Here is a 115,343-nt window from a genome sequence, read left to right as displayed (position 1 = left end):
GTGTAGGAATACATGAAGGTCGCCGGCAGTTCGGTCGCCTGGCCGGGGCCGCCGCCCGTCAAGGCCACCACAAGATCGTATGCCTTGATGGCGAGGTGGGCGAGCACGACGAAGGCGGAGAGGAACACCGGGCGCATCAGCGGAATGATGATGCGGCGGTAGATGGTCGAGGTCGAGGCGCCGTCGATCTGCGCCGCCTTGATGATCTCGTTGTCGACGCCGCGAAGGCCGGCGAGGAACATCGCCATGACGAAGCCGGAGGATTGCCAGACGGCGGCGATCACCACGCAGTAGATCGCGTAGTTGCGGTCCTTGATCCAGTTGAAGGCGAAGCTTTCCCAGCCCCAGAGGTGCATGGTGTTTTCAAGCCCGATGCCGGGATCGAGGAACCATTTCCAGGCGGTGCCCGTGACGATGAAGGAGAGCGCCATCGGATAGAGGTAGATCGGCCGCAAAATGCCTTCGGCGCGGATCTTCTGGTCGAGCAGGATGGCGAGGCCGAGGCCCAGCACCGAGCAGATGACGATGTAGAGTGAAGCGAAGATCGCCAGATTGGAGATCGCCCGCCACCAGTGCGGTAGCGCCCAGAGTTTGGAATAGTTGCTGAGCCCCACGAAATTGTAGGAGGGCAGCATCTTGCTGTCAGTCAGCGACAGGAAGCCCGTATAGGCAATGAAGCCGTAGACGAAGACGAGCACGATGAGGAAACTGGGGGCTAGCACGAGCTTCGGCAAAAGCTCCTGCAGCCGGCTTCGGCTATCCATGGTCGATACCACCGTTGAAAATCGTGTTGGTGCGGTGGGGTCTTGCCCCTCATCCGCCTGCCGGCACCTTCTGCCCGCGAGCGGGGAGAAGGGATTCTGCCGTGCCCTCTCTGTCCCCTCTCCCCGCTTGCGGGGAGAGGGTTAGGGTGAGGGGCAGCGCCCTTGCCTTACTTCGCAGCCTCGACGGCGGCCTTCAGTTCCGTGACGGCTTCTTCCGATGACAGTTCGCCGTTGAACTGGCGGGTCACGACGTCGTAGATGGCGTTCTTGACCGAGGCCGGGTTGGCGTGGCCGTGCGCCATGGAGCCGAACAGCGAGCCGTTGGTGTTGGCTTCCGCAAGGTCCTTGATCGCCTTCTTGCCGCAATCGTCGAAGGCTTCGTCGGAAACGTCCGTGCGGGCCGGGGCAGAGCCCTTGACCACGTTGAAGGCCGACTGGAAGACCGGGCTTTCGATGGCCGAGGCCATGGTCAACTGGGCCGGAACCTTGTCGTCGGCGACCTTGAACATCGCGAACTGGTCGGAGTTGAAGGTGACCGAACCCTGGGTGCCCGGGAAGCGCATGCAGACGAAGTCCGTGCCCGGCTTCTTGCCGGCCTTGATGAATTCGCCCTTCGCCCAGTCGCCCATGAACTGCACGCCGGCCTTGCCTTCGATGACCATGGCCGAAGCGAGGTTCCAGTCACGACCTGAGAAGTTGTCGTCCACATAGGAGCGCAGCTTCGTCATGCGGTCGAAGGCTTCCTTCATCTGGGCGCCGCCCAGCGTTTCCGGATCGAGGTCGATGAAGGCCTTCTTGTAGAAATCGTTGCCGAAGGAGAGCACGACGGCGTCGAAGATCGTCGCGTCCTGCCACGGCTGGCCGCCATGGGCGACCGGCGTGATGCCCTGTTCCTTGAACTTGTCGAGCAGGGCGACGAGTTCATCCCAGTTCGTCGGCTCCTTGCCGCCGGCCTTGTCGAGCGCCGCCTTGTTAACCCACACCCAGTTGGTGGAGTGCACGTTGACGGGAGCAGCGATCCAGTGGCCGTCATACTTGGAGAACTGCTGCAGGGCGGTCGGGATCACCTTGTCCCAGCCTTCCTTGGCGGCGATCTCGTCCAGGTTGCCGAGCGCGCCTTCCTTGGCCCAATCGAGAATGTCGAAGCCGAGCATCTGCACCGCGGTCGGCGCGTTGCCGGCCGTGACGCGGGCGCGCAGGACCGTCATGGCTTCCGTGCCGCCGCCGCCGGCGACCGGCATGTCGGTCCAGGAAATACCCTTGGATTCGAGATCCTTCTTCAAGACGTCGAGCGCGGCGGCTTCACCGCCCGAGGTCCACCAGTGCAGGACTTCCACGCCTTCGGCGGCCTTGGCGGACATGCCGCCCATCGTCATCATCACCGCGGCGATCGCGGTGGTTGTCAGAAACTTGCGCATCGTATTCCTCCCGTTTGCAAGTTTGAAGGGCGAGAGCCTCCTCCCGCCGATAGTTCATCTGCGGCTCAAAGCGCCGCTCCAATTTAAAACGTTGTAAATTTGCAGAGTCAAGCGTGCGGCGTGCGTCCCCGGATATGCTTCTACAAATGCAGTAAATTGCGGCAACTCAGGTAGTTTCCGCAGTTCTAAGGACGTTGTGCGGCGCACTGAAATCGTTTTAAATTCTGTGCAGCGCAAGATTGCCGAAGGCGAGGTGCGTGGATATGGTGCCGCATATCGCCTGCCGCTATCTGAAGAACCGCACCCGTGTCCCGCATCGAAAAGCCCGCCGACAGTGATCCCGCCCGCTCCGCGCTTCGAACCGGCAAGCCGACGCTGAAGACGATTGCGGAAATGACGGGCCTTGCGGTCACCACGGTCTCCCGTGCCCTTGGCAACGCGCCGCAGATTTCCGAGACGACGCGCCGTCGCGTGCATGAGGTCGCCGCCGAAATCGGCTATCTGCCGGACCGCGCCGCTCAGCGTCTCAAGACCGGCCGTACCAATGTCGTGTCCGTTCTGCTCGATCCACACGAGGAGATCCTGGGCTTTGGCACGTCCATCATGCACGGTCTGGCGCGCGCCCTCCAGGGAACGCCCTACCACCTCATCGTCACGCCGAATTTCCTCGACGGCAGCAATGTCGAAGCGGTCAACTACATCATCCGCAACGGTATGGCCGATGGGCTGATCTTCTCGCGCACGGAACCCTTCGATCCGCGTGTGCGGCTGCTTTTGGAAAACGGCTTTCCCTTCGTCACGCATGGCCGTACGGAGTTCTCCACGCCGCACGCCTTCGTCGATTACGACAATTTCGCCTTCGCCTATGCTGCCACCAGGCGGCTGATCGCCAAGGGCCGGCGCAAGGTGACGATCATCCTGCCACCCCGGCGCCTCACCTTCTACCAGCATATGCTGCACGGTTTCATGACCGCTGTGCGAGAGGCCGGCGTTGCCTACGAGATCCCCGACGCGCTCGATCTCGACAGTCCCGCCGACATGATCCGCGACTATGTGCGCCGCCGCAGCACAGAGCCCGATCCACCGGATGGTTTCGCCTGTCCTGGCGAAGTCTCGGCGCTCGCCACGATCACCGGAATGAGCGACCGCGGCCTCTCGCTCGGCGGCGAATACGATATTGTTGCCAAGCAGACCTCGCGGCTGCTCAGCCAGATCCAGCCGAAGGTCGAGACGCTCTACGAAGACCTGACCTCGGCGGGAGAGGCGATGGGCCGACTGCTGCTGAAGCGGATCGGCGGTGAGCCGATCGAGAACCTCACCATCCTGCAGAGCCCGCAATTCAGCTTCCCGACACCCTGAGCGGGCGGCAGCGCCGGTCCCTGCCGTGGTTGTCGGGAGAGCGTTGCTCATCGCGGCATCCACCAGCCGGTGCGTGCGCCGATATGCATGTTGAGTGTCTTGGTCTCCGTATAATCCTCCACCGCATGGCGACCAAGTTCACGGCCGAGGCCGGACTGGCGGTAGCCGCCGAAGGGCAGTTCGGACGCGCCGTCCATGAAGGTGTTCATCCAGACCGTGCCGGCGCGAACCTTGCGGCCGATGGTGAGGCACGTGTCGAAATCGCGGCTCCAGACGCCGGCGGACAGGCCGTAGTCAATGGCGTTGGCGATGCGGATCGCCTCTTCCGTCGTCTCGAAGGTCAGAACCGAAAGCACCGGACCGAACACTTCTTCGCGGGCGACGGCCATATCAGGCTGAACGCCCGAGAGAATGGTCGGGGCCATGAACTGACCGAGGCCGAGATCCAGCGCCGCGCCGCCGAGCGCGACCGAAGCACCGGCCTTCGCCGCGCCATCGACATAGGCGCCGATTTTTTCGAGATGCTGCGGCGTGATGATCGCGCCGACCTGCGTTGCGGGGTCGAGTGGATCGCCGACTTTCACTTTCTTCGCCAGTTCCGCGATGCGGGCCGTGACAGCGGCCGCGATCGATTTGTGCAAGATCAGCCGCGAGCCGGCATTGCAGCATTCGCCCGCGTTGAAGTAGGCGCCGAAGACGGCGGCGTCGATGAAGGCGTCGAGATCGGCATCCGGGAAGACGATCTGCGGGTTCTTTCCGCCGAGTTCGAGCGATACCTTCTTCAAGGTCTGGGCGGCATTGGCCATGGTCAGACGTCCGACACCGGTTGAACCGGTAAAGGAGACCATGTCGACGTCGGGATGCGTCGTCATCGGTGCGCCGACCTCCGGCCCGGTGCCGGTGACGATGTTGACAACACCTGCGGGCAAGCCGGCCTCGATCAGGATCTCTCCGAGGACAAGCGTCGATCCCGAGGTGAGTTCGGACGGCTTGACCACCGTCGTGCAGCCTGCGGCAAGCGCGAATGGTAATTTCTGGCTTACGATCAGGAAGGGGAAGTTCCACGGCGTGATGATCGACACGACGCCGATCGCCTCGCGCAGAACGACGCCGAGCGTGCCGTCGCCAAGCGTGTTGTAGCTTTCGCCGTGCAGGTCGCGGGCGAGCGCTGCGGCGTAGCGCCAGATATCGACGGCGCCGCCGAGTTCACCCTTTGCCTGGCTGATCGGCTTGCCGCTTTCGATGCAGTCGAGGAAGGCCAGTTCCTCCGCCCGGGCGGCAATGAGGTCGGCGGCCTTGAGGAGGATGTTCGAGCGTTCGGCGCCGGTCATGGACGGCCATGGCCCGTCGTCGAAGGCCTTGCGTGCGGCGGCGATGGCGCGTTCGGCATCGGCCTTGCTGCCGGCCGGGTAGCGGCTGACCACGATGCCATGGCCCGGCGCGATGCGTTCGATCGGATCGCCGGCGCCCTCCGTCCAGATGCCGTCGATCAGCATGCGGAAATCGCGCGCCTTGAAGTTTTCGAGCGCCTTGGGTTTCACATGCGTGGTCATTACCATTCTCCCTTGAAATCGGCGGGGCGTTTGCCCGTAAAGGCGGCGACACCTTCCTTCAGGTCCCCGGTCTTGGCGACGAGGATCGAGCCGAGGGCCTCCACCGCCGCACCATTGTCCTCGCCGTTCGCCACCGCGATCATCAGCTTCGACACCTCCGTTGCCGCCGGACCGCGCGCTGCGATGCGCGCTGCGTAGGCCTTTGCGGCTTCGACGGCCGTGCCTGTCTCGACGACCTGGTCGATGATGCCGGCAATCTGGGCCTCTACCGCTGTCAATACCTCGCCGCCGAGCAGCATCCGGCGCACCGCCTGTGCGCCAAAGCGCTTCACCAGCCGCTGCGTGCCGGACCAGCCGGGCACCATGCCGAGGCCGGCTTCCGGCAGGCCGATCTTCACCTGGGTTTCCGCGATGCGGATATCGGCTGCGGCCGCCAGTTCCAGCCCGCCGCCAAGCGCATGGCCGTTAACGGCAGCGATCAGCGGCATGCGCAAAGTCGCCAGCCGCTCGAAGACACGATGGCCGAAGCGTACCCACGCATGGCCGAACGTGCTCGCCTCCATGCCGGCCCAGGCCCGGATATCGCCACCGGCGGAAAAGGCCTTGCCCTCGCCGGTGAGAATGGCGACGCGCACCGCGGCATTTTCCTCGATGGTGTCGCAGGCCGCCGAAAGCTCCTTCAACATGTCGATGTCGAAGGCGTTGAGCTTTTCCGGCCGTGCGGCGGTAATCGTCGCGACGGGGCCTTCGATGGAGATGCGGATGCGCTGTTCAGCCATGGGTGGCCCCCACCAGCTTGCGCGGCGCCTTTTCGGGCAGCGTGAGGCCGGTCGGCGCATCGGTGAAGAGCTTTGCGTCCATCACCTTGAGATCGGGTGAAACGATCAGCGCGAACTCCGACTGGTCGAGGATATGTGTCCTGAGGTCGACGCCGGGTGCGATCTCGGTGAGCACGATACCCTCCGGCGTCAGCTTCATGACGCAGCGCTCGGTGACATAGGTGATGTCCTGCCCCTGCGCCACGCCGCGCGGTCCGGAGAAGGTGACATGCTCGACGGCATTGACCAGTTTCTTCAGCTTGCCTTCCTTCTCGATCACCAGCTTGCCGCCTTCGATCGCAAGCTTCGCGCCGGCATTGAACATGCCGGAGAAGACGATCTTCTTTGCCCGCGCCGTGATGTCGACGAAGCCGCCGGCCCCTGCCGTTACATGCGGGCGGAAGGAGAGTTTTGAAACGTTCACCGAGCCGTCCTTGCCGATTTCCAGGAAGGAGAGCAGCGAGGCATCGAAGCCGGCGCCCTGGAAATAAGTGAACTGGTAGGGCGAAGGCATGAAGGCGTCGGCGTTCGAGGCGCAGCCGAAGGCGAAATCGAGCAGCGGCACGCCGCCGACCGCGCCCTGTTCGATCACCCAGGTGACGGCGCCGTGCAGGCCCTCTTCGAGCAGGATGCGCGGTACGTTGGCGGAGATGCCGAAGCCGAGATTGACGGCGCTGCCGGCTTCCAGCTCCTCGGCGACCCGGCGGGCAATGACCTTCTGGATGTTGAATTCCGGCACGCGAAATGTGTCGAGCGGGCGGAAGATCTCGCCGGAAATGGCGGGGTCGTACAGCGTCTGCGTCGTCTGCTTCTGTTCCGGGTCGACCACGATATAGTCGACCAGCACGCCGGGCACGCGCACGTCGTGCGGCTTCAGGGAGCCGTCCTTGGTGATGCGTTTGACCTGCGCGATGACGATGCCGCCATTGTTGCGGGCGGCGAGCGCCTGGTCGAGCCCGCCGAGGTAGGCGCCCTCGTGTTCATAGGTGAGGTTGCCGCGCTCGTCGGCGGTGGTGGCGCGGATGATCGCCACGTGAGGCGCGATCGCCTTGAAGTAGAGCCATTCCTCGCCGGCGAAGGTGATCTTCTCCACCACCGGTTCGTTTGCGGCGGAGGCGTTCATCGCGCAGCCTTCGCGGCTTGGGTCGACAAAAGTTTCAAGGCCGACCTTGGTGATGACGCCGGGGCGCTTTGCGGCGGCCTCGCGGTGCATGTCGAAGAGGATACCGGAGGGGATGTTGTAGGCGGCCACCTCATCCTTTCCGATCATCTGCCAGATCAGCGGCGGTTCGGAAGACGAGGGTCCGGACGGATACGAGCCGCCGATGATCTTCTTCAGCAGGCCCTTTTTCGCGATGTGGTCGACACCCTTGATGCCGCTCATGTCGCCGGCGGCGATGGGGTGCAGCGTCGTCAGGCTCTTCGGATGGCCCGTTTCGTCGAAACGTTCGCCGATCGCCTTCAGCATCAGGTCCGGGCAGCCGAGGCCGGAGGAGGAGGAGACCGAAACGATGGCACCGTCAGGGATCAGGCCTGCCGCCTCGCGCGGGGTGATATGCTTGCTCATGGGTCTTACAATCCCGGCTCGATGCTGACCGCATGGCCCGTGCGCGCCGCTTCGACGACGGCAAGGCCTGTCGCCAGCGACCAGATACCGTCCTCGCCGGTGGCCGATGGCGTTCCCTTGCCGGCAATGGCGGCGTGGAAGGCGGCAAGGGTGGTCTCATAGAGATTGCGGTGGTCGAGCGGCAGGTCGTGCTCGCCATCTGCACTGCGCAGCGTCACCGTGCCGGTGGGGCGCTGCGTCATGACGTTGCGGCCGATCAGCGAGCCTTCCGTGCCATGGACTTCTAGGCCGGTTTCTGCGAATTTCGTGGTGAAGCCGTCGTGGAACTGCGCGATCGTGCCGGAGCGGAAGCGCAGCACGCCCATCACCGCATCCTCCAGTCCTGCCTTGCCCATGCCGCCAGCCTGCGAGAAGGCGACGGCTTCCGCCGGATCGTCGTCGAGCACGAAGCGCAGGGTATCGGCGTCGTGCACGGTGATGTCGAGGATGACGCCGCCGCCGGCCTCCGGCTTGTCGAGCCGCCAGCCCTGCAGGTGCGGCGGCAGGTAGACGGCGTGGAAGACGCGGGCCGACAGCGGCTTGCCGATGCGACCGGCCTTGATGGCTTCGCGCATTGCCCGATGCGTCGCGGCGTTGCGCAGGTGGTGGTTCGTCGCGAGCACCACGCTGGACGCCTTGGCCGCCGCGATCATGGCGCGGGCGTCGTCGAGCGAGAGGGCAAGCGGCTTTTCGCACAGGATGTGCTTGCCCGCCTTCGCCGCGGCGAGGGCCTGGTCGCGGTGCAGCTCGTTCGTCGTCGAGATGTAGACGGCGTCGATCTCCGGATCGTCAAGCAGATCGGCGAGCGTTGTGACCGACTTTGCGATGCGCTGTGCGTCCGCATAGGTGCGGCCCCGCTCGGCGCTCGTGCTCATCACGGATACGACATCGCCGCCCGTCGCGCGGATCGCGCCGATCACCCATTCCTTCGCGATCGTGCTGGCGCCGACCAAACCCCACCGTGTCATGCGGAAATCCTCCTCGTCCTGTCCGTCTGGCCGGCGCCGCAGCTCTGGCGCACGACGAGGCGCACGGAGCTGACGATGGTCTCGGGTTCCACCCGGCCGGCATTGATCTGTTTCAGCAAGAGTTGCGCGGCGCGCCGGCCCATGCCCTGGGGGTCGACGGATACCGTCGTCAGCGCCGGCACGGCGGTCTGGGCCTCGATCACGTCGTCGAAGCCGACGACGGCGAAGTCGCGGCCGGGCTCCTTGCCGGCGGCACGCAGGCCGTCGCAGACGCCGAAGGCGGCCGCGTCGTTGAAGCACAGCGCGGCGGTCGGCGCTTCGGGCAGCAGCAGCGCGCGTTCGATGGCGGCGACGCCGCCGGCGCGCGAGGCCGCCGTGCTGATGACGAGCCGGTCCGGCGCTGCAAGTCCTGCTTCGGCAAGGGCATCCCGCCAGCCTTCGACGCGCTCGGCAAAGACCGTCGTGTTGGCGATGCCGCCGAGGAAGGCGATGTGGGTATGGCCGAGCGAGACGAGGTGCCGGACGGCATCCTTTGCGCCGGAATAATTATCGGAGAACAGCGTCGAGACCTTGGCGCCGATGACGTTGCGCACCACGGCGACGACCGGGATGCCGCTGGCAGCGAGCGATTTCAGATCAGCCGCCTCCGTGCCGCGGGCCGGCGACAGAATGAGGCCGGCAATGCCGTGCTCGCGCATCGAGGCGATAACCTCGCGCTGACGGTCGACGCTCTCAGCCGAATTCGACAGGAACTGCACGTAGCCGGCCGATTGCATAACCATGTCCATGCCGACAGCAAGCTCGGCGAAGAAGGAATTGGTGAGGTCGTTGACGATGATGCCGATGATCCGCGAGGAGGCGGACTGGCGCAGGTTCGCCGCGCCGCGATTGTACACGTAACCGAGGTCGCGAATGACGGCGTTCACCTTGGCGCGGGTCACCTCGTTCACCAGGGGGCTTGCCTGCAGGACGAGCGAGACGGTCGACTTCGACACGCCGGCGGCGCGTGCAATATCGACGACGGTCACCCGGCTCTTGTTCACGGTCTTCCTCCCTGCGCGGCGATCATTTTTGCTGTTTGTTGGCGCAACATAATTGGATCGTTCCAAATTTGTCAAGTGCGTTCGCGTAGGCTCTGCGGTGACAGTGCTTGGATGTCTTCTGGATTGTTCGCATTCTTATCAGATCGCGCCGATATTGCGGTTTCAGACTGATTTTCGATATTTTTCGGTTGTTTTTGGCGTTGCCGAGAGGGAAGTCAAAGGGCCTGATCCTCAAATTCATCCGAATCTGCTCGACTGCGGCGACCGGCCGTTCAAAAAATCCATCTTGAAATTTGGAACGATCTAAATTATTGCCGTGAAAAACCTCGGGAGGATTTCATGCCGATCAGCCTTACCCTGCCGCTGCCGGATGGCGGCCTTTCCCGCTACGATCTTGTCGGGACGCCGCTTCCGCGCCCCTCCGTTGTGCCGACCTTCAGCCGCATCGCCTATGCGGCGGCCCATGTGGTTTCCGATCCGCGCCGCGATGCGCGGCCCTGGGAGGCGCCGGCCATCGACTGGGAGCGTACGATGGCGTTCCGGCATCACCTCTGGTCGCTCGGCTTCAGGATCGCCGAGGCGATGGACACGGCGCAGCGCGGCATGGGGCTCGACTGGGCCGGCGCGCAGGAGCTGATCCGCCGCTCGCTCGCCGAGGCGAAGACCGTGCCAGGTGCCGATCTTGCCTGCGGTGCGGGCACGGATCACCTCAACCCCGCCGATGCCCGTTCGCTGGACGACGTGATTCGGGCCTATGAGGAGCAGGTCGGTTTCGTGGAAAAACACGGCGGCCGTGCCATTATGATGGCGAGCCGGGCACTCGCCCGCCTGGCAGCCTCGCCGGACGATTACCGCAGGGTCTACGGCCATATTCTCGGCCAGGCGAAGGACAAGGTCGTGCTGCACTGGCTGGGTGACATGTTCGACCCGCAGCTTGCCGGTTACTGGGGTTCCGGGACTTTCGAGCCGGCGCTGGAAACGGTTCTGTCGATCATCGCCGAGAACCGCGACAAGGTTGAGGGCATCAAGATTTCGCTGCTCGACAATGCCTGTGAGGTGGCGCTGCGCAACCGGCTGCCCGAGGGTGTGATCTGCTTCACGGGCGACGACTTCAATTACGCCGAACTGATCGAGGGGGACGGGCAGAGGTACAGCCACGCCCTGCTTGGCATCTTCGATGCGGTGGCGCCGCAGGCTTCCAAGGCGCTTGCAGCGCTTGCGGCCGGCGATGTTGCCACCTTTCGCGCCGTCATCGCGCCGACGGTCCCGCTTTCGCGCAAGATCTTCGAGGCGCCGACACCGTACTACAAGGCGGGCGTCGTCTTCCTCGCCTGGCTGAACGGTCACCAGGACCATTTCACCATGCCTGATGGCATGCAGTCGGCCCGAGGCCTTCTGCATTATGCCGAAGTCTTCCGCCTGGCCGACCGGGCCAACGTGCTCGAGAGGCCGGACCTCGCCGCCGCACGCATGAAAAACCTTATGTACGTGCTTGGCGTCGGGCAAGATTAGCTGTGGATGACCGGCCTTGCGGCCGGTTCTCGCCGTCGTCAGGCGCTAAGCTCCGCTTTCTCGAAAAGTTTGGCGGGAGCGGGTGATGGCAGCGGGTGAAGTAAAGGTGGGGGAAAGCTGGAAGGCGCCTTTGGCGGCGGAGTTCTCCAGCCCCTATATGGCCGATCTCAGGGCCTTCCTGCTGGAGCAGAAAGAGGCAGGACGGCGCATCTTCCCGAAGGGGTCGGAGTACTTCCGGGCCCTTGACCTGACACCGCTTGCAGATGTGCGCGTCGTTATCTTGGGCCAGGACCCCTACCACGGCGAGGGGCAGGCGCACGGGCTCTGCTTTTCCGTGCAGCCGGGCGTGCGCACCCCGCCGTCGCTGGTCAACATCTACAAGGAAATGCAGGAGGACCTCGGTATCCCGCCGGCCCGCCACGGATTTCTGGAGCATTGGGCCAAGCAGGGCGTCCTGCTCTTGAACAGCGTGCTGACCGTGGAGATGGGCCGCGCGGCCTCGCACCAGGGGCGTGGCTGGGAACGGTTCACCGATGCGGTCATCCGCGCTGTCAACGAGCAGGAAAAGCCCGTTGTCTTCATCCTCTGGGGCTCCTATGCCCAGAAGAAGGCGGCTTTCGTCGACCGGGATCGTCACCTCGTCCTGCGGTCCGCCCATCCTTCGCCGTTGTCTGCCCATAACGGCTTTCTCGGCTCGCGGCCGTTCTCCAAGGCGAATGCCTTTCTTGAGCAGCACGGACGCCAGCCGATCGACTGGCAGTTGCCGGCGGCGGCGCAATAGCCAGACACAAGCAGGGCTGGTAGGCTTGCCGCATGGCGTCCACCAGCTCCGTCATCGACTGGCTTCTTGCTTCGGATCCCGCGATCCGCTGGCAGGTGATGCGCGATCTTCTCGACGTGCCGGAGGCGGAATGGCGGGCCGAGCGTGCGCGGGTGGAGACCGAAGGTTGGGGTGCAAGACTTCTCTCCCACCAGGATGAGGACGGGCAATGGGCCGGCGGCGCCTTCCTGCCGGCGAACTACACCGAAGAGAAATGGCGTGAATTCGGCCAGGCCTGGACCGCCACCTGTTTCTCGCTCCAGCAACTCTACGATTTCGGCCTCGATCCATCGAGTGAACCGGCACGGCGGACGGTCGACCTCATCGGACGCAATTCACGCTGGGATCATGATGGACAGCCCTATTGGGAAGGCGAGGTGGAGGAGTGCATCAACGGGCGGACGGTGATTACGGGCGCCTATTTCGGCGTCGACGTCTCGCCGATTGTCGCGCGTCTTCTCGGCGAGCGGCAGCCGGACGGCGGCTGGAACTGCGAGCGCTGCAACGGCTCGCACCGCTCTTCCTTCCATTCTACGATCAATGTGCTGGAAGGTCTTCTGGAATACGAAACCGCCGTGGGCGCAACGCCGGGAACGCGTGCTGCGCGCTCGGCCGGTGAAGAATATCTCTTGAAACGGGGCCTCTTTCGCCGTCTGGTCAGCGGCGTGCCGGCCGATATGCGCTATCTGGCCTTCCTCCACCCGTACCGCTGGCGCTACGATCTTCTGCGCGGGCTCGACTATTTTCGCGCGGCTTCCCTGGTGGACGGCACACCCCCGGATTCCAGGCTTGGCGAGGCCATCGATCATCTTCGCTCCCGGCAGTCGGAAGACGGTACCTGGCCGCTCGACTGGCAGCTGAAAGGGCCGGTATGGTTCGAGATGGAAGAGGTGGGAAAGCCCTCGCGCTGGATCACGCTGAGGGCGTTGCGCGTGCTGCGCTGGTGGCAGGAACGAGCCGGCGGGCGGTAGTCCCCGGCCGGCTGCTCCGTCCTATCGCACGAGCGTCTCGTCGAGCAGGGCCATCACCTTTTCCGCATCGATGCCGATGCAGGCATGCTGGCTCGGCAGATCGTCCCAGTTGCCGGGCGGGAACGTGCGGGCATCCGGTTTCTGGATCGTCTGACCGTCGGCAATGCCGCCGGCGACGACGCGGATGGCGCCGGGGCGTGTGGTGAAGAGCTCCGGCGAGACGAGGTAGATACAGGCGCAGCTGTCATGCACCACCATGCCCTCGTCCTTCACGTGCTGGCCGTAGAAGTCGATGTAGAACTGCGAGATGTCGGAGAGCAACTTCAGGTGCGTGCCGTTCCTCTCGGTGAGTTCGGCAAGGCGCCTGCGGGTCATCACGGTCTTCATTGTTACGTCGAGGCCGACGACCACGACCTTCCACGGTGCCGCCATCACCGCGTCGGCGGCTTCCGGGTCGCCGTGGATGTTGGCTTCCGCCGCCGGTGTGATGTTGCCGGGAACGTCGAAGGCGCCGCCCATGATGATGACCTGCTTGACGAGGCCTGCGATACCGGGGTCTTCCTTCAGCGCATAGGCAAGGTTCGACATGCGGCCGACGGCGATGAGCGTCACTTCGCCGGGATTGGCCCGCACCGTCTCGATGATGAAGCGGTGCGCCGGGCGCGGGTCGAGTGGCAGGTCGATCGTGTCGGGCACGTCGATGTTGCCGAGCCCGTCATGACCATGGATCATCACCGGCCAGTCGATCGGGTTGCGCATCGGGTTGTAGGTCTTGCCGTCGCCGCGGGCGACGGGGGCCGCAATGCCCCATTCGCGCTTCAGGAACAGCGCGTTGCGTGTCGTGGTCTCGATGGCGGCATTGCCGAAGACAGTGGTGATGCCGATGAGGTCGATCCCGGGATGATTGTGCAGGAACAGCAGCGCCATCGCGTCGTCGACGCCGGGGTCCGTATCGAAAATAACCTTGTGCATGGTGTATCTCTTTCTTGTTGTTCTTATGGGGCTTCTTGTGATCGCGCGCCTACTGGAAGCGGGCGATGGAGAAGGGGGCAAGTGCGCTTTCGCCTTCGCCCGCGAGCAGGCGCGCCACATGGCGGCCCGTCGTTGCGGAAAGCGTGAGGCCGAGATGACCATGGCCGAAGGCGAAGGCGATGCGTGGATCGCCCGGGTGCAGGCTGATGACGGGTACTGAATCCGGAGTGGAAGGGCGGCGCCCCATCCATTCGGTGCCGCCTTCCTCCTGAAGATCAGGGACATAGCGGCGCATCTTCCGGCGCATGGCGGCGGCGCGTTTGTAGTTTGCGGGTGCGTCCGGCGAGGCAAGCTCCACGGCACCGCCGATGCGCAGCGCATTTTCGAAAGGCGTCGCCACGAAGCCGTGCTCGGAGAAGAAGACCGGCATTTCGAGTACCGTCGACGGGTTCATGAACGTGGTATTGTAGCCGCGTTCGGTCTCGAGCAACACTTTCAGCCCGAGATCGGCGACGAAGCGGCGCGACCAGACGCCCGCGGTAATGGCAAGGCGATCGAAGGTGAAGGTCCGGCCGCCTTCGGTCGTCACGGAGATGCCGCTCTCCGTGCGGGCGACCCGTGACACGGTGGCGTCGATCAGCGCCGCCCGCTCGCGCAGCAGCGCCTGCAGCCGCCGCAGGAAGGTCAGCGGATATTCGAAGGTCTTGTATCCATCGTTGAAGGTGGCGCCGGCGAAGGGGCCGGAAAGTGCCGGCACGCGGCGACGGGCTTCCGCCACATCCAGCGTCTCGACGTTGCAGCCGAGCAGCTTGGCATTCTCTATCTCGTGTGCAAACGCCTTGTCACGTGCTGCCACGCTGTCGAAGACCGTCAGTGCACCCGTGTCGCGCATATGGCCGGAGATGCCGGCCATCGCGCCGAGGCGGGCATGATCGGCTTCCGCCGATTTCATCAGGTGGAGCAGCGCCATGCGGCTTTCCGCAGCCTTGCCGGCGCGGGCGGAGAGAAGGAAACGGATCAGCCAGGGGGTGAGCGCCGGCAGGTCCTGCCAGCGCAGGGCCAAAGGCCCCAGCGGATCGAGCAGCCATTTTGGCACCGAGAGCAGCATGTCGAGCCGGGCGAGCGGATCGATTTCCGGCACGGCCAGGATGCCCGCATTTCCGACGGATGCCGGCAGGCCGCCGGCATCGCGCTCGAGAATGGTGACGCTGTGGCCCTGTTCCAAGAGATTGAGCGCTGTGGCGCAGCCCATGAGGCCGCCGCCGACGATACCGATATGCGCCATGCCGTCCCGTTGCGTGTTGTTTTCGTTCGTTGCGCCGCCGCCCGCGAAGCAGGAACGGCGGATTGCGGCGGACGATAGACGGAAAGCGCACGGCTGTCGACTGAGCCGCAAACCGTGGCCGTTCAGGCCTGTTTTCCGGCCTCCTGTGCCGGTTTACGGCTCTGGAGCACCTGCCACAGGAAGGCGAGTATGAAGAGGATGGTCATCAGCAGCACGATGGTCGGGGCCGGGGCGCTGTCGATGAGGAAGCTCAGCCAGATCCCGAAGAAGGTGGCACCAAGGGCGACGACGACGGCAACCATGAGCATGCTCGGAAAGCGCCGTGTGACGAGGGTGGCGATGGCGCCCGGCGCGACCAGCATGGCGATGGCGAGGATGATGCCGACCGCCTTCAGCGCACCGACGACGACGAGGGACAGAACGGCGAGCAGACCGTAATGCAGCAGTTTCACCGGCAGGCCGATGGCCGAGGCGTGCTGTCTGTCGAAGGCATGCACCAGGAGGTCCTTGCGGAAGAGAAGGATGAAGGCCGTCGCGGCCGCTGCGATCGCCGCCGTTTCCACGAGATCGGACGTGGCGATGCCGAGCATGTCACCGAAGAGGATGTGGTCGAGATGGATATCCGGCTGGATCTTCACATAGAGAACAAGGCCGAGTGCGAACATGCCGGAAAAGACGATGCCGAGGATGGTGTCCTCCTTCACCCGGCTGTTGTCCTTGAGATAGCCGGCCGAAAGGGCGCAGAACAGGCCCGCGACGAAGGCACCTGTCGCGAAGGGCAGGCCCACGACATAGGCGATGACGACGCCCGGCAGCACGGCATGCGAGACCGCATCGCCCATCAGCGACCAGCCCTTCAGCACGAGATAGCAGGAGAGCAGCGCCATCGGCACCGCGATCATCAGTGTCACCAGAAAGGCGTTCTGCATGAAGGCGAGCTGGAAGGGCATGATTGCGAGTTCGAGGGTCTCGTTCATGGCTGCTTGGCCCCCAGGGTTTCAAGCGCGCGGCGGCTCCTGCGGCGCGCGGCAAGAAGGCCGTGTTTCGGTGCGAAGAGGAAGGCGGCAAGGAAGATCACCGTCTGCAGCACGACGATGATGCCGCCCGTCGCGCCGTCGAGAAAATAGGAGATATAGGCGCCGACGAAGCTGGTGCCGGCGCCCAGCGCGGCGGCGATCGTGATCAGCCGCTGGAAACGGTCTGTCAGCAGATAGGCGGTCGCGCCCGGCGTCACCACCATGGCGATGACCAGAAAGGCGCCGACCGTCTGCATGGCTGCGACCGTCGAGGCGCTGAGCAGCGTGAAGAACAGGATCTTCAGGCCCATCGGATTGAGGCCGATCGAGCGGGCATGGCTTTCGTCGAAGAAGGTGACCATCAGGTCCTTCCACTTCAAGAGCAGGATGACGAGCGTAACGACGCCGATGATGGCAAGCTGGATCGTATCCTCCGGGCTGACGGCGAGGATATTGCCGAGCACGATCGTCTGGATGTTCACCGGGGTCGGGGCGAGCGAGACCATGAAGAGGCCGAGGCCGAAGAACGAGGAGAAGATCATGCCGATGATGGCGTCTTCCTTCAATCGCGTCTTGCGGTTGAGGAAGAGCATCGCGGCGGCGGCAAGCCCGCCGGAAAGAAAGGCGCCGGCTGCAAAGGGCAAGCCCAGCATGTAGGCACCGGCAACGCCGGGCACGATGGAATGGGAGAGCGCGTCGCCGATCAGCGACCAGCCCTTCAGCATGAGATAGGCGGAAAGGAAGCCGCATATGCAGCCGACCAGTGCACTCACCCACATGGCATTCACCATGTAGCCGTAGCCGAAAGGCTCGAGGAGCATGTCGATCACGGCGTCTTCTCCGTGTCGCGCTCGCCGTAGATGACGAAGGGGCGTTCGTCGTCGGTGATGACCTTGACGGAGCGCTTGTCCTCGTCGTCGTGCAGGTCGTGGCCCCCGAGGATGAAGTGGCGCAGCACGCCGCCGAAGGCACGCTCGAGATTGGCTTCGGTAAAGGTCTCGGCCGTCGGGCCGGAGGCGATGACGGTGCCTTTCACGAAGACGGTGCGGTCGCAGAAATCGGGAACGCTGCCGAGATTGTGCGTGGAGACCAGCATGACGCGGCCTTCGTCGCGCAGCTTGCCGAGCAGTTCGACGATCTGCTCTTCGGTTCTCACATCGACGCCGGTGAAGGGTTCGTCGAGGAGGATCACCTGGCCTTCCTGCGCCAGTGCGCGGGCAAGGAAGACGCGTTTTCTCTGCCCGCCCGAGAGCTCGCCGATCTGGCGCTTGCGGAAGGCGGTCATGTTCACGCGGGCAAGGGCCTCGTCGACCATCTCGTGGTCGCGTTTCGTCGGGATGCGCAGCCAGTTCATGTGGCCGTAGCGGCCCATCATCACGACGTCCTCGACGAGCACGGGAAAAGTCCAGTCGACCTCTTCCGCCTGCGGCACATAGGCGACGAGGTTCTTCTTCAGCGCCTCCTTCACCGAGAGGCCGAGGATCGTCACCCTGCCGGCGGCGACCGGCACGAAGCCCATGATCGCCTTGAAGAGCGTGGACTTGCCGGCGCCGTTGACGCCGACAAGGGCGGTGATCGTACCCTTCGGCACGGAGAAGCTGGCATGTGTAAGCGCCGTATGGCCGTTGCGGTAGGTGACCGTCACGTCCTCGGCGCGAATGCCGTCCACCTTCTTCGGCCTGCCGCCCATCATCATTGTGACAGGCCTTTCACGATGGTCTCCGATGTGACGCGCAGGAGATCGAGATAGGTCGGCACGGGGCCATCCACCTCGCTCAGCGAGTCGACATAGAGCACGCCGCCATAGGCTGCGCCCGTTTCGGCGGCGACCTGTTTTGCCGGGTCGGCGGAAACGGTGCTTTCGGAGAAGACGACATGGATGTTGTGTTCGCGCACCGCGTCGATCACCGCCTTCACCTGCTTGGGCGTGCCCTGCTGGTCGGCGTTGATCGGCCAGAGGAAGAGTTCCTTCAGGCCGAAATCGCGGGTCAGATAGCTGAAGGCGCCTTCGCTGGTGACGAGCCAGCGCTTTTCTTCCGGCAATGCGTCGATCTTCGCCCTCATCTCTGCGCCGAGTGCCGTGATCTTGGCGCTATAGGCCTTGGCATTGGCATCGTAGGTCGCGGCATTGGCGGGATCGAGCGCGACCAGTGCCTTGCGGATGTTCTCGACATAGACGAGCGCATTGGCCGGCGACATCCAGGCATGCGGGTTCGGCTTGCCCTCATAGGGGCCCTGCACGATGCTCATCGGCTCGATGCCGTCGCTGACGGTAGCGTTCGGCACGTCGCCGAGATTGGCGAGGAATTTCTGGAACCAGAGTTCGAGGTTCAGCCCGTTCCACAAAACCAGCTTGGCATCCTGTGCCTTCAGGATGTCGCGCGGGGTCGGCTGGTAGTTGTGGATCTCGGCGCCGGGCTTGGTGATGGATTCGACCACGGCGGCATCGCCCGCCACATTCGCTGCGATGTCGGCGATGATGGTGAAGGTCGTGACGACCTTCGGTTTTTCCTGGGCGAAGGCGGGGGAAAAAGCAGGGGCCGCACCAAGGAGCGGCAGGCTGAGAAGAAAGGCATGAAATGAACGGCGGAGCATCGGCTCTCCTGATGTGCTTTTGCGAATGAGTTGCATTAAACTATAGGGCTGTTTTTGCTCCTGTCAACGCAATTGCAAATCATTCGCAACAGCGTCCCGAAATCGGACGCCCCGCGTTTAAAACTTCCGAAACGCACGGCTTGTACAGTGCGGGCAGTTCGCGCGCTCTCGGCGCGTTCGTGTTCCTGCGTTTTAAGAGAAGACCATCGCCCGTGAAGTTCCTTCCGACCTCCTTCCGCTTGTCCCGGAAGCTTCTGATCATCGTCACCGGCATCGTCGTGTTGACGGGTGCCTCAGGGGCGGCCGCGATTTTTGTCGGGCGCGATGCACTGCTCGGGCCACCGGCAGAACAGGTGTCGGGCGCCGTCTGCACGACGGTGTCCACCGTTCGCCTCGATAGGAATGGCCAGCAATGGTTGCGTAAATATGTGCGCTCGGACGCCAAAGACGGGGATGTGCGCATCAAGACGGCGTTGCGCGTCGCCGGCGCCGTGTCCAACAATGAGGAAGCCGATCTCTACCAGGTCATCCTGCTCGATGCCGCGGGTCCGGTGAACCGGGCCGACATGCGTGGCCGGGCCATCGGTGCCGAGGTGCTTTTCGCGCGCAATCCTGCCGCCATTCCCGGCATGGCGGCGCCGTTCGTCGCGCGCTACACGACCGGGCAGCCGGCGGGCAACGGTGAATTCTACGGCGAACGCAAGGAACTTTCGCTGGATGAGATCAAGGTCATCGTGACTGCGATGGAAGACCGCGCGGATTGCGTCGATCCGAGTGCTGTTGATGGCACCGAGACGGCCGCGATTGATGGCGAGGCGAAAGAGGGGGCCGGCGACGGTGCTCCGGCGGAAAGTGCGGCCGCCGCGGAGGGCGGCACGCACGAGGTCGCGGCAAGCAGCCACTGAAGATCAGCGGCCGTTCAAGGCCTGTGCCGTGGCGGTGCCTCTCAGGCGTCTTCCGCTACCACCTCGACGACGGCCGCCGTTTCGACGTGTACCGGCTTCTGGATCAGCCAGGTATCGCCTTCCCCTGTGAAGTTCAGCTGGAGGTTGTTGATCTTGCAGAACAGATCGACGTCGTGCTTGACCGCGGGGAACATCAGGTAGTCATCGCCGATGATGACGCCGCCCTGCGGAAGAAGGTCGTAGTACAGCGACAGTTCGAGGAAGGTCTCGCCGCATTCGTGGGCGGAGTCGAGATAGACGAAATCGATGTCGTAGTTGAGGACCTTGAGGGTTCTGGCGGCAACGATCGAGGAAACGCGGAACGGCACGACCGTTTCGGTGAGGCCGTTGTTGAACATCGCGTTCATGAAATGGTCGAAGATGACCGGATTTCCGTCCATCTTCCGCATGGTTCCCGAAAAATTCCCGAGAAGCCACATGTTGATGTCGCCGCACCAGGTGTCGATGCACATCAGGGTTCCGCCGGTTTCACGCAGCCAGGAACCGAGGATCGTTGCGCTGCTGCCGATGAAGCTGCCGACCTCCAGGCCGAAGCTGGGTCGGCGGCCAAGTGCAGCCTCTATCGCGCCCAGCGTCGCCGGGCCGATATGCGGGGTATAGGACATCGGTGAAGGCAGGAGCTCCGGCCGATAGGCATGATAGGGATTGTCGCAACCGAACAGGCGGTTGCAGATATCCTTGAACGTCGGCTTTATCTTCTGCAGGTCATGGGTTTCGATGAACCGTGCCAGTTGAGGATCCGCAAGGGTTTTTGCCGAAAACCAGGTCCGGAGCACGTCTTCGTTGATATGGGCGCTGTAGTTCGTCATGTCTATCCTCGGTGGTGGCAGCGCGCGTGCTTGATACGTTCCGAAACAGCCTGTGACGAACCCATGGGCACACGTAAGTCCGCCCATTCTCGCGGCGATGGCTTGTGTGTGGCTGGTGCTGTGCGGCGCTGCCGCGCAACAAAAAAGCGCCCCGTGGGGAGCGCTTTTTAAGGGTGGAAGGCTGGTGCAGCGTCGGTGCTCAGTCGCTCTTCGCGCGGCGCGCCGGGAAGAGGATGACGTCGCGGATCGACGGCGCGTTGGTGAGCAACATGATCAGGCGATCGACGCCGATGCCGAGGCCGCCGGCCGGCGGCATGCCCTGGTCGATGGCGTCGAGGAACTCGTCGTCGAGCTGCTTGGACTTCTCACCACGCGCATGGGCCTGTTCGAGCTGCTCGACCATGCGGGCGCGTTGCTCTTCGGGGTCATTGAGTTCGGAGAAGGCGTTGCCGAGTTCCCAGGTGTTGCAATAGGTCTCGAAACGCTCGACGAGGCGCGGTTCGCCCGGCACTTCCTTGGCGAAGGGCGAGATGTCCTTCGGGAAATGCGTGACATGCGAGGGCTGGATCAGCGTCGGCTCGACCTTCTCCTCGAAGATGAAGGCCAGGCATTCGCCCCAGGTCCAGTCCTTCTCGACTTCAAAGCCGGCTGCCTTGGCGGCGGCGCGGGCCTCCTCGTCGGTCTTGATGGCGAGGAAGTCGATGCCGGTCGCTTCCTTGACGGCGTCAGGCATCGGCACGCGCTTGAACGGCCCCTTGAAGGAGAGTTCCTTGTCGCCATAGGCGAATTCCGTCGAGCCGTGGATCTTGACTGCCAGCTCGGCGAAGAGGCGCTCCACGAGGTCCATGATGTCCTCGTAGTCGGCATAGGCCCAGTAGCACTCCATCATCGTGAATTCGGGATTGTGCCGGGTCGATACGCCCTCATTGCGGAAGTTGCGGTTGATCTCGAACACCTTGTCGGTCAGGCCCGAGACCAGCGTGCGCTTCAGGAACAGTTCCGGCGCGATGCGCAGGAACATGTCGAGCTTCAGTGTGTTGTGGTGCGTCTTGAAGGGCTCGGCCGTTGCGCCGCCATAGACGGAGTGCAGCATCGGCGTCTCGACTTCCATGAAGCCGTCGTTTTCCATGAAGCGGCGGATGCCAGAGACGATCTTCGAACGCTGCTGGAAGCGGAGCTTGGATTCCTCGTTGGTCATGATGTCGAGATGGCGCTTGCGATAGCGGATTTCGACATCCGCCACGCCATGCCACTTTTCCGGCATCGGCAAGAGGGTCTTCGTCAGCATGACGATCTGCTGTGCGTTGATCGTCAGTTCGCCGCGCTTGGTGCGGCGCACGACGCCGGTCACGCCGATGATGTCGCCGATGTCGATCATCGGCAGCAGCGCACGCGCCTCTTCCGGCGTCGTGTCCTTGTGGGAAAAGATCTGGATCTTGCCCGAGGCGTCATGGATGTCCATGAACATGCCGGAATTGCGCGAAGAATAGACGCGGCCGGCGACCGTCACGACGTCGCCGCTCTCGGTGTCGAGTTCCAGCGTCTCGTATTTCGCCGCAAGCTCGGCATTGGTCATCGTCCGGTGGAAATGCGCCGGATAGACGTCGCCGATGGTCTGGCGCAGCTGGTCGAGCTTCTGGCGGCGGACTTCCGTCGGGTCCGAGGAAAGGGCGGTTTCTGTCTTCTCGTTCATTGTTGTTGCTTCCTTACTTTCCACTGCCGGCCATCGAGGCGACCACCTGCGCGGCCACCTTCAGGCGCTGGCGCACGACGGAGCGGCCGAGGATGGCCATCGAATCGAACAGCGGCAGCGAGCGCGACGAGCCGGAGACGGCGACGAAGAGCGGGGCGACCACGACCTTCAGCTTCTTGCCGAGCCTGTCGGCGCTGGCGCGCAGTTCCGCTTCGATGCTCTCGACGGTCCATTCCGGCATCTTTTCGAGGTCGGGTTGGACCTGATTGAGCACTTCGAGGATTTCTTCCGGCGTCGATTTCACCTTGGCAAAGGCCTCCGGCGTCAGGCCGAGATCGGACTTCAGCAGGAAGCCGGCAAGGTCGGGCAGTTCGCCGAGCTTAGAGATGCGCGACTGCGAGAGCTTCAGGCCCTGGCGGACGCGGTCGTTCTCCATCGCCCAGGACAGCACGCGCTGGACGAACTCTTCCTCCGAAAGCTGCTCGCGCAGCCACCGGCCGTTCAGCCAGTCGAGCTTCTGGATGTCGAAGATCGCGCCGGCCTTGGAGAGGTTTTCCGGGTCGAACTTTTCGGCGAGCTGATCCATGGTCAGCAGCTCTTCACCTTCGGCGATCTGGATGAAGAACAGGCCGAGGAAGTTCATCAGCGCTTCCGGCAGGTAGCCGAGCGCGGAATAGTAGGAGATCGAGGTCGGGTTCTTGCGTTTCGACAGCTTCGACTTGTCGTGATTGCGCATCAGCGACAGGTGCATGAAAACCGGCGGCTCGAGCCCGAGATACTGGTAGATGAGGATGTGCTTCGGCACGGAGGCGAGCCACTCCTCGCCGCGCGCGACATGCGTGATCTTCATCAGGTGGTCGTCGACGACGTTCGCCATGTGATAGGTCGGCATGCCGTCGGCCTTGAGCAGGACCTGCATGTCCACGGCATCCCACGGGATTTCAACCGGGCCGTAGACGCCGTCGACGAACTTGCAGGAGCCCTCGGTCGGGATCTTCATGCGCACGACATGCGGCTCGCCGGCTTCGACGCGCTTGGTCACCTCTTCGGCCGAAAGATGTAGGCAAAGGCCGTCATACTTCGGCGGCTTGCCGGCGGCGCGCTGTGCTTCGCGCATTTCCGCCAGCCGCTCGGGCGTGCAGAAACACTTGAAGCCGTGGCCGTTCGCGACAATCTTGTCGACGAAAGGACGATAGATCTCCTTGCGGTCGGACTGGCGGTAGGGGCCGTAGGGACCGCCGATATCCGGGCCTTCGGACCATTCCAGGCCGCACCATTTCAGCGCGTCCAGCACCTTCTGCTCGAATTCGGGCGTGGAGCGCGTCGCGTCCGTATCCTCGATGCGCAGGATGAAGGTGCCGTTGTTCTTCTTGGCAAAGAGATAGTTGAACAGCGCGATATAGGCAGTGCCGACATGCGGCTCGCCGGTCGGGGAGGGTGCGATGCGTACGCGAACGCCGGAGGCGGTTGCGGAAGTGCTCATGGTTTGGCCCGTCTTGACATGGTTTTACGCCCCCGGCCGGCGGTTCCGGCGTCGAAGGCGTCACGTTAGGGAGGGAAAGCCCGGTTTTGTGCCGGATATGCGGCGGGAAAAGGCTTTCCGTTGGGCTGGTTGAGACCATATTCAGCCCGGCACGTCAAGAAAAAGTCAGCCCTGCCTATTGCACCGGCCAGACGTAGAGCAGTGCGGGCACGCTGACGAGTACGATGAGGAAGGACAGGGGCAGGCCGACCCGAGGATAGTCGGCGAACTTGTAGCCGCCCGGGCCCATCACCAATGTGTTGCACTGGTGTCCCACAGGGGTGAGGAAATCACAGCCCGCGCCGATTGCGACCGCCATCAGGAAGGCCTCGGGCCGGTAGCCAAGCGCACCTGCGAAACTTGCCGCGATCGGCGCCATCACGAGCACGGTTGCGGCATTGTTGAGGAAGGGGGTGATCGCCATGGCGGTGAGCAGGATGAGGGCGAGCGCGCCGAAGGGTGGCAGGTGCACGGCGACGTCGCCCAACCAGCCGGCGATGAGTTCGCTGGCGCCTGTCGTACGCAGACTGTCGGACACCGGAATGAGGCAGGCGAGCATGATGAGGATCGGCCCGTCGAGCGCGGCATAGGCTTCGCGCAGCGGCACGGCGCGGAAGAGCACCATGGCAACGGCGGCGGCGAAGAAACCGGTCGCAACCGGCACGAATCCGAGCGCTGTGGAGGCCATGGCGGCGATCAGGATCAAGACGGGTATGATTGCCCGGCGGGGTGCGCCGAGCAAAATCTCGCGCTGGGCGAGGGGGAGCAGGCCGAGTTCCGGCAAAAGCGTCGGCAGGGTGCGATTGTTGCCCTGCAGCACGACCATGTCGCCGGGGCGCAACCGCACCTCGGAGAGCTTTTCCCGCAATCGCGCGCCCTGGCGGCTGACGGCAAGCAGGTTGATGCCGTAGGAATGAAACAGCGCGATGCTGCGCGCCGAAATATCGATGAGCCGGGAATCGTTGCCGACCACGGCCTCGATGGCGCTGATCTCCCCTTCCTCACCGCGCCCGGCGCGGATCGGCTTGCCCGAGAGCATGAGGCCGGCGGCGGAAACGACTTTGTCGAGCGCACTTGCCGTGCCCTCCATCAGGATCGTGTCGCCAGCGGCAAGACGGACATCGGGCAGGGGAGAGAGATGGACATGGCCACGGATGATGGCGGTTGCGATCACCTCACCGTCGCCGTGCTTCAGCACGTCGTTCAGCGACTTGCCGACCGAGGGAGAGCCTTCTTCCACCGTGGCGTCTGAGGAATAGGCGGCCGCCTCCAGCGACTCCTCGATGCTGGCGTTGCTGTTGGTGCGTTCCGGTACGATCCGGTTGAAGAACAGCATGAAAAGGATGCCGCAGACGGCGAGCAGCGCGCCGACCGGCGTGAAATCGAACATCGTGAAACTCTCGCCAGTAATCTCCTGGCGCAGCCGCGAGACGACGATGTTCGGCGAGGTGCCGATCTGCGTCATCAGGCCGCCGAGCAGCGCGGCAAAGGCCATGGGCATCAGGAACTTCGAGGCGGGCATGCCGGATTTCCGGGCGAACTGGAAGGCGAGCGGCATCATGATGGCGAGCGCGCCGATATTCTTGATGAAGGCGGACAGCACCGCCACCGAGACGAGCAGCAGCGCGAGTTGCGCGCGCCCGGAAGTGAGGTTCGGGAAAAAACGCTTCACCGCGAGGTTGACGATGCCGGAGCGCGCGACGGCCGCGCTCACCATCAGCGCGCTGCCGACAATGATGACGATATCGTCGCTGAAGCCGGAAAAGGCTTTATTGAAGGGTACGATGCCGAGTGCGAGCGCCAGGAGCAGCGAGCAACAGGCGACGAGGTCATAGCGAAACCGTCCCCAGATGAACGCCGCCATCATCAGGGCGATGACGACGAAGGCGAAGGTCTGCTCAAGGGTCATGTTCTGGTCCGTGCGGCGGGACGATGCTCGGCATGAATTCCGTACGGGCCTTTCCGGTTCCAGCGCGAGGCGCAAACCGGGCATAAACTTTCGCGGAACAATCCACCCGACGACCGGTTTGCCAAGAGAAGGCGGGCCGTGTCAACCGGACGCGACGGAGATGGAGGACATGGACGTTTTTCCGGTTTCTTCCGGTGGCCAACGGAAGGGCGGTTGAACTCCCCACCTGTCCGGTCTGCCTTCAGCAGGCCGCAAAAGCGAAACCGGCGGGATGAGGATCCCGCCGGTTGCTTTTTCAGTGTTTGACCGAACCCTTGGCTTTCTGCCGCGCGTTGCGGGAGAACATGTTCAGCACCTCGACGAGGGCCGAGAACGCCATGGCGGCGTAGATATAGCCCTTCGGCACATGCAGTCCCATGCCCTCGGCGATCAGCGTGGTGCCGATCATCAGCAGGAAGGCCAGTGCCAGCATGACGATCGTCGGGTTCTTCTCGATGAAGTTGGCGAGCGGGTTTGCCGCCAGCAGCATGACCGCAACGGCGACGAGGACAGCGACCACCATGATCGGCAGGTGCGGCGTCATGCCGACGGCGGTGATGATGCTGTCAACGGAGAAGACGAGGTCGAGCAGCAGGATCTGGCTGATCGCTGCCGCGAAGGTCGTCGATGCCGCACCGCCCACCATGTCTTCCTTGTGGTCGATGGGATCGACATTGTGGTGGATTTCCTTCGTCGCCTTCCAGACGAGGAAGAGGCCGCCGGCGATCAGGATCATGTCCTTCCAGGAGAAGCCATGGCCGAAGGCCTCGAAGACCGGGGTGGTGAGCTGGACGATCCAGGCGACGGTGCCGAGCAGCGCAAGGCGCATGACGAGCGCGAGGCCGATACCGATGCGGCGGGCGCGTTCGCGATGCTCGGGGGGCAGCTTGTTCGTCAGGATCGAGATGAAGATAAGGTTGTCGATGCCGAGAACGACCTCCATCACGACGAGCGTGACGAGGGCTACCCAGGCGGCCGGGTCTTGCATGAGCGCAAGAATGCTGTCCATCCGGTCTTCCTCTCCAAAAATACGGTTTGAGAATGGACTTCCGTATTTATGCAGAAATTGACCGGTGGCAAGCTGAGCCGCGGCCGTTCAGGCCCTGATCACGATTTCGTCATCTGATGGACGGTGGATAGCGGCCGTCCACGTCCTCAGGGCTTTGCGCCATAGGCGGCGAGGAAGACCCGTATTGCCGAAGCGACGTTTTCTTCGATCACGCTCCTTTGCGGCACCTCTTCCATCGCGCCGAAGATGCGGGGCTTGAAAAGGCCGACCGTTGTAAGCTCGATGAACTGCTTGGCCGCATGGGCCGTGTCGTCCGAAATGACGATGCCGGCCGCCACCTGACGGTCGAGATATTCCTGCAGTACCGAGACCGGGTTGATCGGTGTTGCGGAGAAAAAGCGGCTACAGAGCTTCGGCATGCGATGGTTGGCGGCAATCACCATGCGCATGGCGCGGATCGTCTGGTCCGCCGTCATGTGGGTGGCAAAGAGCAGGCCGAACTCCTTCAGCGTCTCGGCGATCGGCTTTCGGCCGTCGAGCACGTGGCGTACCGTCTCGGTGATCCGCTGGCGCTCACGCTCGATCATCGAGCCGAAGAGGTCTTCCTTGTTCTCGAAATAGACGTAGATCGTGCCCTTGGAGACGCCGGCGGCGCGCGTGATATCGTTCATGCTGGCGGCTTCGAAGCCTTGCTCCATGAACACGCGTTTTGCACCGTCGAGGATCTGTTCGCGCTTGGCGGGGTCCTCGCCGGCAATGCGGCGCCCGGTCTGCGGGGCGTCCAGCTTGTCTTCCGTCGTCTGCATCTCCGTTCCCGTGTTCGAGACCTGTGCGATCAATTTCGAACCGCCTGGTTCGATTTGTACTTGATATGCGCGAGAAAGAAGTCTATGTCAAATCGAACCGAACGGTTCAGTTCGAATTTTATCCCAGAGATGGTGGCAAGCCCATGTCGACTTCCCATGGCCCCGGCACGGCGAAGGTTCGCCCGGTCAACGATGATTTCGAGGCCGAGACCGCCGAGGCGCGGCCGGCAAGCACCGCAGAGGCTGCTCCTGCCGCGGTCGTCGCCCAGCCGGAGGCCAGGAAGGGCGGTCGGCGCCTTGCGCTGCCGATCCTTGCGGTCGCCCTCATTGCCGCCGCCGGGTGGTATGGCCATGAATGGTGGACGAACGGCCGATTCATGATCTCGACGGATGACGCCTATATCGAGGGCGACATCGCCTCCATCTCTCCCAAGGTTTCCGGCTATGTGGCCGTGGTCAACGCCGTTGCCAACCAGACGGTGAAGGCCGGCGATCCGCTCGTCACGCTCGATGACGGCGACTACCGGCTCGCCCGCGAGCAGGCCGAAGCGCAGATCGCGACGCAGAAGCTTGCGCTCGGCCGCATCGATGCGCAGATCGAGGGTGCCAGGGCGAGCCTTGCCCAGGCGGACGCCCAGAAGACAGCTTATCAGGCTGCCCTCAGCGGAGCTGAAGTTGCGGAAAAACGCGCCAAGGAGCTGAATGCCAAGGCTGTCGGCACCACCGCGTCGCTCGACAGCGCCACCGTGGCGCTGGACCAGGCCAAGGCAAATCTCGTCGGCGCGGACGCCAATATCGTCGCCGCCAAGGCGGCGATCACCGTGCTGGAAGCGCAGCGTGCGGAGGCCGAAAGCCAGATTCGCACGCTTGAGCTTGCCCGCGACAAGGCCGAACGCGACCTTGGCTTCACCGTGCTGAAGGCGCCCTATGACGGTGTCGTCGGCAACATCTCGGTGCAGGTCGGCGACCTCGTTTCGGCCGGCCAGCGTCTTGCCGCGCTCGTGCCGGTGAAGGACCTCTATGTCGAGGCGAATTTCAAGGAAACGCAGATCGCCCATCTCGTGCCGGGCTCGAAGGTGCACCTTCATGTCGACGCCTACGAGGACGACGACATCCTCGGCACGGTCGATTCGATCGCGCCGGCCTCCGGCTCGGTCTTCTCGCTGCTGCCGGCGGAAAATGCCACGGGCAACTTCACCAAGGTCACGCAGCGCGTGCCGGTCCGTATCGCCATCCCCCGGGAGGCGCTGGACACCGGAAAGCTGCGTGCCGGCCTCAGCGTCGTCGTCGATGTCGACAGCCGCACGGCGCCGGACGGTACGGCGGTCGCCGCCAAGGCCGAGTAGAGACCTCCAGCAAGGGAGCGCGGGCGATGGCCGCGACCGCTCAACCGGCATCAGGCGCCCTGACGGCGGCGCCTGCGCAGGCCGACAAGGTTCCCGTCCGCCGCGTCGTCGCGTTCTTCGCGATGGTCTTCGGCATGTTCATGTCGATCCTCGACATCCAGATCGTCTCTGCCTCGCTCTCGGAAATCCAGGCCGGCCTCGGCGCCGGTGCCGACGAGATCGCCTGGGTGCAGACCTCCTATCTCATCGCCGAAGTCATCATGATCCCGCTGTCGGGCACGCTGGCGCGCATCGTCTCGACGCGGGTGCTCTTCGCCTTCTCGGCCGCCGGCTTCACCGTGGCGAGCGCGCTCGCCGCGACGGCGACGAACATCGACCAGATGATCGTCTACCGCGCCATTCAGGGCTTCATCGGAGGCGGCATGATCCCCTCGGTCTTCGCGGCCGCCTTCACCATCTTCCCCCCCTCCAAGCGCAACATCGTCTCGCCGATGATCGGCCTCGTTGCAACGCTCGCGCCCACCATCGGGCCGACGGTCGGCGGGTATCTCAGCCATGCCTTCTCCTGGCACTGGCTGTTCCTCGTCAACATCATCCCCGGCATCATCGTCACGGTTCTCACCTGGAACCTCATCGATTTCGACAAGCCGGAATTCAGCCTGATGAAGCGCTTCGACTGGTGGGGTCTCATCTCCATGGCAGTGTTCCTCGGTTCGCTCGAATACGTGCTGGAAGAGGGCAACAATAAGGACTGGTTCAGCGACGGGCATATCGTCCTTGGTAGTGTCGCGGTGGTCATCGGCGGGGTCGTGTTCTTTTGGCGGGCCTTCAAGGTGCCGTTTCCGGTGGTGGATCTGCGCGCGTTCTCCAACCGCAATTTTGCCTTCGGCTCGATCTTCTCCTTCGTCATGGGCATCGGCCTCTACGGGCTGACCTATCTCTATCCGCTCTATCTGGCGCGCATCCGCGGCTACGATTCGCTGATGATCGGCGAGACCATGTTCGTCTCCGGTCTTGCCATGTTCTGTACGGCACCGATCGCCGGCATGATGTCGTCGCGGCTCGATCCGCGTGTCATGATGATGATGGGTTTTGGCGGTTTTGCGCTCGGCACCTGGTCGATGACGCAGATGACGGCCGATTGGGATTTCTACGAGCTGCTCGCGCCGCAGATCCTGCGCGGCGTCTCGCTGATGATCTGCATGGTGCCGATCAACAACGTGGCGCTCGGCACGCTGTCGCCCGACCGCATCCGCAACGCCTCGGGCCTTTTCAACCTGACGCGCAACCTCGGCGGTGCCGTGGGGCTCGCTGTCATCAACACGATCCTCACGCAGCGCTCGCAGGAACACTATCTGCGCCTTTCCGAGCATGTGCAGTGGGGCAATCCGGAAGCCGTCGAGCGTATGAACAGCATGGCTGCCAACTACAGCGCGCACGGTCTCGATGGCCCTGCCATCGCCGTCAAGCAGATGGCAGGCATGGTGCAGCAGCAGGCCTATATCCTGTCCTTCATCGATATCTTCCTGCTGCTCACCGGCCTTTTCGGAACGCTCGTCCTCTGCGTGCTGGCGATCCGCAAGCCGCAGGGTGCGGTGCGGGGCGGCGGCGGACACTGAAACTGCCCCTTGCCGTGGTCGGGATCGCTCGGTCACAATGGGGCTGTCCTGTTCCTGCCCGGAGGCCCGCTTGCCGTTCGAACCCACGCGTCGCCATCTCCTTGCCACCGCCGGCGGCCTGGGGCTTTCGCTGGCCCTGCCGGTGTTCTCGTCGCGCGCGGCCCGTCCGGCGGCGGATGCGACCTTCCTCTTCTCCTGCGACGTGCATGCCTGTCTCGTCTCGGCAGACGGGCTCAGCCCCAACTGCGCGGACGAAGGCAAGACCGATGCGGCGCTGCTGCGGCATGTCGCGGCGGTAAACGCCATCGGCGGCCTTGCCTGGCCCGCGGAGATCGACGGCCGGCCGTCCGGCCTCTCCGGCGCCGGCACGGCCATCGCAACGCCGCTCGGCCTCGTGCTCGGCGGCGATATGACGGACGATGGTGGCGGGCAGATGAAGGTGCCGGGCGAAGGGCGGCAGCTCCAGCAGTTTGCCAGCCGTTATCAGCAGGGCACCGGGCCGGATCGCGTGCACTACCCGGTCTATAACGGCCTCGGCAACCACGATCTCGACCAGGACGGTGTGCCGCCGCATCCCGACTGGTACCGTCGTGAACTGCGCGACTATGTCGAGCTGAACCACCGTTCCACCGTCTTTTACAAGGCACCCGTGCCGGTAACGAACTACGACATCGACTCGGACAACTTCTCCTGGGACTGGGGCGGATTGCATCTGGTGCAGCTGCAGCGCTTCGGCGGCGACGACACGAAGGGTGCCATCAGCGGCCTGCCCTGGTTGAAGCAGGATCTCGCCACCTATGCGGCTGACGGGCGACCGGTCGTGCTGTTCCAGCACTATGGCTGGGACCGCTTTTCCACCGAGCACTGGGATCCCGCGGCAAAGACCTTCGATCCGCAGGGTGCCGGCCCTGCGCACTGGTGGACGGACGAAGAGCGCGCCGGCCTGCTTTCGACACTCAAGGGATACAACGTCGTGGGCATCTTCCATGGCCACGAGCATCCGACGCCGATGATCTACAATCGAGAGGGCTATGACATCTTCAAGCCCGTGGCGGCCTTCATGGGCGGTTTTGCGTTGGTGCGCGTCACCGACGCCTTCATGGATGTGGTGCTCGCCCGTGCTGGTGATACTCCCTCCACTCCTGTCTTTACGCACGCCTTCAGCAAGCGCTCCTAGGCCTTGAAAATCCCCTGGAAGGTATCGTTGGAAAATTTCTGATTTACGTACATCAGAAATTCCTCTATGGGTCTCGGCACGGAGGAGAGATGAGACCCACGGTTCACGATATTGCCGACAGGGCGGGCGTCAGCCTTGCGACCGTCGACCGCGTGCTGAACGACCGCCCGGGCGTTCGCGGCGTGACCCGCGCCAAGGTCGAGGCGGCGATTGCCGCGCTCGGCTATGTGCGCGATGTGGCGGCGGCGAACCTTGCCAAGAGCCGCGTCTACCCCCTCGTCTTCATCCTGCCGGCGGGCGACAATCCCTTCATGCGCGGGCTCGAGGCGGAAGTGCGCCGCGCCGGCCTGCATTCGGCAAGCGAGCGTACCCAGCTGTCGGTCGTCACCGTTCCCGCTTTCGATGCCGGTGCGCTGGCGGCCGCGATCGATGGTGCCATTGCAGAAAAGGTCGCCGGCATCGCAGCCGTTGCGGTGGATGCGCCGGAGGTTTCCGAGGTCGTCGGCCGGGCGCACGCGGCCGGCATTCCCCTTGTCACGCTGGTCTCCGATCTTGCCGCTTCCGGCCGCGACCATTTCGTCGGCGTCGACAACGTCGCTGCGGGCCGCACGGCCGGCAGCTTGATGGGGCGTTTCCTCGGGAGCCGGCTTGGCCCCGTCGCGGTTCTCGCCGGCTCGATGCGTGTGCGGGACCACCGCGAGCGTCTGGAAGGGTTTTGCGCGGCGATGGCGGATATGCCTGTCGCCCGCACGATCCTGCCGGTGCTGGAGGGGCAGGACGATCCTGGGCGTTCCCTCGCGCTGATTTCCGAATGCCTCGCTTCTGTTCCCGACCTTGCCGGCATCTACAGCCTCGGCGCCGGCAACCAGGGGCTTGTTGCTGCGCTTGCCGCCGGTCGGGCTACGGATATCTGCGTGATCGCCCATGAACTGACGGCCCATACCCGGGCCGCGCTCGAAACCGGCACCATCGATGCCGTGCTCAACCAGGATGCCGGCCACGAGGTACGCAGCGCCATCCGCGTGCTTCGGGCCAAGGCGGATGGCTTGCCCGTCATCGCGGCGCAGGAGCGCATCCGTCTCGACATCTTCATCAAGGACAACCTCCCGGCCGGCCCGGACGAGGATGACGGCAACTAGGGAGAACGCCATGTATCTCGGGATCGACCTCGGCACGTCGAGCGTCAAGGCCATGCTGATCGACGCGGAGCAGACGGTTGTCGGCTCGGCTTCCAGCAAGGAGGTGAAGACCGCGCGGCCCCAGGCCGGCTGGTCAGAGCAGGACCCGGCGGACTGGATCCGTGCGACGGAGGAGGCGATCGCCGACCTCCGCGCCGCCCACCCCGCGGCGTTTGCCGTGGTGCGCGGCATCGGTCTTTCCGGCCACATGCACGGTGCGACCCTGCTCGATGCCGAGGACAAGGTGCTTCGCCCCTGCATCATGTGGAACGATACGCGCAGTCATCGCGAGGCGGTCGCGCTCGATGCCGATCCGCGTTTCCGCAGGATCACCGGCAACATCGTCTTTCCGGGCTTCACCGCGCCGAAGCTCGCCTGGGTGAAGAACAACGAGCCCGATGTCTTTGCGAAGATCCGCTGGGTTCTGCTGCCGAAGGATTTCTTGCGTGTCTGGCTCACCGGCGAGCATATGTCGGAGATGTCGGATTCGGCCGGTACCTCCTGGCTCGATACGGGCGGGCGCAAATGGTCCGGCGAGCTTCTGGCGGCGACAGGGCTTGAAGAACGCCACATGCCGGCGCTGGTGGAAGGTACGGATGTTGCAGGCATCCTGCGCCCGGAACTTGCCGCGCGATGGGGTCTTGATACCGGTGTCGTCGTTGCCGGTGGGGCCGGGGACAATGCAGCCTCGGCCTGCGGCATGGGCACGGTGCGCGAAGGGGCGGCGTTCGTCTCGCTTGGAACGTCCGGCGTGCTCTTTGCCGCCAATGCCAGCTACCTGCCGAACCCGGAAAGCGCGGTGCACGCCTTCTGCCATGCGCTGCCCGGAACCTGGCACCAGATGGGCGTCATCCTCTCGGCCACCGATGCGTTGAACTGGCATTCGCGCGTCACCAGCGCCTCTGCCGCCGATTTGACGGAAGAACTGGGTGAAGTGCTGAAGGCGCCGTCCGGCGTCACCTTCCTGCCCTATCTCTCGGGCGAGCGCACACCGCACAACGACGCGGCGATCCGTGGCGCCTTCCTCGGCCTCGGCCATGAAAGCGGCCGGGCGGTGCTGACGCAGGCCGTGCTCGAAGGGGTATCCTTCGCCATTCGCGACAGTCTGGAGGCGCTGAAATCCGCCGGTACGGCGCTTAACCGCGTCACTGCGATCGGCGGCGGCTCGCGCTCGCGCTATTGGCTGAAATCGATTGCGACGGCGCTGAACCTGCCGGTCGACCTGCCGGCGGACGGTGATTTCGGTGCCGCTTTCGGCGCCGCCCGCCTCGGCCTCGTCGCGGCAACCGGTGCGGATCCCGTTGCGGTCTGCAGCGCGCCGGCCACGGCCGAGACGATCGAACCCGAGGCGGCTCTGACGGCCGCCTATGAGGATGCCTACCGGCGCTATCGCCGCCTCTATCCGGCGGTGCGCGCCACCTACTGACCAGAAAACACACCAGAGGAGATCCCCATGGCCACCGGCTTCTTCGGCGATATCGCCAAGATCAGATATGAAGGCCCCGAAAGCACCAACCCGCTCGCCTTCCGTCACTACAATCCCGACGAGATCGTGCTCGGCAAGCGTATGGAGGAGCATCTGCGTTTTGCCGTCGCCTATTGGCACACCTTCGTATGGCCGGGCGGCGACCCCTTCGGCGGGCAGACCTTCGAACGTCCGTGGTTCGAGGATTCCATGCAGGCGGCAAAGCTGAAGGCCGATGTCGCCTTCGAATTCTTCCAACTGCTCGGCGTGCCTTTCTACTGCTTCCACGATGCCGACGTGCGGCCGGAAGGCCGGGACTTCGTCGAGAACACGAAGAACCTCAACGAGATCGTCGACTACTTCGCGAAGAAGCAGGCGGAGACGGGCGTCAAGCTCCTGTGGGGAACGGCGAACCTCTTCTCCAACCGCCGCTATATGGGTGGCGCCGCGACCAATCCGGATCCGGACGTCTTTGCCTTTGCTGCCGCCACGGTGAAGACCTGCATCGACGCCACGCACCGCCTTGGCGGCGACAACTATGTGCTTTGGGGTGGCCGGGAGGGCTATGAGACCCTGCTCAACACCAATATCGGCCAGGAGCTCGATCAGCTCGGCCGTTTCGTGAACATGGTCGTCGAGTACAAGCACAAGATCGGCTTCAAGGGGGCAATCCTCATCGAACCGAAGCCGCAGGAGCCGACCAAGCACCAATATGACTTCGACGTTGCGACGGTCTACGGCTTCCTCAAGAAGTACGGCCTGGAGAACGAGGTGAAGGTCAACATCGAACAGGGCCATGCGATCCTCGCCGGTCACTCCTTCGAGCATGAGCTGGCGCTTGCCAATGCGCTCGGCATCTTCGGCTCGATCGACATGAACCGCAACGATTACCAGTCCGGCTGGGACACCGATCAGTTCCCCAACAACGTGCCGGAAATGGCGCTTGCCTTCTACCAAGTGCTTTCGGGCGGCGGCTTCACCCGTGGCGGTACGAACTTCGACGCCAAGCTGCGTCGCCAGTCGATCGACCCGGCGGATCTCCTGATCGGCCATATCGGCGGCATGGATTGCTGCGCACGCGGCGTGAAGGCGGCTGCCCGGATGATCGAGGACAGGGCGCTGTCCGGCCCGCTTGCCGAGCGTTATGCCGGCTGGCAGACGCCGGAAGCGCAGAAGGTGCTGTCGGGTGGCTCGTCGCTGGACGCGCTGGAGGCCTATGTGCTTGCTGGCAACATCAATCCGCAGCCGCGCTCCGGCAAGCAGGAGCTGCTGGAAAACGTGGTCAACCGCTACGTCTGAGCCGGTTGAAGGGCGCAAACCGGGATATCGGAAAGGGCGCCGTTGTGGCGCCCTTTCTGGTTGTGGACAGGATTTAGTGTAGTGCCTTACGTAGGGTGAGTTATATTTCACGTAACGTGAGTTTTTATTCAAAATGTCCGGATATAATAGATATGGTTCATAACATTCAGCCTGAAATTCCGTTTTTACCGTCACGGGCTTTTCTTTTGTCAACTCCCGGCAAGTAATGGTCTTCTATTTATAGTTGTTTATTTACCATCCTTCGCGGAGAATCGTGGGTGACCGGAAGCTAGGCGCCTGATTCGGGGGCTGAGCATCAGTCAACACTCCAACCGCACGAGGATGTTTCGGATGTCAGCGCAGGATGCCAAGACCCAGCAATTGAATGAGCGCCTCTCCTTCGTCGAACTCGACGGCGGTCAGCGCGATGCCTTGAAGCGCGCCCTGCCGACGATCTCTGCGTCGCTCGATGGTGCGCTGGACATCTTCTACCGCAAGGCGCGGGCGACACCCGAAACAGCGCGGTTCTTCTCCAGCGAAGCCCATATCCAGAGTGCCAAGGGCCGGCAGGTCAGGCATTGGGAACTGATCGGTTCGGCGCGCTTCGACACGCAATATGTCGACGCCGTCACCACCATTGGCAAGACGCATGCCCGCCTCGGCCTGGAGCCGCGCTGGTACATCGGTGGCTACGCGCTGATCCTCGAGGCGATTGTCGAAAGCGTCATTGCAAAGCACCTTGAAGGGTTCATCTATCGCAAGAAGGCGGCCGCGCTTGGCGAGGAGATTTCAGCCATCGTCAAGGCCGCGCTTGTCGACATGGACTACGCGATCTCCGTTTATCTGGAAGCGCTGCAGGAGGAGCGCGAGAAGGCGGAGGCCGAACGGAAGGTCCTGAATGCCGAGCAGGAGGAGGCGCTGGCGGCGCTGGATACCTCGTTGACGCGTCTTGCTGGCGGCGATCTCACGGCGTCCATCGGCAAGCCGCTCGCGCCGCAATTCGAGCGCCTGCGCTCCAATTTCAATGCGGCGATCGAGAAGCTGGACGATACGCTCGGCGCCATCGTCACGGCCGCGGACGATGCTGCCGGCAATTCCGGCGAGCTGGTGAATGCCACGGATGACATGGCCAAGCGCACCGAGCAGCAGGCTGCTTCTCTCGAAGAGACTGCCGCCGCCGTGGAGGAAATCACCACCATTTCCCGCGAATCGGCGCAGCGCGCGGAAGAGGCCCGCCGTGTCGTCGGCAGTGCCACGGACGAGGCGCAACGCTCCGGCAAGATTGTCGAACAGGCGGTTTCCGCGATGAGCGCCATCCAGGAGTCCTCCGGAAAAATCACGCAGATCATCAGCGTCATCGACCAGATTTCATTCCAGACCAACCTTCTGGCGCTCAATGCCGGTGTCGAGGCGGCACGGGCGGGCGAAGCGGGCAAGGGCTTTGCCGTCGTCGCGCAGGAGGTGCGCGAGCTTGCGCAGAAATCCGCGGATGCTGCCAGGGAGATCAAGGTGCTGATCGACAAATCCTTCGAGGATGTGCAGCTCGGCGTATCGCTGGTCAACAAGACAGGCGAGGCGCTGCATCACATCGGCGAGCAGGTCGTTCACATCAACACGCATATCGACGCCATCGCCAGCTCCGCTCGCGAGCAGTCGGCGGGGATTTCCGAGATCAACACGGCGGTCGGCAGCATGGACCAGATGACCCAGCAGAATGCCGCGATGGTCGAGGAGACCAATGCCGCGACGCACAACCTGATGCAGATCAGCACGACGCTGAAGGGCCTGGTCGACCGCTTCACGGTTTCGGCCGAACGCAGCCAGAGGTCGGCACGACCGGCGCAGCGCCGCTACGGGTAAGGGGAGGCGCGCCCACGTCCAGGTTGCGTGCTGCCGTCTATCGTTTTTGAAGCCGCCGCGATGGTGCGGAGACCGAACTGCGCACGATCAGATCCGGCCGGAGCAGGATTTCCGTTTCGGCCGGCTCGCTGTTGGAGAGAAGCTCGAACAGCAGCGCCATGGCGCTCTTGCCGATGGCGGTGCGCGGCTGGCGGATCGTGGTGAGGGCAGGGGTCATGAAGCTTGCCTGCGGCACGTCGTCGAAGCCGGTGACGGAAAAATCGTTCGGAATGTCGTAGCCGCGGGCACCGAGGCCGATCATTACGCCGATCGCCGTCTGGTCGTTCACGCACATGAAGGCGCTCGGCAGCGTATCACGCATGAAGAGCTGTTCGAGCGCGAGGCGCCCACTCTCGATCGTGCCGTCGCCCTCTAGGATGATACGCTCAACCACCGGCACGCCGGCGGCGTCGAGCCCGGCATCGTAGCCCTGGCGCCGGCGACTATAGGCGAGGCGGGTGCGCGAATCGCCGATGAAGGCGATCTTGCGATGCCCTTCGGCGATGAGGAGATCGACCGCCTTGCGCGCACCCTCGATGTCGTCGACGCCGACATAGGGGATGCCGCCATTGTAGACCGGTTCGAAGACCCCGACGCTGGGCGGCAGGCGGGCCGTCATGGACTGGTGGCCGAAGGGCAGGATGCCGGTGAAGAGGATCAGCCCCGCCGCCTGGTTGGAGTTCAGGAATTTCAGATATTCCAGGCCGCGTTGCGGATCGTTCTGCGTATGGCCGATCAGGATGCCGTAGCCGTGCGCGCGCGCCTCGTTTTCTAGGCCCACGAGGATGTTGGAGAAGTTTGGGTCGCCGATATCGGGCGCCACGACGAGGATCATGTTCGACCGGCCGAGGCGCAGGCTCCGTGCCATCGCATTGGTCGTGTAGCCGGTGATGGCGATCGCCTGGTTGACCTTCAGCCGGGTCGAATTCGCCACCTTTTCCGGCGTGTGGATTGCCCGCGATACGGTCGCGATCGAGACCTGCGCGATGCGCGCGACATCCTCGATCGTGGCAGGGCTGGACGTCGACAAACTGGCTCTCACTCGGCACGGGCAATTCCGATAGGGGTGCGAAGCGATGCATCCGGAACTGCATTAACAAACGAAGTGCGGGGACACTACACAGACTGGACTGAGGGTCAAACGGCGCTTGGCGAAAATTCCTGATATCCAATGATGTAAACCTTTACATTGGGAGTGTAAAGGTTTACATCACATCTCAAGCGGTCGAGGAGCCGCAGGGAGGAAATCATGAATCCGGACGCTGCCGACGGGGTTCCCGTCGTTCTCGCTGCGCGCCGCATCGCCAAGTCTTTCAATGGCGTGCAGGTGCTTTTCAGCGTCAATTTCGAGCTGCGCGCCGGCGAGATTCATGCGCTGATGGGCGAGAACGGTGCCGGAAAGTCGACGCTCGTCAAGATCCTCTCCGGCTTCGAGCAGCCGACCTCGGGCGAGATCCTGCTCAATGGCCAGCCGGTCAAGCTGCCGCCGAACGGCCAGGCCGAACAGCTCGGCATCGTCATCATCCACCAGGAATTCAACCTCGCCGAACATCTGACCGTCACCGAAAGCCTGTTCCTCGGCCGGGAGGTGACGCGCTATGGCGTGCTGGACCGGAAATTCATGCGCGCCGAAACGCGCCGCGTGCTCGACCAGCTCGGGTCCCATGTCGATGAAACCGCGCTGATCAGCTCGCTCTCGATCGCCGACAAGCAGATGGTGGAGATCGCCAAGGCCATCAGTCGCGACGCGCGCATCATCTTCATGGACGAGCCGACCGCCGTCCTGTCGCGCGAGGAGACGAACTATCTCTTCCGCCAGGTGCGCAAGCTGCGGGAAAAGGGAACCTCCTTCGTCTTCGTCTCGCACAAGCTGGACGAGGTGATGGAACTCACGGACCGGGTCACGGTGCTGCGCGACGGCCAATGGGTGAAGACCGCGCCGACCAGCATTCTCGATGGCGAGTCCATCGCGCAGCTGATGGTCGGCCGTGAGCTTTCAAGTCTCTATCCCTCCAAGCAGGAGCCGAGCGTCGACGAAGAGGTGACGCTTTCGGTGGCGGGACTTTCGACCCACTACGTCAAGGATGCGAGCTTCGAGGTCCGCAAAGGGGAAATCCTCGGCTTTTCCGGCTTGATCGGCTCCGGCCGTTCGGAGCTGATGGAAGCGGTGGCCGGACTTCGCCCGCGCCTTGCCGGCGAGGTTTTGGTGCGGGGCGAGAACGTGCCCGGCGGCGATGTGCATGCCGCCAATCGCGTCGGCATCGCCTATATGACGAAGGACCGCAAGCAAAAGGGGCTTCTCCTGAACTCCCGCATGACGGCGAACCTCACGCTGCAATCGCTGGGGAAGCATGGCAAGTACGGCTATCTCAGCCCGAAGAGCGAAGCCGAGGCGCTGGAACGGGCGCGCCGCCGGTTCGATATCCGTGTGCGTGACGGGCGCGTCGTTGCCGGCCGCATGTCGGGCGGCAACCAGCAGAAGCTGCTGCTTGCCAAGGTCATGGAGACGGAACCCGATGTCATCATCATCGACGAGCCGACGCGCGGCATCGATGTCGGCACCAAGCAGCAGATCTACCATTTCATCTCCGCGCTCGCCCGCGACGGCAAGTCGATCATCGTCGTCTCCTCCGAGATGCCGGAGATCATCGGCCTGTGCACTCGCGTCGCCGTGATGCGGGAAGGACGGATCGTCGGCATTCTCGAAGGCGAGGAGATCTCGGAACAGGAGATCATGCGCTATTCGGCAGGGTTGAAGAAGAAGACCGCTGCCTGAGCCTTGCGCCGGCGGCATCACACAGAATCAGGTTTGGGGACGAACATGACGGCAAGCGAAGACGCGGTCGAAACGAAGGGCAAGCGCCGCAGCTGGCGGGATGTCGATCTGAGAGCCGTCGCGCCCTTCGCGGCACTGGCCCTGCTGCTCGTCGTCGGCGCGCTGGTGAACCCCAACTTCATTGGCTTCACCAACCTGGCGAACGTGGCGACGCGCAGCGCCTTCATCGCGATCATCGCGGTCGGCGCCACCTTCGTCATTTCGTCCGGCGACCTCGATCTCTCGGTCGGCGCCATGGTCGCCTTCGTCGCCAGTCTCATGATCCTCTTCATGAATTCCGGTGCGATCGCCGATCCCTCGCTGATGCTGACTGCCGCCATGGTCCTCACGGTCGTCATCGGCGCAGGCTGCGGCCTTTTGAACGGCCTCATCACCACCGTCGGCAAGATCGAGCCCTTCATCGCGACGCTCGGCACGATGGGCATCTATCGCGGCCTGACGACCTGGCTGTCGCAGGGCGGTGCGATCACGCTGCGCGAGCCCGAATTGCAGGCGCTTTATCGCCCGGCCTATTTCGGTTCGATCTTGGGCGTGCCGGTGCCGATCGCCGTCATCTTCGTCGTCACCGCCATTGCCGCCTTCGTCCTCTATCGCATGCGCTATGGCCGGCATGTCGTCGCCGTCGGCTCGAACAGGGATGTCGCGCGCTATTCGGGCATTCCGGTCGATCGCGTGCGCACCATCGCCTTCGTCATCCAGGGCCTGTGCGTCGCCATCGCCGTGCTGCTCTACGTGCCGCGTCTCGGCTCCACCTCGGCGACGACAGGCATCCTCTGGGAATTGCAGGCGATCACCGCTGTCGTTGTCGGCGGTACGGCGCTGAAGGGGGGAGCAGGCCGCGTCTGGGGCACGATCTGCGGCGCCTTCATCCTCGAATTGGTCGGCAACATCATGCTGCTCTCCAACTTCATCAGCGAATACCTGATCGGAGCCATCCAGGGCGCGATCATCATCATTGCGATGCTCGTCCAGCGTTCGCTGGTGCGCAAATCGTGAGACCAGGCAGTTCCAGCCACGGAATTGCGGGGAAGTAGCCGGGTCTACAGGTCGCCCGGCCTCTGAGGAAGACCTGATTTTGGGAGGAAACTCATGCGCAAGAAACTACTGGGCCTGACGGTTGCGGCGCTCGCCGTCTTCACCGGCTTCGCTCATGCACAGGAAGAGAAGAAGGTGACGATCGGCGTCTCGATCCCGGCGGCCAGCCACGGTTGGACGGCAGGCGTGATCTTCCATGCCGAGCGCGTCGCCAAGCTCCTGATGGCGAGCCATCCGGGCCTCAACGTCGTGGTCAAGACGTCGCCCGATCCGGCAAGCCAGGCAAATGCCGTGCAGGATCTCGCAACGCAGGGCATCGATGCGCTCGTCATCCTGCCGACAGATCCGGATCCGCTGGTCAATGCCATCAAGGAAATCAAGGGCAGCGGCACCTTCGTCGCGCTGGTCGATCGTGCGCCGAGCACGAACGACAATTCCGTGCGCGACCTCTATGTCGCCGGCAACAACTTCGCGCTCGGCCAGACGGCCGGCGAATACATCAAGGCCACCACGCCGGAGGCCGAAGTCGTCGTCATCCGCGGTATGCCGATCCCGATCGACCAGGAGCGTCAGGACGGCTTCGACAAGGGTATCGAAGGCTCCGGCGTGAAGGTTCTCGATCGCCAGTACGGCAACTGGAACCGCGATGATGCCTTCAAGGTCATGCAGGACTACCTTACCAAGTACCAGAAGATCGACGTCGTGTGGTGCCAGGACGACGACATGGCCGTCGGCGTCCTGCAGGCCATCGAGCAGGCCGGCCGCACGGATATCCAGTATGTCGTGGCGGGCGCCGGTTCGAAGGACATGATCAAGAAGGTCATGGACGGCGACAAGATGATCCCGGTCGATGTGCTCTATCCGCCGGCAATGGTTGGCACCGCGCTCGAAATGACCGTCGCCAACTTCTACGGCCAGGTTCCGGTCCGCGGCGTCTACACGATCGATGCGACGCTGGTGACGAAGGACAACGCGAAGGACTTCTACTTCCCGGATTCCCCGTTCTGATCTGACAAAAACATGCCGCCCGGGACATGATGGCCCGGGCGGTTGCGCTGCGCTCGCGTCATCCTCGGGTCAGGCCCGGCCATGGCGGAGGAGAAGGGCGCCAGCCTTGCGATTCGGCATTGCCCACCCCGCCAAACGCCGATAGCTTTCCACGTGCTGCGGTACGTACCGCAAAAAAAGTATCGTTGGCCGGCCACAGGAAACGGCCCGGTCCATGGGAGGATGCCACAGATGAAGACGATCAAGGGCCCGGCCCTGTTTCTCGCCCAGTTCGCCAGTGACGCCGCGCCGTTCAACTCCTGGGATTCCATCACCAAATGGGCCGCCGATATCGGTTACAAGGGTGTGCAGGTCCCGAGTTGGGACGCTCGCCTGATCGATCTCAGGAAGGCCGCAGAATCCAAGGCCTATTGCGACGACTTCGCCGGCAGGGCGCGTGAGAACGGCGTCGAGATCACCGAGCTTTCCACCCACCTCCAGGGCCAGCTGGTCGCCGTGCATCCAGCCTATGACGAGGCCTTCGACGGGTTCGCGGTGCCGGAGGTGCGCGGCAATCCGAAGGCGCGACAGGAATGGGCGGTTGAGCAGGTGAAGATGGCGCTGACGGCTTCGCGGCACCTTGGCCTTGATGCCATGGCCAGCTTTTCCGGCGCGCTCGCGTGGCCCTTCGTCTATCCCTGGCCGCAACGGCCGGCCGGCCTCGTCGAGACGGCCTTCGACGAACTGGCGAAGCGCTGGAAGCCGATCCTCGACCATGCAGAGGAAAATGGCGTCGACGTCTGCTACGAAATCCATCCCGGTGAGGACCTGCATGACGGCATCACCTACGAGATGTTCCTGGAGCGAACCGGCAACCATGCCCGTGCCTGTATGCTCTACGACCCCTCGCACTATGTGCTGCAGTGCCTCGATTATCTCGACAATATCGACATCTACAAGGACCGCATCCGCATGTTCCATGTGAAGGATGCCGAGTTCAACCCGACGGGCCGGCAAGGCGTCTACGGCGGCTACCAGAGCTGGGTGAACCGCGCCGGCCGCTTCCGTTCGCTTGGCGACGGCCAGGTCGATTTCGGTGCCGTCTTCTCCAAGATGGCGGCCAATGATTTCGCCGGCTGGGCGGTGGTGGAATGGGAATGTGCGCTAAAGCACCCGGAGGACGGCGCGCGCGAAGGCGCGGAGTTCGTCAAGGCCCACATCATTCGTGTGACGGAGAAGGCTTTTGATGACTTTGCCGATGCCGGGACGGATCAGGCGGCCAACCGGCGCATGCTGGGGCTTTGATACCGGCGAAGGGCTCATTCCGCGCTTGAACTTTTAGGAGGAACATTCATGGCAATCGAAGGAAGCGCCAGCGAGGCGCGGGAGGGCCGCATCCGGCTCGGCATGGTCGGCGGCGGTTCGGGCGCGTTTATCGGCGCGGTGCACCGCATCGCGGCGCGTCTCGATGATCAATACGAACTTGTCGCCGGTGCGCTGTCGTCTTCGCCGGAAAAGGCGGAACAGTCGGCCCGCGAACTGGGGCTCGACCCCTCCCGCAGCTATGGCAGCTTCAAGGAAATGGCGATCCGCGAGGCGAAGCTGAAGAACGGCATCGAGGCTGTGGCGATCGTTACGCCGAACCATGTGCATTACGAGGCGGCGAGGGAGTTTCTGAAGCGGGGCATCCATGTCATCTGCGACAAGCCGCTGACTTCCACCCTCTCGGATGCCCGCAAGCTGAAGAAGCTGACGGAGGAGAGCGATGCACTCTTCGTGCTGACGCACAACTACACCGGCTATCCGATGGTTCGCCAGGCGCGGGAAATGGTGGCCAATGGTGATCTCGGCGCGATCCGGCTCGTGCAGATGGAATATCCGCAGGACTGGCTGACCGAGGACATCGAGAGCGGCGGCCAGAAACAGGCGGCCTGGCGCACCGATCCGTCGAAATCCGGTGCCGGTGGTTCGACAGGGGATATCGGCACGCATGCCTACAATCTCGGGTGCTTCGTCTCCGGGTTGGAGCTTGCCGAACTTGCCGCCGATCTCGACAGCTTCGTGCCGGGCCGCCGTCTCGACGACAATGCCCATGTGATGATGCGCTTCAAGGAAAAGAACGGTGTCGCCGCCAAGGGTATGCTCTGGTGCAGCCAGGTGGCCCCGGGGCATGAGAACGGCCTGAAGGTGCGGGTCTATGGCACCAAGGGTGGTCTCGAATGGGTGCAGGCCGATCCGAACTACCTCTGGTACACGCCCTTCGGCGAGCCGAAACGCCTGATCACCCGGGGCGGCGCCGGTTCCGGCGCCGCGGCCGCCCGCGTCAGCCGCGTTCCGGCTGGCCATCCGGAAGGTTATCTCGAAGGATTCGCCAACATCTATTCCGAAGCGGCCCGGGCCATTCACGCCAAGCGCAAGGGCGCGCCGGTCGATCCCGCCGTCACCTATCCGACGGTGGATGACGGCCTCAAGGGCATGCTTTTCGTTGATGCCTGCGTGCAATCGTCGAAGAAGAACGGAGCCTGGGTCAAGGTCTGAGGTTTTTTGATCGCCGGTCGCCGCCTCCAGGGGTGGCGGCCGGGTACCTTTCAGGCAAAAATGCTGCCGAGGCGGATCACCAGTTTCTTGTCGAACAGGTGGCCTCGGTCGAACATCCAGTTCAGGGCGTCCCGTGTAGTCCACGGCCGCTTGTAGGGACGGGTGCTCGTCAGGGCCTCGAAGACGTCGCAGATGGTGGCGATCCGGATTTCCTGGCTCAGCTTGTCGGCCTTGAGACCGAGCGGGTAGCCGCTGCCATCCAGGGTTTCGTGATGGTATCGGCAGATGTCGAGCACCAGATCGGAAACGTTGGCCTGCTCCTTCAGCAGGCGATATCCGAGTTCGGGATGGCCGCGCACCAGGCGTTTTTCGTCGCTGTCCAGCCGGCCGCTCTTGTTGAGAACGGCATTCGGGATCATCAGCTTGCCGACATCGTGCAGCAAGCCTGCAACGCCGAGCTCGCGCACGGCGCTGTCGTCATGGCCGAGCAGGCGGGCAAGGCGCATCATCAGCGCACTGACAGCCAGCGAATGCACGTAGGTGCCCTCGTCCTTCGTCTTCAGGCGCGTGACCTTCAGGAAGACATCGGGGTCGGCGTCGATACGCTCGGAAATCTCGTCGGCGACCGGGGATAGTGCGTCGATTTCCAGCTGACCGGTTCTCGCTGCGTCGAAGCTGGTGCGCAGGGATCGGGCCGATTCTGCCACTGTCTCCAGCGTGCGCTTGCGCTCTTCGGCGGCTTGCGTTGCAGGGGCGGGGCCGGTGGCGAGGTCTATGTCCACCGTGCTTTTTTGTGGATTGATCAGGGCATAGGCGGCGGAAGTCGCCAGGATCGCCCGTACGGTTTCGTCGGACTGGACAAGGAAGCGACGCCCTGAAAATTCGGCGTTCGGGCATTCCAGCGATTCTACGAACATGCCCTTCCGCACGAGATGCTTCGCAATTCGTCGTACCACGCCAGTGTCTCCGTCCCAGCTATTGGTAGTTTAAGGGACAAGTTCCTAACCTTTGTTTAAGCAATCCCTGTTTGACGAGTCTTGCGACCCTTTGCTGCAAGTTACAAAATTCGGCTGAATGCGAAAGGTATTGATTTTTGCGGCCAGGACTCTTACTGCAACGTTGCAGTTTCAATGACAAGCGTTTGCCGCGCATGAAAGACGACAATGAACGATCCCAAGATCCTTGCCGACCGCTTTCCCGGCGATTTCGTGTTCGGCGTGGCGACGGCGGCTTTCCAGATCGAGGGCGCTACGAAGCTGGATGGTCGCAAGCCCTCTATCTGGGATGCGTTTGCCAACATGCCGGGCCGTGTCTATGGCCGGCACAATGGCGATGTGGCCTGCGATCACTACAACCGGCTGGAAGAGGACCTCGATCTCATCCAGTCGCTCGGCGTGTCGGCCTACCGGTTCTCCATCGCCTGGCCGCGCGTCATCCCCGAAGGCACGGGGCCGGTGAACGAGAAGGGGCTGGATTTCTACGATCGCCTCGTGGATGGCCTGAAGGCACGTGGCATCAAGGCCTTTGCGACGCTTTATCACTGGGACCTGCCGTTGATGCTGGCCGGCGATGGCGGCTGGACGGAGCGGCAGACGGCCTATGCCTACCAGCGTTATGCGAAGACCGTGATCGCCCGGCTGGGCGACCGGCTGGATGCGGTCGCGACCTTCAATGAGCCCTGGTGTTCCGTCTGGCTAAGCCATCTCTACGGCATTCACGCACCGGGTGAGCGCAACATGGACGCCGCGCTGCACGCCCTGCACTTTACCAACCTGGCGCATGGCCTCGGTGTTGCGGCGATCCGCGCGGAGCGCCCGCAGCTTGCCACCGGTCTCGTTCTCAATGCGCATTCCATCTATGCCGGTAGCGCCGGGGAAGCCGACCTGGCGGCGGCCACGCGCGCTTTCGATTTTCACAACGGCGTCTTCTTCGGGCCGGTCTTCAAGGGTGAATATCCCGAAAGCTTCCTCTCGGCGCTCGGCGATCGCATGCCGGCGATCGAGCCGGGCGACATGGAGACGATCAGCCAGCCGCTCGACTGGTGGGGGCTCAATTATTATACGCCGATGCGGGTTGCGCACGATGTGTCGGAAGGGGCGGAATTCCCTGCGACCGTGCCGGCACCGCCGGTTACCGACATCAGGACGGATATAGGCTGGGAGGTGTTTGCGCCGGCGCTCGGGGATCTCATCCGCAAGCTCAATGCGGATTATGCGCTGCCCGCCTGTTACATCACGGAAAACGGCGCCTGCTACAATATGGAGGTCGAAAACGGTGCGGTCGACGACCAGCCGCGCCTCGACTACATCGCCGAACATCTCGGCGTTACGGCAGATCTCATCCGTGAAGGCTATCCGATGCGCGGCTATTTTGCCTGGAGCCTCATGGACAATTTCGAATGGGCCGAAGGGTACCGGATGCGCTTCGGCATCGTGCATGTCGACTATGGCACGCAGGTCCGTACGGTCAAGAAAAGCGGCAAGTGGTATGCCGAACTTGCCGGGGCCTTTCCCAAGGGCAATCATCGGGCCGCCTAGCGGCCCGCACTCCCTTGTATTGTCGTGCCGGCCGTAAAGGATTCATAACGGTTCTGCCGCATCATTTCCGCTTGGTTGGAGAAGACGATGCTGCGGCTAGCGCGCCACCTTTCTGGCATGATCGGCGCCCGACGGCTTGCAGTCGTACTGGGCGTTCTGGCCTCCTTTGCCGTCGTCGTCAGCCTTGCGACCGTGCTCGTCATGATGGCGCTCGGCTTCCTTGCGAACCGGGCGAACGAGCTCGATGCGGAGCGCACGCGCCAGACGGTGTTTGGCGCGCTCTCCTCCATGCGCAGTTCCATGGTCACCACCGTACGCGACTATGCCGTCTGGGACGACGCGGTGCAGGCCACCTACGGCACGCCCGATATGCCGTGGCTGGTTGCCAATATGGGGGTTGCCACGGAAGGCGGGCCGCTCTTCGACACGGTCTTTCTGATCGATGAAGCGGGCAAGACGATGCTTGCCTATCGCAATGGTGCGCCTGTCGAGGCCGATGCACGCGCCTATGGCGGCCCGACCTTCACGGACATGCACCGCAAGATCCTTGAGGCCGGGCTCGATCCGGGCGAAGAATTGGGGGCCTTCCTGCAAACGCCGGACGGGCCGGCCGTCGGCGCCATTTCCGCGATCCGGCCGATGTCCGATGCGGTCAAGGCACCCTCGGAGGCCCTGCGCACGCTCTTCATCATCCGGCACCTGACACCGGCCCGCATTGCCCGCATCGCCGACAACTTCCTGATCTCGGGCCTGATGCTGACCGAGGCCGCCCCGCCGGCAGGCCTCGCCGTTCCGCTGAACGATCCGGGCGGCAGGGCCATCGGTTTTCTTTCCTGGACACCGGATGCGCCGGGTGACCAGAGCTATGCGCAAGTGCGTCCCCTGGTGCTGCTGGCGCTGGCCGGTGTCGTCTTCTTTTTCGTGCTTCTCGTTTTGACCGGCGCGGCCTTTACGATCCGTCTCAAGGCGGACGAGAACACGGCCCGGACCCAGGCTCTCACCGACAGGCTGAGCGGCCTCCGGAACCGCACCGGCCTCTATCTCGGCCTTGACGAGCTGAATGGCCGTGCGACGGAGGAGGAGGGCGACGTCGTGATGCTCTATCTCGACCTCGACGGTTTCAAGGATGTCAACGATTTCTATGGCCATGCGGTCGGCGACCGGCTGATACGCGGGGTTTCGGCCGGGCTCTCGCGTCTCGTTCCGGCCAAAGCCATGCTGGCCCGCATCGGCGGCGATGAATTCGCCATCGCTTTCATCGACGGGCCCGACGGGCCGGAGGCTGAGCGTCTCACCCGGTCCATTCTGGATTTCTTCTCCGAACCTCTCGCAATCGGCGAGCGCGTTGCCGTGGTCGGTGCCAGCATCGGCCTTGCTGTCTCGCGCCGGGGCGGCGTCGGCGGCGAGGAGCTTCTGCGGCGGGCGGATGTCGCCATGTACCGCGCCAAGCATGCCGGCCGCGGCCGCGCCATGCACTATGAAACACTGATGGACGACGACCGTGACGAGCGGCGGGAGATGGAGGAGGCCTTGCGGTCCGCCGTTGCGCGCGGTGAGATCGACGTCGTGTTCCAGCCGATCGTCGCCGCGCGGAGCCGGACCATCTGCGGCGTCGAGGCACTTGCCCGCTGGTCGCGCGGCGGAACGAAGCCCGTGCCGCCGGACGTCTTCATCCCCTTGGCGGAATCGACCGGCATCATCGATGCGCTCGGGCCGCTTGTCCTGAAGCGGGCCTGCGAGGCGGCACGCAACTGGCCGGAGGTGGGCGTCTCGATCAACCTGTCGCCGGCGCAGTTCCGCAATCCCTATTTCCCGGACCGGGCGCTGAGCATCATCGCGGAGGCGGGCATTGCGCCGTCCCGTGTGACGCTGGAAATCACCGAGGGCTATTTCATCCAGAACCCAGGCCGGGCGAAACTCGTCATGGACCGGCTGAAGGCCGGTGGCGTGCGTATCGCGCTCGATGATTTCGGCGCCGGCTTTTCCAGCATCGGCTATCTCATCCGCTTCGGCTTCGACCGCATGAAGATCGACCGCTCGCTCACGATTGCCGGCGAGCAGTCGCCGAAGGGCGGCGCAATGCTGCAGGCGACGGTGGCGCTCGCCACATCCTTCGACATGCCGGTGACGGCCGAGGGGGTGGAGACGGCGGAACAGGCCGCCTTCCTCCATCTGTGCGGCTGCGACCAGCTGCAGGGCTATTTCTTCGGCAGGCCAATGAGCGAGGCGGCGATCAGCGATCTGCTCGCTCCGCCGGCCGATATCGAGGCTGCGGCCGGCTGATTATTTTCCGAGGTGGCGTTCGCCGCGTTTCTTCGCAAGGTCCATCTGCAACTGGCGCTGACGGAAGCGCAGGCGATCGTCCTCGCTGCGTGCTGCGTGGCAGTGCGGACAGGAGACGCCGGCCTCGTAAAGCGGCGAAGTGATCTCTTCTGCCGTCAGCGGATGGCGGCAGGCGCGGCAGAGCCTGTGCTCGCCCTCTTCCAGGCCATGCAATACGGAGACGCGCTCGTCGAAGACGAAACACGCACCTTCCCAGAGACTTTCTTCTGCGGGCACTTCCTCGAGATATTTCAGGATGCCACCTTTCAGATGGTAGACCTCGTCGAACCCCTGTTCCTTCATGAAGGCGGTCGCCTTCTCGCAGCGGATGCCGCCGGTGCAGTACATGGCGATCTTCGGCTTGTTGTGCAGGCCGGTATTCTCCCGCACCCAGTCCGGAAACTCGCGGAAGGTCTTGGTGTTCGGATCCACGGCGCCCTTGAACATGCCGATCGCGGTCTCGTAGTCGTTGCGCGTGTCGATGACGATCGTCTCCGGGTCGGAGATCAGCGCATTCCAGTTCTCGGGCGCCACATAGGTGCCGACGGAACGCGTGGGGTCGATGTCCTCGACGCCCATCGTGACGATCTCCTTCTTCAGCCGCACCTTCATGCGCAGGAAGGGCATCTCGGCCGCGTGGCTTTCCTTGTGTTCCAGTGCGGCGAATTCCGGCTGGCTGCGCAGGAAGGCGAGCACACGGCGGAGGCCATCGGCCGGGCCGGCGATCGTGCCGTTGATGCCCTCATGGGCGAGCAGCAGCGTCCCGCGCACGCCGTTTTCCTCGCAAAGCGCCTGCAGGGGGGGGCGCAGTTCGGCAAAGCGCGGAACCGCGACGAAATGATAGAGCGCGGCGACAAGAAAGCCGCTGGCCGGGACGGGCGAAGAAATCTCGTGGGTCATGGCCGCCACATACAACCTCGCCGCTTTTCAGGCAATGCGGCGTAGCGGCTCAGGCGAGCTGATGCAGCCGCGCGCCGTCGCTGATGCCGAGCGCCATGGACTGGTTGGAATACTGGCTTTCGCCCGTCACTTCCCGGCCCACCCAGTTGGGCAGCTCCGGATCGTCATGGATCGAGGCAAGCTCTACCTCGGCGATGACAAGCCCGCGATGGGCGCCCTCATAGACATCGACTTCCCAGACGTGGCCCTCGTGCGGCACCTTGTAGCGGACTTTCTGGATGACGTTGCCGATGGCATGGCGCAGCATGTCCTCAGCCTCGTCGCGGTCGATTTCGAACTCGTATTCATCGCGTACGAGCGCGGTGTGTCCGACCTTGAGGGTAATGCGTGACTGCCCGTTGCCGTAGATGCGGACCCGTAGAGACCGGTCGTCCTGGGCGACAATATAGGCCTGCCGTATGGCGATGCCTTCGTCTGCGAAGGTACGCCACCGCTGCCCCGATACCAGGAACTTCCGCTCGATCTCTTTCGCCATAGGCTCGCTTTCGCAGTTGGAGATGGGCTTGGGCGAGGGGAACACTACACGATAAGTCTGTCATGACAAGAGAAGCCTTCATGCTTTAGGCTCGACACGACGTCGCAGACGCGCTATTCGGGTCAAAATTCAATCGTTTTAAAAGGTCGTGCCATGAGCGAGAAGAACGCCAAGCTCCTTTCCGTCCTGAAGCTGCAGCCGGTGGTGCCGGTGCTGGTCATCGAGGACCTCTCGACTGCCGTTCCGCTGGCGCGCGCGCTGGTGGCGGGCGGCCTCAAGGCCATCGAAATCACGCTGCGCACGCCCGCCGCGCTGGAGGCGATCCGCGCGGTCGCCAACGAGGTTGAAGGTGCCGTTGCCGGTGCCGGCACGATCCTCAATGCTGCGCAGTTCGAGGCGGCGGTCGAGGCCGGCTCGCAGTTCATCGTCAGCCCCGGCACGACGCAGGAGCTGATCGACGCGGCTGCCGACAGCGACATCCCCCTGCTGCCGGGTGCTGCCACGGCCAGCGAGGTCATGGGCCTTCGCGAAGAGGGCTATCAGGTTCTGAAGTTCTTCCCGGCCGAGCAGGCGGGCGGAGCCGCTTACCTGAAATCGCTGTCCTCGCCGCTCGCCGGCACGCTGTTCTGCCCGACGGGTGGCATTTCGCTCGCGAATGCCCGCGACTACCTCTCGCTGCCGAATGTCGTCTGCGTCGGCGGCTCCTGGGTGGCACCGAAGGACCTCGTTGCCAAGGGTGACTGGGCGGGCATCACCAAGCTCGCCGCGGAAGCGTCGGCCCTTAAGGGCTGAGGCAGGTTCAGCGGTTTTGCAGACGGGCGCCCCTTGGTCGCCCGTTATGCATTTGTAATTCAGGGCGTGCATTCCTATCTTGCCTTGCTGTCGGCCCTTGCGATGCAAGAGAACAAGTGAAACGGAGACCGCCCATGTTTGACGCCAAGAAGTTGCTTGACCAGTTCCTCGGTTCGCAGGTGCCTGGTGCCGGCGGATCCGTGCGCGACCGCGCGGGCCAGGTGACGCAGCTCGCCAAGGACAATCCACTTGCCTCGATCGCCATCGCCGGCGTTCTTCTCGGTACGGGCACCGGACGTCAGGTGGCCGGCTCCGCGCTGAAGATCGGTAGCCTTGCCGCCATCGCCGGCCTCGGCTACCAGGCCTACAAGAACTACAAGGCCGGCCAGAACCCGGTCGAGACGACGCAGGGCGGAACGCCAGAGCTCTTGCCGCCGCCGACCGATTCCGGCTTCCATCCTGAAGCCGTCAGCACGGATTTCGCTCTCATCCTCGTGCGCGCCATGATCGCCGCCTCGCGTGCCGACGGCCATATCGACGAGGCCGAGCGCGCCCGCATCATGGACAAGCTGAAGGTTTCCGGCCTCGGTGCGGATGCCACGCAGTTCCTCGAAGAGGAGCTGGCCAACCCGGTCGATCTCGACGCGATCATCGCTGCTGCGACGACCGAAGAGCAGCGCGTCGAACTCTACACAGCCTCGCGCCTCGCCATCGAGCCGAAGTCGCGCGCCGAACGCGGCTATCTCGACCTGCTCGCCGGCCGCCTCGGCCTTGCCGATGCGCTGGTCGACCACATCGAGGCGACGGTTTCCGCCGCCACCGTCTGAGGATTTGGCGGAGCGGCGGAACGCCGCTCCCCGCTTTCAACATTGCGCGCGCCCGCGCGCTGCTCTATCCCTTCGGCAAGGACCGAAGGAGGATTTTCATGCGCGACCTCAAGGATTGGAAAGGCTGCCCGCCGCCGGCGCCCGTCACCCTCGAAGGCCGTACCGTGCGTCTTGAGCCCTACCAGCGGGAAAAACACCTAAAGGCCCTCTGGGAGGCCTTCGGTGGCATGCAGATCAACCCGCTGCTGCGCTATTTCACGCAGGCCGATTTCGCCAGCATCGAGGATTTTGATTCCTGGTCGGAAGCGGTCATCACGTCCGGCTGGGTGCGCGAGGTGATCATCGACAAGGCGGCCGGCGAGGTTGTCGGGATGGCGCATTACATGCGGCCCGACCCGGCAAACGGCGTCGTTGAGATTGGCGGCATCGCCCATGGTGGCGGCATGTCCCGCTCGCCGCTCTCGACCGAGGCGCAATACCTGCTTGCCAAGCACGCTTTCGAGGATCTCGGTTATCGCCGCTACGAATGGAAATGCCACAACGGCAACGAGGCCAGCAAGCGCACCGCCGCCCGCCTCGGCTTCACCTTCGAGGGCGTCTTCCGCCAGCATATGCTGTCCAAGGGCGAGAACCGCGATACCGCATGGTTCTCGATCATCGACGGGGAGTGGCCACTTCTTGCCAAGGCTTTCGACGCCTGGCTCTCGCCTGACAATTTCGGTGCCGACGGCCAGCAGAAACGTCGCCTGGAAGACATCCGCGCGGAGATTGCAGCATGACCGAAGCACCGGAACGCAAGGGCAAGTCGCCGGCGCTGGCAGCGCTCTTCATTCTGCTCGGCACGGGCGCGGTGTTCTATTTCCTGCCGCGGGTGATGATCGCGCTTGGCGATGTCTCGCCATGGCTGGCGGGCGTCTTCGGCGCGCTGCTCGTGCTCGGCTTTTTCCTGCTCTTCTGGCTCCGGGCGCGCTATCAGCGCAGCCGCGGCGACTAGAGCGTTTCCGTTTTTCTCTGAATCGCGAAAACACTCGATCTCTTTGTTTTAACGCATTTCCGAACGGAAAACGCTTCGCACTTTCCTGCAAATGATCGAGGGCGCTGTTATCAGCCCTGCAGTGCAGCGCCGAGCAGGAGCAATCCAAGGACCATGACCAGCGCTGCGCCACCGATCTCGATGGCGCTACCCACGCGGGCGGCGGCCGAACCGTTGCCGGCGAAACGAACGGCCGCGCCTTTGGCCGTGACGGCGAGCGTGGCGAGGGTGGAGACGGTGATCGCGGTACCGATAGACATGGCGAAGACGGCGAGCAGGCCGCCGAGATAGAGGCCGTTCAGAAGCGCGAAGCTGAGCACGATCAGCGCACCCGAGCAGGGCCTGAGACCGACGGCGACGATGGCCGACCAGGCCTCGCGCAGTGCAAAGCGCTCACCCTTCAGGAGCGAGGGATCCGGTGCATGGGCATGGCCGCAGGTCGAGCAGATCTCCCCGGCATGGTGGTGATGATGCGCATGGTCGCGATGGTCGTGATCGTGTACCTCGACCGCCTGCGCGCCAAGCGCCGAGGCCCGTCGTTCCGCCGGTCGCAGCTTGCGGAAGAGCAGCCAGGCGCCGAAAAGGGCGATGAGGGCGTAGCTGCCGATTTCGAGTGCGCGGGTGGCATCGGTCATCGAGACCGTGGTGCCGCGCAGGAAGAGATAGGCCGCGCCGACGAGCAGGATCGCGACGATGCCCTGCAGGATCGAGGAGAGGAAGGAGAGAGCAACGCCGCGCTTCAGCTCCACCTCGTTTGCCAGCATGTAGGAGGAGATGACGGCCTTGCCGTGGCCGGGGCCGGCGGCATGGAAGACGCCATAGGCGAAGGAGAGGCCGACCAGTGTGGACGCTGCCCAGGGGTTCTCGCGCATCTCCTTTAGTGCGCCGGTCATGGCGCGGTAGAAGCCCTGCTGCTGGGCGTTGATCCAGCCGAACAGGCTGCCGAAGGTGCCGGTCGTGTTGAAACCCGGCTCCGCCGAGCCGATGCCGAGTGGCGACTGTGCGTGGGCAAGACCGGCAGCGGTCGCGATCGCGACTGTCAGCGTGAGAAGGGCAAGAGCCCGGCCGCGGGTCAGCATGTCAGCTCCAGACGGGTGGCGAAGAGTTTCGACATGTCGGTGCCCGCGGGATCGTTGAAGAAGGCTTCCGTCAGGCTGTCCTGGTTCTGAGCGAGCACCTCGTCCGCATCCGGCCGCACGACCGCCCGCTTGCAGGCAGTGAACTTGTCGCCGACGGCGATGAGGTCGTCGTCCGAGGCGAAGTCCATGGCAGCGTACATGGTGGGGTCATAGACGCCGAAGGTGAGCTTGCCCTTGAGGGGCATGGCTTCGCCTGGCTTGACGGTGAAGAACATCAGGAGCTGCCCTTCCTTGTAGTCGACGTTGATCGCGTCGGGCTTGGCGATCTTGATGGATTTCCCATCCTCGGTGATCGTCGTGTAGTAGCTGAACTCTTCCAGCGACTCGAGAACAGTCTGGCCGACTTCCGCCAGTTCGTCCGGATCGAGCGCGGCATTGCTGTTCTTGTCGAAATCCATCACGACGCTGGCCGAGAACATTTCGTCGAAACGCCAGACATTGCGCAATTCGCTGACCGTGCCGTCTTCGCCGGCCACCACTTCAAGCCGCGCTTCCGCGAAGATATGCGGATGGGCAAAGGCCGCAGCCGGGGCAAGGAAGGCTGCTCCGGCAACGAGGAGGGGGAGGAATCGCATGGGGTATATCCTCTCGCGGCAGCGTTCAGAATCGACCGGCTGAATGTAACGCAAATGGGTCGGAATTGGGACCTCGCCGCGGCACCTTATGCTTCGATGCCGGGATTGCGGCGGAACCAGCCGTGCAGGAAGTCGACGAAGGTGCGCACCTTCGCGGGCAGGTAGCGGCGGTGCGGATAGATCGCGTAGATGCCGCGGTCTGTCGGTAGGTAATCCTCCAGGATCGAAACGATCTTGCCGCTGTCGAGGCAATGGCGGGCGATGAAGGCCGGCACCTGTGCGACGCCGAGGCCACTGGCCGCCGCGCGCACGGCTGCCGTCGGGCTGTTCACCTCGATATGGCCGCCGACAGGCACGGAAAAGCCCGCGCCCTTCTCGTCGATGAAGCGCCAGTTGCTGTGCGACTTGCCGTTGGTGTCGATGATGCAGGGCAGGCGGGCAAGGTCGCTTGGGTGGTTGATCGGGCCGACCCGCTCCAGGAACTCCGCGCTGACGCAGATCTTCAGGTAGAAATCGCCGAGTTTGCGCGCGATGAGGGCCGAGTCTTCCAGGCGCGTAATGCGGACGGCCACGTCGAAACCTTCTTCAACGAGATCGACGAAGCGGTCGTCCGAGACGATTTCCAGCGAGAGTTCCGGGTGCTCCTTGCCGAAATCGATGATTGACTGGCCGATGTCGGCATCGACGAAGGTACGTGGCGCGGAAACCTTCAGCTTGCCGCGCAGGTCGGTGTTCTTCTCGCGCACGAGATCGGCAAGATTGTCGATCTCCTTCAGGATATCGGAGGCGGTGCGGTAGTAGGTGTGGCCGGCCTCGGTCATAGAGAACTGGCGCGTGGTGCGGTTGAGGAGCAGCGTGCCCAATTCGTCCTCCAGCTCACGCACATATTTCGACAGCAGCGCCTTGGACCGGCCGGTCTTGCGGGAGGCGGCGGAAAAGCCCTCGGCGTCCACGACGTCTATGAAGGCCCGGATTCGGGTCAGAGTATCCATGTGTCCCCATGCGGCTGCGGCCGAAACGGTGGCCGGGGCGTAATCACCATTCTGTGAAAACCAGTTCGGCGAATGTCGTGGCTGTCAGAATATTTTCAATAGCGTTCCGCAAAAAACCTCTTGATTACGACAGCGATTCTTCTTATCTCCCGCCTTGCCCAAAGTCGCACGTGCCTGTGGGTGTCCGCCGACCCTCGATTTGGTGAGGAACTCGGTAAGGTACCTGGAACTAACCCCTCCAGTCGTTTCTCCGGCCAACCGGAAGAGCGAGGACATCTTGAAGCAACGACGGTGCGGGCCTTTCTGGTGTCTGCCGGCTTTCCAACAGCCGGGGTTACTGAAGAGGCACACCTTCATTGCCGGACGTGCGGTCGGGTTCTCCCGCCAATCCATGGCAGACAAAGCCGAATCAAAGCCTAGGCGGGCTTTGGTTCACCGTTCGCGCATGATGCGCATGCTTGGTTCCGGGGTCTCCACCGGCTGGTTCCAGAGCGTGCTCGTATCTGCCCTTTGTCCTCTGGGGTTTTCCCGGAGCAACCTGGATATGGGGAATACCGAAATGACCTCTGCACGTATTATCGACTTCCTGAACACCCGACGTCCCGACGGCCCGTGCCTCGTGGTCGACCTCGATGTCGTGCGTGACAATTTCAAGGCGTTCCGCCACGCGCTGCCCGACAGCTCCATCTACTACGCTGTCAAGGCCAACCCGGCCCCGGAAGTCCTGCGCCTGCTCGCCTCCATGGGCTCCAACTTCGATTGCGCGTCCGTCGCCGAAATCGAAATGGCGCTCGACGCCGGTGCCACCCCGAGCCGCATCTCCTTCGGCAACACGATCAAGAAGGAACGCGACGTCGCCAAGGCGCATGCGCTCGGCGTTTCGCTCTTTGCCGTCGACAGCCATGAGGAAGTCGAGAAGATTTCCCGTGCCGCTCCCGGTGCACGCGTGTTCTGCCGTGTCCTGACGGATGGCGAAGGTGCGGAATGGCCGCTGTCGCGCAAGTTCGGCTGCGTACCGCAGATGGCCGTCGACGTGCTCGTCTATGCCCACCAGAACGGTCTCGTCTCCTATGGCGTATCGTTCCATGTCGGCTCGCAGATGACGAAGGTCGATGCCTGGGATTCGGCGCTTGCCGATGCCAAGCGCGTCTTCGTGCAGCTTGCCAAGCAGGGCATCGAGCTCAAGATGGTCAACATGGGCGGCGGCTTCCCGACGAAGTACCTGCGTGACGTCCCGTCTGCCGAAGCTTATGGCAAGGCGATCTTCGGCGCGCTGAAGAAGCACTTCGGCAACCAGATCCCGGAAACCATCATCGAGCCGGGCCGCGGCATGGTCGGCAATGCGGGTGTCATCAAGGCGGAGGTCGTTCTCGTCTCGAAGAAGTCGGACAACGACAACCATCGCTGGGTCTTCCTCGACATCGGCAAGTTCGGCGGTCTCGCCGAAACCATGGACGAGGCGATCCGCTACCCGATCCGCACCGCGCGCGATCAGGACGAGATGGAGCCCTGCGTTCTCGCCGGCCCGACCTGCGATTCGGCCGACGTGATGTACGAGAAGAACATGTATCCGCTGCCGGTCTCGCTTTCGATCGGCGACGAGGTTCTGATCGAAGGCACCGGCGCCTACACGACGACCTACTCGGCCGTCGCCTTCAACGGCTTCGAGCCGCTCAAGGCCTACGTGATCTGACCACCCGGCGCTCCCGTCCCTGCGGGAGCGCCACCCTCACAATTTGTTCTGGATACCGTTTGAATCGGTTTTGAGTGCGGGAGGCCCAGAGATGGCCACTGTTCTTGATTCTGTCCGCGCGTTCTTCGCGCATGCCGCCTTCACCATCGACCAGGAAAATGCCGGCGACGTCGTTGCGCGCGAGCGTCTGCTCGATCGCGTCATGGGCGAAGCCCGCTTCCGCAAGTCGTCGGAAAAGATCCGCCGCGGCCGCATGCCGGCCGAAGGTCTCGCGCTTGTCGCGCGGGATCTGGACGGCCACGTCATCGGCACCGTGCGTCTGTGGAATGTCGAGGCCGGGGTCGATTCCGAAGGCAATGCCGTGCCGGCGCTGCTGCTCGGTCCACTTGCCGTCGATTGCGAGCACGAAGGCAAGGGCATCGGCGGTGCGCTGATGCGGGCTGCGATCACCGAGGCGCAGGGCCGTGGTCACGGGGCCGTGCTGCTGGTGGGCGATCCGGAATATTACGAGCGCTTCGGTTTCTTTGCCGATAAGGCACAGCATCTCGTCATGCCTGGTCCGTTCGAGCGTCGCCGCTTTCTCGCGCTGGAGCTGAAGGACGGCTGGCTGGACGGTGCTGCCGGCGTGCTCGTCGCAGGCGGACGTCGGCGGATGGTGACGGAGCCGCGCAAGGCGGCCTGACATTCGGGCCGGCGACCGGCCGGCCCTCTTCCGTTTGATGTCTGCCATTGTTTTAATTGGGCAATTGTCAAGATTGGCGCGAATTTCTCGCCAATCCCTCCTTTCATGTGTCGCTGTTTGATCCATCTCAAAGGACCACCGTGCCGCCTCGCTTCATAGTCGCCCTCGCAAAGACGAGTCGCGTTTGATGGAGAGACGACATGAAGGGAAATTGGATGGGGCGTGCCGCCCTTGCCGCCGGCCTGGCGCTGCTGGCCGGACAGGCTGCCGCAGCTGACCTTGAGGAGCGCATGGCGCCGCCGGAGGCGACGGTTGATTTCGCAGCGCAGAGCCCCTGGCAGATCCGTGTGCGCGGTCTTGGCGTCATCACGAACGATTCCGGCTTCGTGAACGGTATCCCGGGGTCCGACCTTTCCTATTCGGACACGGTCATCCCGGAACTCGACATCTCCTACTTCTTCACCGACAACATCGCGGCCGAACTCATTCTCGGCACGACCTATGCGAATGTGCATGCGGATGGTGGGATCAAGGGGCTTGGCAAGGTGGGCAAGGCCTGGCTGCTCCCGCCGACGGTGACCCTGCAGTACCACTTCACCGATTTCGGTGCGTTCAAGCCCTATGTCGGTGCCGGGGTGAACTACAGCCTGTTCTACGAGCAGTCCGGCTCGGGCAAGTTCTCCAATCTCGACATCGAGAACAAGCTGGGCGCGGCCCTGCAGGTCGGTTTCGACTATATGCTGGACGAGCATTGGGGCGTGAACTTCGACGTGAAGAAGATCTTCCTCGAGCCCAAATGGAAAGTTGATCTCGACGGGGCGCCGCTCACCGGCAAGGCGAAGCTCAATCCCTGGCTGGTCGGTGCGGGTGTCACCTATCGGTTCTAGAATGATCGACCTGCTCCGTCCCAGCCGGGCGGAGCAGGCGCATCAGCCCGTTGCGCGACGGTAGAAGGCGAGGGATCCGGCGAGCGCCAAAAGCACGCCGCCGCAGATGCGGTCGAGCCATATGGCGCCGGATGTCTTCAAAAGACGCACGGCCTGCGAGCCGAGTGCCGCATAGCCGAACATGACAAGAAAATCGATTGCCGCGAAGGTGAGTGCGAGCAGTACATATTGCTGCGCCTGCGCAGCCGCGGGATCGATGAACTGCGGCAGGAAAGCCGAGAAGAAGAGATAGCCCTTCGGATTGGTGACGGCGACGAGGAAGCTTTTGGCGAAGATCGCCCTTGAGGAGCCGAGATTTGCCGGCGCTGCATCGAGCGCCCGGCTGAGCGAGCCGGTGGAGCGCAGCATCTGGATGCCGAGGAAGGCGAGATAGGTGGCGCCCAGCCATTTGACGACGGAGAACCAGAATTCGGAGGCGGCGAGCAGCGCGCCGAGACCGAGCGCCACCGCGCCGATCAGAACGAAATCCGACAGCACGGCGCCGACCATGCCGGGCAGGGCGCGCCGGAGGCCGTAGCGCGAACCGTTTGTGAGGGCCAACAGCACCGTCGGGCCGGGCGTGGCGATCCCGATGAAGGCAACGGCGGCGAAGGCAAGCAGGGTGATGAGCGTCATGGTCGGTTCCTCCCGGTGAGATTGCTCCCACGCCAACGGAAATCCTGCAAGGGTCCATACGGGCCTGATTTGACAGGAGGCCGGCGAGGCCTTATGTGCAGGGCTAGGGTGAGAGCCCCTGCCGCCCGCGAGCGCAAGCTTTGGTGAAGTCTCTCTTTCAGAAAAATCGGTCTTCCAGCATCAGGCATGCGAACCGGTGGCAATGCGGGCTCCCTCCGAAACGACGCATGCACCGACTGGAGATCTGACATGCGTCCATCACCGACGCCCCTTCCATCGCTTGACGCCCTGAAAGATCAGGCAAAGCGGCTGCGCGCCCGCTTTTCCGAGGACGACCAGGCGATTTCCCATTCCCGCGCCCTCGAACTCATCGCCGCCCAATACGGTTTTCGCGACTGGAACACGCTGCATGCGGTCGTCGGCAACCGGCCACCGTTCAATCCATGGATGCTGGGCGCTCGCGTGCGCGGCCATTATCTCGGCCAACCCTTCGACGCACAGGTGCTCGGGGTGCAGGCGCTGACCGGCCAGCCCGGCCGCTACCGCATGGTGCTGCATTTCGATGAGCCGGTGGATGTGGTGACCTTCGATAGTTTCTCCGCCTTCCGCCAGCGCGTGCATTGCACCGTGGATGAAACCGGCAGAACCACGGAAAAGACCTCGAACGGCCGGCCGCATCTCGAGCTCGAATGGTGAGGCCTTCTGGCGTTCCGCAAAAGCGCTCCATGCCACCGCTGCGACGGTTCTAGAACGAGCCGGCAAACCGTACGGCAAGGCCGTCGACCGTGAAATCGGCGGCCTTGTCGTTTTCGCGGCGCACGAGGTGGCTGTATTCCAGTGCCACCGTCGCTCCCTTGGGCAGCGTGTAGGCCAGCGTGACGGCGGCCGATTTCGTGCGTGTACGATAGTCGTAGTAAAGCCAGTCACTATAGGCCTGCTCGTAGGCGAGTATGAGCTTCAGCTTTTCCGTCAGTTCCTTTTCAAGCGAGAGCCCGATCGTGCGCACGTCCTCGGCGAGCGGATCGTCGATGTCGGCGAGCTGGAGGTCGCGTGCCAGCTTGGCCTTCAGCACGGCCTTGTGGGGCAATTGCCAGGTCACCTCGCCTTTGAAAAAGGGGCGGGTGCGCTCGACGGTCGTGCCGAGATAGGCGCTGGTGATGCCGACGACGCCGGCCTCGGCCATCAGGGTGATACCGTTGGCGTAGGCCCGGCCATAGGCGAGCGAGCCACGCAGGGTTTCCGCCGGAAAGCGTTCGAACATCCTGCGCTCGGAACGTGCGATATGGCTTGCTCTGTATTGCAGTGTCGCACCCACCTCACCGCCGAGCAGTGGCCGGATATGACCACCGGTGATGTCCAGCAGACTGTACCCGGCTTCGAGCTGGGTCGGCTTCAGGCCGGGAAGGGTGAAATGCGCCTTGCCGCGGTCGAGATTCGAGAGGGTTGTCGTCAGGTGGTTGCGTCCGCCCCAATGATCGACCGTCAGGCCGGCGCTCCCCGTCGCGAAGACATCGTCCTTGCGATAGCCGATGAGTGCACCGGGAAGAGCGAGGAAGATATCGCCGTTGCGCCGGCGCTCGATGCCGCCCTTCAGCGTGACCTTCACCGCCTTGCTGACATCGTAGGTGAAGCCAACTTCGAGCCCGATCGTGCGCTGGTCGGCGAAACGGTATTTCGGCACGCGCCGGGCACTCGCGCTCACCGCATAGGCAACCTGGGAGTCTTCAAGAGCAAGGGTACCGCGAAGGGCGAGTTTTGCTTCGCTGAAGGCGGCGGAAAGGTTGGTTGGGTCCTGAAAAATGTTCGACGACCAGCCCATGCCCGTCCTGTAGTCGACGGTTGAATCGGCTCTTGCCGGGTTGTATCCGGCCAGCATTGCGGCCGCGCAGAGGAAACCACCAAGGAAGCGCATCGGGTCTGTTCCTGTCTGTTTCTGGAACAGAATCCTAGAGTTGTATGGTTAAAAATTCCCCCGATGGTTGATGTTCGACCGGGATATGCGTGTTTTTCTATTTTGGCTTGAGGAAGGGCGGGATTCGTTAAACTTGTCTATGTTATGGTTAACTATTTGCTATGACTAGGGAATCCGGTTGAGTAATTCAGTGCTTATATTACCTTCGATTGCGTACCAGCGAGGTACACAACCGAAGGAGAGAGAGCATGAACATGACCCGCATCATCGCAATCGCATCCGTCCTCGCAATCGCCGGCGCTGGCCAGGCATCGGCTGGCGGCCTGCTCGGTGGTATCGGCATCCTGAACAACAACAAGACGGGCGGCGTTGTGATCGCCCCGAGCGTCGGCGTCGGCGACATCCTCAGTGACAATGACGGCAACAACGTGCTGAACGGCGTGCTCAACGGTACCCTGTCGGGTGTCCTCAACGGCAACACGCTGGGCATTCTCGGCGGCAGCGACTGCGGCTGCAAGAAGCGCAAGCACTGACCGCATTCACCCCCGCCCGTGCGGTCTGTGGGGCCCGGGAGAGCAACGCTCTCTCGGGCCTTCCCGTTTTCAAGGAAGCGTAAGGAATTCAGTCGATCCGGTGGTCCATCGTCGCGGCCGGCATCTCGTCTTCAGAGTGGACGCGGACAATCCTGGCGGGCACGCCGGCGACTGTCGTATGTGCAGGGACTGGCTCCAGCACCACGCTTCCGGCGGCGATCTTGCTATAAGCGCCGATCTCGATATTGCCGAGGATCTTGGCGCCAGCCCCGATCAGCACGCCGCGGCGCACCTTCGGGTGGCGGTCGCCCTTGTCGCGGCCGGTACCGCCGAGCGTGACCTGCTGCAGCATCGAGACGTCATCTTCCACGACGACCGTCTCGCCGATGACGATGCCGGAACCATGGTCGAGCATGATGCCGCGGCCCATGCGTGCGGCGGGATGGATATCCAGACCGAAGGCGAGGGAGGCCTGCGAGGATAGCCAGCGTGCACCTTCCATGCGGCCTGCCTGCCAGAGGCGATGGGCGAAGCGGTGGACCTGCAGGGCCTGGAAACCCTTGAGGTGAAGGAGGACGGTGAGTGGATCGGGATTGGCGGGGTCGCGTGTCACGATCGCCAGGAGATCGGCCTCGGTCTCCTCCAGAAGTGCGCCGTCTTCGGTGGAGGCAAGGACTTTCGCCGCAAGCGCCCGGTCGCCGGCTGTGTGGGCGAGCCGCGCGGCGAGCGTACCGATCAACATCTGGCGGCCTGTTTTGGCCGCAAGGATAGGGTGCAGCAACGTGGCAAGGCGCGGTTGCTCGTCGGCGCGCAGTTGCGCCGCGGCCCGGATGTCGGTCCAGACCCGCCCTTCCGTGTCGCTGGCGATGGGCGAGGCAAAATCGATCACCTGACGCGCCACGATGCCGCTCCTATCCCGCAAGATCGATGACCCCACAATCGCCGGCTTCGCTGGCGAAAGCCAGAAGTTTTCCGTTTTTGCTCCAGGCCATCGAGGTGATGGCGCCCTTTCCGGGGCGGCGCAGCAGCACCTCGCGGCTGTCGGCGAAGCGGGCGGCGAGCACCATGCCGTCGGAATAGCCGATGGCGACGACCTCTTCGGCGGGATGGCAGGTAACGGACGTGACCATGACGTCGGCGCGGGTGCCAAGCTCCAGCGGTGGCTTGCCCATCGGGCCATCTTTCGCGGAGAACGGCCAGACGATGGCCGCCGGTGCGCCCGACGAGGCGAGCCACTTGCCCTTCACCGACCAGGAGAGCGACTTCACCTTGGCCGGGTAGCCTGTCATGCGCATATGGCGGGTGTCTGCGCCAGGCTTCGTGTCGAGCTTCCAGCCGTGCAGGGCGTTTTCCTGCATGCTGGTCACGACGAAGCGGCCGTCGGGGGAGAAGGTGATGCCGGTGTGAGCGCCTTTCCATTCCAGATCGACGGGCTGGCCGGCCATTGCTACCCAATGCAGCGAGGCGCCATTGTAGCGCGCCACGCCAATGCGCAGGCCCTTCGGCGCGAAGGCGATGCCCTCGATCGAACGGCTTTCCGTAAATTCCTTGATCGTGCCGTCGCCAAGACGCACGCGCGCCGTGCGACCTTCCGCGAAGCCGACGGTGCCTTGCGGACCGGCGGCGGCGATCGAGATCCACTTGCGCGGCACTTCGGCGAGAAGCGCCACGGTGCCGTCGGCGGCGATGCGCTGCACCTTGCCGTCCTCGCCGCCCGTGATCAGCGTGTCGTTCGCCTCGTCCCTGGTGCAGGCGAGCAGCCCGTCATGCGCTTCCGTGACCTTCTGGCCGTGGTCGAGGCGATGGATGGCGCCGGAGGCGGTGGCGAAGAACGGCACATCGCCGAGGAAGGCGGCCGCGACGACGTGGCCGTCGAGATCAAGAGGAGCGACAGTCGGCATTACGGCACTTTCAGTCTTGGTGCGGGTGAGGAGTTGCGACGGACCAATACGCCATCTTTTGGCAAAGGAACAGGAGCGTCCAGTTCATCGGGAAAATCCCTGTAGCAAAACCACCGGTCCCAGTTTTCACGCAACCAAGCGGTTTCGAGAGAAAGGCGATTGGTGCCCTGGCTTTCTGGCGGCAAGTAGATCCAGGGCATTCCAGCCTTGTAGCCCTTGGTCATCATCAGCCCCAAAATCCTATCATATCCCCACAGTTCAAAAAGGAGGAGATCCACCGGGCCCGCATGGGGACCGATGGAGGGGTGATGGGGAAGACGAATGACATCTCCTCGCCACAGGCTTTGGTCCGGAAGCTCGAAGAGTGGAACCCAGTTCCGGCCGAGGCCGTTTGCAGACCAGGTTTCCACGCATCCGCTCCCGCAACCCTTAGTTCGCCTGCGCCTCACAGGCCTTGAACGTGCGTTCGATCTTCTCGCGGTCGAGGTCGCGGCCGATGAAGACGAGACGGCTTTCGCGTTTCTCGCCGTCCTTCCAGGCGCGCTGGTGATCGCCTTCGACGATCATGTGCACACCCTGCACGACGTAACGCTCGTCATCACCGGCAAAGGCGATGATGCCCTTGAGGCGCAGGATGTTCGGGCCGTCGGTCTGGGTGATCTTCTGGATCCACGGGAAGAAGCGGTCCGGGTTCATCTCGCCGCCGCGCAGCGAGATCGACTGCACCGTCACGTCATGGATCGGCGAGACGCCGTGGTCGTGGTGATGATGGTCATGATCGTGGTGGTGATGGTCGTGATCGTGGTGGTGATGGTCGTGATCATGATCATGATGGTGGTGATCGTGGTCGTGGTCGTGACCATGATGGTGATGGCCATGGTCATGGCCGCAGTCGGGGCCACAGACATGGTCCGGGGCATCGTGGTCGAGGAAATGCGGGTCGTTTTCGAGCGCCCGCTCCAGGTTGAACGCACCCTGGTTGAGAACCTTGGCGAGATCGATTTCCGAGCGGGTGGTGCGGTGGATGCGGGCCGAAGGATTGATCACGCGCACGGTCGCCTCGATCCGGGCCAACTCTTCCGGGCTGACGAGATCGGTCTTGTTGATCAGCACGACGTCGGCGAAGGCGATCTGGTCCTCGGCCTCGCGGCTGTCCTTCAGGCGCAGCGGCAGGTGTTTTGCGTCGACCAGCGCCACGACGGCATCGAGCTCGGTCTTCTGGCGCACGTCGTCGTCCATGAAGAAGGTCTGAGCGACCGGTACCGGATCGGCAAGGCCCGTCGTCTCGACGATGATGGCGTCGAAGCGGCCGGGGCGGCGCATCAGACCTTCCACCACGCGGATCAGGTCGCCACGCACGGTGCAGCAGATGCAGCCGTTGTTCATTTCATAGATTTCCTCGTCGGATTCGACGATGAGGTCGTTGTCGATGCCGATCTCGCCGAATTCGTTGACGATGACGGCATATTTCTTGCCGTGATTGTCGGTCAGGATGCGGTTGAGCAGCGTCGTCTTGCCGGCGCCGAGATAGCCGGTAAGCACGGTGACGGGAATGGGCTTGGGGAGGGCTGTTTCGGTCATGGGAACCTCGAGCGATGGCGGGGACGCCTGCAGCGTCCGGTTGGCGTCTGATATAGGAGATCGCACGGGCCAGCGCAAATGCGATCCGGCCTTGTTGTCACGCAAAACGGCTTGGTGCTTCTTAGCGTAGCGTCTCCACGTCGAAGGCTGCGACGTCTTCGAGGAGCGCGACGATGCCGCCGAGGGCGTGTGCGATCAGGATCTCGCCGCGCCCTGCGGTTGCTGCTGCGGCATTTCCGGCGACGCCCTTCGGATTGAGGTCGGCCATCTTCCAGCCGAAAGCATGCGGGCCATAGGCGCGCAGATGCGCAAAGCGTGCGGCGAACTCCACCTGCCGCGAGCCGAAATGTTCCGCCTTGTCCATATGAACGCGTTCCGGATGCAGGGCGAGCATGACGGAGGTCTCGATATCGCCGCCGTGGATGTCGATCGCCTTGTCTTCCGGCGCAATCCAGCCGTCCGGCTGGCCGAAACGGGTCCAGGCCGTCGCAACGACGAGCATGTTCCAGCGCATGCGGGCCTCGGTGGCGACGATCGTCAAAAGGGGGGAATTGCCGCCGTGAGCGTTGAGCAGGACAAGCTTTCGGACGCCCTTTGCGTTGAGGTCTCCCGCGATGCCCAGCCAGCGTTCCACCGCCTCCGCATAGCCGAGCGAGCGCGTGCCGGGCACGTCGAGATGCTCCGGCGAATAGCCGACAGGCTCGGCGGGCAGGATGGTCACGGGCAGGTGCGCCGGCAGCACGGCCATCAGACGCGCGGCAATGCCGTCGGCGATCAACGTGTCCGTTTCGAGCGGCAAATGCGGGCCGTGGCCTTCATGGGCGCCGAGCGGCAGAATGGCGATCCAGCCGGCACGGTCCCGTGCCGAAAGCGCCGGATCGTTGTCGCCCCACCGCATCTTCGGATGCGTCATCGTCTGCCTCTATCCCGTCTTGCCGCCCGACTGTCACATGAGTCATACAAGGCCATGCCCGCGATGCAAGGGTGATGCAAGGTACGGTGAGGCGGAGGCAATCGATGGGCAAGAAGCACAAGGACGGCAAGAAGGGCAAGAAGAAGAAGGGGCATGATGATGTCTCGGGCGCCGGACTTGCCGCCGCCGTCGTCAATGCGGCCCGCTCCATGCGCACGGTCCTGTCGCGCAATCTTCTCGCCACCGGTCTTTATGCCGGCCAGGACGGCGTGATCCTGGCCCTTGCGGAAGATGGCGGCCTGACCGCCGGTGCGCTCGCTGCCCGACTCGGGGTCAAGGCGCCGACGATGACGCGCACGATCGGGCGCCTGGAGGCGCAAGGGTTCGTGGAGCGGCGGCCGGACGAGACGGACGGTCGGCTGACCGTCGTGCATCTCACCGAGGCCGGCGAGGCTTCCGTCGATCACATCACCGAGGCCGGCCGGCTCAGCGAGCAGCAGGCGGCGGAAGGGTTGAGCGAGAAGGATGTGCGCCAGTTGCTCAAGCTCCTGCGCGCCATGGACGAAAACCTGCACGGTGGCCTGGCGGACGCCTCTCGTGAGGTCGAAAAGGCAGTTGCCGACGAGATTTAAACTGTTTAAATAAACGGTTTTAAACGCCGCGTTGCTTGGCGTTCGTCGGGGAGGGGTCGTGGCACAGAAAATCAAGCTTTCCACCATCGCGGAAACGCTCGGTGTTTCCACGGCGACGGTATCGCTTGCGCTCAGGGACAGCCCGCTCGTCGCAGCCACCACCCGTGACAAGATCAAGGAACAGGCCCGCGCGCTCGGCTATATCTACAACCGCCGTGCCGCCAGCCTGCGCACCTCCCGCTCCGGTATCATCGGCGTCGTCGTGCACGACATCATGAACCCGTTCTATGCGGAAATCCTGAAGGCCATCGAAAGCGAGCTCGACCGCGACCGGCAGACCTTCATTCTCTCCAACCACTACGATTCAGTCGAAAAGCAGCGCAATTTCGTCGAGACGCTGCTGCAGCTCGGCGGCGACGGGGTCATCATGTCGCCGGCCATCGGCACGCCACCGGAGGATATCCGGCTTGCCGAGGACAATGGCATGCCGGCGATCCTGATCGCCCGTTCGATCGAGGGGCTGGACGTGCCGATCTTCCGCGGCGATGACAGCTACGGCATCTCGCTTGCGACCAACCACCTGATCGGCCTCGGCCACCGCACCATCGCCATGGTGGGCGGCACGGACCAGACGTCGACCGGTCGCGACCGCTACCAGGGTTATGTCAATGCGCTGCGCAAGGCGAATATCGAGGTCGATCCGGGCCTGCGCATCCCCGGGCCGCGCACCAAGCAGGGCGGCTTCGAGGCGGCGGTGCACTTCCTCTCCCTGCCGCAGAAGCCGACCGCGGCGGTCTGTTGGAACGACCTCGTGGCGATCGGCCTGATGAACGGCATCGCCCGCGCCGGCCTCGTGCCGGGCCGCGACGTCTCCGTCACCGGGTATGACGACCTGGAAGAGGCGGCGATCGCCACCCCGGCGCTGACCACCGTCTGGAACGGCCAGTCCGAAGTCGGCCGCAACGCCGCCCGCGCTTTGCTCGACAAGCTCTCGGGCAGCCACGAGCCTGACGGCATCCACCTCATCAAGCCGGAAATGCGCATCCGGCAATCCACCGGACCGCTCAAGGCCCATCCGGAAGGCTGAGGCATCGGGCAAAGGGAGATCTCGCCATGGTGGCCAAGACGCGTCTTCTCGTGCCCGGCACGATCCGCGACCGGGTGCTCGACCGCTTGAAGGACGCCTTCGACGTGGTGCGCATCGAGCGGGCGGATCCGGCGTTGCTCGCTCGCTCCGAGGCGGCGAGCATTTCCGGTGTCGCGGTTTCCGGCGGTCTTGGCGCGGCGATGATCGAGCACCTGCCGTCGCTTGAAATCATCGCAAGCTTCGGCGTCGGTTACGATGGTGTGGATGTGGCGGCTGCCGCGGCACGCGGCATAGCTGTCACCAATACGCCCGATGTGCTGAACGACGAGGTGGCTGATACGACGATCGGCCTGCTGCTCAATACGGTGCGCTGCCTTCCGCAGGCCGAGGCGTGGCTGCGCGAAGGGCGCTGGGTGCGCGAGGGCGCCTTCCCGCTGACACCGCTCAGCCTGCGGGGCCGCAAGGCCGGCATCTACGGGCTGGGGCGCATCGGCATGGCGATCGCCGAGCGGCTGAAGGGCTTCGGCGTCGGGATCGCCTACCACACGCGGCGCCCGCGCGAGGACGTGCCGTTTGCCTATTATCCCTCGCTGGCGGAACTGGCGGAGGCGGTGGATATCCTGATCGCCATCGTGCCGAAGACGGCCGAGACGCACCGGACGATTGATGCGCATATCCTTCGCGCGCTCGGTCCCAATGGCGTGCTGATCAATGTCGGGCGTGGCTGGACGGTCGATGAGGGCGCCCTTGCCGCAGCACTTGGGGACGGGGTAATCGCGGCGGCCGGGCTCGACGTCTTCTATGATGAGCCGAACGTGCCGCAGGCACTGCTCGACCTGCCGAACGTCTCGCTCCTGCCGCATGTCGCTTCGGCTTCGGTGGCAACGCGCGATGCCATGGCCGACCTCGTGGCAGACAATCTCTTCGCCTGGTTCGAGCGTGGTGCGGCCCTGACCCCGGTGCCTGAAACGCCCTTTGTGCGAAAAGCAGGGAACGATCTGGAAAGCCTTCGTTAACCTTTCGGCAATTTTGCGGGCGCATGCTTTTGCCATCGAGTCGATCGCGAAGGAGAGCCCATGAAGACGCTGGTGATTGCCGCCGTGGCCGGCGCATTGTCGCTGGGGCTCTGGAGTGTTGCGGCGGAGCGCGCACCGGCTGTGGACCCGGTGGCGACGAGTTCCGTTCCCGCTTCGGTGTCCGCACACAGCTATACCATTTCCAATGTGGTGGCGAATACCGCATGCCTTGCAGAGCGCGGTGACCGAATTTCGAGCCGCAGCGAGCGCTTCACTGCCAACAGCGACTGCGACGCCGTCTGGCCACGCCTTTCGGCTGCACGCACCTGGGTCGACAACGGCGATGGTACGGTCATCGTTGCCGATGCGCAGGGTGAGGCCATTCTGACCGTCGTCGATGGCGACGGTCTCGCCTATGAGGCCGTCGAACCTGCCGATGCCATGATCACGATGATTTCGGCCGACTAGCAAACGCCCAAGAAAAGAAGGAACTAGAGCTGCCTCGGCGGATTGGATCCTGCCGGGGACGCCCTTCGCCCTTTCGGTTCGTCTGCCGCGGAGGTATCGCGCTTCGCACCCGATACACAGGTTTCGGCCCAGCCGAGCCGCCGCCCGTCCCCGGCTTGCAGCCTGAGGCGGCCGACGGGCGCGCCGGTTGCCGTTTCCACCAGCACGGAATGGCGTTCGTCCGCTCGGTAGAGGTGGTCCTCCCCCCATTGCCTCATGGCGACGATGACGAGAAAGAGGTCGCGGCCCTTCTTGGTCAGGACGTATTCCTGGTAGGCACTGCCGTCCGATGCCGGGGCGAGAGCGAGGACCTCGGCCTCGACGAGGTCGCGCAGGCGCGTGCTCAGCATGCCCCGGGCGATGCCGAGATTCTGCTGGAAGGCGCTGAAGCGCCGGATGCCGTCGAAGGCATCGCGCACGATGAGCAGCGACCACCAGTCGCCGATGGCGTCCAAAGTGCGCGCGACGGGGCATTCGGCCTCGCGAAAACTCTTGCGTTTCATATCGGGTACCCTCGGCGACAAACTGGTTCTAAAATAGAACTGGAATAGGTGTTCCGCAAGTGGTCTCATCATAAGACAAAGATGAGGTTGATTATGAAAACGTGCGATACCCTTTCCCAGTCCCGCCCGTGCCAGCCCGCCGATGGATCGAGGCAAGCGCCTGAAACATCGGGCCTCTCGCGGCTGACATTGCTGGTCTTCGCCGTCACTTGCGGAAGCAGCGTGGCGAACATCTACTATGCCCAGCCCCTGCTCGATGCGATCGCGGCGACCTTTGCCATTCATCCGGCCGCTGTCGGCCTCGTCGTCACATTGACGCAGGTTGGCTATGCGGTCGGCCTGCTCTTCCTCGTGCCGCTCGGAGACCTGCTCGATCGCCGCAAGCTGGTCATCGGCCAGACACTGCTCTCCGCCTTGGCGCTTGCTGCCGTCGCCGGGGCGCCGAATGCCCTTACCCTGTTCGGCGCGATGATCGTTGTGGGCCTGCTGGCAGTCGTGGTCCAGGTGCTGGTAGCCCTCAGCGCCACGTTGGCGCGGCCGGAAGAGCGTGGTGCGGCCGTTGGCCTCGTCACCGGCGGCGTGGTGATCGGTATCCTGGCGGCGCGGTTCGTTGCCGGCATCCTGGCCGATGCGGGTGGGTGGCGGATCGTTTATCTTGTCTCCGCCGGCTTCATGCTGCTCCTGGGCGCGTTGCTCATGCGAGTCTTGCCACGGACGATCCCGGTAGCAAGTACGGAACGCTATGGCAGCGTGTTGAAATCCATGCCGCTCATCTTTCTGAACGAGCCGGTGCTGCGCCTGCGGGCGGGGCTGGCCTTCCTGATCTTCGCCAGCTTCAGCACGCTCTGGACTGCGATGGTTCTGCCGCTGAGCGCGCCGCCCTTTTCCTTGAGCCACACCCAGATTGGTCTCTTCGGGCTCGCGGGGCTGGCCGGGGCGTTGGCTGCGGGCCGGGCAGGGCGGCTGGCAGATCGCGGCCTTGCGGAGCGCACGACCGGTTTATCCCTTGCGTTGCTCTGCCTCTCCTGGCTGGCAATCGCATTCCTGCCGCACTCGCTCGCGGTCTTTGCCATCGGTGTGGTGCTGCTCGATTTCGCGGTGCAGGCGGTGCACGTCACGAACCAAAGCCTTATCTTTGCTCGCCGGCCTGATGCCCGCAGCCGCCTCGTCGGCGGATACATGGTCTTCTACTCGGCCGGTAGCGCCCTGGGCGCCATCGTCTCGACGGTGAGCTATGCCCGTTTCGGCTGGGTAGGGGTCTGCCTTGCGGGGGCGACCTTCAGCCTTGCGGGCCTGTCCCTCTGGGCGGTTTCGCGAGAGAGGGCACGGCACGGTTCATGACGACGCGTCATGCGAGGCCGGGCCGTTCAGGCGGACTTGGCCGAGCCGAAAGCCAGCACGTCGGCCTCGCCGGCCGCTTTGGCGGGGCGGGGCGCGCCCTGCTTTGCAGCAGCATAGTTGCGAACCGCTTCGCCGAAGGCGGCGAACAGCTTGTTCGACGGCTGGTCGGAGCCGACCCAATATTCCGGATGCCATTGTACACCGACTGCGAAGGCCTTGGCCCCGAGGACGGAGACGGCTTCGATCGTGCCGTCTTCGGCGACGGCTTCGACGGCAAGACGCGGTGCGATGTCGGAGATCGCCTGCCGGTGCAGGGAATTGACCTGCACGTCGCCGGCGCCGACGACGGCGGCAAGGCAGCTGCCTTCCTTGACGTGGACCGTCTGGCGGATGCCATAGGCGACGTCGAGCACGGGAGTGTCCGGCTTGCGGTGATCCCACATGCCGGGCTGTTCCTGGATCTCGTTGGCGAGTGTGCCGCCGAGCACGACGTTCAGTTCCTGAATGCCGCGGCAGATGGCGAGCAGCGGAATGCCACGCTCCAGCGCGCGGCTGATCAGCGGCAGGCTGGTGGCATCGCGTGCCATATCATAGGGGCCTTCCGCATCGGTCGCTTCTTTTCCGTAGAGGGAAGGGTGCACGTTGGTGCGCGAGCCGCTGACGAGGAGCCCGTCCACCCGGTCGAGAATGCCGTCGAAATCGTTGTCCGATTCGAGCGCCGGCACGAGGAACACCGTGACGTCGGCGCCCTTGACGGCGGCGCGCACATACTGGTTCGGGGTGGCCTGCCAGACGTTGCCTTCGATCTCCCTGATATCGGCGGGAATGGCGACAACGGGTTTCGACATGATGGGCTCCGGAAAAAGAAATACCAATTGACGATTTGCTATCAAATCTCCGATCAGTCAATTCCCCCATTCTGGCGAAATGACGGCCGAAGCCCGGTTTCCAGGCGGTAGACGGAAGGATATACTGATCTAGGTTCGGGGAATCCCGGTGTGGTTCGGCGACGCCTTGTTAACTACATGCTTGCAAACAGCGATTGCATATACGACTTTTTTCGCTTTGCGTGCGCGTAATACTGTATCGCTCCGGAGACAGGATATTGCGCGGGCGGCCCATGTTAGGTTGAGTTGGCTGCGCGAACGGCCTCAATATTGCAATATGAGGTTGAGAGCGTCTTCTCTGGGTTGAGTGCGCGTGCAATGATGCAGGGCAATACCCTCGTTATTGGGTAATTTCCCGAAATCATTCATTAAATTTTGGTCGGTAACCCTCTCGTGTCAAGGGAGTGCCGAGTCCATGAAGGATAAGGGTCAAAACACACTGCCGGCTGATGTCTACCTGTCGTTCGTCAGCTCGCTGTACGGGAACCGCCAGACCCTTTTCGTGGGCATGATTTCGCATGTCATCACGTTCTCCTTCGTTTACGCCAAGACCGCCGACCCCTTTTTCCTGATCTGGAGCGGGCTGGTTATCGCCATCTGGTCGCTGCGTGCCGTCGGCATGCGCCATTTCGACCGGGTGGACCACGCAGCGCTCGACATGGACGGCATCCGCTACTGGGAGAACTGGTACAATCTCGGTGCCGTCGGTACGACGCTGGCGCTCGGTACGTCCTGCGGGTACAGCCTGCTCTTCAGCCGCGACAGCTTTGCCGAGCTTGCCACGATCGCGGTGACACTTGCCACCATGGTCTCCGTCGTCGGGCGCAACTGCGGTTCGAAACGCGCCGTTGACTACATGACTTTTTCCGCATGTTTTCCGATGGTCGTGGGCTTCCTGGGGCTTCAGGATTTCTACCATGCCGTGCTCGCGGTGCTCATCCTGCCTTTCGTGATGACGACGCGCATGATGGCGAACGGCGTGCGCGAGTTTCTCTACAAGAACGTGCTAGCGACGCGCGAGGTCTCCATCATCGCCGACCGGTTTGACACGGCGCTGAACAACATGCCGCACGGCCTGTTCATGCTGGACGCCGACCACCGTATCCTCGTCGCAAACCGCCGGGCTTGCGAGCTTCTGCATCTTGGCAACCAGGAGCGGCTGAAAGACTGCCATCTCGACGTCGTCCTCAGGTTCGGCGTGCGCAACACCTTCCTCAACACCGAGCAGAGCAGGGTGATCCTGCGCCAGCTCGACGAGCTGTTGAAGGGAGAGCGTTCCCGCGCGCTGGTGCAGGTCACGGACGGGCTCTATCTGGAGTTCACCGCCTCGCCGCGTGAAAACGGTGGCGCCGTGCTTATTTTCGAGGATGTGACGGCACGCGTGCGGGCGGAAAAGAAGATCCTGCACATGGTGCGCTACGACAGTCTCACGGGCCTGCCGAACCGCGCCTACTTCACCGATCTCGTGCAGGAGGCGCTGGGCGAGCGCAAGAAGGCCGGTACGGTCGGCTTCATGGTGCTCGATGTCGACGACTTCAAACATGTCAACGACATGAAGGGGCACGTTACCGGCGACCGGCTGCTGTGCGCCATTGCCGAGCGGCTGCGCAAGCTTGCCGGCGACAAGGTGCTCGCCGGTCATCTGATGGGTGACGAATTCATCCTCTTCTTCCCCAACGAGACCAACCGCCGCGATCTCGAAGCGCGCATGCGCCGGTTCCACGAGCAGCTGCGCGGTACCTACGAATTTGACGGCATGACCTTCCTCGTCTCCTTCAGCGCCGGTGCCGTTATGGTTTCGAGCGACGATTTCCGGCTGGAGGAAATGCAGATCCGCGCCGACCTCGCGCTCTTCGAGACGAAGTCGCGCGCCAAGGGCAGCGTCACCGTCTTCGAGCAGGAGATGGACGCACGCTACATGGATCGCCAGAAGCTCAAGGACGATCTGCGCGAGGCACTTGCCAGCAACACGCTGTCCGTCGCCTATCAGCCGATGTTCGTGCCCGACGGCACGCGCATCGAGTGCTGCGAGGCGCTGTCGCGCTGGACGCATGCGGAGCGTGGTCCGGTGCCGCCGAACGTCTTCATCCAGCTTGCCGAAGAGATGGGCATCGTCTCCGAGATCACGCGCTTCATGATCATGCGTGCCTGCGCCGATTGCGCGGGCTGGCCGGCGCATATGGGTGTCTCGGTGAACCTCTCGGTGCAGGACCTGCGTGGCACCGGCATCATCGACCTCGTTGCCGAAGCGCTGGAAGTGGCGGGGCTCGCGCCACACCGGCTGCACCTGGAGGTCACCGAAAGCTGCCTCATGGAAGAGCCGGTCAAGGTGCAGGCCATCCTGCAGGAGCTGCGTGCCCGCGGCATCACCATCGCCATCGACGATTTCGGCACCGGCTATTCCAGCCTCAGCTATCTCGACCAGCTGCCGCTCGATGTCATCAAGATCGACCGGTCCTTCGTGCGCAACATCGGCGAGGACCCTCGCCGCTTCAAGCTCCTGCGCGGCACGGTCAACCTTTCCCGCGAACTCGGCCTGCGTATCGTCGTCGAGGGCGTGGAAACGCGCGAGCAGCTTGCGCTTATCAACAAGTACGAGTGTGCCGATCTCGTGCAGGGTTATGTCTTCGCGGCGCCCATGTCGCCTGACGCACTGCGTGATCTCTACGAGACTCTCGCCCGCAAATCCGGCGAATCCCGCCGCCGCGGCCGCCGCGTCGCCTGATCCTTCCTGTCTTCTTCCTCCGTGACGTATGAATTCGATACGGCGTATCAGTGTCTTCAAAATTAGCGTTAACCATTTATTAAGGTTAATGAATGGTATTTTACACAAATTGTCTTATATCGACGATTGTAATGGTGGCAGCGCGGTGGCTGCCGGTGCTCTTGCAATCGAGGATACGGGGACAATGGCCAGCGTAGAGACGGCGACCAACCGCTTTTCGGACAAGCTTCTGGGGCTGCTCGACAGGATCGAGTACCGCCGCGTCGAGACGGGCGAGGACATGGAAGACGTCGCCCGCATCCGCTACAAGGCTTACAAGGCGGGCGCCGTCATGCATCTCGACGAGCAGGCGGTCCTGATCGACGAGGTCGATTTCGATAGCCATGCCTATGTCTTCGGCATCTATTACGAGGAGCGGCTGATCTCGACGGTGCGCCTGCACCACGTCACGCCGGAGCACCGCGTCACTTCGTCGGGAAAGGTTTTTCCGGATGAAATCAATGCCTTCCTCGATGCGGGCATGTCGCTGATCGACCCGGTTCGTCTGGCCGCCGACCCGGAAATCTGGAGCGAGATGCCGGCAATCCCGTATCTGACGTTGCGTATCGCCACCATGGCGACGGATTACTTCCAGACGGACCGTTGTGTGCAGATGGTCAAGCCTGCGCATTCGGCCTTCTACAAGCGCGTCTTCGATGCCGATTTCGTGGCTTCGCCGAAGAGCAACCACGGCAAGTTCATTATCGACCTGATGCTGCTGGCGACCAATGTCAAGGAGACGTTGCCCTCGCTCTACCAGCGCTTCCCGTTCTTCAAATCCGAACCTTATGAGCGCCGCATGATGTTTGCCCGGGGCGACGGCCTGCCGTTCAGCCCTTTGACCGTGCGTCCGACCGCGCGCCGCGCGCATTTCGGCGGCGAGCGCATCCAGCTTTCCGGAAATGCCTTTGCCGGATAAGCGCCCCGCGTTTTGATGTCGCATGACGGGCCGGTTTCTTGCGAAACCGGCCCGTTCTGTTTCGGAAACGAGAAAGGTCGAAACGCTCTGCCTGCCTTGCCGTTGCGCTTTGCCGATCCATTGTGTATGGCCAGAAAGACGCGTGTCTTCACGCTTGAGGGAATCTGTTTTCGGTGCCTGTCAGCGAGGCTTTTCCGCTGACAGGTGCGGGTGCTTAGGAGAAGGTAGACTATGGCTGAACATCATTCCGGACCGGTCGAGACGGGCGCTGCGATGGATTACCCGGAGCATGAGAAGACCTACGACCTCTTCATCGCCGGCGCCAAATACGGCACGCTGTTCTGCGTCGCACTGCTGATCGCCATGGCGGCCGGCTTCTTCACCAGCGCCGGTTTCTTCAGCGCGCTGCTGCTGCTCATCATTCTCAACGTCGTCGGCTACTTCCTGCTGCGTTGACCTAAACAACCGCATCTGCGGATTGTCACACGGCGCCATTCCGGCGCCGTGATTTAACACGGCCAGTCTCGGGGGGAGGACCACGGTTTGAGTCAGTGTGTTTTTGTAGCACGGGAAAGTGATCCGGCGGAGGGCCGCGTCGCGGGCTCCGTTGAAACAGTCAAGAAAATGAAAAGCCTGGGGCTCGACGTGCTGGTGGAAACCGGTGCCGGCCTTGCCTCCCGCATCCTGGATGCGGATTACGAAGCTGTCGGCGCACGCATCGTCGGGGCCGAAGAGGCAAGAGCAGCGGACGTCGTCCTGAAAGTCCGGCGGCCGACCTCCGCCGAAATCGCCGCCTATAAGGCCGGCGCCATCGTCATTGCCACGATGGATCCCTACGGCAACGAAGCCGCCATCGCCGAGATGGCCAGTGCCGGTCTCACCACCTTCGCCATGGAACTGATGCCGCGCATCACACGCGCCCAGTCGATGGACATTCTGTCCTCGCAGGCGAACCTTGCCGGCTATCAGGCCGTCATCGACGCCGCCCATGAATACGACCGCGCCATGCCGATGATGATGACCGCTGCCGGTACGGTTCCGGCCGCGAAAGTCTTCGTCATGGGTGCCGGTGTTGCCGGCCTTCAGGCCATCGCGACCGCGCGCCGCCTCGGTGCCGCCGTCTCCGCGACGGACGTGCGCCCGGCCGCAAAGGAGCAGGTCGCTTCGCTTGGTGCCAAGTTCATCGCCGTCGAGGACGACGAGTTCAAGGCCGCCGAAACCGCCGGCGGCTATGCGAAAGAGATGTCCAAGGAGTATCAGGCGAAACAGGCCGCGCTCGTCGCCGACCATATCGCCAAGCAGGACATCATCATCACGACGGCGCTCATTCCCGGCCGTCCTGCCCCCCGGCTTGTGACGCGCCAGATGCTGGTGGCCATGCGCACGGGTTCCGTTGCCGTCGATCTCGCGGTCGAGCGCGGTGGCAACATCGAGGGCGCCGAGGCCGGCCGTGTTGCCGAGGTCGAAGGCGTCAAGGTCATCGGCTATCTCAATGTGCCCGGCCGTATCGCGGCCTCCGCTTCGGCGCTCTACGCCAAGAACCTTCTCACCTTCCTGGAGACCATGGTCGACAAGGAAACGAAGTCGGTTTCGGTCAATGTCGAGGACGAGTTGGTCAAGGCGACGATGCTGACGAAGGACGGTGCCGTGGTGCACCCGAATTTTGGCGGTAGCGTTCAGCAAGGGGAGGGCAAGTGATGGCGAACGAACTTCTCGACAAGGCGATCACCGATCTGGAACGCGCGGTGGAAGCTGTCCGCGCCGCTTCCGAATATGTGCCGGATGCGGCCGCTGCGGCGGCGCACGGCGTTTCCGGCGGGGCGATCGATCCTTTCGTCTTCCGTCTGGCGATCTTCGTGCTGTCGATTTTCGTCGGCTACTATGTCGTCTGGTCGGTGACACCCGCGCTGCACACGCCGCTGATGGCCGTCACCAACGCCATCTCCTCGGTCATCGTCGTCGGCGCTTTGCTCGCCGTCGGTATCTCGCTCTCGGGTGTGGCGACCGGCTTCGGCTTCGTCGCGCTCATCCTCGCCTCCGTCAACATCTTTGGCGGCTTCCTCGTCACCCAGCGCATGCTGGCGATGTACAAGAAAAAAGAGAAGTGAGGGCGGCCCGATGAACGCAAACTTCGCAGCCTTCCTCTACCTCGTTTCCGGGGTGCTCTTCATCATGGCCTTGCGCGGCCTGTCGCATCCGACGACCAGCCGCCGCGGTAACATGCTCGGCATGATCGGCATGGGCATCGCCATCGGCACGACGCTGCTGCTCGCGACGCCGTCCTTCGGTGGCCTCGTGCTCATCGTGCTCGGCCTTGCCATCGGCGGCGGTGCCGGCGCCTATATCGCGCGCTCGATCCCGATGACCTCGATGCCGCAGCTCGTGGCGGGCTTCCACTCGCTCGTCGGCCTTGCCGCCGTGCTGGTCGCTGCCGCCGCGCTCTACTCGCCGGTGTCCTTCGGCCTCGGCCAGGTCGGCGAGATCCACGGCCAGGCGCTCATCGAAATGGCGCTGGGTGCCGCCATCGGCGCGATCACCTTCACCGGCTCGATCATCGCCTTCCTGAAGCTCGACGGGCGCATGTCCGGCAAGCCGATCATGCTGCCCTACCGGCATGTCATCAACATCGTGCTGCTCGCGGCGATCGTCTTCTTCATCGTCGGCCTGACCCTGTCGGAAAGCCATTTCGATTTCTGGCTGATCGTCATTCTGGCGCTGGCGCTCGGCGTGCTGCTCATCGTGCCGATCGGCGGCGCCGACATGCCCGTCGTTGTCTCGATGCTCAACTCCTATTCGGGTTGGGCTGCGGCCGGCATCGGCTTCACGCTCGGCAACCTCGCGCTGATCATCACCGGTGCGCTGGTCGGCTCCTCGGGTGCGATCCTGTCCTACATCATGTGCAAGGGTATGAACCGCTCGTTCATCTCTGTCATCCTTGGCGGCTTCGGCGGCGACAGCGGCGCGGCAGCGGCGGATGACGGTGTGCAGCGCACGGTCAAGCAGGGTTCTGCCGACGACGCGGCCTTCCTGATGGCGAACGCCTCCAAGGTCATCATCGTGCCGGGCTACGGCATGGCGGTGGCGCAGGCGCAGCATGCGGTTCGCGAGCTTGCCGATGCGCTGAAGAAGAACGGCGTCGAGGTGAAATACGCGATCCATCCGGTCGCCGGCCGTATGCCGGGCCATATGAACGTGCTGCTCGCCGAAGCGAACGTGCCCTATGACGAAGTGTTCGAGCTCGAGGACATCAACTCCGAGTTCGCCCAGGCAGATGTCGCCTATGTCATCGGCGCCAACGACGTGACGAACCCGGCGGCGCGCGACGACAAGTCCTCGCCGATCTACGGCATGCCGATCCTCGACGTCGACAAGGCGAAGACCTGCCTCTTCGTCAAGCGCTCGCTCGGCTCCGGCTATGCCGGCATCGACAACACGCTGTTCTACAAGGACGGCACGATGATGCTGCTCGGCGACGCCAAGAAGATGACCGACGATATCGTCAAGGCCATGAACCACTAAGAGGGTTTCACCCGAGACAAAAAAGCCCGCGATCATCTCGCGGGCTTTTTTTGTTTCAGAATCTCCTGGAAGGAGAACCCCGGGCTGGCCCGAGGATGACGAACGAGAGGTGCGTAGCTTAAGCGGGCTTTGCAGCCGAGGCGGCGCCTCTTGTGCGGGCAAGGCCGTCCTTGGCCGGCTTGTAGTTCGGATCGAGCTTCAGGGCGTGCGAATAGGATTTTGCCGCGCGGGCCATGTCGCCGCGGCGCTCGTAGATCAGCGCCTGGTTTGCCCAGGATTCGGCAAGCTTGCCGTCGAGGTTGATCGCCGTGTTGAAGTCCTGGAACGCATTGTCGTCGTCGCCCTGCGCGGCATAGGAAATGCCGCGACCATTGTAGGGCTCGGCCGAGTTCGGCGAGAGCGAAATGGCCTTCGAGAAGTCCTCGATGGCCTTGTCGTGCTGGCGGCGGGCCTGGAAGATCAGGCCGCGATTGTGATAGGCGCGCGGATCGGTCGTATCGAGTTCGATCGCGCGGTTGAAGTCGCGGAAGGCCTCGTCGAGGCGGCCGGCCTGACGATAGAGATTGCCGCGGCCGATATAGGCGACGTCGTAGTTCGGGCTGAGCTGCAGCGCAGTGTTGTAGTCGCTCGCCGCCTGCGCCTGATTGCCCTGGCTGCGCTCGACGAGCGCACGGTTGGCGTAGGCCTGGTAGAAGCGCGGATTGAGCTCGATCGCGCGGTTGAAGTCGTCGATCGCGCGGCGATACTGGCCGGCGCGGCCATAGGCGGAGCCGCGCACATTGTAGCCGGCCGGGTCCTGCGGGTTTGCGGTGATCACTGCCGAGAGCGAGGAGATGTTCTCTTCCGAGCCCTGGGCGCGCTCGACCTTCAGCACGTCCGTCGACGTAGCGGTCGACTGGCAGCCGGTCAGAAGGAGCGCGATGGACGTGGCGGCGACGGCGGCCATCAGGGGGCGGCGCAGGCGGGCAGCCGAGGGAGAGAAGCGGTCGGTCGGGAACCCGGTAGATGCAGCCATGTCCAAGTGCGAATCCTCAAAGTGGGCTTCTGTCGCGCCTCATGCGCGATGAAAACGCTACGCTTGAAAGCAATTCCGGCGACGGTGCGTAGCGATAGCGCCCGGAATTGCACGGGAAGTCTTTCACATCTGTGAAAAAACGTCCGGTCACGTCAAAAAAGGCGGCGGCGAAATGTTCGCCCCCGCCCGGTCTTGCATCCGAAAACGTCGAAAAGACGGCCGATCAACGGGCGCCGGGACGACCGCCGATGAGGCCTTCGCGCTGGGCGCGCTTGCGAGCCAGCTTGCGAACGCGACGGACGGCTTCAGCCTTTTCACGCGCACGCTTCTGCGACGGCTTTTCGTAAAAGTCGCGCATCTTCATTTCACGGAAAATACCTTCGCGCTGCATCTTCTTCTTGAGAGCGCGGAGAGCCTGATCAACGTTGTTGTCGCGGACAAGTACCTGCACGAGAATCCCGTTCCTTTGTTTGTTGTACGCCCACCGAGCACGGGTCGCCGGGCAAATAGATTGCGTTCGCGCAGCCCACCAGGCTGGCAATTGGTGGGTCGGATACCAGATCGCAGCAGCGAAGTCCAGCCTGAAGCGCCGGGAAGCTGAGGATATTTGTGAGATGCCGGTGGGAAAGCATGGCAAAGCTTCCGTGACGCTCATGTCGCATGTGGTACAAGGTGCGCCTGAATGCGTCGCAAAGGATACGGCGCGGTGCGTCAGGATTTGCTTTCTTTCTGGGTAGGAAACAAGCCGGCCGGGCCGGCGCGATTTTGAGGACATGGGATGCGCAAATATTCGGTTTTCGCCGTCGCCCGCGAGGCGATGCGTGGCCACAAGGGCTGGGAGGCGCAATGGACCTCGCCCGAGCCGCGCAAGGAATATGACGTGATCATCGTCGGCGGCGGCGGCCATGGCCTGGGCGCAGCCTACTATCTCGCCAAGGAGCACGGCATCACCAATGTCGCGGTCATCGAGAAGGGTTGGCTCGGCGGCGGCAATACCGGCCGCAACACGACGATCATCCGCTCGAACTATCTCTATGACGAGAGCATGGACATTTACGAGCACTCACTGAAGCTCTGGGAAGGCCTCAGCCAGGATCTCAACTACAACGTCATGTACTCGCCGCGCGGCGTGATGATGCTGTCGCACAATGTGCACGACAAGCAGTCCTTCCAGCGCCATGTCCATGCCAACCGGCTCTACGGCATCGACAACGAATGGCTGACGCCGCAGCAGGCGAAGGATTTCGTGCCGGTTCTCGATATCTCTGCCTCCGCCCGCTACCCGATCAACGGTGCGGCCCTCCAGCGTCGCGGCGGCACCGCCCGCCACGACGCCGTCGCCTGGGGCTATGCCCGTGCCGCGTCGGATCGCGGCGTGCATGTCATCCAGAACTGCGAGGTCAAGGGCATCCGCCGCGGGCCCGACGGCGCGGTGACGGGTGTGGAGACTTCGAAGGGGTTCATCGGCGCGAAGAAGATCGCGGTGTCGGCCTCCGGCCACAACTCGGTCATCCTGTCGATGGCCGATGTCAAGCTGCCGCTGCATTCCGTGCCGCTCCAGGCGCTGGTTTCCGAGCCGATGAAGCCGATCTTCCCCTGTGTGGTCATGTCCAACTCGGTGCATGCCTATATCTCACAGTCGGACAAGGGCGAACTCGTCATCGGCGCGGGTACGGACCAGTACAACTCCTATTCCCAGACCGGCGGTCTGCAGATCATCACGCATACGCTGGATGCGATCTGCGAACTCTTCCCGATGTTCAGACGCGTCAAGATGATGCGCCAGTGGGGCGGTATCACCGACAACACGCCGGATCGTTCGGCGATCCAGGGCGTGACGCCGGTGAAGAACCTCTTCGTCAATTGCGGCTGGGGCACCGGCGGCTTCAAGGCGACGCCGGGTTCGGCCCATCTCTTCGCGCACCTCATCGCGAAGGGTGAGCCGCACAAGCTGGCTTCCGGCCTGACGCTGGACCGCTTCCGTACAGGCCGCCTCATCGACGAGGCCGCGGCGGCGGCCGTGGCCCATTGATGAACGGCGCGCTCCTTGCCGGGTTGCTGATGACGGCCGGTGTGATGCCGGCGGGCTCGATCATTCCCGAGCCTGATGATTTCCGTTTCCAGACGATCCGCAAGGCGGCCGGCGAGCGGAACTGGCCCTTTCTCGCGGAGAGCGGGATGTTGGGGTGCACGACGATGCTCGGCGAACGGGTGGTCTACTTCATCCCCGGCGACGACATGGAACGCGCCTACAACATCGACATCAACCTCTTTGCGATGAGTATGGCCAATGTCGGAATAACGGATGTGCTGGCCCCCTACGAGGATAGCGCGCAACTGCTTTATCGGCTTGTGCCCTTCGTCTCCATGGGCCAGCGACTTTGCGACCAGGAACCCGGCACGCTCGTGACGGAACCAGAGCTTTAAACAGGTAGGATACCATGCTGCTGATCTACTGCCCCTACTGCGAGGAAGAGCGCTCGGAGCTCGAATTCCGCCACGGTGGCGACGCGCACATCGCCCGGCCGACCAACATGGCCGATATCACCGACGAGGAGTTCCAGGAGTATTTCTTCCTGCGCGACAACCCGAAGGGCCTGATCTTCGAACGCTGGCGCCATATCCATGGCTGCGGCCGCTTCTTCAACGCGGCACGCGACACGGTGAGCGACAAGTTCGTCATGAGCTACAAGGCGGGCGAGCCTAAGCCTGATCTCTCCGGTGCGCCGACAACCACCGAAAAACCCGCCGAAACCTTTGAAACCACGGAAGGAACCGCGCAATGAGCGGCGCCAATCGCATTGCCGGTCAGGGCCGCCTGACGCCGGCCAAGACAGCGCGTTTTACCTTCGACGGAAAGACATTCGACGCGCTGGAAGGCGATACCGTCGCCTCGGCGCTGCTCGCCAACGGCGTGCACCTCGTCGGCCGCTCGTTCAAGTACCATCGCCCGCGCGGCATCCTGTCGGCAGGCCCGGAAGAGCCGAACGCGCTGATCGATGTTTCGCGCGATGCCGCCCGCCGCCAGCCGAACGTGCGCGCGCCGGTGCAGGAAGTCTTTGACGGCATGAAGGTTTCTTCGCAGAATCGCTGGCCGTCGCTCGCCTTCGATATCGGCGGCGTCAACAACCTGATGTCGCCGTTCTTCGCCGCCGGTTTCTACTACAAGACCTTCATGTGGCCGAAGGCCGCCTGGGAAAAGGTTTACGAGCCCTTCATCCGCAAGGCCGCCGGCCTCGGCGTCGCGCCGACGGAAGAGGATCCGGACCACTACGCCAGCCGCTATGCCTATTGCGACGTGCTCGTCGCCGGTGGCGGCGTCGCCGGCCTTTCGGCAGCACTTGCCGCTGCCGAAGCCGGCGCGCGCGTCATCCTCTGCGACGAGCAGCCGGAAGTCGGCGGTGCGCTGCATTACGACACGTCGGTGACGATCGACGGCCGGAACGGCTACGACTGGGCGCAGGCGACGGCCGCCAGGCTGAAGGCGATGGAGAACGTCACCGTCCTCACCCGCACGACGGCCTTCGGCTACTACAACCACAATTTCGTCGGCCTCGTCGAGCGCGTCACCGACCACCTCGCAAAGCCTGACAAGAAGCTGCCGCGTGAGCGGATGTGGCAGGTCCGTGCCAAGCGCGTCATCCTGGCTACCGGCTCGATCGAGCGCCATATGGTGTTCGCCAACAACGACCGGCCGGGCATCATGCTCGCCTCAGCGGCGCGTACCTATCTCAACCATTTCGGCGTCGCCGTCGGCCGCAAGGTTGGCGTCTACACGGCGAGTGATTCGGCCTATGAGGCCGCCTTTGACCTGAAGCGTGCCGGCGTCACCATCGCCGCCATCGTCGACAACAGAGAGAAGCCGGGCGAAGCCGTTCTGGCGGAAGCCCGCAAGCTTGGCATCGAGGTGCTGACCGGCCATTCGGTCGTCGACACCAAGGGCAAGCTGCGCGTCTCCTCCATGTCGGTCGCCCGCAATGGCGGCGGCTCGGCCCGCGCCATCCCGGTTGATGCGCTGCTGATGTCCGCCGGCTGGACGCCCTCCGTCCATCTCTTCTCGCAGTCGCGCGGCAAGGTGGCCTATGATGCCGCCTCCGGCCGCTTTCTGCCGGGAACCTATGCGCAGGATTGCCTCTCGGTCGGTTCGTGCAATGGCACGGACGGCCTCCAGGCGACCATCGAGGAATCGCTGGCCGCGGGCGAGCTGATGGCCCGCGCTACCGGCAACGAGGGCGGCGGCAAGGTCGAGCTCTCGGGTGAAAACGCCTTCGAATGGACCGGCGGCATGGCCGGCGCGGGCGAGGGCGCCGGCGTCGATACGACCGTCAAGGCTTTCGTCGATTTCCAGAACGACGTCTGCGCCAAGGACATCCGCCTTGCCGTGCGCGAAGGCATGCACTCGATCGAGCACATCAAGCGCTTCACCACCAACGGCATGGCGACGGACCAGGGCAAGCTGTCCAACATCCATGGCCTTGCCATCGCCTCTGAAGTGCTGAACCGCGAGATCCCGAAGATCGGCCTCACCACCTTCCGTGCGCCCTATACGCCCGTCACCTTCGGCGCGCTGATCAGCCATTCGCGCGGCGACCTGTTCGATCCGGCGCGCAAGACGCCTGTCCATGCCTGGGAAGAAGCACACGGCGCCGTCTTCGAGGATGTCGGCAACTGGAAGCGTGCCTGGTATTATCCGCGCCCGGGCGAAACCATGCACGACGCGGTCAACCGCGAGTGCCACACGGTGCGTAGCGCTGCCGGCCTCTTCGATGCCTCGACGCTCGGCAAGATCGAAGTAGTCGGCCCCGATGCCGCCGAATTCCTGAACCTGATGTACACCAACGCCTGGGATACGCTGAAGCCCGGCCGTTGCCGCTACGGCATCATGCTGCGCGAAGATGGTTTCGTTTATGACGACGGTGTCGTCGGGCGCCTCGCGGAGGATCGCTTCCACGTCACGACGACGACGGGCGGCGCGCCGCGCGTCATGAACCACATGGAAGACTATCTCCAGACGGAATTCCCGCATCTGAAGGTCTGGCTGACCTCGACCACCGAACAGTGGGCAGTCATCGCCGTGCAGGGTCCGAAGGCGCGCGAAATCCTCGAGCCGCTCATCGAAGGCATCGACATCTCGAACGAAGCCTTCCCGCATATGAGCGTGCGCGAAGGAAAGATCTGCGGCGTGCCGACGCGGCTTTTCCGCATGTCCTTCACCGGCGAAGCGGGCTACGAAGTCAACGTTCCCGCCGATTACGGCCAGGCCGTCTGGGAAGCCATCTGGGCCCGCGCCGAACCGCTCGGCGCCTGCGCCTACGGCACGGAGACGATGCACGTCCTGCGCGCCGAAAAGGGCTATATCATCGTCGGCCAGGATACGGACGGCACCGTCACGCCGCACGATGCCAGCCTGAGCTGGGCCGTCTCCAAGAAGAAGACGGATTTCGTCGGCATCCGCGGCCTGAAGCGTCCGGACCTCGTCAAGGAAGGCCGCAAGCAGCTCGTCGGCCTTTTGACCAAGGATCCGAACGTTGTTCTGGAGGAGGGCGCGCAGATCGTCGCCGATCCGAACGAGCCGAAGCCGATGAAAATGCTCGGCCATGTGACCTCGTCCTACTGGTCGGAAAACTGCGGCCGCTCGATCGCCATGGCGCTTGTCGCTGGTGGTCAGGCACGGCTGGGCCAGACGCTCTACGTGCCGATGCCCGACCGTACCATCGCGGTCGAGGTCAGCGACATGGTGTTCATCGACAAGGAAGGAGGACGCCTCAATGGCTGATCACGCTCTTCGCAAGGCGCCGCTCGCCGGCCGTCATGGTGGTTCCGCCGGCGCACGCGTCACGCCCGCCGCCCCCGCAACCCGTCTTTCGCTGCGTGCAGGCGAAGATGCCATCGGCACGCTTTCGCTGGCCTTCGGCCTCGAACTGCCGAGACGGCCGAAAACCTCGGCCTCCGTCAGCGGGCGCCACGCGCTCTGGCTCGGGCCGGACGAATGGCTGCTGATCGACGAGAACGGCGCCGACCTGATGGGCATTGCATCGGGCGTTTCCGCGCTGCATTCGGCGACGGATGTCTCGCATCGCAACACGGCGATCCTCGTTTCCGGCCCCAACGCGGCCGGAGCGATTGCCAGTGGCTGCCCGCTCGATCTCGGCAATGCGATCTTCCCGGTTGGCGCCGCGGCGCGCACGGTGCTCGGCAAGATCGAGATCGTGCTCCTGCGCACCGGCGAGGAAGATTATCGCGTGGAATGCTGGCGCTCGTTCTCGCCCTATGCCTTGGGCCTGCTTGCCGAGGGCGCGGAAGACGCCGGGCTCTGACCGCGATCAGAAGAACCGATAGAAGAACAGGGCTGTCTCCCGCGTCCCGGGGGACAGCCCTTCGTACAGGTGCCGGTCATAGCCGCCGAGGGTAAAACCCTGACGCAGATAGAACCGGCAGGCGGCAACATTGGTCGTCTGGGTTTCGAGACGAATACCCGGCAGGCCGTTGTCCTTCGCCCAGCGAAACGCCTGCTGTATCAGGCGCTGCGCCGCGCCTGTGCCACGCCACTCCGTATCGACGGCGATGTCATCGATGAAGGCGAAATTGTTCCATCCCTTCGAGAGTACGATATAGCCGACCGGCGCCTCGTCCCCGACAACGACGAAGAGCGCCTTGTTCTCGTCGTTCAGGTCGGCTTTGAGGTCATCCGCGTCGAAGCCGTAGCTCTTGGCATAGGGCTCCACAGGCAGGGCCTGCGCCAACCAGTCGCCGTCGAAAGGTGGTACAGCTTCGCGGGTGACGAGGAAGGAAAAGTCGCAGGCACCGAGGACCGCGATGTCTTCCGGTGCGGCGAGACGGATTTTCACACGTCCTCCGGCCGGTCCTTGGGATCGAACTGGATGATGGTGATCCAGTCGGCGGTCAGGGCGGGCTTTCGTTCGTCCTCGATCTCCACTGAGACGTCATAGCGGATGGTCACCATGCCGGCACCGCGAAAGCGCGCTTCGGCGAGAACGAAGCGGCCGCGCACACGCGTTCCGCTTTTCACCGGCGTCATGAAGCGGACCTTCTCGAAGCCGTAGTTGATGCCCATCGTCTGCTCGACGATGCGCGGCACGCAATCGTAGTTCATTGCTGAAAGCAGTGAGAGTGTCAGGAAGCCGTGCGCGATCGTGCCGCCGAAGGGCGTTTCCGCGGCTGCCCGCACGGGATCGGTATGGATGAACTGGTGGTCTTCCGTCGCTTCGGCAAAACGGTCGATCATCGTCTGGTCGACCGTGAACCAGCGCGACAGGCCGAGTTCGGTGCCGACGAGGGTGCCGATGTCCTTCAGGTGAATGGTCTCTGGCATAGGATTTTCCTGCCGCTCGATGCGCGCCTGGATTCGGTATTCTCGCAAGAGCGCGGCGCGTTTGCGCGACATGCTTTAGAGAGATGGTTTGTCCGGACAATGAAGATCAGTGCTTTTCGACAAAAATCTCGACGCTGCGGGGATGGATAAGGCTGGTCGCGGGATGGTTGGTGAAAAGCAGGTTCGTCCAGTCGCGTCCCTCCGGTGGTGGCAGGGCGAGCGCCTGCTCACCATGCGTCCGGTTGATGGCGATTGCGAGATGGACGATCCGCTGCTGCTGTAGATCAGGCGTCTTGAGGATGGCAAGCAGGGTTCCGGCGAACGGCGCTTCCCAGTCGCCGACCGTCATTGGGGTGCCTGCCAGTGTCCGCCATTCGATATCGCCGGTGCCGCTCCAGAAGGTCGTTTCCGTGAGGGCGGGGAAACGCTTGCGAATGGCAGAGAGCATGGCGGTGTGTTCGATCAGACCGTCGTCGAGCCGGTCCCAGTGCATCCAGGTGATGGCGTTGTCCTGGCAATAGGCGTTGTTGTTGCCGTTCTGGCTGCGTCCGCCCTCGTCGCCGGCCGTCAGCATGACGGTGCCGCGCGAGAGGAAGAGGCTCGCCAGCAGCGCCTTCACATCCGCCCGGCGGGCCGAGAGCACCGCGCCGTCCGTCGTCTCGCCCTCGGCGCCGTTGTTCCACGAATGGTTCTCGTTGTGGCCGTCGCGGTTGTCCTCGCCGTTCGCCTCATTGTGTTTCACCGTATGGGAGACAAGGTCCATCAGGGTGAAGCCGTCATGGGCGGCGAGGAAATTGACGGAGCGGGTGCGGTCGCCGCCGTGGCGGGAGAAGATGTCGGAAGAGCCGGCAAGCGCGGTGACGAAGGCACCGAGTCGGTGGCTGTCACCGCGCCAGAAGGTGCGCGTGTCGTCGCGATAGCGGTCGTTCCATTCGAGGAAGGGTTCCGGGAAATTGCCGAGCTGGTAGCCGCCGGGCCCGATGTCCCATGGTTCGGCGATCAGCACGCGGTCCTTGAGCAGCGGGTCGGCGCAGATTTCCGAGAGCAGCGCGGCCCTTGCGGAAAAACCGTCCGCCTCGCGGCCGAGGATGGTGGCAAGGTCGAAGCGGAAGCCATCGACGCCGGCATGGCGCACGAAATGGCGCAGGCTGTCGAGCACGAGCTGGCGTACGATCGGGTGTTCCCCGGCGATGGTGTTGCCGCAGCCGGTGTCGTTGATCAGCTCGCCGGGGCGGCCCTCCACATGGCGGTAATAGGTGAGGTTGTCGAGGCCGCGCATGGAGAGCGTCGCGCCGTGGCGGTCGCTCTCGCCGGAATGGTTGAAGACGAGGTCGAGGATGACGCCGATGTTTTCGGCGCGCAGTGCCGCGACGGTGTCGGCGAGTTCCTTCATGCCGCCGGGAACGAGGCGCGGATCGAGCGCCATCAGCGCGATCGGGTTGTAGCCCCAGCTGTTGGAAAGACCGAGAGGCGGCAGATGGCGTTCATCGATCCAGGCGGTGATCGGCATCAGCTCGACGGCATCGACGCCGAGGCGCTTGAGATGGGCGAGCACGGCGGGATGGGCAAGCGCGCCGACGGTTCCGCGCACCGCCTCCGGCACGTCGGGGTGCAGCATGGTGAAGCTGCGCACCGCTACCTCGTAGACGAAGCCACCGGGGCGGAAGAGCGGCGCTTTTACATCGACCGGCCGGTTTCGTGTGACGATGGCCTTCGGCACGATATCCGCCGTCTCGACACCGAAGCGGGTGAGGCGGCCGTCGTGCACGAAGGGGCGGTCGATTTTCTTGGCATAGGGATCGACGAGCAGTTTTGTCGGGTCGAACCAGAGGCCGTGGTCGGGGGAATAGATACCATCGGCGCGGAAGCCGTAGCATGTTCCAGCGGTCGCGCCTTCGACGAAGACACGGTGGAAACCGTTCTCGTCCCGCCCCATTGCGAGGCGGGCGAGTTCCTTGTCGCCATTGTTGTCGAACAGGCAAAGCTCGACCCGGCCGGCGTTGTGCGAATAGACCGCGAACTCCACCCCGTCCCCGGAGAGCGTGGCGCCCGGCGCGAAGGAAGGGGCGGTGATCGTCATCTCAGGTGATCACGGTCGGCGCATCGCGGCCGGTTCGGGTCTTGATGCCGGCGATCTCGTCGGCGACGGCGATGAGGTCTGCGAGAGCTTCCTGCGTGTCGATGTCGTGGCGCGCGGCGTCGGGCTCGAAGCGCTCGACGTAGACGCGCAGGGTCGCGCCCGAGGTGCCGGTGCCGGAGAGGCGGAAGACCACGCGCGAACCGCCTTCGAAGAGGATGCGGATGCCTTGGTTCTTGCTGACCGACTGGTCCACCGGGTCGTTGTAGGCAAAATCGTCTGCCGTTGCGACGGTGAGGGAGCCGAAGCTCTTGCCGGGAAGGGTGGCTAGCTGGTCGCGCAGGTTCGCCACAAGACCGTTCGCGGCATCGGTGTCGACTTCCTCGTAGTCGTGACGGGAATAGTAGTTGCGGCCGTAGGTCGCCCAGTGCTGCTCGACGATGTCGAGAACGCTTTCCTTGCGCACGGCGAGAATGTTGAGCCAGAGCAGCACGGCCCAGAGGCCGTCCTTCTCGCGCACATGGTCGGAGCCGGTGCCGGCGCTCTCCTCGCCGCAGATCGTGGCAAGGCCGGCGTCGAGCAGGTTGCCGAAGAATTTCCAGCCGGTCGGCGTCTCGAAAATGCCGATGCCGAGTTTTTCCGCGACGCGGTCGGCGGCGCCCGAGGTGGGCATGGAGCGCGCGATGCCGGCGAGGCCCTTGGCATAGCCGGGCGCAAGATGGGCGTTGGCGGCGAGCAGCGCCAGGCTGTCGGACGGGGTGACGAAGATGCCCTTGCCGATGATCAGGTTGCGGTCGCCGTCGCCGTCGGAGGCGGCGCCGAAGTCCGGCGCGTCGTCGGCCATCATCGTCTCGTAGAGCGCGCGGGCGTGCACGAGGTTGGGGTCCGGGTGGTGGCCGCCGAAGTCCGGCAGCGGCATGAAGTTGAGCACCGAGCCCTTGGTGGCGCCGAGGCGGTTTTCGAGGATCTCCTTGGCATAGGGGCCGGTGACGGCGCTCATGGCGTCGAAGACGACGCGGAAGCCGCCGGCGAGCAAGCCGCGGATCGCGTTGAAATCGAAGAGCTGTTCCATCAACTCGGCATAGTCGGCGACGGGGTCGATGACGGTGATCGTCATTCCCTCGATTTCGTGCGTGCCTTCGAGGTCAAGATTCACGTCGGCGACGTCGGATATCTTGTAGCTGTCGATGACCTTGGTGCGGGCGAAGATCGCGTCGGTGATCTTTTCCGGCGCCGGGCCGCCATTGCCGATATTGTACTTGATGCCGAAGTCTTCCGTCGGGCCGCCGGGATTGTGGCTGGCCGACAGAACGATGCCGCCGAAGGCCTTGTATTTGCGGATGACATTGGACGCAGCGGGGGTCGAGAGAATGCCGCCACGGCCGACCAGTACGCGGCCGAAACCGTTGGCGGCGGCCATCTTGATGGCTAGCTGGATGACCTCGCGATTGTAGTAGCGGCCGTCGCCGCCGATCACCAGCGTCTGGCCCTCGAAGCCTTCCAGCGAATCGAAGATCGCCTGGATGAAGTTCTCCGCATAGTTCTTCTGCTGGAAGACGGGGACCTTCTTGCGCAGACCGGACGTGCCGGGCTTCTGGTCGGAATAGGGCGTGGTCGATACGGTCTTGATGGTCATCGGCTTACACTCGCGAAAGTAGGCTGGAATAGAGGTCGGCATAGCGCGCGGCGCTGTTTTCCCAGGAAACGTCCGACTTCATACCCTGGTTCTGGATGCGGCCCCAGATTTTTGGTTCGCGCCAGGCCTTGAAGACGCGGCGCAGCGCCTGGCGCAGGCCTTCGGCATTGATCGGGGTGAACTGGAAGCCCGTGGCGACGCGGGCGGAAAGGGCGGCCTCGTTGGCGTCGATGACGGTATCGGCAAGGCCGCCGGTGCGCGCGACGACCGGGATGCAGCCGTAGCGCAGGCCATAGAGCTGGGTGAGGCCGCAGGGCTCGAAGCGCGAGGGGATGAGGATCGCGTCGGCGCCGGCCTGCATGAGATGCGACAGCGGCTCGTTGTAGCCGATGACGATGCCGATGCGGCCGCGATGGCGGGAGGCCGCCGCGAGCAGGGCGCCCTCGAGGCCCTGGTCGCCGGAACCGAGCACGGCGAGCTTGCCGCCCTGATCGACGATCCAGTCGGCGATTTCGGCGATGAGGTCGATGCCCTTCTGCCAGGTGAGGCGGCTGACGACACAGAAGATCGGGCCGTCGTCCTGTTCGAGATTGAACCGTTCGGCCAGTGCCTGCCGGTTGACCGCGCGCTGCTTCAGCGAGCCGGCGGCGTAGGGGCGGGCGATCTGGTTGTCGGTTTCGGGGTTCCAGACGGTGGTGTCGATGCCGTTGACGATGCCGACGAGGTCGCCGGCGCGGGCATTGATCAGGCCTTCGAGCCCCATGCCATAGTCTGGCGTCATGATCTCGTGGGCATAGGTGGGGCTGACCGTGGTGATCGACCAGGCGGTGCGCAGGCCGCCCTTGAGGAAGCCGACATCGCCGTAATACTCGAGCCCGTCGACGGTGAAGGCTTCCGGCGGCAGGCCGAGGCCCGGGAAGATATCGGCACCGAACTGGCCCTGGAAGGCGAGGTTGTGCACGGTGACGATGGTGGGAATGTGCTGCAGGCCGGTATAGCGCATGTAGACGGCCGTCATTGCCGCCTGCCAGTCATGGGCATGCACGATGTCCGGCCGCCAGTCCGGCAACAGGCCGCGGGCGATTTCCGCGCCTGCGAAGGACAGGGCGGCGAAGCGCTGCCAGTTGTCCACGAAATCCTTGCCCGTGGCGTCCGTATAGGGCCCGCCTGGCCGGTCGAAGAAACCGGGGGCATCGAGTACGAGGATATCGAGACCCTCGTGCACGGTGGCGAGGATGCGCGCAGGTTCGCCGAGAAGGTCGTCGAAGGTGGCGACCACCTCGACGCTTCCCAGCCGCTGCATGACCGCGGGGTAACCGGGCATGAGCGTGCGCATGTGCGTTCCATGCCCGGCGAGTGCGATCGGCAATGCGCCGGCGACGTCGGCGAGGCCTCCCGTCTTGATCAGCGGGAATACTTCGGATGCCACCGAAAGGATGTTCATGAGGACGACTAGAGCTCCAGCTTGTCGATCATGGGTTGGGTGATGAGGCAGATGCCGCCTTCCGACCGGCGGAAACGCTTGGCATCGAGCACCGGGTCCTCGCCGACGACGAGGCCTTCCGGAATGACGACGCCCCTGTCGATGACGACATTCCTGAGGTTGGCATGGCGGCCGATCATGACGTTGGGCAGCACGACGGCGCCTTCGAGACGGGAATAGGAGTTGGCGCGCACGCCCGTGAAGAGGAGGCTGCGATGCAGCGTCGAGCCGGAGATAATGCAATCGCCGGAGACGAGCGAGGAGATCGCCGAGCCGCGGCGGTTCTCGTCGTCATGCACGAACTTTGCCGGCGGCTTGATCTCGGCGAAGGTCCAGATCGGCCAGGAGCTGTCGTAGATGTCGAGTTCCGGGGTGATGTCGGTGAGGTCGATATTGGCCTGCCAATAGGCATCGACCGTGCCGACGTCGCGCCAATAGGCCTCGCGCTCGAAATCGGAGCGCACGCAGGAGGCGGTGAAACGATGGGCGACGGCTTTGCCGTGCTCGACGATGTAGGGGATGATGTCCTTGCCGAAATCGCGGCTCGACGTCGGGTCGGCGGCGTCGCGCCGCAGGAGGTCCATCAGGAACTTCGTGTGGAAGACATAGATGCCCATGGAGGCGAGCGCCATGTCGGGATTGCCGGGAATGCTCGGCGGATCGGCCGGCTTCTCCACGAAGGCGATGATCTGGTCCTTGTCGTCGACATGCATGACGCCGAAGCCGGTTGCTTCCATGCGCGGCACTTCCAGGCACCCGATGGTGACCTGCGCGCCGGAATCGACGTGCTGCTGGAGCATCAGCTCGTAGTCCATTTTATAGATATGATCGCCGGCGAGGATGACCATGTATTCGACGCCGTAGTCCTCGATGATGTCGATATTCTGGTAGACGGCATCGGCGGTGCCCTCGTACCACTGTGTTTCGGACACACGCTGGCTGGCGGGCAGGATATCGAAGCTCTCGTTGCGCTCGGGGCGGAAGAAGTTCCAGCCACGCTGCAGGTGACGGATCAACGAATGCGCCTTGTACTGGGTAGCGACGCCGATGCGGCGGATACCGGAGTTCAGCGCATTGGAGAGGGCGAAATCGATGATGCGCGCCTTGCCGCCGAAATAGACGGCGGGCTTGGCGCGCCGGTCTGTCAGTTCCTTGAGGCGGCTGCCGCGCCCCCCCGCCAGAACATAGGCCATCGCGTCACGGGCGAGGGGTTGAATCCGCTTTTGCTCCATAGTGTCCTCCCGACAGTCGAATTTATGCGTCCAGCTCGAGCATCAGCGTCGCCAGCGGCGGCAGGGTGATCGTGGCTGTTATTCTTCCATTTGCCTGTTTCTTGGCCTGTACGGCGCCGCCGTTGCCCTTGCCGCTGCCGCCGTAGATTTCGGCGTCGGTGTTGAGGATTTCCCGCCAGCGGCCCTCCACCGGCAGCGGGACCCCATAATTCTCGCGATAGACGGGGGTGAAGTTGGTGACGATGGCGATCGGCTTCTCACCCGGCGCCTTGCGCAGCCAGGCGAAGACGGAATTCTCCCGGTCGTCGGCAATCAGCCATTCGAAGCCGTCGCCTTCGCAGTCGCGCGCATGCAGCGCCGCCTTGCGGCGGTATGTGCCGTTGAGATCCCGCACGAGCCGGCGCATGCCTTCGTGCAGCGGATATTCGAGCAGGTTCCAGTCGAGTGCGCGGGCCTCGCTCCACTCCTGCCATTGCGCGAATTCCTGGCCCATGAACAACAGCTTCTTGCCGGGATAACCCCACATGAAGCCGTAATAGGCGCGCAGGTTCGCGAATTTCTGCCAGTCGTCGCCGGCCATCTTGGCGATCAGCGAGCCCTTGCCGTGCACGACCTCGTCATGGCTGAGCGGCAGCACGAAGTTTTCCGTGAAGGCATAGAGCAGGCCGAAGGTCATGTCATTGTGGTGGAACTTGCGGTGCACCGGCTCGCGCGACAGATATTGCAGCGTGTCGTGCATGAAGCCCATGTTCCACTTGAAGCCGAACCCGAGGCCACCGTCGTGCACCGGCGCCGAAACCTTCGGCCAGGAGGTGGATTCCTCCGCGATGGTCAGGATGCCGGGATGGGCGGCATAGACATGGGCGTTCATCGACTGCAGGAAGCGCACGGCCTCCAGGTTCTCGTTGCCGCCATATTCGTTCGGCACCCATTCGCCGTGCTTGCGCGAATAGTCGAGATAGAGCATCGAGGCGACCGCATCGACGCGTAGGCCGTCGAGATGGAATTTTTCTGCCCAGTAGAGCGCGTTGTTGATGAGGTAGGACAGGACCTCGGCGCGGCCGAAATTGTAGATCGCGGTGTTCCAGTCCGGATGAAAACCTTGCCGCGGATCCTCGTGCTCATAGAGTGCTGTGCCGTCGAAGTGACCAAGGCCATGCGCATCGGTCGGAAAATGCGCTGGCACCCAGTCGAGGATGACGCCGATGCCCACCTTGTGGCAGCCGTTGACGAAGCGGGCAAAACCCTCCGGCTCGCCGAAGCGGGCGGTCGGCGAGTAGAGGCCGGTCGTCTGATAGCCCCAGGACGGGTCGAAGGGGAATTCCGAGATCGGCAGGAACTCGATATGGGTGAAGCCCATGTCGACACAGTAGGGGATCAGGCGGTTCGCCAGTTCGTCCCAGGTGAGGAAGTCGCCATTGTCGTTCTTCTGCCAGGAACCGGCATGCACCTCGTAGATCGAGATCGGCTGGCGGCGGGCGTCCGCCGAGGCCCAGTGCGCCAGGTGCGCCTTGTCCTCCCAGGCCTGGTCGATCGGCCCTGTCGTCATGGAGGCGTTGGCGGGGCGGAGCTCCGAGCGGCGGGCGAAAGGATCGGCCTTCAGCGGCAGGACCTCGCCGTCGATGCCGACGATCTCGTATTTGTAGGCATGGCCGGTGGTGATGCCGGGCAGGAAGATTTCCCAGATGCCTGTGTCGCGGCGTAGCCGCATCGCATTCCGCCGGCCGTCCCAGTTGTTGAAGTTGCCGACAATGGAGACCCGCTTGGCATTTGGCGCCCAGACGGCGAAGTGGAAGCCCTCGATGCCCTCGAGCGTCATTGGATGAGCGCCCATCTTGTCGAAGAGGCGAAGATGCGAGCCTTCGCGGATGTAGTAGTCGTCCATCGGGCCGAGCACCGGGCCGAAGGAATAGGGATCGACCACCACCCACTCGCCGCTGTCATTGCGTGCGCGGTAGCGGATCGGCTGAAGCTTCTTGAGGGAGACCTCGCCGGCGAAGATGCCGGCCGGATCGACCTGCGTCAGCACGCCGATCTCCTTGCCCGAGAGCGTCTCGGCGGTCACCTCTGCGGCGCCGGGCAGGAAGCAGCGGGCGACATGGCCGTCGCCGGCCGCGTGCAGGCCGAGCACTGCGAACGGGTCCCAGTGCCGGCTTTCCAAGATCGCGTCGATGTCTGCCTTCGCCAGAAGCTCTGACGGTCCCCCCGTCGTGCCTTTTTTCGGCGGTGCGGTCATCAGGCTCTCCAGATTTCCTTGGCGTATTGGCGAATGGTGCGATCGGACGAGAACCAGCCCATGCGGGCCGTGTTGCGGATGGTTTTGGAGTACCAGGATGCCTTGTCGTTCCAGATGGCATCGACATCGCGCTGGGCTCTGGCATAGGCGTCGAAATCGGCTGCGACCATGAACCAGTCGTGATTGTAGAGGCCATCGACGAGACCGGCGAAGCGGTTGCGGTCATCAGGCGAGAAAACGCCCGAGGAGATTGCGGCGAGCGCCTGCGACAGCTCCTTCGATTGCTCGATGATGGCGCGTGGATTGTGCCCCTCGGCCCTGACCTTCGCCACCTCTTCCGCCGTCATGCCGAAGATCACGATGTTCTCCTCGCCCACATGGTCGCGCATCTCGACATTGGCTCCGTCGAGCGTGCCGATCGTCAGCGCGCCGTTCAACGCGAACTTCATGTTGCCGGTTCCAGACGCTTCCATGCCCGCAGTGGAAATCTGCTCCGAAAGATCGGCGGCCGGCACCATGATCTCGGCGAGCGAGACGTTGTAGTTCGGAACGAAGACGACCTTGAGCAGGCCGCGCACCGCCGGGTCATTGTTGATGACCTTCGCCACGTCGTTGGCGAGCTTGATGATCAGCTTGGCGTTGTGGTAGCTCGGCGCCGCCTTGCCTGCGAAGAGTTTTACCCGGGGAACCCAGTCGAGTTCCGGGTGCGAGCGGATCTGGTCATAGAGCGCCACGGCCTCGATGATGTTCAGCAGCTGGCGCTTGTATTCGTGGATGCGCTTGATCTGGATGTCGAACATCGCGGCGGGATCGATCCTGGCGCCCATGCGGCTGCCGACGAGATTGGCGAGGCGGTTCTTGTTCTCCCGCTTGATCGCGGCGAAACGCTCCTGGAAATCTCGGTTGTCAGCGAAGGCGTCGAGCGCCTTCAGCGCCTCGGCATCGTCCATGAAGGCATCGCCGATCGCTTCGCGGATCAGGTTGAAAAGCCCCGGATTACACTGCATCAGCCAGCGGCGTGGCGTGATGCCGTTGGTCTTGTTGTTGATGCGGTCCGGATAGAGCTTGTGCAGGTCGGCGAAGACCGTTTCCTTCATCAGTTCGGTATGCAGTGCCGAAACGCCGTTGATCGAGTGCGAGCCGACGAAGGCGAGATTGCCCATGCGCACACGCCGCTCGCCCGATTCCTCGATCAGCGAGATGTTGCGGATGCGCTGATCCTCGAAACCCTTTTCCTTGCGTGCCACGATGAGAATTTTGGCATTGATCGCGTAGACGATCTGCATATGGCGTGGCAGCAGGCGCTCAAGCAGCGGCACCGGCCAGCTTTCCAGTGCTTCCGGCAGCAGCGTGTGGTTGGTGTAGGAGAAGGTGCGGTGGGCGATATCCCAGGCCGTATCGAACTCGATGCCGTGCACGTCGGTGAGCAATCGCACCAGTTCGGCGACGGAAATGGCCGGGTGCGTGTCGTTCAGCTGGATCGCCACGGCATCCGGCAGTGACGTGAAATCGGGATATTGCTGCAGGTGGCGGCGCAGGATGTCCTGCAGCGAGGCGGAGCAGAAGAAGAACTCCTGCCTGAGGCGCAGTTCCTGGCCGGCGGAGGTGGCGTCGGCCGGGTAGAGGACGCGCGTCAGGCTCTCCGCCTTGTTGCTCTCGCGCAGGGCGCCGATATGGTCGCCGGCATTGAACGCATCGAGCAGGATCGGGTCGATCGGGTTGGCGGCCCACAGGCGCAGCGTGTTGACGCGCTTGGCCCGCCAGCCGACGGCCGGCGTGTCATAGGCCGTCGCGATGACGCGTTCGGCCGGCTTCCAGACGAAGCGCTGCTTGTCCTCGCCGATATTGATCGTTTCCACGGCGCCGCCGAAGCCGATTTCGTAGGAGCTTTCGCGCCGCTCGAACTCCCAGGGATTGCCGTGGGCGAGCCAGGTTTCCGGAAGCTCCACCTGCCAGCCGTCCGCCATCTGCTGGCGGAAGAGGCCGTGCACGTAGCGGATGCCGTAGCCATAGGCCGGCACGTCGACCGTCGCCATGCTTTCCATGAAACAGGCGGCAAGGCGCCCGAGGCCGCCGTTGCCGAGGGCAGCATCCGGCTCCAGTTCGGCGATGATGTCGAGATCGACGCCGAGCGAGGCGAGCGCGTGGCGCATCTCGTCCATGATGCCGATATTCGTCATGGCGTCGCGCATCAGGCGGCCAATGAGAAATTCAAGCGATAGATAGTAGACGCGCTTTGCGCCCGTTGCATAGGTTCGGCGGGTGGAGTCCATCCACTTGTCGGTGATGCGATCGCGCGCGACGAGGATCGCCGCCGTCAGCCAGTCATGCGGCTTGGCCACTTTCGGGTCCTTGCCGATACGATATTTGAGGCGCTCCAGAAGCTCGGTCGCAAGTTGTTCGCGATCGGATGATCGGGGGGCGGGAGCGAGATCGTTGTTGGTAACCCGGTTCATCATTGGTGAACTTTGCCCCCTCGCATTCTGTGCGTCCGTTCTCGCGAAAGTCGCGTTTAAATCAATTTATGCATCTATCCGAAGCGCTTGCAACAGGCTTTTCTAGAAAGGCCGCATGCATTTTCGACATGCCTGAAACACGTTGAATATGCTAAAAAACCCGCTGGGCCGGCCCAGCGGGTTTTGCTTTTTCCTATAGCGGGATGCCGCTTATTTGGTCAGGCGGGAGACCACTGCGGAGGTCCGCTCGCCGATCACCTTGAAGGCTGCGACGAGGGCTGCCATGTTCTCGGCCTGGAAATAGTGCGAAGCGCTCGATGCACAATCCTTGAGCAGATTCTGGCCGCGGGTCGGTGCCATGAAGGCAACGGTGTAGACCTCCATGCCATCATTCTTGGCCGAGGTGCAGGTTGCCTTCGTGCTCGTGTCGTCGGCCGTGTTGTTGTTGTCGCCATCCGTCATGAGGACGATGTATTTGGTCGGAACCTGGCCGTTCTTATCCCTGTGAGCGGTGTTTTCGGACGCTTCCTTCAGCCTGTTGTAAGCCGTCTTCATGGCTGCGCCGGAGGCCGTGCCGCCATTGGCGTCGAGCTTGTTGACGTAGTCCAACGAGCTTGTGAAGCCCCAGGCCAGCGCACTTGGTGTATAGCTCACCGAATCATAGGCGATGGTGCCTGTGCGCACGAAGGTGTCTGTTGGGTCGGCCGCCTTGAACTGGGTGAAAAGGCTTGCCACAGCGAGCTTCAGCGCGGCCATCTTGGAAACGTAGCACGGGCTCGTCGCCTTGGTCTTGGTGTTGCCCCAGTTCGATTCCGTCCAGTTGATGCAGGACTTTACCGCTGCGTCCTTCTCGTTGGTGATCCAGGCCATCGAGCCGGATTTGTCGAGCACGAGGAACATCGAGAGGGCGTTCTTCGATTCCGTCGCGCTTTCCGCCGAGCTTGCGGCGTTCATCGTGGTCTTCGTCTGGCCGAGAAGCCGCGTGAAGGGGTTGAACTTCATCTCGTAGCTTGTCGAGACGTTCACTTTGAACGATTTGCCGTTGCCGACCAGCGCCGTTTCGATGATCTCGACGACGGTCGAGGCATCGAAATCGTATTCTTCCACGCCATTTTCGTTGCCGTCCGAACCGCTCGTCCCTTCCGTCTTGGCCTTTTCCTCTTCCTCTTTGGTCGAGCCGCTCATCTGTGTCTTCAGGAAGCTCATCGCGATGACCTTCGCCTCGGAGATGCTCTTGCCGTCGTTGGCCAGTGCGGAGGCCGCCGCGAGGGCGGCCGCGTCGGCGGCGTCCTGCAATTCGGCTTTCTTCATGACCATGGTGGTCAGGTCGATGGCGACGCCACCGGCGGCCAGCATGACCGGGAAGACGAGCGCCGTCATCATTCCGAAATTACCGCCGCGGTCCCGCAGAAGGCGGGAGACCCAGGTCTTTCTTTCCGTATTCTTCGTCATGAGAACTCACCCACCATCTTCATAATGTGGGGGGAAGCTAGCAGCGAAGTGTTATTTAACGGTTCGGGTGCGTGGTATAGTTTTCGTAAAATTGCAAAGACCTTGAAAATCCGGTCTTCCCGGTTGTTTCCAAACGGGATTTACGCCGTCTGCCGCACCGGAATGACGTCGACCGCCTGGCTCGTCTTGTGCTGGCCGTAGCCCTTGAGCACGCCGATGACCGGGGCGACGTCGGCATAGTCGCGGCCGTAGCCGACGACGATGTGATCGGTCCCGGCGGGGATGTTGTTGGTCGGGTCGAGCTCCATCCAGCCGTTCACCCGGCCGCACCAGTAGCGCACCCAGGCATGCATGGCATCCGCCCCCTCCAGCCGCTCCTTGCCTGGTGGGGGGATGGTGCGCAGGAACCCGCTGACATAGCCTGCGGGAATGCCGAGGCTCCGGAGCGCCACGATCATCACATGGGTAAAGTCCTGGCAGACGCCGCGCTTCAGCTTGAAGGCCTCGCGCGGGGTGGTGTCGACGTTGGTCGCCTTCGGATCGTAGGTGAAATCCTTGTGGATGCGCGCGCAGACGGCCGTGGCGATGGCGCGGATCGTCATGTCGGGTTTGACGATCGAGCGGGCGTATTCGGCGATCTCGGGGCAATCCTTCAGCCGCGGGCTCGGGCCGGTATAGTGGTGCGGCGAGCCGGCATCGAGCGACCAGTAGTTGGCGATATCCTCCGGCAGGTCGGCAACGCGGGGGGAAAAGTCGGCGGCCGGTTCCGGCACGTCAACATGCACGCGCGCCTGCATGCGGATATCCAGCCGCTCATGCGCATTGCGAAAGAGGATGGCGCTCATCGGGTTGTCGAAGAAGTCGTTGTGGTCGACCCGTTCGCCGGGGCCGGGTGTTACGCCCACCGTGCCGGCGACCAGCCGCTGGCGCCCGCCGATCGACAGCGGCAGCACGCGCACGATATGCCGGCCGCCGGAAACCGGCGTGTCGTAGAGGTAGCTGATATGGAGGTTGACGTCGTAGAGCATGGTTTCGGCGCCTCCCCCTCGCTCAGCTCAGATAGGTCTTCGCAAGAATGTCGGACAGCTTTTCGAGTTCCGCCTCGAAACGCTTGTACACCGCATCCGTCATGGTTTCCGGCGTCATCACCGCCAGGCCCGCATGCAGGCGCATCGCCTCGCGGTAGAAGGGCGACATCTGACCGTTGGCATAGGCGTTCGGCAGTTGCTCAACTTCGTTCTTGATCTCGTTGAGCTGGTAGAGGATCGAGCGCGGGTTGAGCGGGTCGAGCGCGAGCAGGTCGGTGACCGTCAGGCGAGCGGTCGCGACATTGTAGCGGCGGCGGTGGGTCATGACGCTGTCGCCGATCTCCAGGAGCATGTCGAGCGCGCCGTCGGGCGCGTCTTCACCGGACATGTGGCCGAGCAGGCGCGTCATGTGCAGGCCGCGTTCGAGATAGCGGCCGATGGAGAGGAAACGCCAGCCGGTGAAGCGGTACATGTTTTCATGCACGAGACCGGCGAAGCCTGCGAGCTTTCGCAACAGCACGGTCATGGCGCGTGTCGCGTCGTCGCCGGCCTGCACGTTGACATGGAAGCGGCGCGCTGTCTTGGAGAGGTCGTTCAGCGCCAGCCAACCATCCGGCGAGAAACGGTCGCGGATGTTGCTGGCGGAGAAGACGGCGCTGTCGATGTTGCGGATGAGGCTCGTCGGCACGGCCTCCGACGTATCGATGTCGAGCGCTTCGAGATAGTCGCTGACGTCCTTCAGCAGCGGTTGTTCCGGATTGGCATATTCGGCGTAGCGGCCGTGCCAGGCGCGCAGGATGCGCAGCGCCCCTTCCGCCCGCTCGATATAGCGGCCGAGCCAGAACAGGTTGTCGGCCGCGCGGCTCGGCAGGCTGCCGGGCATGTTGCGAGTAAAAACCTCTTCGGCGGGCAGCAGCGACGTGCGCTCGACGGGTTTCGGGCTGACGATCCAGACGTCCGCCGCCGAACCGCCCTCCTGCATGGCGATGGCCGAGACATTGTCGCCGGCGCCGATGCGGGCGAAACCGCCGGGCATGATCTGCCAGCCGTCGCGCGTGCGGGCGGCGAAGACGCGCAGCGACATCGGCCGCGGCACGAGTTTCCCCTCGACGAAAGCCGGCGTGGTGGAGAGCGTCACGGCCTCTTGACCGACCAGTTTGGCACCGTCGGAGGCCAGCCATTCGGCGATCGATTGTTTCGCGGTGTCGCGCAGCGTCGAGCCGAGCACGGATTGTTCGTTGTCGTCGAAGAACGGCCGCGTGGAATAGGCCGGTCCGATGACCATGCGCTCGATATGAGCCGCGACATGTTCGCGCTCGCTCTTCTGGCCGCACCACCAGGTCGCGACGGAGGGAAGGAGCTGGTCCTCGCCGAGCAGTTGCCGACAGATGTTCGGCAGGAACGCGAGGAAGGCGCGCGTCTCGACGATGCCGGCGCCGAGCGCGTTGACGAAGGTGACGGAGCCGGAGCGCAGCGCCTCGACCATGCCGGGCGTGCCGATATGGGAGTTCTGGTTCAGCTCCAGCGGATCGGCGAAGGAGGCGTCAAGCCGCCGCCACAGCACGCCGATCGGTTTCAGGCCGGCGACGGTGCGCACCATGACCTTGCCGCCGACGACCGTCAGGTCCTCGCCCTCCAGCAGCATGAAGCCGAGATAGCGGGCGATATAGGCGTGTTCGAAATAGGTCTCGTTGGCAAGGCCCGGCGTCAGGACGGCGATGCGGTCCTCGGCCGATTTGTTGGCCTGCAGCGTGTTGCGGAAGGCGCCGAAGAAGCCGGCGAGGCGATGGGCGTGGGTCTCCGCGTAGACATCGGAGAAGGCGCGGGTGGTTGCCACGCGGTTTTCCAGCGCAAAACCGGCGCCGGAGGGAGCCTGCGTGCGGTCGGACAGCACCCACCAGTTGCCGTCAGGCCCGCGGCCGATCTCGAAGGAGACGAAGTGCAGGAAATGCTGGCCGGCAGGATGCACGCCGACGAGCGGGCGCAGGAACTCGCTGTTGGAGGCGACGAGGGCAGGAGGCAGGAGGCCGCTCGCGACAAGCTCGTTCTTGCCGTAGATATCGGCGACGACTGCCTCCAGCAGTTCGGCGCGCTGCATGAGGCCGCGGGAGAGGTTTTCCCACTCCGCTTCGTCGATCAGCACGGGAATGTGCGAGAGCGGCCAGGCACGGTCGGTGTTCGCCTCCTTGCCGTAGGCGCGGTAGAAGACGCCGGCATCGCGCAGATACCGGTCGGCGCGGGCGAAGCGGCCGGCAAGGTCGGCCTCGTCCATGCGGCCGAGCGCATTCAGGAAATGCCGCCAGACGGGGCGCACCTTGCCTTCGGTGTCGACCATCTCGTCGGCCACCTCGGGAAGCGGGGCATAGGCGTGAGCCGGCTCTTTCGCCGCACTGGCCGCCCTGCGTTCCGCCCCCATACTCGTGGTCTTCAATCCATTCACTCCTGGAGGAGGCTAAACACTAGATACCGGCGGGCCGGCGCAAATCCAGCGTCAGCGGGAAATCCGCCGGCGGGGTTTCCGGCCACAGCGTATAACCGCCAGCCCTGTGCCCCCAGGGCTCGAACCGTGCCAGCCGGCGCGCCTCGGCCTCGTTGCCGTTGACCGGAAAGGTGTCATAGTTGCGTCCACCCGGATGGGCAACGTGGTAAATGCAGCCTCCGATCGCGCGCCGTGACCATGTATCATAAATGTCGAAAGTAAGCGGTGTATTGACGGGCAGCACAGGATGCAGGCCCGAGGCCGGCTGCCAGGCCTTGTAGCGCACGCCGGCAACCGAAACGCCCCGCGCGCCGGCCTGCCTCAGCGGCACCGGCCGGCCGTTGCAGGCGACGGTGTAGCGCCCCGGATTGGCCGTCTCCAGCTTGACCTGCAGGCGCTCCACGGACGAATCGACATACCGCACCGTGCCGCCGATCGCGCCCTGTTCGCCCATGACATGCCAGGGTTCGAGCGCCTGGCGCACCTCCAGCTTCGCGCCCTCGTATTCGACCTCGCCGCAGAAGGGGAAGCGGAATTCGAGCTGGGCGGAAAACCATTCGGGGCGAAGGTCGAAGCCGTTCGCCTTGAGGTCGGCGAGCACATCGAGAAAATCCTGCCAGACAAAATGCGGCAGCATGAAACGGTCGTGCAGCGTGGTGCCCCAACGCACGAAACTTCCTTTCGCCGGGGTCAGCCAGAAGCGGGCGATGAGGGCACGGATCAGCAATTGCTGGGCAAGGCTCATGCGGGCGTTCGGCGGCATTTCGAAGCCGCGGAACTCGACGAGGCCGAGGCGGCCGGTCGGTCCATCTGGCGAGAACAGCTTGTCGATGCAGATTTCCGAGCGGTGTGTATTGCCGGTGACGTCGGTCAGGAGGTTGCGGAACAGCCGGTCGACCAGCCAGGGCAGCGGCGGCGCGCCTTCGCCGGGGGCAGGCACCTGGGAAAGCGCGATCTCCAGTTCGTAGAGCGAATCGTGCCGGGCCTCGTCGATGCGCGGGGCCTGGCTGGTCGGGCCGATGAACAGGCCGGAAAACAGGTAGGAGAGCGCGGGGTGGCGTTGCCAGTGCAGCACGAGGCTTTTCAGCAGGTCCGGGCGACGCAGGAACGGGCTGTCGTTCGGGCTCCTGCCGCCGACGACCACATGGTTGCCGCCGCCCGTGCCGGTGTGGCGGCCGTCGATCATGAACTTGTCGGCGCCGAGGCGGGATTGGCGTGCCTCCTCGTAGATCGCGGTGGTGATGTCGACGCAGTCGTCCCAATCGGAGGCCGGGTGGATGTTCACCTCGATGACGCCTGGGTCCGGCGCGACGCGGATGACGTTGATGCGCTCGTCATGCGGCGGCGCATAACCCTCGATATGGACGGGCAGGCCGAGGGCAGCGGCGGCGCGTTCGGCCGAGGCGATGAGGTCGAGATAGTCTTCCACGCTGACGGTCGGCGGCATGAAGACGCAGAGCCGGCCGTCGCGCGGCTCGACGGAGATGGCGGTGCGCACATGGCCGCCGATTTCGTCGGTGGACTGCGGCACCTGCGACTGCTGTCCGGCAAAGGGCTGGAAATGCGCGGCCTGCTGGGGACGGCCCGGATCCTTTTCGAAATCCGGCAGGTCGTCGCGCGGAATGCTCGGGTCCATCGGATTGATATACGGGTAGACCGCCGGTGACAGCCAGGGCAGGGTGGTAAGCGGCAGGCGGTAGCCGACAGGGCTGTCGCCCGGCACGAGGAACAGGCGGCCGCGACGGGTGCTCCACTTCTCACTCGACCAGCGGCGGCCGTTGGCGCGGGAATTCCACGCCTGCACGGGCAGCACGTAGCCGGTGGGGCGGGTCAGGCCGCGATCGAAGACGCGGGCGATACGGCTGCGCTCTTCCGGGTCTTCGAGCTTGGAGTTCGACGGGTCGACATTTTCGGGAAGGTTCGCCTCCTTGACCAGCCATTCCGCCGGATCCTCGAAAGCGGGCACCACCATGTCGGGCGCGATATCGAGTTCGCCGGCGATGGCGGTCAGCAATCGGCCGGCATCGTCCTCGGTGACGGGGCGCACGACGCCTTCCTCGGCGATGAGATCGGGGTTCTGCCAGATCGGCTTGCCGTCGCGCCGCCAGTAAAGCGAAAAGGTCCAGCGCGGCAGGCTTTCGCCGGGATACCACTTGCCCTGGCCGTAATGCAGGAAGCCGCCGGGCGCGAATTTTTCGCGCAGGCGGCGGATCAGCGTGTCGGCCTTCTCGCGCTTGGTCGGGCCGACGGCGGCGGTGTTCCATTCGTCGGATTCGAAATCGTCGATGGAGACGAAGGTCGGCTCGCCGCCCATGGTGAGGCGCACGTCATTGGCGGCGAGCACGCTATCGACGTCACGGCCGAGCGCGTTCAGCGCCTCCCAGCTCTCGTCGGAAAACGGCTTTGTAATGCGCGGGTGCTCGGCGACGCGCTTCACCGTCATGGCGAAGTCGAATTCGGTGTTCGCCTCGCCGAAATAGCCGCCGGATATCGGCGCGGCGTTGCGGTAGTGTGGCGTGGCGGCGAGCGGGATGTGGCTTTCGCCGGTGAGGAGACCGGAGGTCGGATCGAGACCGATCCAGCCGGCGCCGGGAAGATAGACCTCGCACCAGGCATGCAGGTCCGTGAAATCGACCTCGGTGCCCGAGGGGCCGTCGAGCGCCTTCAGGTCCGGTGTGAGCTGGATGAGGTAGCCGGAGACGAAGCGGGCGGCAAAACCGAGATTGCGCAGGATCTGCACCAGCAGCCAGCTCGAATCGCGGCAGGAACCGCGGGCAACCGTCAGCGTCTCCTCCGGTGCCTGCACGCCGGGCTCCATGCGGATGACGTAGCCGATCTCCTGCTGCAGCCTCGCATTGAGGCCGACTACCATGTCGATGGTGCGCTGGCGCGAGCGGTCGATCGTCTTCAGGAAATCTTCGAGCGCCGGGGTCAGCGGCTCGGGCGTGCGATAGATATTCAGGTCTTCGCTGAGGTCCTCCGGATAATCGAAGGGCCAGTGTTCGGCCTCCTCCTCCACGAAGAAGTCGAAGGGATTGTAGACCGTCATGTCGGCAATGAGATCGACCTCGATCTTCAGCTCCGTCACCGGATCGGGGAAGACGTAGCGGGCGAGGTAGTTGCCGTAGGGGTCCTGCTGGAGGTTCACGAAATGGTTTTCCGGCGAAACCTTCAGCGAGTGGCTGATGACCTTGGTTCTGGAATGCGCCGCCGGCTTCAGCCGGATGATCTGGGGTCCGAGGCGGACCGGCTTGTCGTAGATATAGTGGGTGAGGTGGTAGATACCGGCCTTGATCGACATGCGCGCTTTGATCCCCTCGGACGGTCTTCTGCCGTCATCGAGGGGAGTTTGTGCAATGCGAAGAAAGATTGCAAGCGCGATCGCCGCGCGCTTTCAAAGGATTACGCGATGCGCCGGAGCATGGGGCGCGCCGCCGGTGCCTCATGCGGGATTTCGAACTGGCCGACGAGACGGGCGAGCATCGCCGACTCGTCCGAAAGACGGTGCGTGACGGCGCTGCTTTCCTCGACCATCGCGGCGTTCTGCTGCGTGACCGTATCGAGCTGGCGGATCGTCGTGTTGATCTCGTGGATGCCGGCGGACTGGTCGCGCGCGGCCCGGGCGATTTCCTTGATCTCGGCGTCGATGGCATGGATCTTGCCGGCAATATCGCGCAGCACGCTGCCGGTCTCGCGCACGAGGCCCGCCCCGCGCGCCACCTCGCCGGCGGACTTGGTGATCAGCGCCTTCACCTCGCGCGCGGCGCTTGCCGTGCGCTGGGCAAGTTCGCGCACCTCCTGGGCGACGACGGCGAAACCCTTGCCGGCCTCCCCGGCCCGCGCGGCCTCGACGCCGGCATTCAACGCCAGAAGGTTGGTCTGGAAGGCGATATCGTCGATGACGCCGATGATGTTGCCGATTTCGCGCGAGGAGGTCTCGATCTTGCCGATGGCGCCGACGACATTGTCGACGACCTGTTCGGAAGCGGCGGAGCTTTTCTTGGTATCGGAGGCGAGGCGCTCGGCGACCGTCGTGCGCTCGGCGGCCGATTGCACGGCCTGGGTCATCTCGGCAAGCGCCGTCGCGGCCTCGCCGAGCGAGGCGGCCTGGCGCTCGGTGCGGCTGGAAAGCTGCACGAGCGCCTCCTGCATTTCGCCGGAATCGTCGCGGATGCGGTGGGTGTTGATGCGCACCGTCGTCATGGCTTCGGCGAGGCGCTCGATGGAGACGTTGTAGTCCGTGCGGATGCGATCGAGCGCGGCAATGAAGGGCGTGTCGATCCGTCGGGTGAGGTCGCCGCTTGCGAGGTGTTGCAGCGCTTCGGCAAGGTGCTGGACGGCGGCTTCCGTCTCTGCGTCCTCGGCCGCTTTGGCGGCATCGCGGGCGGCACGTTCGCTTTCGGCGTCTTCGCGCATCGTCGCCGTTTCCTGTTGCAGACGTTCCTTTTCGATTGCCGCGTCGCGGAAGACGACGACGGAGCGGGCCATGTCGCCGATTTCGTCGCGACGCTCCTGGCCGTTGCAGGCGATGGTGGTGTCGCCGGCGGCAAGGCGCCCCATGTCGGAGACGAGGGCGGTGATCGGGCGCGAGAGGCGGCTGGCGAAGAGGAAGCCGACGGCGGCGGTGACGAGGAGCACGCCGAGCGAGATCAGCAGGGTCCAGTTGATGAGGCGATTGAGGCCGGCGAAAACCTCGCTGGAGGCCATGACGGCGGCGACCGTCCAGGTGTGGCCGAGGAAATCGAAGCGCGCGGCGGCGAGTTTTGCCTCGCGGCCGCGATGATCGGGAAGGGTCGCCTTGGCGATATCAGTACCGTCTTCGGCAGTCAGCAGGTCCGGTGCAATGCGCATGGCGAATATGTCGGCATCGGCGCCATGCGCGGGGCGGGTGAGGAGGGTGCCTTCGGCGTTCAGCAGCATGGCCTCGCCGGTTTCGCCAAGGCCGACCGGATTGTTCAGCCTGGCAGTGATGCGCTCGCTCGGCAGTGCGACGACGAGCACGCCGATCTTGCCGGCGACGGAGGAGACGGGCGCGGCGAGGAAGGCCATGGCGCGGCCGGCGGGGGCGTAGGCCTCGAAATCCCCGAAGGACACGATGGCCGTGTCCGTACCCGGTGCTGCCTCCGCGAAAACCCTGGCGAGACCGGTGTCCTTGAGCGTTGCGCCGCTCAAGACATTGCCGCCGAAATCGCCGTGTTTCTTCAGTGAATAGACGACGTCGCCGCTGAGGTTGACCAGCAGCATGTCGTCAAAACCCTGCGCCTCAGCGTTGCGCTGGAAGAAGCCGTGATAGCGGCCGTGCAACTGGTCGAATTTATCGATCTCGGCGGATTTCAGCTCGGCCTTGCCGCCGTAACGGCGTTGCAGCTCACCCGTGCGGTCGCCCTCGATGGCGCCTAGCGCGCCGGAAAAATCGTCGAGCGCCTTGGCGATCACCTTCTGGCCGGCAAGATCGCGCGTCTCCTTGACGACCGATTGCAGATATTGCGCCAGCTCGTTGCGCCGTCCGTCGGCCAACGTTTCGAGTTTTGTCATGGCGGCCGCGGTCGATTGGCTGGCGCTCAGCGTGAGGCTTGCGATGCTGGTCGCGGAAATGGCGATAACAGCCAGCAGCAGGGCTGCAAGCGAAAGCTTGATGGAAAGGCGCATGGGATGATTTCTGAAAAAGATACGCAGCTACAGATCATGCCGGCGTCGGCGGTCAGAAGGCGCATCCTGCAGCCGGAGCCTGTCCGGTTCTGACGGCCTATCCATACCGTCTCGTCATGACGGCTCCATGACTGTTTCATGAAGGCTGTGGAAAGGCAGGGCGGCTGGGCCGCCCCGCGCAGTCGAGGCTCAGCGGCTCGTCGCGACGAGCGAGAAATATGCGCCCTGCGGATCGACACAGTTGAGGATCCAGGCGCCGCCGGGCACTTCCATCGGGCCCATGACCACCTGGCCGCCGCCGTCCGTCACGCGTTTTCCGGCCGCGTCGAGGCCTTCGACCACGAAGTAATAGCTCCAGAAAGGCGGCATGGGCGTGCCGGGCGGGTTGGTCATCATGCCGCCGATGGCATTGCCGCCGCGCACGGCAAAGGTCTGGTAGGTGCCCATGCCGGCGTCCGACATGTCGACGGCCATGTCCTTCGTCCAGCCGAAGGTTTTGTCGTAGAAGTCCCAAGCCTCGTCGAGGTCGCCGGCCATCAGCTCGTTCCAGCCGATATGGCCGGGCGTCATCATTTCCGGCCGGTCGGGGGCCTGGTCCTCGGTGGAGAAAAGCGAGAAGACGGCACCATGCGGGTCGGTGGCGACGGCGAAGCGGCCGATGCCGGGAATATCCTGCGGCTGACGGTGGATTTTCCCGCCATTGGCCGCGATATCGTCAAGAGTCTCCTCGATCGTGTCGGTGAAGATGTAGCCCATCCACATCGGCGGCATGCCCTCGGCTTCCTTGGGCAGTTCCATCAGCCCGGCCACCTGTGTTTCACCGGCATAGGCGAGGGTGTAGTTCATGCCCTCCATGCCGGAATCGCGCGTCGACCAGCCGACGACCGAGGCGTAGAACCGCTCGGCGGCGGGCACGTCGGGCGTCATCAATTCGTACCAGCAGAATGTGCCATAATCCTTGTGCATGCGGTTCTCCATTTTCTTGATGGACGGACTTAGTCGCAGCAGGATCGCGCTTTGGGCGCATCCGCATACTCATCCTTGCGCTTGACGAAGCTGAGTGTGCCGGTCTCGTTTCGGCCCTTTGGCGCACGGTCGAGGATCATCAAGGTGCCGAGCGCCTCCTCGCCGCCGCGGGCATAGTCGGAATAGGTGTGGTAGACGGTGCCGTCCTCGTCCTTGAAAAAGGCGCTGAGGCCGGGAAGCTCGTCATGCGCATCGGCGGCGTTCGTCTCGCGGTAATTGTACATGACCTTGCCGCTCGCCAGCTCCTCCTTGGTGAAGGAGACATGGTAGTCGAAGTTGAAGTCGCTGCCAAAGGCAGAAACCCACGGGAATGTCCAATTCATGCGCTTCCTGTAGGCGGTGAGTTTTTCGAGCGGTGCGCGGGAGACGGCGATCATCGTGACATCGTGATTGTTGAGATGCGGCAGCATGCCGTCGATATGGTCGGCCATGAAGGAACAGCCGGGACAGCCTGCCTCCCAATCAGGACCATACATGAAGTGATAGACGATGAGCTGGCTGCGGCCATCGAACAGGTCGGTCAGGGTCTTGCGGCCATCGGGTGTCTCAAAAGTATAGATCTTCTCGACTTTGACCCAGGGAAGCGAGAGGCGTTCGGCGCGTACCTTGTCGCGCAGCTTTGTCTCCTCCTTCTCCAGCACCAGCAACGCCTTTCGCGCTGCCAGCCATTCCGTTTGGGATACGACCTCGTGGTGCGGTCTCATGCTCGGAACTCCTCTTTCACGGGCTTTCGACAAATAAGTTGGTATCAACATTCTTCGGTCGTGTCAAAGCGACGCCCGGTCTCGGTCGTCGGGCACGGTCTGCTTCTCGACGACCTGTAACGCTGCGGCGATGGTTCTGGTTGCCGCCTGAATGTCTTTTTCGCCGAGCAGACCGCCGAGGGCATTGGCCCAAACTGCCTGCCGCGCCCTTATGGCCGTCAGCGCCGCCACGCCGTCATCCGTCAGCACCATCAGCTTGGCGCGCTGGTGGGCGGGGTTCTCGGCATAGGCGACGAGGCCGTCCTTCTCGAGGAGATCGGCAACGCGCTGAACGCCTTGCCGCGTCATGCCAAGCGCCCGGCCGGCATCGGCGACGGACATGGGCGCATGGGCGGCGGCGGCGAGCACCTGCCAGCGGGCGCTGGTCTGGCCGGCGGGTTTGGCCAGTGCATCGCCCGCCGTCTGCAAATGCCCGGCGAGGCGCAGGACCGAGATGGCAAAGGTGGCGAAGGCATCGCCGGCGGGAGTGCGGTCAGAGCTCATATTGACAACATGCTGTCATTTTGCAAATGTGGTTTTGACAGCATATTGTCATTTTAGTTGGATCGGTGCAAGCGAGGAGAACGTGATGTTGAAGACCTACAAGGGAAGCTGCCATTGCGGAAAAATCCGCTATGAGGCCGATATTGACCTCTCCGCCGGGACGGGCCGCTGCAATTGCTCGATCTGCTCGAAGAAGCGCTATTGGGGTGCCCAGATCAAGCCGGATGCCTTTCGCCTGCAATGCGACGAGGCGGATCTCGGCGACTACCAGTTCGGCACGATGAGCGGGCACCACCACTTCTGCAAGACCTGCGGTGTCTCGCCGTTCGGCCAGGGCTATGTCGAGGCGATCGGCGGCGCCTATGTCTCGATCAACGTCGCCTGCCTCGACGATATCGAGCACAGCGAGCTTGCAGCATTGCCGGTGCAATATTTCGACGGACGGAACAATGCCTGGTGGAATACGCCGGCCGAGACGCGCCACCTCTGAGCAAACAGCCGGGCGCGAAACAGGATGTTCGCGCCCGGTCGAAGCTTATTCCGGCAGGATGCGCACGGCGCCCTTGTCGGCGCTGGCGGCGAAGGCGGCATAGGCCTTGAGCGCCGTCGTGACATTGCGCTTGCGCGGAGCGGCCGGCTTCCAGCCGAGCTTGTCCTGTTCGGTACGGCGGGCGGCGAGTTCTTCTTCCGGGACCGCAAGGTTGATCGTGCGGTTGGGGATGTCGATCTCGATGAGGTCGCCCTGGCGCACGAGGCCGATCGCGCCGCCCTGGGCGGCCTCGGGCGAGGCATGGCCGATCGAAAGGCCGGACGTGCCGCCGGAGAAGCGGCCGTCGGTGATCAGCGCGCAGGCCTTTCCAAGACCCTTCGACTTCAGGTAGCTCGTCGGATAGAGCATTTCCTGCATGCCCGGGCCGCCCTTCGGGCCTTCATAGCGGATGACGACGACGTCGCCGGCCTTCACCTCGCCGCTGAGAATGCCCTTGACGGCTGCATCCTGGCTTTCGAAGACGACAGCCGGGCCGGAGAATTTCAGGATCGATTCATCGACGCCGGCGGTCTTCACGATGCAGCCGTCGAGCGCGATGTTGCCGGAGAGGACGGCAAGGCCGCCATCCTTGGAGAAGGGATGCTCGACGGAGCGGATGACACCCGTTTCCCCGTCGGTGTCGAGTTCGTCCCAGCGTGCTTCCTGGCTGAAGGCGACCTGCGTCGGGATGCCGCCCGGTGCGGCGCGGAAGAAGGTGCGCACTGTCTCGCTGCTGGTGCGGGTGATGTCCCAGCGGTCGATGGCGTGACCGAGGGTTTCGGAATGCACGGTCGGCGTGTCGCGATGGATGAGACCGCCGCGGTCGAGCTCGCCGAGGATGCGCATGATACCGCCGGCGCGGTGCACGTCTTCCATGTGCACGTCCTGCTTGGCGGGCGCGACCTTGGAGAGGCATGGGACGCGACGCGACAGTGCGTCGATGTCGTCGAGGTCGAAGTCGATGCCGCCTTCATAGGCGGCCGCCAGAATGTGCAGCACGGTATTGGTCGAGCCGCCCATGGCAACGTCGAGCGACATGGCGTTCTCGAACGCTTTCTTGTTGGCGACCGAGCGCGGCAGGATGCTCTCGTCTTCCTGCTCATAGTAGCGGCGGGCGAGGTCGACGATCAGGTGGCCCGCCTCGACGAAGAGGCGCTTGCGGTCGGCATGGGTCGCGAGTGTGGAGCCGTTACCCGGCAGTGACAGGCCGAGGGCTTCGGTCAGACAGTTCATCGAATTGGCCGTGAACATGCCGGAGCAGGAGCCGCAGGTCGGGCAGGCGGAGCGCTCGATGACCTTGACGTCTTCGTCGGAGATCGTGTCGTCGGCGGCGGCGACCATGGCATCGACGAGATCGAGCGCGTGGGTCTTGCCGTGCAGCACGACCTTGCCGGCCTCCATCGGGCCACCGGAGACGAAGACCGCGGGGATGTTGAGGCGCATCGCGGCATTCAGCATGCCGGGCGTGATCTTGTCGCAGTTGGAGATGCAGACCATGGCGTCGGCGCAATGCGCGTTGACCATGTATTCGACCGAGTCGGCGATGATCTCGCGCGACGGCAGCGAATAGAGCATGCCGTCATGGCCCATGGCGATGCCGTCGTCGACGGCGATCGTGTTGAATTCCTTGGCGACGCCGCCAGCCTTCTCGATTTCGCGCGCGACGAGCTGGCCGAGGTCCTTCAGATGGACGTGGCCGGGCACGAATTGGGTAAAGGAGTTCACCACCGCGATAATCGGCTTGCCGAAGTCCGAATCCTTCATGCCGGTTGCGCGCCAGAGGCCGCGGGCACCGGCCATGTTGCGGCCGTGGGTGGTGGTTCGGGAGCGATATGCGGGCATGGTCAATTCCTCGAGTGGACGCGGCTGACATATGGGCTTTTTGGGGCCGCATTGCGAGCCTCAGCAGGGTTCCCTAGCGCAAAATGCCCCGCGCGTCACGAAATGAATGGAGATTTTTCGCCGGTGCGACGCAATTTCCTTGCCGGGAGCCGTGGCAGACATGACCGTTGTCGGCACGGTGCATTCAT

The 115,343-nt window shown here is 63.7% G+C and carries 99 protein-coding genes (1 of these 99 running past the window's edge); 45 read left to right on the top strand and 54 right to left on the bottom strand.

The window, feature by feature from the left end:
• Together K0P03_RS15395 and K0P03_RS15390 are read right to left on the bottom strand one after the other, a co-directional pair.
• Positions 1-764, bottom strand: partial view of a carbohydrate ABC transporter permease gene (locus K0P03_RS15395; RefSeq protein ID WP_244762550.1) — the 5' portion only. It extends 118 nt beyond the left edge of the window; only the first 764 of its 882 coding nucleotides appear in the window; it begins with the start codon at positions 762-764; the stop codon falls past the left edge of the window.
• Between the two features lie 167 nt (positions 765-931).
• Positions 932-2,182, bottom strand: coding sequence for an ABC transporter substrate-binding protein (locus K0P03_RS15390; protein WP_130514040.1), 1,251 nt, complete (start codon positions 2,180-2,182; stop codon positions 932-934).
• Between the two features lie 306 nt (positions 2,183-2,488).
• Here K0P03_RS15390 and K0P03_RS15385 point away from each other — a divergent pair, with 306 nt between their 5' ends.
• On the top strand, positions 2,489-3,541 hold the full coding sequence (locus K0P03_RS15385; protein ID WP_272790010.1) for a LacI family transcriptional regulator: 1,053 nt from the start codon (positions 2,489-2,491) through the stop codon (positions 3,539-3,541).
• 47 nt (positions 3,542-3,588) lie between these two features.
• Here the strand turns inward: K0P03_RS15385 and K0P03_RS15380 are convergent, their stop codons facing one another.
• The 5 genes from K0P03_RS15380 to K0P03_RS15360 are packed head-to-tail and all read right to left on the bottom strand — an operon-like array spanning position 3,589 to position 9,529.
• A complete protein-coding gene (locus tag K0P03_RS15380; protein WP_272790009.1) occupies positions 3,589-5,094 on the bottom strand; it encodes an aldehyde dehydrogenase family protein in 1,506 nt (501 codons plus the stop codon).
• Entirely contained in the window at positions 5,094-5,873 is a 780-nt protein-coding gene (locus K0P03_RS15375) for an enoyl-CoA hydratase/isomerase family protein (protein WP_272790008.1), read from the bottom strand. Before K0P03_RS15375 ends, K0P03_RS15380 begins: the two co-directional genes overlap by 1 nt.
• Positions 5,866-7,479 (bottom strand): acyl CoA:acetate/3-ketoacid CoA transferase, encoded by a 1,614-nt coding sequence (locus K0P03_RS15370; RefSeq protein WP_023516642.1) that lies wholly within the window; start codon positions 7,477-7,479, stop codon positions 5,866-5,868. Before K0P03_RS15370 ends, K0P03_RS15375 begins: the two co-directional genes overlap by 8 nt.
• 5 nt (positions 7,480-7,484) lie before the next feature.
• Positions 7,485-8,486: a Gfo/Idh/MocA family protein gene (locus K0P03_RS15365; protein ID WP_272790007.1), complete on the bottom strand. Its 1,002-nt coding sequence runs from the start codon at positions 8,484-8,486 to the stop codon at positions 7,485-7,487.
• The gene (locus tag K0P03_RS15360; protein WP_272790006.1) at positions 8,483-9,529 is read right to left on the bottom strand and encodes a LacI family DNA-binding transcriptional regulator; all 1,047 of its coding nucleotides are present in this window, start codon (positions 9,527-9,529) and stop codon (positions 8,483-8,485) included. Before K0P03_RS15360 ends, K0P03_RS15365 begins: the two co-directional genes overlap by 4 nt.
• A 339-nt stretch (positions 9,530-9,868) precedes the next feature.
• On the opposite strand from K0P03_RS15360, the gene K0P03_RS15355 reads away from it, so the two are divergent.
• The 3 genes from K0P03_RS15355 (at position 9,869) to K0P03_RS15345 (ending at position 12,832) form a co-directional block, all read left to right on the top strand.
• Entirely contained in the window at positions 9,869-11,041 is a 1,173-nt protein-coding gene (locus tag K0P03_RS15355; RefSeq protein ID WP_272790005.1) for a dihydrodipicolinate synthase family protein, read from the top strand.
• A gap of 85 nt (positions 11,042-11,126) precedes the next feature.
• Entirely contained in the window at positions 11,127-11,822 is a 696-nt protein-coding gene (gene ung, locus K0P03_RS15350) for a uracil-DNA glycosylase (protein ID WP_023514780.1), read from the top strand.
• A 32-nt stretch (positions 11,823-11,854) separates the two neighbouring features.
• Complete coding sequence (locus tag K0P03_RS15345) at positions 11,855-12,832, top strand: squalene cyclase (RefSeq protein ID WP_050743733.1); 978 nt, start codon at positions 11,855-11,857, stop codon at positions 12,830-12,832.
• Between the two features lie 21 nt (positions 12,833-12,853).
• On the opposite strand, the gene K0P03_RS15340 is transcribed toward K0P03_RS15345, so the two are convergent.
• The 6 genes from K0P03_RS15340 to K0P03_RS15315 form a co-directional block, all read right to left on the bottom strand.
• Positions 12,854-13,804, bottom strand: coding sequence for a nucleoside hydrolase (locus tag K0P03_RS15340; protein ID WP_050743734.1), 951 nt, complete (start codon positions 13,802-13,804; stop codon positions 12,854-12,856).
• Between the two features lie 49 nt (positions 13,805-13,853).
• Positions 13,854-15,089 (bottom strand): NAD(P)/FAD-dependent oxidoreductase, encoded by a 1,236-nt coding sequence (locus K0P03_RS15335; RefSeq protein WP_272790004.1) that lies wholly within the window; start codon positions 15,087-15,089, stop codon positions 13,854-13,856.
• A 122-nt stretch (positions 15,090-15,211) separates the two neighbouring features.
• The gene (locus tag K0P03_RS15330) at positions 15,212-16,066 is read right to left on the bottom strand and encodes a metal ABC transporter permease (protein WP_272790003.1); all 855 of its coding nucleotides are present in this window, start codon (positions 16,064-16,066) and stop codon (positions 15,212-15,214) included.
• Positions 16,063-16,935 carry a metal ABC transporter permease gene (locus K0P03_RS15325; RefSeq protein WP_272790002.1) on the bottom strand — a complete coding sequence of 291 codons (873 nt, stop codon included), beginning with the start codon at positions 16,933-16,935 and terminating at the stop codon, positions 16,063-16,065. The genes K0P03_RS15330 and K0P03_RS15325 overlap by 4 nt, the downstream gene beginning before the upstream one ends.
• Positions 16,932-17,801 carry a manganese/iron ABC transporter ATP-binding protein gene (locus tag K0P03_RS15320; protein WP_023517469.1) on the bottom strand — a complete coding sequence of 290 codons (870 nt, stop codon included), beginning with the start codon at positions 17,799-17,801 and terminating at the stop codon, positions 16,932-16,934. Before K0P03_RS15320 ends, K0P03_RS15325 begins: the two co-directional genes overlap by 4 nt.
• The gene (locus tag K0P03_RS15315) at positions 17,798-18,700 is read right to left on the bottom strand and encodes a metal ABC transporter substrate-binding protein (RefSeq protein ID WP_272790001.1); all 903 of its coding nucleotides are present in this window, start codon (positions 18,698-18,700) and stop codon (positions 17,798-17,800) included. The genes K0P03_RS15320 and K0P03_RS15315 overlap by 4 nt, the downstream gene beginning before the upstream one ends.
• Before the next feature lie 212 nt (positions 18,701-18,912).
• On the opposite strand from K0P03_RS15315, the gene K0P03_RS15310 reads away from it, so the two are divergent.
• On the top strand, positions 18,913-19,605 hold the full coding sequence (locus tag K0P03_RS15310) for a hypothetical protein (protein ID WP_272790000.1): 693 nt from the start codon (positions 18,913-18,915) through the stop codon (positions 19,603-19,605).
• A 41-nt stretch (positions 19,606-19,646) separates the two neighbouring features.
• Here K0P03_RS15310 and K0P03_RS15305 read toward each other — a convergent pair whose 3' ends face one another.
• The 6 genes from K0P03_RS15305 to K0P03_RS15280 all read right to left on the bottom strand — a co-directional run bounded on the left by K0P03_RS15305 (position 19,647) and on the right by K0P03_RS15280 (position 27,452).
• The gene (locus K0P03_RS15305) at positions 19,647-20,474 is read right to left on the bottom strand and encodes a class I SAM-dependent methyltransferase (RefSeq protein ID WP_272789999.1); all 828 of its coding nucleotides are present in this window, start codon (positions 20,472-20,474) and stop codon (positions 19,647-19,649) included.
• A 199-nt stretch (positions 20,475-20,673) separates the two neighbouring features.
• On the bottom strand, positions 20,674-22,167 hold the full coding sequence (gene lysS / locus K0P03_RS15300; protein ID WP_272789998.1) for a lysine--tRNA ligase: 1,494 nt from the start codon (positions 22,165-22,167) through the stop codon (positions 20,674-20,676).
• 13 nt (positions 22,168-22,180) lie between these two features.
• Entirely contained in the window at positions 22,181-23,650 is a 1,470-nt protein-coding gene (gltX, locus tag K0P03_RS15295; RefSeq protein ID WP_272789997.1) for a glutamate--tRNA ligase, read from the bottom strand.
• Between the two features lie 175 nt (positions 23,651-23,825).
• On the bottom strand, positions 23,826-25,598 hold the full coding sequence (locus tag K0P03_RS15290; protein ID WP_023515733.1) for an SLC13 family permease: 1,773 nt from the start codon (positions 25,596-25,598) through the stop codon (positions 23,826-23,828).
• A gap of 295 nt (positions 25,599-25,893) precedes the next feature.
• Positions 25,894-26,646 (bottom strand): TerC family protein, encoded by a 753-nt coding sequence (locus K0P03_RS15285; RefSeq protein WP_023515732.1) that lies wholly within the window; start codon positions 26,644-26,646, stop codon positions 25,894-25,896.
• A 146-nt stretch (positions 26,647-26,792) separates the two neighbouring features.
• The gene (locus K0P03_RS15280) at positions 26,793-27,452 is read right to left on the bottom strand and encodes a TetR/AcrR family transcriptional regulator (protein WP_272789996.1); all 660 of its coding nucleotides are present in this window, start codon (positions 27,450-27,452) and stop codon (positions 26,793-26,795) included.
• 143 nt (positions 27,453-27,595) lie between these two features.
• On the opposite strand from K0P03_RS15280, the gene K0P03_RS15275 reads away from it, so the two are divergent.
• From K0P03_RS15275 to K0P03_RS15245, 7 genes are all read left to right on the top strand, one after another.
• Positions 27,596-28,798 (top strand): HlyD family secretion protein, encoded by a 1,203-nt coding sequence (locus K0P03_RS15275; protein ID WP_130514052.1) that lies wholly within the window; start codon positions 27,596-27,598, stop codon positions 28,796-28,798.
• A gap of 26 nt (positions 28,799-28,824) precedes the next feature.
• Positions 28,825-30,417: a DHA2 family efflux MFS transporter permease subunit gene (locus tag K0P03_RS15270; RefSeq protein ID WP_272789995.1), complete on the top strand. Its 1,593-nt coding sequence runs from the start codon at positions 28,825-28,827 to the stop codon at positions 30,415-30,417.
• 70 nt (positions 30,418-30,487) lie between these two features.
• Entirely contained in the window at positions 30,488-31,594 is a 1,107-nt protein-coding gene (locus K0P03_RS15265) for a metallophosphoesterase (protein WP_443020556.1), read from the top strand.
• A gap of 89 nt (positions 31,595-31,683) precedes the next feature.
• The gene (locus K0P03_RS15260) at positions 31,684-32,733 is read left to right on the top strand and encodes a LacI family DNA-binding transcriptional regulator (RefSeq protein WP_130514055.1); all 1,050 of its coding nucleotides are present in this window, start codon (positions 31,684-31,686) and stop codon (positions 32,731-32,733) included.
• Between the two features lie 10 nt (positions 32,734-32,743).
• The gene (xylB, locus tag K0P03_RS15255; protein ID WP_272789993.1) at positions 32,744-34,198 is read left to right on the top strand and encodes a xylulokinase; all 1,455 of its coding nucleotides are present in this window, start codon (positions 32,744-32,746) and stop codon (positions 34,196-34,198) included.
• 27 nt (positions 34,199-34,225) lie between these two features.
• Entirely contained in the window at positions 34,226-35,536 is a 1,311-nt protein-coding gene (gene xylA, locus K0P03_RS15250; protein ID WP_272789992.1) for a xylose isomerase, read from the top strand.
• A gap of 351 nt (positions 35,537-35,887) precedes the next feature.
• Complete coding sequence (locus tag K0P03_RS15245) at positions 35,888-37,396, top strand: globin-coupled sensor protein (protein ID WP_272789991.1); 1,509 nt, start codon at positions 35,888-35,890, stop codon at positions 37,394-37,396.
• 37 nt (positions 37,397-37,433) lie between these two features.
• On the opposite strand, the gene K0P03_RS15240 is transcribed toward K0P03_RS15245, so the two are convergent.
• Positions 37,434-38,465, bottom strand: a complete 1,032-nt coding sequence (locus tag K0P03_RS15240; protein WP_272789990.1) for a LacI family DNA-binding transcriptional regulator — start codon at positions 38,463-38,465, stop codon at positions 37,434-37,436.
• 219 nt (positions 38,466-38,684) lie between these two features.
• Between K0P03_RS15240 and K0P03_RS15235 the strand changes: the two genes are divergently transcribed.
• From K0P03_RS15235 to K0P03_RS15215, 5 genes are all read left to right on the top strand, one after another.
• A complete protein-coding gene (locus K0P03_RS15235; protein ID WP_272789989.1) occupies positions 38,685-40,211 on the top strand; it encodes a sugar ABC transporter ATP-binding protein in 1,527 nt (508 codons plus the stop codon).
• A 45-nt stretch (positions 40,212-40,256) separates the two neighbouring features.
• Positions 40,257-41,267 carry an ABC transporter permease gene (locus tag K0P03_RS15230; RefSeq protein WP_272789988.1) on the top strand — a complete coding sequence of 337 codons (1,011 nt, stop codon included), beginning with the start codon at positions 40,257-40,259 and terminating at the stop codon, positions 41,265-41,267.
• A gap of 93 nt (positions 41,268-41,360) precedes the next feature.
• On the top strand, positions 41,361-42,314 hold the full coding sequence (locus tag K0P03_RS15225) for a substrate-binding domain-containing protein (protein ID WP_024270906.1): 954 nt from the start codon (positions 41,361-41,363) through the stop codon (positions 42,312-42,314).
• Between the two features lie 231 nt (positions 42,315-42,545).
• Positions 42,546-43,598 carry a sugar phosphate isomerase/epimerase family protein gene (locus tag K0P03_RS15220; RefSeq protein WP_272789987.1) on the top strand — a complete coding sequence of 351 codons (1,053 nt, stop codon included), beginning with the start codon at positions 42,546-42,548 and terminating at the stop codon, positions 43,596-43,598.
• 48 nt (positions 43,599-43,646) lie between these two features.
• Complete coding sequence (locus K0P03_RS15215) at positions 43,647-44,831, top strand: Gfo/Idh/MocA family protein (protein ID WP_050743749.1); 1,185 nt, start codon at positions 43,647-43,649, stop codon at positions 44,829-44,831.
• A gap of 50 nt (positions 44,832-44,881) precedes the next feature.
• Here K0P03_RS15215 and K0P03_RS15210 read toward each other — a convergent pair whose 3' ends face one another.
• Entirely contained in the window at positions 44,882-45,787 is a 906-nt protein-coding gene (locus tag K0P03_RS15210) for an HD-GYP domain-containing protein (protein WP_256370881.1), read from the bottom strand.
• Between the two features lie 207 nt (positions 45,788-45,994).
• Between K0P03_RS15210 and K0P03_RS15205 the strand changes: the two genes are divergently transcribed.
• Positions 45,995-47,368 carry a GH1 family beta-glucosidase gene (locus K0P03_RS15205; protein ID WP_272789986.1) on the top strand — a complete coding sequence of 458 codons (1,374 nt, stop codon included), beginning with the start codon at positions 45,995-45,997 and terminating at the stop codon, positions 47,366-47,368.
• An 87-nt stretch (positions 47,369-47,455) separates the two neighbouring features.
• Positions 47,456-49,651: a putative bifunctional diguanylate cyclase/phosphodiesterase gene (locus K0P03_RS15200; protein ID WP_272789985.1), complete on the top strand. Its 2,196-nt coding sequence runs from the start codon at positions 47,456-47,458 to the stop codon at positions 49,649-49,651.
• Here the strand turns inward: K0P03_RS15200 and trhO are convergent, their stop codons facing one another.
• Both trhO and K0P03_RS15190 read right to left on the bottom strand, forming a co-directional pair.
• Positions 49,652-50,590, bottom strand: coding sequence for an oxygen-dependent tRNA uridine(34) hydroxylase TrhO (gene trhO, locus K0P03_RS15195; protein WP_037408103.1), 939 nt, complete (start codon positions 50,588-50,590; stop codon positions 49,652-49,654). It lies immediately after the preceding gene.
• Between the two features lie 49 nt (positions 50,591-50,639).
• Entirely contained in the window at positions 50,640-51,125 is a 486-nt protein-coding gene (locus tag K0P03_RS15190; protein WP_023512018.1) for a CYTH domain-containing protein, read from the bottom strand.
• A 153-nt stretch (positions 51,126-51,278) separates the two neighbouring features.
• Between K0P03_RS15190 and K0P03_RS15185 the strand changes: the two genes are divergently transcribed.
• The 4 genes from K0P03_RS15185 to K0P03_RS15170 all read left to right on the top strand — a co-directional run bounded on the left by K0P03_RS15185 (position 51,279) and on the right by K0P03_RS15170 (position 53,738).
• On the top strand, positions 51,279-51,917 hold the full coding sequence (locus K0P03_RS15185; RefSeq protein ID WP_272789984.1) for a 2-dehydro-3-deoxy-phosphogluconate aldolase: 639 nt from the start codon (positions 51,279-51,281) through the stop codon (positions 51,915-51,917).
• A gap of 134 nt (positions 51,918-52,051) precedes the next feature.
• Entirely contained in the window at positions 52,052-52,744 is a 693-nt protein-coding gene (locus K0P03_RS15180) for a tellurite resistance TerB family protein (RefSeq protein ID WP_023512020.1), read from the top strand.
• 98 nt (positions 52,745-52,842) lie between these two features.
• The gene (locus K0P03_RS15175; protein ID WP_272789983.1) at positions 52,843-53,523 is read left to right on the top strand and encodes a GNAT family N-acetyltransferase; all 681 of its coding nucleotides are present in this window, start codon (positions 52,843-52,845) and stop codon (positions 53,521-53,523) included.
• Positions 53,520-53,738, top strand: coding sequence for a hypothetical protein (locus K0P03_RS15170; protein WP_050743754.1), 219 nt, complete (start codon positions 53,520-53,522; stop codon positions 53,736-53,738). The genes K0P03_RS15175 and K0P03_RS15170 overlap by 4 nt, the downstream gene beginning before the upstream one ends.
• 110 nt (positions 53,739-53,848) lie before the next feature.
• On the opposite strand, the gene K0P03_RS15165 is transcribed toward K0P03_RS15170, so the two are convergent.
• The 3 genes from K0P03_RS15165 to K0P03_RS15155 all read right to left on the bottom strand — a co-directional run bounded on the left by K0P03_RS15165 (position 53,849) and on the right by K0P03_RS15155 (position 56,483).
• The gene (locus K0P03_RS15165; RefSeq protein ID WP_272789982.1) at positions 53,849-54,856 is read right to left on the bottom strand and encodes a nickel/cobalt transporter; all 1,008 of its coding nucleotides are present in this window, start codon (positions 54,854-54,856) and stop codon (positions 53,849-53,851) included.
• Positions 54,850-55,491: a DUF1007 family protein gene (locus K0P03_RS15160; protein WP_272789981.1), complete on the bottom strand. Its 642-nt coding sequence runs from the start codon at positions 55,489-55,491 to the stop codon at positions 54,850-54,852. The genes K0P03_RS15165 and K0P03_RS15160 overlap by 7 nt, the downstream gene beginning before the upstream one ends.
• Positions 55,492-55,577: 86 nt before the next feature.
• The gene (locus K0P03_RS15155; protein ID WP_024270902.1) at positions 55,578-56,483 is read right to left on the bottom strand and encodes a LysR family transcriptional regulator; all 906 of its coding nucleotides are present in this window, start codon (positions 56,481-56,483) and stop codon (positions 55,578-55,580) included.
• 559 nt (positions 56,484-57,042) lie between these two features.
• On the opposite strand from K0P03_RS15155, the gene odc2 reads away from it, so the two are divergent.
• The 3 genes from odc2 to K0P03_RS15140 all read left to right on the top strand — a co-directional run bounded on the left by odc2 (position 57,043) and on the right by K0P03_RS15140 (position 59,745).
• The gene (gene odc2, locus K0P03_RS15150) at positions 57,043-58,176 is read left to right on the top strand and encodes an ornithine/lysine decarboxylase (protein WP_130514066.1); all 1,134 of its coding nucleotides are present in this window, start codon (positions 57,043-57,045) and stop codon (positions 58,174-58,176) included.
• Positions 58,177-58,267: 91 nt separating this feature from the next.
• On the top strand, positions 58,268-58,858 hold the full coding sequence (locus tag K0P03_RS15145) for a GNAT family N-acetyltransferase (protein ID WP_272789980.1): 591 nt from the start codon (positions 58,268-58,270) through the stop codon (positions 58,856-58,858).
• Between the two features lie 200 nt (positions 58,859-59,058).
• On the top strand, positions 59,059-59,745 hold the full coding sequence (locus K0P03_RS15140; protein WP_024270900.1) for an OmpW/AlkL family protein: 687 nt from the start codon (positions 59,059-59,061) through the stop codon (positions 59,743-59,745).
• 42 nt (positions 59,746-59,787) lie between these two features.
• On the opposite strand, the gene K0P03_RS15135 is transcribed toward K0P03_RS15140, so the two are convergent.
• Entirely contained in the window at positions 59,788-60,420 is a 633-nt protein-coding gene (locus tag K0P03_RS15135; protein WP_272789979.1) for a LysE family translocator, read from the bottom strand.
• Between the two features lie 249 nt (positions 60,421-60,669).
• On the opposite strand from K0P03_RS15135, the gene K0P03_RS15130 reads away from it, so the two are divergent.
• A complete protein-coding gene (locus K0P03_RS15130; protein WP_050743759.1) occupies positions 60,670-61,116 on the top strand; it encodes a glyoxalase superfamily protein in 447 nt (148 codons plus the stop codon).
• A gap of 49 nt (positions 61,117-61,165) precedes the next feature.
• Here K0P03_RS15130 and K0P03_RS15125 read toward each other — a convergent pair whose 3' ends face one another.
• The gene (locus K0P03_RS15125; protein ID WP_130514068.1) at positions 61,166-62,332 is read right to left on the bottom strand and encodes a hypothetical protein; all 1,167 of its coding nucleotides are present in this window, start codon (positions 62,330-62,332) and stop codon (positions 61,166-61,168) included.
• Positions 62,333-62,580: 248 nt separating this feature from the next.
• On the opposite strand from K0P03_RS15125, the gene K0P03_RS15120 reads away from it, so the two are divergent.
• Positions 62,581-62,865, top strand: coding sequence for a hypothetical protein (locus tag K0P03_RS15120; RefSeq protein ID WP_023516271.1), 285 nt, complete (start codon positions 62,581-62,583; stop codon positions 62,863-62,865).
• A gap of 88 nt (positions 62,866-62,953) precedes the next feature.
• Here the strand turns inward: K0P03_RS15120 and cysE are convergent, their stop codons facing one another.
• From cysE to K0P03_RS15095, 5 genes are all read right to left on the bottom strand, one after another.
• Positions 62,954-63,766, bottom strand: a complete 813-nt coding sequence (gene cysE, locus K0P03_RS15115; RefSeq protein WP_088016416.1) for a serine O-acetyltransferase — start codon at positions 63,764-63,766, stop codon at positions 62,954-62,956.
• A 10-nt stretch (positions 63,767-63,776) separates the two neighbouring features.
• Positions 63,777-64,766, bottom strand: coding sequence for a WD40 repeat domain-containing protein (locus K0P03_RS15110; protein ID WP_272789978.1), 990 nt, complete (start codon positions 64,764-64,766; stop codon positions 63,777-63,779).
• On the bottom strand, positions 64,766-65,176 hold the full coding sequence (imm45, locus tag K0P03_RS15105; protein ID WP_157255814.1) for an Imm45 family immunity protein: 411 nt from the start codon (positions 65,174-65,176) through the stop codon (positions 64,766-64,768). The genes K0P03_RS15110 and imm45 overlap by 1 nt, the downstream gene beginning before the upstream one ends.
• A gap of 19 nt (positions 65,177-65,195) precedes the next feature.
• The gene (locus K0P03_RS15100) at positions 65,196-66,347 is read right to left on the bottom strand and encodes a CobW family GTP-binding protein (RefSeq protein ID WP_272789977.1); all 1,152 of its coding nucleotides are present in this window, start codon (positions 66,345-66,347) and stop codon (positions 65,196-65,198) included.
• Between the two features lie 121 nt (positions 66,348-66,468).
• The gene (locus tag K0P03_RS15095) at positions 66,469-67,260 is read right to left on the bottom strand and encodes a creatininase family protein (RefSeq protein ID WP_023515980.1); all 792 of its coding nucleotides are present in this window, start codon (positions 67,258-67,260) and stop codon (positions 66,469-66,471) included.
• A gap of 104 nt (positions 67,261-67,364) precedes the next feature.
• Between K0P03_RS15095 and K0P03_RS15090 the strand changes: the two genes are divergently transcribed.
• The 4 genes from K0P03_RS15090 to K0P03_RS15075 are packed head-to-tail and all read left to right on the top strand — an operon-like array spanning position 67,365 to position 70,463.
• Positions 67,365-67,892 carry a MarR family winged helix-turn-helix transcriptional regulator gene (locus K0P03_RS15090; RefSeq protein ID WP_272789976.1) on the top strand — a complete coding sequence of 176 codons (528 nt, stop codon included), beginning with the start codon at positions 67,365-67,367 and terminating at the stop codon, positions 67,890-67,892.
• A gap of 58 nt (positions 67,893-67,950) precedes the next feature.
• Positions 67,951-68,979, top strand: a complete 1,029-nt coding sequence (locus K0P03_RS15085) for a LacI family DNA-binding transcriptional regulator (protein ID WP_023515982.1) — start codon at positions 67,951-67,953, stop codon at positions 68,977-68,979.
• Between the two features lie 29 nt (positions 68,980-69,008).
• Positions 69,009-69,995 (top strand): 2-hydroxyacid dehydrogenase, encoded by a 987-nt coding sequence (locus tag K0P03_RS15080; RefSeq protein ID WP_272790490.1) that lies wholly within the window; start codon positions 69,009-69,011, stop codon positions 69,993-69,995.
• Positions 69,996-70,055: 60 nt separating this feature from the next.
• The gene (locus tag K0P03_RS15075; protein WP_272789975.1) at positions 70,056-70,463 is read left to right on the top strand and encodes a hypothetical protein; all 408 of its coding nucleotides are present in this window, start codon (positions 70,056-70,058) and stop codon (positions 70,461-70,463) included.
• A gap of 23 nt (positions 70,464-70,486) precedes the next feature.
• On the opposite strand, the gene K0P03_RS15070 is transcribed toward K0P03_RS15075, so the two are convergent.
• A complete protein-coding gene (locus K0P03_RS15070; protein ID WP_050743765.1) occupies positions 70,487-71,005 on the bottom strand; it encodes a winged helix-turn-helix transcriptional regulator in 519 nt (172 codons plus the stop codon).
• A 93-nt stretch (positions 71,006-71,098) separates the two neighbouring features.
• On the opposite strand from K0P03_RS15070, the gene K0P03_RS15065 reads away from it, so the two are divergent.
• The gene (locus K0P03_RS15065; RefSeq protein ID WP_272789974.1) at positions 71,099-72,346 is read left to right on the top strand and encodes an MFS transporter; all 1,248 of its coding nucleotides are present in this window, start codon (positions 71,099-71,101) and stop codon (positions 72,344-72,346) included.
• Between the two features lie 26 nt (positions 72,347-72,372).
• On the opposite strand, the gene K0P03_RS15060 is transcribed toward K0P03_RS15065, so the two are convergent.
• The gene (locus tag K0P03_RS15060) at positions 72,373-73,194 is read right to left on the bottom strand and encodes a gamma-glutamyl-gamma-aminobutyrate hydrolase family protein (protein WP_272789973.1); all 822 of its coding nucleotides are present in this window, start codon (positions 73,192-73,194) and stop codon (positions 72,373-72,375) included.
• Positions 73,195-73,648: 454 nt separating this feature from the next.
• Between K0P03_RS15060 and K0P03_RS15055 the strand changes: the two genes are divergently transcribed.
• From K0P03_RS15055 to K0P03_RS15030, 6 genes are all read left to right on the top strand, one after another.
• Positions 73,649-75,958 (top strand): putative bifunctional diguanylate cyclase/phosphodiesterase, encoded by a 2,310-nt coding sequence (locus tag K0P03_RS15055; protein ID WP_024270896.1) that lies wholly within the window; start codon positions 73,649-73,651, stop codon positions 75,956-75,958.
• Positions 75,959-76,142: 184 nt separating this feature from the next.
• Positions 76,143-76,916 (top strand): N-acyl amino acid synthase FeeM domain-containing protein, encoded by a 774-nt coding sequence (locus tag K0P03_RS15050; RefSeq protein ID WP_050743768.1) that lies wholly within the window; start codon positions 76,143-76,145, stop codon positions 76,914-76,916.
• Positions 76,917-77,147: 231 nt separating this feature from the next.
• Positions 77,148-77,372 (top strand): aa3-type cytochrome c oxidase subunit IV, encoded by a 225-nt coding sequence (locus tag K0P03_RS15045; protein ID WP_023515782.1) that lies wholly within the window; start codon positions 77,148-77,150, stop codon positions 77,370-77,372.
• A gap of 87 nt (positions 77,373-77,459) precedes the next feature.
• Entirely contained in the window at positions 77,460-78,614 is a 1,155-nt protein-coding gene (locus K0P03_RS15040) for a Re/Si-specific NAD(P)(+) transhydrogenase subunit alpha (protein ID WP_272789972.1), read from the top strand.
• A complete protein-coding gene (locus tag K0P03_RS15035) occupies positions 78,614-79,024 on the top strand; it encodes an NAD(P) transhydrogenase subunit alpha (protein WP_023515780.1) in 411 nt (136 codons plus the stop codon). The genes K0P03_RS15040 and K0P03_RS15035 overlap by 1 nt, the downstream gene beginning before the upstream one ends.
• Positions 79,025-79,034: 10 nt before the next feature.
• Positions 79,035-80,435: an NAD(P)(+) transhydrogenase (Re/Si-specific) subunit beta gene (locus tag K0P03_RS15030; RefSeq protein WP_023515779.1), complete on the top strand. Its 1,401-nt coding sequence runs from the start codon at positions 79,035-79,037 to the stop codon at positions 80,433-80,435.
• A gap of 118 nt (positions 80,436-80,553) precedes the next feature.
• Here the strand turns inward: K0P03_RS15030 and K0P03_RS15025 are convergent, their stop codons facing one another.
• A complete protein-coding gene (locus tag K0P03_RS15025; RefSeq protein WP_272789971.1) occupies positions 80,554-81,450 on the bottom strand; it encodes a tetratricopeptide repeat protein in 897 nt (298 codons plus the stop codon).
• 223 nt (positions 81,451-81,673) lie between these two features.
• Positions 81,674-81,901 (bottom strand): 30S ribosomal protein S21, encoded by a 228-nt coding sequence (rpsU, locus tag K0P03_RS15020; RefSeq protein WP_024270893.1) that lies wholly within the window; start codon positions 81,899-81,901, stop codon positions 81,674-81,676.
• Positions 81,902-82,228: 327 nt separating this feature from the next.
• Here rpsU and K0P03_RS15015 point away from each other — a divergent pair, with 327 nt between their 5' ends.
• Genes K0P03_RS15015 through K0P03_RS14995 form a run of 5 tightly spaced genes read left to right on the top strand, consistent with a single transcriptional unit; the run spans position 82,229 to position 87,767 of the window.
• On the top strand, positions 82,229-83,482 hold the full coding sequence (locus tag K0P03_RS15015; RefSeq protein ID WP_024270892.1) for a sarcosine oxidase subunit beta family protein: 1,254 nt from the start codon (positions 82,229-82,231) through the stop codon (positions 83,480-83,482).
• The gene (locus K0P03_RS15010; protein WP_023514822.1) at positions 83,482-83,877 is read left to right on the top strand and encodes a hypothetical protein; all 396 of its coding nucleotides are present in this window, start codon (positions 83,482-83,484) and stop codon (positions 83,875-83,877) included. The genes K0P03_RS15015 and K0P03_RS15010 overlap by 1 nt, the downstream gene beginning before the upstream one ends.
• A gap of 14 nt (positions 83,878-83,891) precedes the next feature.
• Positions 83,892-84,236: a sarcosine oxidase subunit delta gene (locus tag K0P03_RS15005; protein ID WP_050743770.1), complete on the top strand. Its 345-nt coding sequence runs from the start codon at positions 83,892-83,894 to the stop codon at positions 84,234-84,236.
• Positions 84,233-87,226 carry a sarcosine oxidase subunit alpha gene (locus K0P03_RS15000; RefSeq protein ID WP_272789970.1) on the top strand — a complete coding sequence of 998 codons (2,994 nt, stop codon included), beginning with the start codon at positions 84,233-84,235 and terminating at the stop codon, positions 87,224-87,226. Before K0P03_RS15005 ends, K0P03_RS15000 begins: the two co-directional genes overlap by 4 nt.
• Entirely contained in the window at positions 87,219-87,767 is a 549-nt protein-coding gene (locus K0P03_RS14995) for a sarcosine oxidase subunit gamma (protein ID WP_272789969.1), read from the top strand. The genes K0P03_RS15000 and K0P03_RS14995 overlap by 8 nt, the downstream gene beginning before the upstream one ends.
• Positions 87,768-87,773: 6 nt before the next feature.
• On the opposite strand, the gene K0P03_RS14990 is transcribed toward K0P03_RS14995, so the two are convergent.
• The 16 genes from K0P03_RS14990 to K0P03_RS14915 all read right to left on the bottom strand — a co-directional run bounded on the left by K0P03_RS14990 (position 87,774) and on the right by K0P03_RS14915 (position 112,784).
• On the bottom strand, positions 87,774-88,298 hold the full coding sequence (locus tag K0P03_RS14990) for a GNAT family N-acetyltransferase (protein ID WP_272789968.1): 525 nt from the start codon (positions 88,296-88,298) through the stop codon (positions 87,774-87,776).
• The gene (locus tag K0P03_RS14985) at positions 88,295-88,783 is read right to left on the bottom strand and encodes a MaoC family dehydratase (RefSeq protein WP_023514817.1); all 489 of its coding nucleotides are present in this window, start codon (positions 88,781-88,783) and stop codon (positions 88,295-88,297) included. The genes K0P03_RS14990 and K0P03_RS14985 overlap by 4 nt, the downstream gene beginning before the upstream one ends.
• A 106-nt stretch (positions 88,784-88,889) precedes the next feature.
• Positions 88,890-90,863: a glycogen debranching protein GlgX gene (gene glgX, locus K0P03_RS14980; protein WP_272789967.1), complete on the bottom strand. Its 1,974-nt coding sequence runs from the start codon at positions 90,861-90,863 to the stop codon at positions 88,890-88,892.
• A 1-nt stretch (position 90,864) separates the two neighbouring features.
• Entirely contained in the window at positions 90,865-92,496 is a 1,632-nt protein-coding gene (locus K0P03_RS14975; protein ID WP_272789966.1) for an alpha-D-glucose phosphate-specific phosphoglucomutase, read from the bottom strand.
• 4 nt (positions 92,497-92,500) lie between these two features.
• Positions 92,501-93,940 (bottom strand): glycogen synthase GlgA, encoded by a 1,440-nt coding sequence (glgA, locus tag K0P03_RS14970; RefSeq protein WP_272789965.1) that lies wholly within the window; start codon positions 93,938-93,940, stop codon positions 92,501-92,503.
• Between the two features lie 8 nt (positions 93,941-93,948).
• The gene (gene glgC, locus K0P03_RS14965) at positions 93,949-95,211 is read right to left on the bottom strand and encodes a glucose-1-phosphate adenylyltransferase (protein WP_024270891.1); all 1,263 of its coding nucleotides are present in this window, start codon (positions 95,209-95,211) and stop codon (positions 93,949-93,951) included.
• A 22-nt stretch (positions 95,212-95,233) separates the two neighbouring features.
• Positions 95,234-97,447, bottom strand: coding sequence for a 1,4-alpha-glucan branching protein GlgB (gene glgB, locus K0P03_RS14960; protein ID WP_023513434.1), 2,214 nt, complete (start codon positions 97,445-97,447; stop codon positions 95,234-95,236).
• Positions 97,447-99,906 carry a glycogen/starch/alpha-glucan phosphorylase gene (locus K0P03_RS14955; RefSeq protein ID WP_050743779.1) on the bottom strand — a complete coding sequence of 820 codons (2,460 nt, stop codon included), beginning with the start codon at positions 99,904-99,906 and terminating at the stop codon, positions 97,447-97,449. The genes glgB and K0P03_RS14955 overlap by 1 nt, the downstream gene beginning before the upstream one ends.
• A gap of 207 nt (positions 99,907-100,113) precedes the next feature.
• The gene (locus tag K0P03_RS14950) at positions 100,114-101,355 is read right to left on the bottom strand and encodes a vWA domain-containing protein (protein ID WP_024270890.1); all 1,242 of its coding nucleotides are present in this window, start codon (positions 101,353-101,355) and stop codon (positions 100,114-100,116) included.
• A gap of 140 nt (positions 101,356-101,495) precedes the next feature.
• Entirely contained in the window at positions 101,496-102,383 is an 888-nt protein-coding gene (locus K0P03_RS14945) for a transglutaminase family protein (RefSeq protein ID WP_050743780.1), read from the bottom strand.
• Between the two features lie 22 nt (positions 102,384-102,405).
• Positions 102,406-104,799, bottom strand: coding sequence for a circularly permuted type 2 ATP-grasp protein (locus tag K0P03_RS14940; RefSeq protein WP_272790489.1), 2,394 nt, complete (start codon positions 104,797-104,799; stop codon positions 102,406-102,408).
• A 43-nt stretch (positions 104,800-104,842) separates the two neighbouring features.
• Positions 104,843-108,163 (bottom strand): transglutaminase family protein, encoded by a 3,321-nt coding sequence (locus K0P03_RS14935; RefSeq protein WP_272789964.1) that lies wholly within the window; start codon positions 108,161-108,163, stop codon positions 104,843-104,845.
• 101 nt (positions 108,164-108,264) lie between these two features.
• Positions 108,265-110,511, bottom strand: coding sequence for a methyl-accepting chemotaxis protein (locus K0P03_RS14930; protein WP_272789963.1), 2,247 nt, complete (start codon positions 110,509-110,511; stop codon positions 108,265-108,267).
• A 189-nt stretch (positions 110,512-110,700) separates the two neighbouring features.
• A complete protein-coding gene (locus tag K0P03_RS14925; RefSeq protein WP_272789962.1) occupies positions 110,701-111,477 on the bottom strand; it encodes a VOC family protein in 777 nt (258 codons plus the stop codon).
• A gap of 29 nt (positions 111,478-111,506) precedes the next feature.
• Positions 111,507-112,241 (bottom strand): DUF899 domain-containing protein, encoded by a 735-nt coding sequence (locus K0P03_RS14920; RefSeq protein WP_272789961.1) that lies wholly within the window; start codon positions 112,239-112,241, stop codon positions 111,507-111,509.
• Between the two features lie 63 nt (positions 112,242-112,304).
• A complete protein-coding gene (locus K0P03_RS14915; protein WP_272789960.1) occupies positions 112,305-112,784 on the bottom strand; it encodes a MarR family winged helix-turn-helix transcriptional regulator in 480 nt (159 codons plus the stop codon).
• A gap of 85 nt (positions 112,785-112,869) precedes the next feature.
• Here K0P03_RS14915 and K0P03_RS14910 point away from each other — a divergent pair, with 85 nt between their 5' ends.
• Positions 112,870-113,274, top strand: a complete 405-nt coding sequence (locus K0P03_RS14910; RefSeq protein WP_023516043.1) for a GFA family protein — start codon at positions 112,870-112,872, stop codon at positions 113,272-113,274.
• Positions 113,275-113,319: 45 nt separating this feature from the next.
• On the opposite strand, the gene ilvD is transcribed toward K0P03_RS14910, so the two are convergent.
• A complete protein-coding gene (ilvD, locus tag K0P03_RS14905; RefSeq protein ID WP_023516042.1) occupies positions 113,320-115,155 on the bottom strand; it encodes a dihydroxy-acid dehydratase in 1,836 nt (611 codons plus the stop codon).
• Positions 115,156-115,343 lie beyond the last annotated feature (188 nt).

The sequence above is a fragment of the Shinella sp. HY16 genome (assembly GCF_028534175.1).
GTDB lineage: Bacteria > Pseudomonadota > Alphaproteobacteria > Rhizobiales > Rhizobiaceae > Shinella.
This window is presented reverse-complemented; position numbering and strand designations above follow the sequence as displayed.

Coding starts and splice junctions, on each gene's coding strand:
- K0P03_RS15125 (WP_130514068.1), bottom strand. CDS start 62,332: ATGCGCTTCCTTGGTGGTTTCCTCTGCGCGGCCGCAATGCTGGCCGGA.
- lysS (WP_272789998.1), bottom strand. CDS start 22,167: ATGAACGAGAAGACAGAAACCGCCCTTTCCTCGGACCCGACGGAAGTC.
- glgC (WP_024270891.1), bottom strand. CDS start 95,211: ATGGAGCAAAAGCGGATTCAACCCCTCGCCCGTGACGCGATGGCCTAT.
- K0P03_RS15160 (WP_272789981.1), bottom strand. CDS start 55,491: ATGCGATTCCTCCCCCTCCTCGTTGCCGGAGCAGCCTTCCTTGCCCCG.
- K0P03_RS15270 (WP_272789995.1), top strand. CDS start 28,825: ATGGCCGCGACCGCTCAACCGGCATCAGGCGCCCTGACGGCGGCGCCT.
- K0P03_RS15315 (WP_272790001.1), bottom strand. CDS start 18,700: ATGCTCCGCCGTTCATTTCATGCCTTTCTTCTCAGCCTGCCGCTCCTT.
- K0P03_RS15230 (WP_272789988.1), top strand. CDS start 40,257: ATGACGGCAAGCGAAGACGCGGTCGAAACGAAGGGCAAGCGCCGCAGC.
- K0P03_RS15095 (WP_023515980.1), bottom strand. CDS start 67,260: ATGACGCATCCGAAGATGCGGTGGGGCGACAACGATCCGGCGCTTTCG.
- K0P03_RS15005 (WP_050743770.1), top strand. CDS start 83,892: ATGCTGCTGATCTACTGCCCCTACTGCGAGGAAGAGCGCTCGGAGCTC.
- K0P03_RS15285 (WP_023515732.1), bottom strand. CDS start 26,646: ATGGACAGCATTCTTGCGCTCATGCAAGACCCGGCCGCCTGGGTAGCC.
- K0P03_RS15320 (WP_023517469.1), bottom strand. CDS start 17,801: ATGATGATGGGCGGCAGGCCGAAGAAGGTGGACGGCATTCGCGCCGAG.
- K0P03_RS15305 (WP_272789999.1), bottom strand. CDS start 20,474: ATGACGAACTACAGCGCCCATATCAACGAAGACGTGCTCCGGACCTGG.
- glgA (WP_272789965.1), bottom strand. CDS start 93,940: ATGAACATCCTTTCGGTGGCATCCGAAGTATTCCCGCTGATCAAGACG.
- K0P03_RS14945 (WP_050743780.1), bottom strand. CDS start 102,383: ATGCTCTACGACGTCAACCTCCATATCAGCTACCTCTACGACACGCCG.
- K0P03_RS15075 (WP_272789975.1), top strand. CDS start 70,056: ATGAAGACGCTGGTGATTGCCGCCGTGGCCGGCGCATTGTCGCTGGGG.
- K0P03_RS15090 (WP_272789976.1), top strand. CDS start 67,365: ATGGGCAAGAAGCACAAGGACGGCAAGAAGGGCAAGAAGAAGAAGGGG.
- K0P03_RS14920 (WP_272789961.1), bottom strand. CDS start 112,241: ATGAGACCGCACCACGAGGTCGTATCCCAAACGGAATGGCTGGCAGCG.
- ilvD (WP_023516042.1), bottom strand. CDS start 115,155: ATGCCCGCATATCGCTCCCGAACCACCACCCACGGCCGCAACATGGCC.
- K0P03_RS15065 (WP_272789974.1), top strand. CDS start 71,099: ATGAAAACGTGCGATACCCTTTCCCAGTCCCGCCCGTGCCAGCCCGCC.
- K0P03_RS15000 (WP_272789970.1), top strand. CDS start 84,233: ATGAGCGGCGCCAATCGCATTGCCGGTCAGGGCCGCCTGACGCCGGCC.
- K0P03_RS15180 (WP_023512020.1), top strand. CDS start 52,052: ATGTTTGACGCCAAGAAGTTGCTTGACCAGTTCCTCGGTTCGCAGGTG.
- glgX (WP_272789967.1), bottom strand. CDS start 90,863: ATGACGATCACCGCCCCTTCCTTCGCGCCGGGCGCCACGCTCTCCGGG.
- K0P03_RS15145 (WP_272789980.1), top strand. CDS start 58,268: ATGGCCACTGTTCTTGATTCTGTCCGCGCGTTCTTCGCGCATGCCGCC.
- K0P03_RS15025 (WP_272789971.1), bottom strand. CDS start 81,450: ATGGCTGCATCTACCGGGTTCCCGACCGACCGCTTCTCTCCCTCGGCT.
- K0P03_RS15110 (WP_272789978.1), bottom strand. CDS start 64,766: ATGCCGACTGTCGCTCCTCTTGATCTCGACGGCCACGTCGTCGCGGCC.
- K0P03_RS15200 (WP_272789985.1), top strand. CDS start 47,456: ATGCTGCGGCTAGCGCGCCACCTTTCTGGCATGATCGGCGCCCGACGG.
- K0P03_RS14955 (WP_050743779.1), bottom strand. CDS start 99,906: ATGATGAACCGGGTTACCAACAACGATCTCGCTCCCGCCCCCCGATCA.
- K0P03_RS15060 (WP_272789973.1), bottom strand. CDS start 73,194: ATGTCGAAACCCGTTGTCGCCATTCCCGCCGATATCAGGGAGATCGAA.
- K0P03_RS15175 (WP_272789983.1), top strand. CDS start 52,843: ATGCGCGACCTCAAGGATTGGAAAGGCTGCCCGCCGCCGGCGCCCGTC.
- K0P03_RS15100 (WP_272789977.1), bottom strand. CDS start 66,347: ATGACCGAAACAGCCCTCCCCAAGCCCATTCCCGTCACCGTGCTTACC.
- xylB (WP_272789993.1), top strand. CDS start 32,744: ATGTATCTCGGGATCGACCTCGGCACGTCGAGCGTCAAGGCCATGCTG.
- K0P03_RS15170 (WP_050743754.1), top strand. CDS start 53,520: ATGACCGAAGCACCGGAACGCAAGGGCAAGTCGCCGGCGCTGGCAGCG.
- K0P03_RS15165 (WP_272789982.1), bottom strand. CDS start 54,856: ATGCTGACCCGCGGCCGGGCTCTTGCCCTTCTCACGCTGACAGTCGCG.
- K0P03_RS15015 (WP_024270892.1), top strand. CDS start 82,229: ATGCGCAAATATTCGGTTTTCGCCGTCGCCCGCGAGGCGATGCGTGGC.
- K0P03_RS14935 (WP_272789964.1), bottom strand. CDS start 108,163: ATGTCGATCAAGGCCGGTATCTACCACCTCACCCACTATATCTACGAC.
- K0P03_RS15340 (WP_050743734.1), bottom strand. CDS start 13,804: ATGCACAAGGTTATTTTCGATACGGACCCCGGCGTCGACGACGCGATG.
- K0P03_RS15330 (WP_272790003.1), bottom strand. CDS start 16,066: ATGAACGAGACCCTCGAACTCGCAATCATGCCCTTCCAGCTCGCCTTC.
- K0P03_RS15070 (WP_050743765.1), bottom strand. CDS start 71,005: ATGAAACGCAAGAGTTTTCGCGAGGCCGAATGCCCCGTCGCGCGCACT.
- K0P03_RS15260 (WP_130514055.1), top strand. CDS start 31,684: ATGAGACCCACGGTTCACGATATTGCCGACAGGGCGGGCGTCAGCCTT.
- K0P03_RS15190 (WP_023512018.1), bottom strand. CDS start 51,125: ATGGCGAAAGAGATCGAGCGGAAGTTCCTGGTATCGGGGCAGCGGTGG.
- K0P03_RS15120 (WP_023516271.1), top strand. CDS start 62,581: ATGAACATGACCCGCATCATCGCAATCGCATCCGTCCTCGCAATCGCC.
- K0P03_RS15050 (WP_050743768.1), top strand. CDS start 76,143: ATGGCCAGCGTAGAGACGGCGACCAACCGCTTTTCGGACAAGCTTCTG.
- K0P03_RS14915 (WP_272789960.1), bottom strand. CDS start 112,784: ATGAGCTCTGACCGCACTCCCGCCGGCGATGCCTTCGCCACCTTTGCC.
- K0P03_RS15275 (WP_130514052.1), top strand. CDS start 27,596: ATGTCGACTTCCCATGGCCCCGGCACGGCGAAGGTTCGCCCGGTCAAC.
- trhO (WP_037408103.1), bottom strand. CDS start 50,590: ATGACCCACGAGATTTCTTCGCCCGTCCCGGCCAGCGGCTTTCTTGTC.
- K0P03_RS15130 (WP_050743759.1), top strand. CDS start 60,670: ATGCGTCCATCACCGACGCCCCTTCCATCGCTTGACGCCCTGAAAGAT.
- K0P03_RS15335 (WP_272790004.1), bottom strand. CDS start 15,089: ATGGCGCATATCGGTATCGTCGGCGGCGGCCTCATGGGCTGCGCCACA.
- K0P03_RS14940 (WP_272790489.1), bottom strand. CDS start 104,799: ATGGGGGCGGAACGCAGGGCGGCCAGTGCGGCGAAAGAGCCGGCTCAC.
- K0P03_RS15280 (WP_272789996.1), bottom strand. CDS start 27,452: ATGCAGACGACGGAAGACAAGCTGGACGCCCCGCAGACCGGGCGCCGC.
- K0P03_RS15045 (WP_023515782.1), top strand. CDS start 77,148: ATGGCTGAACATCATTCCGGACCGGTCGAGACGGGCGCTGCGATGGAT.
- K0P03_RS15035 (WP_023515780.1), top strand. CDS start 78,614: ATGGCGAACGAACTTCTCGACAAGGCGATCACCGATCTGGAACGCGCG.
- K0P03_RS15185 (WP_272789984.1), top strand. CDS start 51,279: ATGAGCGAGAAGAACGCCAAGCTCCTTTCCGTCCTGAAGCTGCAGCCG.
- K0P03_RS15355 (WP_272790005.1), top strand. CDS start 9,869: ATGCCGATCAGCCTTACCCTGCCGCTGCCGGATGGCGGCCTTTCCCGC.
- glgB (WP_023513434.1), bottom strand. CDS start 97,447: ATGACCGCACCGCCGAAAAAAGGCACGACGGGGGGACCGTCAGAGCTT.
- K0P03_RS15390 (WP_130514040.1), bottom strand. CDS start 2,182: ATGCGCAAGTTTCTGACAACCACCGCGATCGCCGCGGTGATGATGACG.
- K0P03_RS14975 (WP_272789966.1), bottom strand. CDS start 92,496: ATGACCATCAAGACCGTATCGACCACGCCCTATTCCGACCAGAAGCCC.
- K0P03_RS15235 (WP_272789989.1), top strand. CDS start 38,685: ATGAATCCGGACGCTGCCGACGGGGTTCCCGTCGTTCTCGCTGCGCGC.
- odc2 (WP_130514066.1), top strand. CDS start 57,043: ATGACCTCTGCACGTATTATCGACTTCCTGAACACCCGACGTCCCGAC.
- K0P03_RS15205 (WP_272789986.1), top strand. CDS start 45,995: ATGAACGATCCCAAGATCCTTGCCGACCGCTTTCCCGGCGATTTCGTG.
- K0P03_RS15030 (WP_023515779.1), top strand. CDS start 79,035: ATGAACGCAAACTTCGCAGCCTTCCTCTACCTCGTTTCCGGGGTGCTC.
- K0P03_RS14950 (WP_024270890.1), bottom strand. CDS start 101,355: ATGACGAAGAATACGGAAAGAAAGACCTGGGTCTCCCGCCTTCTGCGG.
- gltX (WP_272789997.1), bottom strand. CDS start 23,650: ATGAGCACTTCCGCAACCGCCTCCGGCGTTCGCGTACGCATCGCACCC.
- K0P03_RS15245 (WP_272789991.1), top strand. CDS start 35,888: ATGTCAGCGCAGGATGCCAAGACCCAGCAATTGAATGAGCGCCTCTCC.
- K0P03_RS15370 (WP_023516642.1), bottom strand. CDS start 7,479: ATGAGCAAGCATATCACCCCGCGCGAGGCGGCAGGCCTGATCCCTGAC.
- K0P03_RS15345 (WP_050743733.1), top strand. CDS start 11,855: ATGGCGTCCACCAGCTCCGTCATCGACTGGCTTCTTGCTTCGGATCCC.
- K0P03_RS15365 (WP_272790007.1), bottom strand. CDS start 8,486: ATGACACGGTGGGGTTTGGTCGGCGCCAGCACGATCGCGAAGGAATGG.
- K0P03_RS15225 (WP_024270906.1), top strand. CDS start 41,361: ATGCGCAAGAAACTACTGGGCCTGACGGTTGCGGCGCTCGCCGTCTTC.
- K0P03_RS14925 (WP_272789962.1), bottom strand. CDS start 111,477: ATGCACAAGGATTATGGCACATTCTGCTGGTACGAATTGATGACGCCC.
- K0P03_RS15135 (WP_272789979.1), bottom strand. CDS start 60,420: ATGACGCTCATCACCCTGCTTGCCTTCGCCGCCGTTGCCTTCATCGGG.
- K0P03_RS15010 (WP_023514822.1), top strand. CDS start 83,482: ATGAACGGCGCGCTCCTTGCCGGGTTGCTGATGACGGCCGGTGTGATG.
- xylA (WP_272789992.1), top strand. CDS start 34,226: ATGGCCACCGGCTTCTTCGGCGATATCGCCAAGATCAGATATGAAGGC.
- K0P03_RS15380 (WP_272790009.1), bottom strand. CDS start 5,094: ATGACCACGCATGTGAAACCCAAGGCGCTCGAAAACTTCAAGGCGCGC.
- ung (WP_023514780.1), top strand. CDS start 11,127: ATGGCAGCGGGTGAAGTAAAGGTGGGGGAAAGCTGGAAGGCGCCTTTG.
- K0P03_RS15375 (WP_272790008.1), bottom strand. CDS start 5,873: ATGGCTGAACAGCGCATCCGCATCTCCATCGAAGGCCCCGTCGCGACG.
- K0P03_RS14930 (WP_272789963.1), bottom strand. CDS start 110,511: ATGCGCCTTTCCATCAAGCTTTCGCTTGCAGCCCTGCTGCTGGCTGTT.
- K0P03_RS15055 (WP_024270896.1), top strand. CDS start 73,649: ATGAAGGATAAGGGTCAAAACACACTGCCGGCTGATGTCTACCTGTCG.
- K0P03_RS15215 (WP_050743749.1), top strand. CDS start 43,647: ATGGCAATCGAAGGAAGCGCCAGCGAGGCGCGGGAGGGCCGCATCCGG.
- K0P03_RS15290 (WP_023515733.1), bottom strand. CDS start 25,598: ATGACCCTTGAGCAGACCTTCGCCTTCGTCGTCATCGCCCTGATGATG.
- K0P03_RS15155 (WP_024270902.1), bottom strand. CDS start 56,483: ATGGATACTCTGACCCGAATCCGGGCCTTCATAGACGTCGTGGACGCC.
- K0P03_RS14910 (WP_023516043.1), top strand. CDS start 112,870: ATGTTGAAGACCTACAAGGGAAGCTGCCATTGCGGAAAAATCCGCTAT.
- K0P03_RS15220 (WP_272789987.1), top strand. CDS start 42,546: ATGAAGACGATCAAGGGCCCGGCCCTGTTTCTCGCCCAGTTCGCCAGT.
- K0P03_RS14995 (WP_272789969.1), top strand. CDS start 87,219: ATGGCTGATCACGCTCTTCGCAAGGCGCCGCTCGCCGGCCGTCATGGT.
- K0P03_RS15140 (WP_024270900.1), top strand. CDS start 59,059: ATGAAGGGAAATTGGATGGGGCGTGCCGCCCTTGCCGCCGGCCTGGCG.
- K0P03_RS14985 (WP_023514817.1), bottom strand. CDS start 88,783: ATGCCAGAGACCATTCACCTGAAGGACATCGGCACCCTCGTCGGCACC.